Origin of the sequence: Acinetobacter sp. NIPH1876 (assembly GCF_022808535.1) — a bacterium.
Classification (GTDB): domain Bacteria; phylum Pseudomonadota; class Gammaproteobacteria; order Pseudomonadales; family Moraxellaceae; genus Acinetobacter; species Acinetobacter higginsii.
The window spans coordinates 1-115,343 of the sequence record NZ_JALGBR010000010.1 but is presented as its reverse complement, the minus strand read 5'-3'; the positions used below and the strand labels follow the sequence as shown (position 1 = coordinate 115,343).

Here is a 115,343-nt window from a genome sequence, read left to right as displayed (position 1 = left end):
ACGAGCAGCTTCTTTGTAGTAGTTACTAAATTGACGCTCTAACACACCGTACATACGACGTACTTTTTGTTTTTCACGTAATTGTAGTGAGTACTCTGATTGTTTGCTACCACGAGCTCCGCCATGTTGGCCAGGAGCTTTAGCATGTTTTTTAGTCTTAACGTCAAACGGTTTAACGCCAGATTTTAATTGCAGGTCTGTCCCTTCGCGGCGAGAGAGTTTGCATTTTGGACCAATATAACGAGCCATGAATGTTTCTCCTTACACGCGACGTTTTTTAGGTGGACGGCAACCGTTGTGCGGAATTGGAGTCACATCGGTAATGCTGTTAATTTTATAACCCACTGCACCTAATGCACGAACCGCAGATTCACGACCAGGACCAGGACCTTTTACAAGGACGTCCAAGTTTTTCAAACCGTAGTCTAAAGCAGCTTTACCAGCAACTTCAGCAGCTACCTGAGCAGCAAACGGTGTTGATTTACGTGATCCACGGAAGCCTTGTCCACCTGAGGTAGCCCAAGCCAATGCATTACCTTGACGATCGGTAATCGTAACAATGGTGTTATTAAAAGAAGCGTGAATGTGTGCGACACCTTCAGAGACGGTACGAGTGACCTTCTTGCGTGCGCGAGTATCTTTAGCCATCTTTTAGCTTCCAGAAATCTTATTTCTTAATCGGTTTGCGCGGACCTTTACGGGTACGTGCGTTAGTTTTGGTGCGTTGTCCACGGACAGGCAAGCTGCGACGATGACGAAGACCGCGGTAGCAGCCTAAATCCATTAAACGTTTAATGTTCATGGAAATTTCGCGACGTAAATCACCTTCGGTCGGAACCTTAGCAACTTCTGCACGAATCGCATCAAGCTGAGCATCATCTAATTCACGGATTTTTGTAGTTTCAGCAATACCAACAGCAGCTAAGATATTCTTAGACGTGTGGCGACCTACACCAAAAATATACGTGAGAGAGATAACAGCATGCTTGTTATCCGGAATGTTTACACCGGCAATACGAGCCATTCAATTTTCTCCAAAAAGGCAGTCAAGATAATCAACCGCCCCACAAAAATCTTGAGGGGCGGATAATAACCTAATTAGCCTACTGAAATCAACAGGTCTTAATTAAATTAACCTTGACGCTGCTTATGACGAGGTTCTGCGCTACAAATTACGCGAATAACCCCATTACGACGGATAACTTTACAGCTACCACAAATTTTCTTTACAGAAGCTTGTACTTTCATGATGAAACCTTCTAAGTGCGCTTATCCCTTAGGATGAGCAGTCGTTTTTCTCATTAACGTTTGATTATCATATTGATGCGAAGTAAGGTGCGCTTGGAGTTGTGCCATAAAGTCCATTACGACTACGACAACAATCAATAAAGATGTTCCACCCAAATGGAATGGAATACCAAACGAACTTTGCAGTACCATAGGCATTAAACACACTACAGTAATGTAAATTGCACCAATGAAGGTCAAACGGTTAAGAATATGATCTAAATAACGAGCCGTTTGCTCACCTGGGCGGATACCAGGCACATATGCCCCGCTACGCTTTAAATTCTCTGATACTTCTTTCGGGCTAAAAACTAGCGCAGTATAGAAATAACAGAAGAAGATAATTAACGCGCCAAAGAGCATTAAATACAACGGCTGTCCAGGCGATAACACCAATGCCAGATCTTGTAAGCTACGTTTCACAATCCCTGCATTTGGATCAGCACTTCCCAACCATTGTCCCAAGCTCGCTGGAAATAATAACAATGAGCTTGCAAAAATCGCTGGAATTACACCCGCCATGTTAATTTTTAACGGCAAATGTGTTTGCTGTGCAGTAAATACACGACGACCTTGCTGTTTTTGTGCATAGTTTACTGGGATCCGACGTTGTGCTTTTTCAATAAACACGATCGCAGCTAAAACGGCTAATGAGAGTAAACCGAATACAGCTAAACCTATTAAACTACCCTGACCATTTTGTACAGACGTAAACGACTGAATTACGAGATTTGGCAAACCTGCCACAATCCCCGCAAAAATGATCATCGAGATACCATTACCAACACCACGTTCGGTAATTTGCTCGCCCAACCACATCAAGAACATTGTTCCAGCAACTAACGAAGTTACTGCTGGAACGTAGAATGCCAAGCCTGACGTTAAGGTAATACCTTGACTAATCAGGCCAGCACACATCCCTACACCTTGCACGAGTGCAAGGAATAAGGTGCCGTAGCGTGTATATTGATTGATCTTACGTTTGCCTTGCTCGCCTTCTTTTTTCAAAGCTTCTAGCGAAGGAACTACCGTAGACATGAGCTGCACGATAATCGATGCAGAAATGTACGGCATAATCCCTAACGCCAGAATCGACATGCGTTCTAATGCACCACCAGAGAACATGTTAAATAAACCTAAGAAGGTACCTTCATTAGCTTTAAAAAACTGTGCTAGCGCTACATTATCAATCCCCGGCAACGGAATATGCGCTCCTAGTCGAAAGACCAATAACGCGCCAATCAAAAACATTAATCGACGAATAATTTCACGGTATTTCACATGAAATGGTTGGCCTTTCATCATGTTTACATGACCAGAAGAACTAGGAGTCATAGACACTCGAGATTACTCCTCGACTTTACCGCCAGCAGCTTCAACAGCAGCTTTAGCGCCTTTAGTCAACACAACACCTTTAACAGTGAATGCGCGAGTGATTTCACCAGAAAGAACGATGCGAGCACGAATTTGGTCACGACGAACAACATTCGCAGCTTTTAAAGTTTCAAGGCTAACAACATCACCTTCAACTTTATTCAACTCAGACAAACGTACTTCAGCAGTTTTCAAAGCGATTTGGCTAGTGAAACCGAATTTAGGCAAACGACGATATAACGCAGTTTGACCGCCTTCAAAGCCTGGACGAGTACCACCACTTTTACGTGAGTTTTGACCTTTGACACCACGGCCACCAGTCTTACCAACGCCAGAACCGATACCACGGCCTAAACGACGGTTATCACGCTTAGCACCTTCTGCAGGTGCAAGTTCATTTAAACGCAGAGTCATGGCTTATTCCTCTACACTAACCATATAGTAAACTTTGTTGACCATACCACGGTTAGAAGGCGTATCTTGCACTTCTACAGTATGACCAATACGACGCAGACCTAAACCTTTAAGGCAAAGTTTATGATTTTTTAAACGATGCGAAGAAGATTTAGTCTGGGTAACTTTAATCGTTTTCATGATTGATTACCCTTGAATTTGTTCTACTGAAAGACCACGTTTCGCAGCGACTTTCTCAGGAGAAGTCATATCACGCAAACCTTTGAAAGTTGCGTTTACTACGTTAGCAGCATTTGTAGAACCATAACATTTAGCAAGTACGTTATGTACACCTGCAGCTTCAAGAACAGCACGCATAGCGCCACCAGCAATTACGCCAGTACCTTCTGAAGCAGGTTGCATGTATACACGGCTTGCGCCATGACGAGCATTCACAGGGTGTTGTAAAGTAGTACCCGCAAGGTCTACAGTAATCATGTTACGACGAGCAGCTTCAAGTGCTTTAGAAATAGCAGCTGGAACTTCACGTGCTTTACCACGACCAAAACCTACGCGACCATTACCATCGCCCACAACAGTTAATGCTGTGAAAGAGAAGATACGACCACCTTTAACAACCTTGGCTACACGATCAACGGCAACCAGCTTTTCAACGAGACCTTCGTTTTGTTCAACTTTCGCCATGATTAGAACTCCAAGCCGCCTTCACGAGCAGCATCAGCCAAGGCTTTGATACGACCATGATATTTAAAACCAGAACGGTCAAATGCAACTTTGGTAACACCAGCTGCTTTAGCACGTTCTGCGATCAAAGCACCAACTTTCGTAGCTGCATCTACATTACCTGTAGTACCGCTACGTAAAGATGCATCTAAAGTTGAAGCTTGCGCTAAAACTTTTCCACCATCTGCTGAAATAACTTGCGCATAGATGTGACGCGGCGTGCGGTTTACACACAAACGAGTCGCACCCAATGCACGAATGTGCAAGCGTGTGCTTTTCGCACGACGCAAACGGGTTTGTTTCTTTTCGTTCATAAGAACCTCGCGCCTTATTTCTTCTTAGCTTCTTTACGAAGAATAACTTCATCCGAATAACGAACACCTTTACCTTTATATGGTTCAGGAGAACGGTATGCACGGATTTCCGCTGCCACTTGACCTAACAACTGCTTGTTTGCTGACTTCAAAATGATTTCAGTAGCAGTTGGAGTTTCCGCTGTTACACCTTCAGGTAAAGCGTAGTCAATCGGGTGTGAGTAACCAAGGTTAAGGTTTACAGAAGTACCCTTAACCGCAGCTTTATAACCAACACCAACAAGCTGTAACTTACGTTCGAAGCCTTCGCTAACACCTTTTACAAGGTTGTTCAATACAGCGCGAGCAGTACCAGCCTGCATCCAAGCGTCTTTCGACTCTTTAGCTGGAGCAAGTTGAAGTTTACCTTCTTCCTGTTTTAGCTCGACCAGCGCATGCAGGTTGAAAGACAATGTACCTTTGCTGCCTTTCACTTCGACCTGCCGGCCGTTCTGAGTAACTGTTACACCATTCGGTACAGTTACTGGGGCTTTAGCCACACGAGACATGAGGAATCACCTATTAAGAAACAAAAGCAATAACTTCACCACCAACGCCTGCAGCACGTGCAGCGCGATCAGTCATGATGCCTTTGCTTGTAGAAACAATTGCAATACCTAAACCTTGCTTAACGCTAGGAATTTTATCTTTACCGCGATATTGGCGTAGACCTGGACGGCTTACACGCTTAACGGTTTCGATAACAGGCTTGCCTTCGAAATATTTTAAAGTAATTGTCAAAGTAGCTTTTGCTTCTTCAGAAGCAACTTCTACATTTGAAATATAACCTTCTTGTTGAAGTACGTTTGCAATTGAAACTTTCAACTTAGAAGAAGGCATAGAAACAGTTTGTTTCTTCGCCATTTGTGCGTTACGAACACGTGTTAACATGTCGGCAACGGTATCTTGCATACTCATTTAGTCGCTCCTTACCAGCTTGCCTTAACAACGCCTGGTACATCACCCTGCATTACTGTGTCACGTAATTTGTTACGGCTTAAACCGAACTTACGGAAGTAACCATGAGGACGACCAGTTAAACCACAACGGTTACGAAGACGTACTGGAGATGCGTTACGCGGCAATGCCTGTAACTTTAATGTCGCTTCGAAACGTTCTTCGTCACTTGCATTTACATTTGCAATCGTTGCTTTTAATTCAGCACGTTTTGCAGCGTATTTAGCAACTGTCTTTTCGCGTTTCAATTCGCGATTAATCATACCTTTCTTAGCCATATCGACCTCTTATTTGAACGGGAAGCCGAATGCACGCATAAGCGCACGGCCTTCGTCATCGCTACGAGCAGTTGTCGTAATAGTGATGTCTAAACCACGGATACGATCAATCTTGTCAAAATCGATTTCAGGGAAAACGATTTGCTCTTTTAAACCCATAGAGTAGTTACCACGACCATCAAATGATTTCGAAGAGAAACCACGGAAGTCACGGATACGAGGGATTGCGATCGAGATCAAACGATCCAAGAATTCGTACATTTGGTCGCCGCGTAAAGTAACTTTACAACCGATCGGCCAACCATCACGGATTTTGAAACCAGCGATTGATTTACGAGCAAGTGTCACAACTGGTTTTTGACCAGCAATGAGTTGCATATCAGCAACAGCGCCATCTAATAATTTCTTATCAGTTGCAGCTGCGCCTACACCCATGTTTAGAGTGATTTTTGTGATGCGAGGAATATCCATCACATTCTTAACGCTAAGTTCTTCTTGTAACTTTGCTTTAAGTTCGTCGTTGTAACGTGCTTTAAGTCTGGCCATTGCCTTTTCAACCTATTACTTCGCTACCGCCACTGATTCACCATTTGATTTATAAACACGAGTTTTCGCGCCATCAATCACTTGGTAACCAATACGGTCAGCCTTTTGGGTTGTAGCATTAAAAATTGCCACGTTTGAAATATGAAGCGTAGCCTCTTGAGTAACGATGCCGCCTTCAGCGCCAGTTACACGGTTTGGCTTTTGATGCTTCTTCACTAAGTTAAGGCCTTCGACCTTAACTCGATCTTCAGAAACTGACAAAACGATACCTTGTTTGCCTTTTTCTTTACCTGCGATCACAATTACTTGATCGCCTTTTTTAATCTTAGCCATGATTGCCTCTTATAGAACTTCAGGAGCCAATGAAATGATTTTCATGAACTGTTCAGTACGAAGTTCACGAGTCACTGGTCCGAAGATACGAGTCGCAATCGGAGCTTTGTTGTTGTTCAAAATAACAGCTGCGTTATCGTCGAAACGAATAACTGAACCGTCTGGACGACGGATGCCGAACTTTGTACGAACAACTACAGCATTCATCACGTCACCTTTTTTAACACGTGCGCGTGGAATTGCTTCTTTTACAGTAACTTTAATAATATCGCCAACTGAAGCATAACGACGGTGTGAACCACCAAGTACTTTAATACATTGTACGCGGCGTGCACCACTATTGTCTGCTACGTCGAGCATACTTTCGGTTTGAATCATTGCCCTACTCCAAAACCGAGCATCACCGGTCACAATTTCGAAAGGCTCAAAGAGTACTCGAAATTGTCCGATGATGCAACAAGAACGTCTAATTACTCAGCAGCAGCTTCAACTACTTCCACTAAAGTCCAAGCTTTAGTTTTAGAAATTGGGCGGCTTTCTTTGATGGTTACCAAGTCGCCTAATTTAGCAACATTGTTCTCATCATGAGCGTGTAATTTAGTTGAACGGCGGATTGATTTGCCATACAACGGGTGTTGAACGCGGCGTTCAATAAGCACAACAATAGACTTGTCCATTTTGTCGCTTACGACTTTGCCGGTTAACGTGCGGACTGTTTTTTCACTCATTGTCCGTTCCCCTGTTTTTCGGTAAGGAGTGTCTTAATACGAGCAATTGTCTTACGAGCAATTTGCACTTCATGCGATTTGCCTAGTTGACCAGTTGCTTTCGCCATACGAAGACGGAATTGGTTAAGCTGTTGCTCATCAAGCAAAGCTTTCAACTCTTCTACCGACTTTTCACGTAGATCTTTAGTTTTCATTACATCACCGTCCGAGTCACGATAGTGGTTTTAAACGGGAGTTTAGCAGCAGCTAAAGCAAAAGCTTCACGCGCTAACTCATCGCTAACACCTTCAATTTCGTACAGGATCTTACCTGGCTGGATCTGACAAACCCAGTATTCCACGCTACCCTTACCTTTACCCATACGTACTTCTAATGGTTTTTCGGTAATTGGTTTGTCTGGGAATACGCGGATGAAGATTTTACCACCACGTTTGATACGACGGCTAATGGTACGACGTGCAGCTTCAATCTGACGCGCAGTCATACGACCACGTTCAGTTGCTTTAATTGCAATCGAACCAAATGATACTGTACTACCACGATGCGCTAGACCAGTGTTACGGCCTTTGTGCACTTTACGGAATTTGGTACGTTTAGGTTGCAACATGGATTATTCTCCCTTGTCAGCAGCACGGTCACCGCGACGTCCACGACGCTCTTGACCTTCACCACGACCACGACCACGTTTAGCTGGACGCTCTTCAGCAGGAGCAGGGTTCATGACTTGTTTCATGCCACCTAAGATCTCACCACGGAAAATCCAAACTTTAACACCGATCGTACCGTATGTTGTTTCTGCGCGCATAGTTGCATAGTCGATGTCAGCACGAAGCGTATGCAAAGGTACACGACCTTCACGATACCACTCAGTACGAGCAATCTCTGCACCACCTAAACGGCCAGAAACTTCAACTTTGATACCTTTAGCGCCAGCACGCATTGTGTTTTGAACCGCACGCTTCATAGCACGACGGAACATAACACGCTTTTCTAATTGAGAAGCAATCGCTTCAGCAACTAAACGTGCGTCCAAGTCAGGGCGATCAATTTCATTGATGCTAACTTGAGCTGGAACACCCATAATGTTGGTGAGTTCGCGCTGTAATTTCTCAATATCTTCGCCTTTTTTACCGATAACGATACCAGGACGAGCAGTGCTAATTGTTACTTTAGCAGCGCCTGTAGGACGTTCGATAAGAATATTGCTGATCATCGCGTTTTTAAGTTTTTTAGTTAAAAACTCACGAACTTGAAGATCTTTAAGCAAATATTCAGCGTATTGTTTCGGACTCGCATACCAGTTAGCGTTATGACGTTTCACAACACCTAGGCGGATACCGATTGGATGAACCTTCTGACCCATATCAAACCCCTACCTTAACGGTGATGTGACAAGTACGCTTAGTAATACGATCTGCACGGCCTTTAGCACGTGGCATGATACGTTTAAGGCTCATGCCTTCATCAACGTAAATCGTAGTTACTTTAAGGTCATCAACATCTAAGCTGTTGTTGTGTTCAGCATTCGCGATTGCAGATTCAAGTGCTTTTTTAACGAGCACAGCTGCTTTCTTGTTGCTGAAGTTCAAAATGTCTATCGCACGTGCAACCGACTTACCACGGATCAAATCAGCAACTAAACGTGCTTTTTGTGCCGAGATAGCGGCACCGCGTAATTTAGCAGTTACTTCCATCATAGCACCTATTAACGTTTAGACTTCTTATCAACACCGTGACCACGATAGGTACGAGTTGGCGCGAATTCACCCAATTTATGACCAACCATGTGTTCAGTAACAATTACTGGAACGTGGTTACGGCCATTGTGAACAGAAATTGTTAAACCAACAAAGTCTGGAAGGATCATTGAACGACGTGACCAAGTTTTGATCGGCTTACGGTTGTTAGCAGCAATCGCAGCTTCAACCTTAGCGAACAAATGCGCGTCGACGAATGGACCTTTTTTTAATGAACGAGGCATTATTCAGATTCCCTTACTTGACGCGACGGTCGCGAATAATCATCTTAGTCGTACGCTTATTGGTACGTGTCTTGTACCCTTTAGCTTTTTGACCCCATGGACTTACAGGTTGAATACCTTTACTACGTCCTTCACCACCACCGTGTGGATGGTCTACTGGGTTCATCGCCATACCACGAACGGTAGGACGAATACCACGCCAGCGCGCAGCACCAGCTTTACCCAATGAACGAAGGTTGCTTTCTTGGTTAGAAACTTCACCAATTACAGCACGACATTCAACATGGACTTTACGCATTTCACCAGAACGTAAACGAACGATAGCGTAAGAACCATCACGACCCAACAACTGAACTGAAGTACCAGCAGAACGTGCTAATTGAGCACCTTTACCGATTTTAAGTTCAAGGTTATGCAAGGTAGAACCGATTGGCATGTTACGAAGTGGTAAGCAGTTACCTGGACGAATTGGAGCATCGTTACCAGATTGAACTTTATCACCAGCACGTAGGCCTTTAGGCGCAATGATGTAACGACGTTCACCGTCAGCATATTTCAATAAAGCAATATGAGCTGTACGGTTAGGATCGTATTCAATACGCTCTACAGTCGCAGGAATACTGTCTTTGTTACGTTTAAAGTCAACAATACGGTAGTTTTGCTTATGACCACCACCCACGTGACGTGTAGTGATGTGACCATTGTTATTACGACCACCAGTACGTTTTTTAGCTTCTACCAACGGTGCATAAGGAGCGCCTTTGTGAAGATGGTCATGAACCACTTTCTCTACAAAGCGACGTCCTGGAGACGTTGGCTTACATTTTTGAATTGGCATAATTCTCGTCCTTATTCCGCTGCGTTTTCAGCGGTATCGCCCAAGTCAGCCATTTCTACATCTTGGCCAGCTTTCAGGGTGACGTATGCTTTTTTCACATCAGAACGACGTCCTAATGTTTTACCAAAGCGTTTTGTTTTACCTTTAGTGATCGTTGTATTGATTTTTACAACTTCAACACCAAAGAGCTGCTCAACTGCTTTCTTGATTTCAAGTTTGTTTGCATTTAATGCAACCTTGAACACTTGAACACCAGCAGTGTCACCTAAAACTTGTGCTTTTTCTGAGAATACTGGTCCTAATAGGACTTGATAGATACGTTCGTTGTTCATCCGAGTTCTACCTCAATTTTCTTAGCAGCAGCTACAGACATTACAACTTTATCAAATGCGATCAAGCTAACAGGATCAATAGCAGTAGCATCAACCACATCAACGTGTGGAAGGTTGCGAGCTGCGAGATACAAGTTCTCATCTACAGCATCTGTAATGATCAATGCGCGAGTTGCATTCAAGTCTGTAAGTTTTGCAAGCAAGTCTTTAGTTTTTGGAGCTGCAACAGCAAACTCTTCAACCAATACAAGACGATCTTGGCGAACAAGTTCAGCTAAGATACATTGCATTGCACCGCGATACATCTTACGGTTTACTTTTTGAGACCAATCTTGTGGGCGAGCAGCAAAAGTTTTACCACCACCAACCCAGATTGGGCTACGAATAGAACCCGCACGAGCGCGACCAGTACCTTTTTGACGGAATGGCTTTTTACCACCGCCAGAAACATCTGCACGTGATTTGTGAGCACGAGTACCTTGACGACCACCAGCTAAGTAAGCTGTAACAACTTGGTGTACAAGAGCTTCGTTAAATTCACGTCCGAAAGCAACTTCAGACAATTCAACAGCAGAGCCGGAAACAGTTTTTAAATTCACAGTATTTCCCCTCAGGCCTTGATGGTAGGACGTACAACAACGTCACCGCCAGTTGAACCAGGAATAGCACCCTTAACAACTAAAACAGAACGTTCAGCGTCAATAGATACAATTTCAAGACCTTGAACTGTTACGCGTTCGTCACCTAAGTGACCAGCCATTTTCTTGCCTTTGAACACGCGACCAGGTGTCTGGTTTTGACCTGTAGAACCTAATACACGGTGAGATACTGAGTTACCATGAGTAGCATCTTGCGTACGGAAATTCCAACGCTTAACACCACCTTGGAAACCTTTACCTTTTGACTGACCAGTTACGTCAACAATTTGACCAACTGTGAACAGATCAACACCGATAGAAGCACCCACTTCACGGCCTTCAAGCTCAGCTTCAGTAACACGGAACTCTTTAACTAAACGACCAGCAGCAACACCCGCTTTCGCGAAGTGACCTTTCTGAGCGTTAGTTACGCGCGATTCGCGACGTTCACCAGTAGTTACTTGAATTGCTTGATAACCATCAGTTTCAAGTGTTTTGATTTGCGTAATGCGGTTTGGATCGACTTCGATAACTGTAACAGGTACAGATACACCAGCATCTGTAAAGACGCGAGTCATACCACATTTGCGACCGACTAAACCAATAGCCATGTGCATAAACCTCTAAAAAAGCGGCCTAATTAACTTAAAAAGTTAATCAACCGAAAGCCTTAACCCAAAGCGATCTGAACATCAACACCAGCAGCAAGATCTAACTTCATCAATGCATCAACAGTTTTATCTGTTGGTTGAACGATGTCGATCAAACGCTTATAAGTGCGGATTTCGTACTGATCACGAGCGTCTTTGTTGACGTGTGGTGAAGTAAGAACGTTGAAGCGTTCGATGCGAGTAGGCATCGGAATTGGACCACACACTTGTGCGCCAGTACGCTTAGCGGTTTCTACGATCTCTTGAGCAGATTGATCAATCAGACGATGATCAAAAGACTTCAAACGGATACGAATTCTCTGGTTAGACATACCAGTAAACTCCAAGCCAAATATATAAAGAATCACCCATGACGCACCTCACCATTCTGGTAAGTGTCAAGGGCAGTGAAAATCACTAAGGTCATGATCGATGCCACGACTGTAATGCGTTAACTACTTTCTTCGTAGTAAACGCCCTCCATTTGAGGGTCGCTCATTATAACGATTGTTTAAGTCTTATGCAATTCTTCTTTTCATTTTTTAAGCAATCAATCCTGCTATGCACTCACGACATAATCAATTGCTTGATTCAGCAAACGATTGCCCTGTTCAAATTTACTTTTGATAGTTCTTTTTAATTCAGATATCGGTTGTACATATTCACCATTAAAAACCGCCATATCCTCTTCATTCTCAATCAACAGTGCCAAGGTCTGTGGTGTCATTTCTGGATGAAACTGAAACCCAAGAACATTACGTCCAATCTGATACATTTGATTTCGGCAGACTTTATTCTCGGCTAAGCGCACCCCGCCTTTTGGAATTTCAAAAGTTTCACTATGCCATTGTAATATATTCAATTGTTCTGGAATCTGAAAATAATCCTCAGGCACATGCGAGGCACGCCCCACATCCATCCAGCCGAGTTCTTGGTACGGATTACGGCTCACGGCTGCCCCAAGAGCATTGGCAATTAACTGCCCACCCAAGCACAAGCCAATGGCAGGTTTACCCGCAGCCAAATAGCGTCGCAACCACCTTTTTTCGAGTTTTAACCATGGATAATTTGCTTCATCATTCACACTCATGGTTCCCCCCATAATAATCAGGAGATCAACCTCATCTACTCGCGGTAAGGCCTCTAATTCCAAGGGTAAATCGACGGGTAATGCAAAAAACTCTGTTGCGGTAATTTTTGCTTTATGTGCTTTTAAAAAGTCATAGCAACTGCCAAAACCTTCGCCAGCAATGTGCTGAAAATAATGCACTCTTAAATGCGACTTCATGCGCTAAAACCTATTTATCGTTAGAATGATAATTAGTCTTAGCAAAAATAAAGCCAGTTTTGAGCAATCGTATTAATCCGTACCGATTCTGTACAAAAGCAGCGCAACACTAGCGGCTTAGTTGATTTTCTCTTAACCTAAGTCATTCTATTGATTTAGCCCACGCACCATGACAACACACAATAAAGCACAAACTAATCTGATTCATGCACCACGCCAAGCCCCTCAATACATTGAAACCGTTCAACCTCCCTTATTTCGTGCATCGACGATTATTTTTAAAAGCACGGCGCACCTTTTTGACCGCCATTGGACCGATGCTTATGATTATAGTTACGGCACACACGGCACTCCGACGACGTTTACTTTAGGGGACAATATTGCCCAAATTGAAGGCGGACGTTATTGCTTACTTGCACCAAGTGGTTTATCTGCGATTAATCTCGTGAATAGTACAGTTTTAGGATCAGGTGATGAGGTTTGGGTCGCCGATAATATTTATGGCCCTAATCTTGAGCATTTAAATAATCTGCGAGATCGTTATGGCATCACCGTTAAAATTTACAATCCAATTGATGCCAATAGCTTTCAACCGACTGAAAAAGCAAAATTGATTTGGCTCGAAGCAGCAGGATCAGTCACTTTAGAATTTCCCGATTTAAAGAACTTGGTTAAAAAAGCACAGCAGGCCAATGTACTCACCGCACTGGATAATACATGGGGCGCAGGACTGGCGTTTAATGCTTTTGATTTCTCAGATGAGCATCTCACTGTTGATATTACAGTTCATGCACTCACCAAATATCCAAGCGGTGGTGGCGATATCTTAATGGGTTCTGTAGTCACAAATGACCAAGCACTCCACCACAAACTCTATCGTATGCATGCCATCCAAGGCATTTCTATTTCGGGCGATGATGCTGCGCAAGTTCAACGCAGCTTGGCGCATATGTCTTTACGCTATGAACAGCAAGCACAAAGTGCACTCACCTTGTTGAATTGGCTAAAACAACAAGCACAGTTTAGCCAAGTCCTGCATCCAAGCGATCCTGATGCAGCAGGCCATCAATTCTGGGCAGAAATTTGCAGCACTGGTAAAAGTGCAGGCTTGGTCAGTGTTATTTTCAAACCAGAATATGATCTAGCCATGATCAGAAAGTTCTGCGACAGCTTAACACTATTTAAACTCGGATTTAGTTGGGGCGGTCCTATCAGTCTGGCAATGTTGTATGACTTAAAACAAATGCGCACTTTGGAAAATACACATTTACAACAAGGTTTATTGGTTCGCTTCTGTATTGGACTAGAACATCCAGAAGATTTAATTCAAGATATTCAAAACGCATTAAAACAGCTCGATTGAGATTAAAACAGGTGAAGAATGAGTACACCAATCGTTATTGCAAAAAAAACCACTGATACAACACAAGATATTGTTTTACATTCTAAATTTGCAAACCGACATGGTCTGATTGCAGGTGCGACAGGAACCGGTAAAACCGTTACACTCAAAGTGATGGCCGAAAGCTTTTCTCGTATTGGCGTACCTGTATTCCTTGCCGATGCCAAAGGTGATGTCTCCAGTCTGGCCAAAGCGGGCAGCAGCAATCCTAAATTTGATGAGCGTCTAAAAAGCCTGCAACTAGATGCGATTCCTTTTGCAGCATCACCCGTTATCTTTTGGGATTTATTCGGTCAGCAAGGCCATCCAATTCGTACCACTATTTCAGAGATTGGCCCCTTATTACTGGCACAAATGCTCAATCTGAATGACACCCAAGAAGGCGTGCTTTCAGCAGTGTTTCGTGTGGCCGATGATCAAGGTTTACTGCTGATCGACTTCAAAGACCTGAAAGCCATGCTGACCTATGTTAGTGAAAATGCTGCCAGCCTCAAAGCCGAATATGGCAACCTTTCCCCTGCCAGTCTGGGTGCAATTCAACGTAATCTACTCGCACTGGGTGACCAAGGTGGAGAGCAATTCTTTGGTGAGCCAAGCCTGAATATTCTTGATTTCATTCAAACTGACACCAATGGCCATGGCTATATCAACATCTTGGCTGCTGACAAGCTGATGAACACGCCAAAGCTTTATGCAACGTTCCTGCTCTGGATGATGTCGGAACTATTTGAACAGTTGCCTGAAATGGGTGATATGGATAAACCGAAGTTGGTGTTCTTCTTCGATGAAGCGCATTTACTGTTTGACAATGCCAGCCCTGCTTTACAGCAAAAGATTGAACAAGTCGTGCGTTTGATTCGATCTAAAGGTGTAGGTATTTATTTCATTACCCAAAATCCACTGGATTTGCCAGAAAGCGTATTAGGTCAACTCGGTAACCGTGTACAACATGCTTTACGCGCATTTACACCTAAAGATCAAAAGGCAGTTAAAACCGCAGCAGATACCTTCCGCGCCAATCCAGAGTTTAAAGTCGACCAAGCGATTACCGAACTTGCGGTCGGTGAAGCCTTGATCAGCTGTCTAGATGAACAAGGGACACCACAGATTGTGGAGCGCGGCTGGGTGATGCCTCCTTACTCCTCCTTTACCCCGATCACTCCCGAAGAACGCCAAGTGATTATTGGACAAAGCATTGTAGCGGGTGTCTACGACCAAGCCGTGGATCGTGACAGTGCCTATGAAATACTGCAAAAGAAAGTGCTACAACAATCCCAGCAAAAAGAGGCAGATGATCTCGCCAAACAGCAAAGCAAAGAGCAAGATGCTTTAGCCAAGCAACAAGCCAAAGACCAAGAACGTTTTGCTCGTGAGCAGCAAAAAGCAGCAGAAAAGTCACAGCGTGATCGCGAAAAACTCACTCAAGATATCGTCGGTACTTTTGCGAAAAGCGCAGCACGTAGTCTCGGCGGTAGTACAGGACAAAAGATTGTGCGTGGTTTACTCGGTTCACTGTTTGGTAAATAGAAACCCTATCTTTCTAAAAATTAAGGGATAGTAAACTATCCCTTAATTTTTTTATGGCTTTTGTTTAAATATGCATTGCAAATACACCTTATAAGATGTATTTTAAATACATCTTATAAATGATAGCCAAGAGAGATCAAGCATGACTCCACAGCAAATTGACCTAGTAAAAGCCACAGTTCCTGTCCTACGCGAAAATGGTGTTGCACTGACTGGATACTTTTATAACCGCATGTTAGGTAACCACCCCGAATTAAAAGAAACCTTTAATATGGGACACCAACGCAGTGGGGCTCAAGCACAGGCACTTGCGGGTGCAGTGTTGGCGTATGCTGAGAATATTGAAGATCCATCGGTACTTCTACCTGTCGTTGAAATGATTGCGCATAAGCATGTCAGTTTAAATATTCAATCGCCTGACTACGGCATCGTTGGTGAAAACCTTTTGCACTCGATTAGTGAGGTCTTAAATATTTCAATGGAAGACCCATTGATTGGTGCATGGGCTGCCGCTTATGGTCAATTAGCAGACCTATTTATCAGCACTGAAAAAGCCATTTATGATCAACACCAACAAACCCAAGGTAGTTGGTTAGGCTGGCGTAATTTTAAAATTGCCAAAAAGGTCGTGGAAAGCGATGAAATCACATCGTTCTATTTAGCACCTGTTGATGGCGGTGCATTGCCATACTATGAAGCAGGTCAATACATTTCAGTCCGTGTGTTTGTCCCTGAACTCAACTTAAGACAACCGCGTCAATACACGCTTTCGACTAGCCCACAGGCAGATTATTTACGTATCTCGGTCAAACGTGAAGATGAAAAAGGTGAACTTGCAGGTGGCTGGGTATCTAGTACCTTGCATGGTTTAGCTGAAGGTTCAGAAATTGAAGTATCGGCACCAACAGGTAATTTCTATCTGATTGATAGCAGCAAGCGTAATGTCTTTATCAGTGGTGGTGTAGGATTAACACCGATGATTGCAATGTTGAACCAATTGGTGACTTTAGATATGCCGCAACCGGTTAACTTCATTCATGCCTGCCGTAGCAGCCAAGTACATGCCATGAAGCAGCATATTCAAGAGCTTAAAACCAAGTATCCACGTTTAAATACATTTACGGCATATGAGTTTCCACACCAAAATGACAGCCTTGGTGAAGACTACGATGTCGCTGGACGTTTAGATTTAAGCAGCATTGATGCCGCATTATTACCGACCAATGCCGATTATTATTTATGTGGCCCAATGCCATTTATGGCAGCGCAACATCAGGCACTGGTCGCTCGTGGTATTCCTGCTGCCAACATTCACAGTGAAGCCTTTGGTACAGGTGGCGTCAAACTCAGCTAAGCCGCACTACATTTTGCATAGGGCTAGTCTATGTTAGACTAGCCCTTTCTATTTCTTGCACTAGATTGAGTGAAACCACATGCAACTCAATAAGTTTACTGATTATGCACTCAGAATTTTGATGTATGTCGCTCGTCCGAGTGATGTACCTTATACGATTGCAGATATCGCAGAAGACTTACATGTGTCGCAAAACCACTTGGTTAAAGTCGTGCACTTCATGGGTAAACAACATTGGATTGTCACCATTCGCGGTAAAGGTGGTGGCCTACGCCTTAATCCGGAAGCTAAGAATCTGAAATTAGGTGCGATTGTTCGAACCTTACAAGGGAATCATCAAATTGTTGAATGTAACACCCCTCCTTGTGTACTTAGAGCCAACTGCGGACTAAAAGGGATTCTAGATCAAGCCTTAGAATGCTTTTATCAAAGCCTTGATCAATATACGCTTGGCGAAGTCGTCCAACAGGGCATTATCCCCTCTTCCACACGCTCAAATATCGACTTTTTAGAGCTTATTCATAAAGCTTAAAATCACATACAGATGAAGGATTCGCACGAACGCTTCACATCCTTTATAATGGTCGTTGCTATTTCTATTCAAAAGTAAGCTTCTATGCGTCGCAGTGAAAAATCGAAAGACACCAAAGCCAGACTCGCACCTAAACAAAAAATCAGTTATGAAAAAAAGGCTGACCCTGCATTAACTGAATATGCAGTACAGTCTTTAACTTGGTTACGCCAAGCTGAATTTTTGATGAGTGCGCCGAAACTGGCTTTATGCGTAGAAGATACGGGTTATGAAATCGCATTTGCTGGCCGTTCCAATGCTGGTAAATCAAGTGCAATCAATGCATTAACCAATCAAAAACAACTGGCACGCGCTTCAAAAAGACCGGGCCGCACCCAAATGATTAACTTTTTCAGCTTGGGCAATCCAGATCAGCGCTTAGTCGACTTACCTGGTTATGGTTATGCTGCGGTTCCTGAAGCGATGAAAATCGTTTGGCAGAAAGAACTTGAAAATTATCTGATCCACCGCAAAAGCTTACAAGGCTTGGTGTTATTGATGGATATTCGCCATCCTTTACAACACTTTGACTTGATGATGCTGGAATGGGCGCATTCACGTCATTTATTTGTCCATATCCTGCTGACCAAGGCCGATAAGTTAAACCGCGGTCCTGCCAATGAAGTTTTATTTGATGTAAAACAGCAATTGAAGAAAATGAAACTCGATTTCTCCATTCAACTGTTTTCGTCACTCAATCGTATTGGCTTAGAAGAACTGTCAACTGTCATGGCAGGTCGTTTGAATTACACCCTTGATCAACCAACGGAATTTGACCTTAGCCAAATCCCTGAAGCCTCAGAAACCGACATCCAAGAATAAAAAGTGCATTTTATGCAACTTGATGCATAAAATAATTTTTAATTGTCCCGAATTGCTAAACACAAACACTAGGTAGTTTTCATATACTGCTTAGTGTTGGTTCATTGCACTATCGATTAGGACTAAACGATGAAATTACTATCATTTGTGAAGAACAAAGTTCTTGGTTCTTCGATTGACTATAAAATCCTCCCACGCAAAGTAAAGTTTGACTGGGAAAATACGCCAGTGGATTGGATTCCAAACCAGCCTTTTGCCAGCTATTTTATTAATGAAATTAACAACATTTTACCTGCTGGTGAGTTTTGGTTTTGCCGTTTATATAACAAAGTCCTTCCAGAAATTACCGATGAAAAATTAAAGCAAGACGTCCAAGCCTTTATCCGTCAGGAAGCAATGCATGCCGTTGCCCATACCTCAGCCAATAAAGAATATTTGACGCAACGCAATATTGATATTCAGCGCAACCTCGACATCATGGATTTCTTATTTACCAAGGTTTTGGCAGACAAGCCTTTCGATAAAGAAATTCCGAAAGCACTCGAGCATCAATGGGATTTATTCCGTCTAGGTGTGATTGCGACTGTTGAACACATGACCTGTGTACTAGGCAAATATGCACTGTATAACAAGCGCTGGGAGGAACTCGGTGCAGATCCAGAAATGATCGATCTGATTAAATGGCATGGCTCTGAAGAAATTGAACACCGTACCGTTGCATTTGATCTCTATCGTCATTTGGGCGGTGGTTATATCGCACGTTACTACATGAGTGTTGCTGTGATTATTGGTGTGCTTGGCCTTTGGGTCGATGGTGCAGCGCATATCATGAGCCAAGACCCTCGTTTTGCTGACAAGAAACCAAGCTTATTTAAGCCATGGATCTGGATCGAATGGTCGAAGATCGCGTTAAAAGACGCTAAAATCTTGCCAGGTCCTGCATGGTTGGTTGCACAACAAATTGATTACCTTATGCCGTGGTATGACCCAGTCAAAGAAGGCAATACGCAAGATGCTGTGAATTATTTAAATAATTCCCCTGCTGCAAAACGCGCCTTACAACCCGCAGCATAAACATTCTTTTATAGAATAAAAAAAGCAGGAGTCATCTCCTGCTTTTTTGCGTCCAATACGATCAACTTGATTCAGCTTCTGCCTGTTTTGCGTAGCGATCAACCACCACACTAATCATCATATCGCCTTGTACATTGACCACAGTACGCACCGTATCCAACACCCGGTCGATCGGCAGTAAAATTGCAATCGCCTCCGCAGGTAAACCGACTGACTGTAGCACCATAATCATGGTCACCATCCCCGCACTCGGAATTCCTGGCGCCCCCAAAGAAGCAATCATGGCGGTTAAACAGACAATAATCTGCTGCGTTAAACTCAAATCCAAGCCCATCAGATTTGCAATAAATAAGGCAGCCGCAGCTTCATACAAAGCAGTACCATCCATATTCAGTTGTGTGCCTAAAGGAATCACAAAACCTGCCGTTTGCGGCCGTACACCTAAGTTTTCCTGTGCACACTTCATACTCAGCGGCATGGTCGCTGAACTGGAACTGGTCGCAAAAGCTGTGACTAAAGCGGTTCTCGCCCCTCTAAAAAAGGTGATCGGATTCATCCGCCCAAAAATCCACAACAAAGCAGGTAACACCACCACGCCATGAAAAATAGTCGTCCCCGTCACTACTGCCGCAAATTCAACCAACCGACTCAGTACCGATAAATCTTCTGTCGCAATCAACTTTGCTAAAAGCGCAAAAATCCCGATCGGCGCAAGTTTCATCACCCAGCCCACTAACATCATCATCATGTCAAAGAATTGTTGGCTGATATTACGAACTAAGGCAAAACGCTCTCCACCCTTGACCAAAGCCACTCCAAGAAATAAGGCAAATACCACCACGGCGAGTACATTGCCCTCGCTGAATGCCTTAAATGGATTAATTAAAGTGTTTTGAATAAAGGTGGTGACAAAACTTGATGGGGTTAAGGTATCTGGGGTTTGGTGGTTGTCCATTGCAGCTTGAAACAGCTGGATATCCACCCCCTTGCCCACATCAAACAGATGCGCACAGCTAATCCCCAAAATAAGTGCCAAAGTGGTGGTGGTCAAACAGCTCAATGCAGTAATTTTCCAAACACGTCCAAACTGCCCGCCTGCCTGTAAGTTGGAAACACCGACCACAATCGAACTAAAAATTAATGGGATCAGTAACATTTTCAACAAACCAATGAAAACACTACTTAGGATGCCTAGCCCGTAAAGACTATATTCAACAAATGCAGTTTGCGGATAGGCAATCAATAGAAAACCAAAGGCCACACCGAGCACAGCTGCAATTAAAATTTGTGTATTTAAATTCATTGTTTAATGGGTAAACATTTAACTTAGCCGTACTATGGCATGCTCATGTTGAAGAATCGAGCAATTTTTTGTCACATCCTTATGATAAAAAAAGCCATCATAATGATGGCTTTAGTACTGCTTTATTGTTTACTGGGTTTCGATTTCTCTGAGCCGAATCAACCCTTCTTGGACGGTACTACAGACCAACTGACCATTTTGCCACATCCGGCCAAAATTTAAGCCGCGTGAACCGGCACTAATCGTTGCCTCCATGTCGTACAGCATCCATTCATCCGCACGTAATGGACGATGGAAATAAATGGTGTGATCGATACTGGCACATTGTAGATTCGGCGAAATCCATGACAAACCATGTGGACGTAAAGCCGTCGTCATCAAAGTAAAGTCTGAATAGAACGCCACAATCGCCTGATGTAATGAAATCTCATCAATATTTTGCGGGATTTGATCATGCGTACGAATGTAGTGCGCATAAAATGGAGCTTCAGGCTGGGGTTGAAACGGATTGATCAACTGTGTTGGTCTGATTTCCACATGACGTTCACGCATAAAACTGGCACGTACATTTTCAGGTACAAAATTAATCAGACTTTCTTTCAGCTCATTCTCAGACTTTAAGGTCTCTGGTTCAGGGTACTCAGGCTCTTTATGTTGATAATTTAAGCCTTCTTCTGGATTGGCAAAAGAGACCATTGCAGAGAAAATAGTACGGCCATGTTGAATCGCACGAACCTGTCGACTGGCAAAGCTTTTACCATCTCTGAGTGGATCAACTTCATAAATGATCGGTGCATTGACATCACCGCCATACAGGAAATAGGCATGTAAAGAGTGTGCTGGACGATCTGTGGTGTACGATGCCGCTCTCAAGGCTTGTCCAAGAACCTGCCCACCGAATACTCGCTTGCCTACCAAATTGCGGCTATTGCCCCGAAAAATATGCTCTTCAAGCTTTTCCAGAGTCAACAGTTCTACCAATTCTTGAGTTAACGCATTCATGTAATAGCCTTCCAACATCAATGAGGAGAGATCAACCAATCCTTTCAGGGTTGATAATTTTGATTGTGCCACAAATTCAAATGACAATGGTCAGGATAAAATGATTCATCCGTCACGATAATGATGTATTGATTATCTTAATATGTATTTATAGCGGCTAAAAATACGATTTTTAACGATAAAATCTACCAAATACGCTATATTTTGTCAGAAAATAACATACCGTTTCATGTAAGAATATCGCAGAATGTCGTGTTCAGCATGACTCGATGTCCGGATTATTATTTAGGAGTTTGTAATGTCCAAGACTGGATTTGGTCAAATGTATCGCCAACTTTCGAGTAAGTTACTTGACCTTGTGGTAACCCCACATGTTCTTGGTGAAGTTCCTACAGAATCCACCACTACAGAGCCAAACACAACCGATTCAAATAAGTTAGTTTGCTATGTTTTACAAAATTATTCGCGTAGTAATGCCTTGGTGGTTGATGGTGAAACCCGCCGTCTCAATTTAAAGCCCGCATTAGATCCCTTGAGTTTTGGGAGCTATCAAGAAAAAAATTCAGTCTTGTTTTTACATCATAACGAAAATAATTTTTTTAATACTCAAACATTCCCACCTCGCCTGTTACAACTGGTCGAAGCCTTAGAACAACAAACTGATATTGATATTCAGCTTGTGCCTGTGACGGTTCTTTGGGGACGTTCACCTGATAAAGAAGATTCTTGGTTTAAATTATTATTCTCAGATACTTGGGCAACCCCAGGGACAGTCAAACAACTGATGAATATTGGTTTGCATGGTCGCCAGTCTTATTTAGAGTTCCATGAACCACAATCTTTGCGTGAGTTGGTAGATTATGCCAAGACCAACCACCCAAATATTTCGCCAGCAACCTATATTGCCAGTTCATTAGATACCTATTTAGATCAGCAACGTGAAGTCGTGCTTGGTCCTGACTTATCAGACCGTCGCAATGTGATGCAATCGGTAGTGAAGTCCGCTGAGGTACAAGATGCCATTCGTCGTGAAAGCATTCAGCATAAAATCAGTATGCTCGAAGCTGAACGTCGTGCCATCGGCTATGTCAATGAAATCGTGTCTGACTATTCGGCATCTGCGGTACGCTTTGCAGATATGGCCTTAACCCGTTTATGGACACAGCTTTATGACGGCGTAGAAGTCCATAATTTCAGTACCGTACGTGAGCTGGCAAAAGACTACGAAATCGTTTACACCCCATGTCACCGTAGCCATATCGACTATTTACTATTGTCTTATGTGATTTATAAACGTGGCTTGATGATTCCATATATTGCCGCAGGTGATAACCTCAACCTACCATTTGTGGGTCAGTTATTACGTGGTGGCGGTGCCTTCTTTATTCGCCGTTCTTTCCGCGGAAATGCACTTTACACCTCTGTATTTAAAGAATATTTATACAGTATTTTATCGCGTAATACGCCAATCGAATACTTTATTGAAGGTGGTCGTTCACGTACCGGTCGCTTACTCCCGCCTAAAACGGGGATGCTAGCAATGACCATCCAAGGTCATTTACGTGGTCCTGCAAAACCAATTGTCTTTGTACCCACCTATATTGGTTATGAGCGCCTGATGGAAGGCTCAACCTATGTCGGTGAAATGCAAGGTCAACCGAAAGAAGCAGAATCCATTTTTGGTATCGTGAAAACCTTACGTAAAATTGAACGTATCTTCGGTAAAGTGCATGTTAACTTTGGTGAACCTGTATTCCTGAATGATATTCTGAAACAACAGGGTGCGGAGAATATTCAAGCGGATACTGCAAGCACCACAGAGATTTCCAATGTCGTTGCAAGCTCGGCCAATCTGATTTTAGAGAACATCAACCGCGCTGTGGTCATCAACCCTGTGTCATTACTGTCTTTAATTTTATTGGCAACACCAAAGCACACTTTAGATGAAGAAATCTGTGCGAAACAGCTCGATATCTACCGTGACTTGGCAACACAACGACCATATGATGAGCGCACACAAGTGACCTCATTATCAGGTAAAGAGATCATTGCTTATGGTCTCAAGCTCAAGTTAATCAAACGTGTACAACATGTATTAGGCGATATTATTGCGATTGAAGATAATCAAGCCGTATTGCTGACTTACTTCCGTAATAACATTTTACACGCCTTTGTTTTACCGTCATTGGTGGCTTCGCTGGTTGAGCACAATGGTAAAATTCACAAGAACGACTTAAGCAATGTGATCCGTACCTTGTATCCGTTCTTAAAAGCTGAATTATTTATGAAATGGGAAGCTGCTGATCTACAAAAGCAGATTGATAATTATATTGATGCCTTGGTTCAGATTGGTTTGATTTTCCAAGATCATGATGGCAATTTATTCAGCCCAACGCCAAATAGCGAAGAACATCAAAAGCTTGTCACTTTAGCTCTACCCGTCAAGCAAAGTTTAGAACGCTATTACATGACACTGGCACTGATTACTCAGCGCGGTTCAGGCAACATTTCAACCAAGCAAGTTGAAGAGCTGAGTCACCTCTTAGGTCAACGCTTATCTGTGCTGTATGAATTCAACTCACCAGAGTTCTTCGATAAAGCCTTATTCCAAAGTTTTATTAAAGTCCTGACGCAACAGAATTATATTCGTAACAATGAGCAAGGTTTCATTGAATATGATGATAATTTCAGTGAAATGGCCGCAGGTGCACAGCTGGTCTTAGATGAAACGACGCTACAAATGTTGCAGCACATCACCACCTTCAGCGATGAAGAGCTGGCTGAGGCATTAGAAGCCATGGCTTCACAACAAGCCAAACGTCGCTTAAAACGCAAAAAATCTTAAAATTAAAAAAGGCAACTTCGGTTGCCTTTTTTAATGCGCTAACGACACTCCAAATACTTCGGATCATCCAAACATCGCAGTCGTTTAATGAGCGATACAAAATACGCATCATAATAACCAGAGTCGACATAACGATTCCGAATTTTGACTACCATCGCGTCATAGCCCTGTTTCTCATAACCTGAGATATCCGCCCAGTAATAGGCTGGTAAATGGTTTTCCCATTGAATGGCTTGTGCAGCAAGCACATTGCTGTTGCGTACAAACCAAGATCGTATTTGATGACCGAAGCCCACTGGATAGACTTGTGGTCGAATCACGATATTCATCGCAAAATACGCCATAGGGAAGTTGACGACCTGCGTGTCAGCACCAAATTCCTTTTTCAAGTTATACGGTAATATTCCATAGGCTGGTGCAGCCAAAATATCAATTTTCTTCTGCTTGAAAGATTCCACCGCATTGGAAAAATCTACGTAGACTGGTTTAGCGCCCACACTTTGTACCAATGCCTGCTGTGGTGGATTATTCTCCAAAATACCAATGGTTTTATTTTTTAATTGAGACACCTTATTGATCTGTTGCGTATTCATGATCATATAAGCCGTGCCGATCGGAATCATACCCAGCATTTCATAATCTGCCCCGATCATACGCTTTTCCACATTGCTATTATTTAAAAGCTGTAAAAAGACTCTGGCAACACGATTATTGGGAATCAGACCAATTCCCCCTGTTGTCCCCATAAAACGATTATAGCGATAGGTATTAAAGTTGGATGCCACTAAGCCTGAACATTTACGCTGCTCAAAAGCTTGTATAGCCTCCTTTTCATTTTTAAAGGTTTGAAATTTTAATTGAACTTGATTCTGCAGCGCATACAAACGAATATCTTGTAGACGGCGACTGATATCACCCTTTGTACTTAAAGGATCAAATACGCACCAAGACTGCTCAACAGCCCAACTCGCGCTGGTCATCAATCCTATGAAGAGCATGCAAATTATTTTTCTCATGTATCACCTTATTATGCCTCGCCGCAAACCATGTGCTCAATTCAGGCGGTTCCTTTACGGAATCTATTGGTATTTATAATTCAAAATACATACCAACTCTTTAAACTTTCTTTACAGTCTAATCAATTTTTTTTTCATTACTATGTGCCAATAACGCCTCAGCATAGTCATTAAAGCAAATCAAATGGTCAAATTTAAAATCAATCTCAACCAATCGTGTGGCATAAATTCGCTTGCCAGTGTGTTGTTCTGATACTAGTTTTAGAGGTTTTACATGAAGTTGCTGTTGAAACCACCATAATATTTCATGCATAGGGAGCGGCACATTATTGCTCACAATATAACTACGCTCTACTTTAGATAAATTAAGTAATCCTGCTAAAAACTTGGCTAAATCATCAATATGAATGCGATTACTAAAATGGATTGCAGGATAAGTCAGACTCTGTTCTGCCATTTTTTTGAGTCGGGCAATTGAAGTTCCATAAATGCCAGTCGGGCGAACAATAACACTCTGCTGCGGATAATGCGCTTGCCAAAGTAACTCCATCTTCTGAAGGATCTGCCCTTGCTCATCAGCAGCTTGTATCAGCGATTCATCATCAATTCGCTCTCCTGCATTTTCACCATAAACACGGGTCGAAGACACCACGACAATACGTTGTACGGGATGTATTTTCAGTGCGTTGACAATGGGTAATACACTGTCGAGATAGGTGTGCTGATAGGCTGCTACACCACTCTGTGCAGGAGCCAATACCACATACACCATATCAACAGGCGGCAGTTTACTTAAATCCAGCTGATGAATGTCCTGAAGATAATGGGTCGCGTAACAATCTGTTTTTTCACTGCGACTAATTGTGCTAATGTGGTGACCTTGCTCAAATAAGTGTTTAGCGACACGCTGAGATGTTTTACCATAACCAATAAATAAAATATGCATACACACCTTTGAGCAGAGATGACATCAGTTCAGCAATTACAAGGCGTTGGTGCTGCCGCAGCGACCCTTTTAGAAAAGCTTCATATTTTTAGCACGGATGATTTGTTATTCCATCTTCCGCGTGACTATGAAGATCGTAGCACTATTATTCCAATGAATCAGCTGATCGTTGGACGAAGTTACTTGCTTGAAGGTGAAGTCCGTTCCGTTGATTTTCCACCTGGGAAAAAGAAATCGCTCGCAGCCCTGCTACAAGATGATTTTGGCAAGGTGACCTTACGCTTTTATCATATTTATAAAGGTCTGACTGATCGCATCCAAATGGGACAACGACTACGGATTTTTGGTGAAGTCCGTGTCGGTGCACGGGGTTTGGAGTTGTATCACCCTGAAATTCAAGTGATTCAGCAACATACTGCTTTACCGAAAACCCAACTGACTGCGATTTATCCAAGTACCGAAGGGCTAACCCAACCCAAGCTGCGTGAATATGTCCGCCAAGCCTTGCAGCATCATAGTGATGACTTACCTGAATTACTCCCCAGCAAATACAGCAATGGCTATGAGCTTAAACAAGCGCTCCATTACATCCATGAGCCACCGATTGATGCCAATATGCTGCAACTCAATCAAGGTTCGCATCCTGCACAACAACGCCTGATTTTTGAAGAACTGGTTGCCCACCAAATCAGTTTACTCACCCGACGTGCTTATATTCGCCAGATTGCCGCCCCACGTTTTAGCAGCAGCAAAGTGCTGGCAAAGAAACTCTTGGAAGGCTTGCCTTTCCAAATGACCAATGCACAAAAGCGGGTTTCCAAAGAAATTCTACAAGATCTTAAACAAGATCAACCGATGCTACGCTTGGTGCAGGGTGATGTCGGCGCAGGTAAAACCTTGGTGGCCGCAGTCGCGGCGTGCCATGCCTTAGAAGCGGATTGGCAAGTGGCCCTCATGGCACCAACTGAAATTTTAGCTGAACAGCATTATTTAAACTTTAAGCGCTGGTTCGAACCCTTGGGCATTCAGGTGGCATGGCTGTCAGGCAAACAAAAAGGCAAAGCCAGAACCCATGCGGAACAACAAATCAAAGAAGGTCATGCGCAACTGATCGTAGGCACGCATGCCTTATTTCAAGATACTGTTGGATTTTCCAAACTTGGCTTGGTGATTATTGACGAACAACATCGTTTCGGCGTTGACCAACGTCTTGCCTTAAGAAATAAAGGTGCTGATCAATTTACGCCACACCAATTGGTGATGACAGCCACACCAATTCCTCGTACTTTAGCCATGAGTGCATATGGGGATTTAGACACCTCGATTATTGACGAACTTCCGCCTGGACGCACCCCGATTCAAACCGTAACCATTCCATTAGAACGGCGTGAACAGGTATTGCAACGCATCGCAACCAATTGCCGTGAAGGTAAACAAGCTTATTGGGTCTGTACCTTGGTAGAACAATCTGAAACGCTGGATGCGCAAGCGGCAGAAGCCACTTATCAAGAAATTAAAGAGCGCTTTCCAGACATCAACATTGGTCTGGTACATGGCAAAATGAAGGCTGATGAAAAGCAAAGTGTTATGCAAGCCTTTAAAGATAATCAATCCCAACTGTTAATTGCCACCACAGTGATTGAAGTCGGGGTCGATGTACCGAATGCTTCGATTATGGTGATTGAAAATGCAGAACGTTTAGGCCTTTCCCAACTGCATCAACTTCGTGGTCGCGTGGGTCGTGGGGCAACCGCCAGTTTCTGTGCCCTACTGTATAAAACACCTTTATCACAAAATGGTCAGGAACGCCTTTCGATTCTCCGTGAAAGTAATGATGGTTTTATCATTGCAGAAAAAGATTTAGAAATACGTGGTCCCGGCGAGTTGCTAGGTACCAAGCAAACGGGGGATATGGGCTTCCGTGTCGCACGTTTAGAACGCGATGATCATTTACTGACACAAGCACATTACGTCGCTGAGCAAATCCTTAAAGACTATCCACAACATGCGGACGGACTATTAAAACGCTGGCTGCCTGAAGCACCAAGATATGCCTATGTTTAAGCGACTTGGCACATCAGCACAGCAGCTATTTGATTATTTTACACCTTGCAGTCTCTGCGACATCGGTATGAAACGCCAATTCGGTGTTTGTCAAAGTTGCTGGCAACAACTGCCTTGGTTAAAGCAAAGGATCGAGCGCAATCAGCAACAGATCTTGGTTGCTTGCCATTATCAATATCCAATTGATCGTTTGATTCAACAATTCAAATACGAGCAGAAACTGCATCATCAGAGAATATTAGATGGCCTGCTATTACAACTCAGACTTCCTAAAGTACATGCGATTGTACCGATGCCAATTTCGATTGATCGCCTAACAGAACGTGGTTTTAATCAAGCCCTGCTATTGGCCAAAACACTAAGCACTTATCTCAATGTTCCTGTATGGCAGCCCGTACAACGCTTGGCTCAACACTCACAAAAAGGCTTGTCGCGCTTAGAGCGTATGCAAGATATTGAACAACAATTTGTGGCAGCACCACCTAACTCAATTCGTTATCGCAAAGTCCTTATTATCGATGATGTACTGACCACAGGCAGTTCGATTGGTGCTTTATCTAAGGTACTTAGCCAACTCGGCTGCCAACACATCTATAGTGCCTGCATAGCAGCCGCACAAGTACAACAAACTAATTCACTTGATTTTGCTGACACCACGGAATCACAATTTCTTTCGTTAAGGGCGCAAGTAAAGTAAATTGATCATCTAAATCAATCCATTTCATTTCTGCGATTTCGGCTGCAATTTGCGGTGGCTGTTTCAATTCAACTGCATACACATAACTCACTAAAACATGATCAGGTTCATTGGCGGCAGCTGTTTCAAAACGACCAATGAATTGTTTCAGCTCACATTCACAACCAATTTCCTCCAAAATCTCACGTTGCATCGTGATTTCAGGCGCCTCATCCATTTCCAATTTTCCACCCACTTGCATAAATGCATGTGTGTTTTGCTTGCGTACTAATAACAATTGATTTTGTTCATTCAAAATCACAGCAGCCGCTACGGTGATAATTTTCACTCATTGATCCTCAAGCCTGAATTTCAGCAGTCGACATCCACTTCGGTGTCACAGATTGGTAAGCCGAAAATGCAGCCAGAATATCCTCAATTTGTTCCGCCACAATCAACTTATTGACAAAACGCTCCTGACTAAAACCACGCTCAACAGAACCTTGCAGCATTTTAAGCAGATCATCATAGAAGCCGTCAACATTTAAAAATGCGCATGGTTTCTGATGGATTCCTAACTGACTCCAGGTCCATTGCTCAAAAATTTCTTCCAGTGTTCCAGCACCGCCCGGTAAAGCCACAAAGGCATCGGATAGCTCAGCCATTTTGGTTTTACGCTCATGCATATTCTTAACGATATGCAATTCAGTTAAACCTGTATGTGCTAGTTCTCGATCGACCAAAGCATCAGGAATCACCCCGATAACTCGCCCACCCGCCTGTAATGCACTATTGGCGACCACCCCCATTAAACCTGAACGACCACCACCGTAAACCAAAGTTTGACCTTGTGCCGCAATTGCCTGACCGGTTGCCTGCGCCATTTGCTGATAAATTGGATCGTTACCGAGAGAAGAACCACAGAAAACACATATAGAATTCATACAATTAAAACCGTTTTATATAACTGTCATGCTGATAAAGTAGGCTATGTAACAAGATTTTTGAGAAAATAACGTTTAGGCAAGTGTTTTTCGTTTCATCCTTGTCTAAAATACACCCTGCTTTTCGGTAAACGACCGAAAACATTACACCGACTGCGCGAGGAAAAAAGACATGCTTGAAGCCTTTTATGCCACAGAGCGCGGTAGTCTAGAAGATGCAACCATCAACGGAGGTTTCGATCTCCACCCCGAACTGGTCTGGATTGATCTCATCGCCCCCTCCCAAGAAGAACAACAATGGGTTTTGGATGCGTATGACCGAAACTTACCGACCCTAAAGTCGCTTGAGGATATTTCCTCATCTGCACGATTTTACCGTGATGATGATGGAATTTTGCATATCAGCACCTATTTTTTAACAAAGAATAAAAACTTTCAAGTCGATGGTGATACTGACGACTCCTTACCCATGTTAGCAATGGTACAAACTGTTGCATTTATTTTGCATAAAGATCGCTTATTTACCATGCGTGGTGAAAAGTTGGTTGCATTCCGTGCCTTTCGTGCCCGCGCTCGTCGTAATGACTATGATATGGATTATAAAGATCCAACATGGATCTTGCTCGGCCTACTTGAAGCAAAACTAGATGAGCTTGCGGATATCTTAGAAGATATCCACAAGGACTTGGAACGATATTCCACAGAAGTCCTGAATAACCATCATCGCGAGAAAATACTCGACTTAGATGACATGATTACCCGCTTAGCTCAACAAGAAGATATGCTGGGAAAGGCACAGCTGTGTTTAATTGATTTACGTCGTGTCTTGACCTTTTTAGCGCGTCCACGTGCATTAGGCAGTCACATTTATGATGCCGACATTCGCGAGTTGAGTGAGGATGTTCGCTCACTAGTCGAACATGATGCATTCTTATTCCAAAAAGTACGATTCTTACTGGATACCACCTCTGGATTCATTAACACCGAACAGAATGACACGATTCGTCGATTCTCGATTTTACCCAGCATGCTTGCGCCCCCAATGCTGATCGCGAGTATTTATGGGATGAACACCGATGTGCTACCTTTTGCTCATGGCAGCCTCAGTTTTTGGATTGTGATTGGTATTCTGATGGCCTTCCTCGTCTTGCCAATGTTTTACTTCCGTTGGAAAAAATGGATCTAAACAGGAAAGGATTATTGCTATTTTTGAGTATAATCCTTTCAATCTCAACAGCTTTTGCATGTGCACCTCACTCCCCCAAAGATGTGTTTATCGCACGTGTTCAATCTATACAAAAGCAGTCTTCCGACTCCCAAAATCAATTTGAATTTCAGCATGTTCGCTTTGTATTTCAGCATTTTCTCACCAAGTTGTTTACGCCCAAACCTACCCGATGGCACAGTGATTTTCCAGCCAAAACGATAAAAACCAATGATTTAGTGATTGGTCTTGCCTACCCCGTAGATTCTGCTGCTCCCAATCATTATCGGATCAGCACTCTGGCATTATTAGGTTGTGAGAAAAATATCATATCGATCGAGCATCCAATTGCCCCCTTTACTGCATGGGATAGACAAGTTAAAAGCTGCAGTAAGGCTTCATCCAGCATCAAATTATTGGATGGTTTTTTAGAATATGATCAACGTTATTATTTAGCAAAGTTACATCAAAAATATCCAAGCTGTGAGGCGCTATTTTCTGCTTTTCCCAAAAGCTAGGCATAAAAAAGAGAGCTAAAAATAGCTCTCTTTTTCCACTTTGCCAGATCAATCAAATCAATTTCAAATCGTCTTGCAAATGGCAAGCTTGGATGATTTTCAACATCTTCTCAGACACATTTTTAAAGTGCAGGCCTTTATTTTCAGGTGTTTGACGCAACCATTGCACCAACACCGCCAAAGATAAAGTATTGCCGTGTTCAAGCTGAGCCAAATCAACAACCAAAGGAAAATTCTGATGTTGCTGAATATGCTTTAAACCAGCCTGATAGATCTGTTCTGCATTTTCAAAATTAATTGTCTTCGACACAATTAATTGCTGATCAATATATTGAATCACCCGTCACCTACTTATTTTTTGCTAACAGCAGCATCTGCATCTGGTTTAAAGGTCGCAATCGCTTTATTGATGTCACCACCATTACGTTGAACCGTTGCCGCAAACTGATTACGGAATTGCAAACCAAGGTCAATACCAGACACATTGATATTACGTACTTTCCACTGGTCACCTTTGTCTGTTAACTGGAACGACACAGGGATTTTCTCGCCATTATGCAAGAAGTCTAAAGTGACCACAGGGTTTTTGCTGTTGGTCGATTTAAACGGACGCATGGTGTAGCTTTCGTTGGTATATTTTGCGAAAGCACCACCATAGTTCTCAATAATGACCGCACGGAAGTTTTGTTCAAACTGAGCACGTTGTGCAGCATTGGTGTATTGGTTATTCGCATAGGTCCCTAACACAATACGGGTAAATGCTTGTGAGTCTACATACGGGTCAAGATTCTGACGAATAATCGTTCTGACCAGAGCTGGATTATTCTGTAATTTTGCATTATCTGCTTTTAAACGAGTAATCAAGCCATCAGCTACGCGCTTAACAAAATCAGGTGGGGTCTCAGTTGGTGCCGCAAATGCTGCACTTGCAAGCATTGTTGATAATACGCTTGCTGTTAGAGTTTGTTTCAATAATGTGTTCACTTCAATCTCCTAACCTGAATTACTCAACAAAAGAGGGTTCTGCTTCAGTCGCCGCTGGCTTTGAAGCTGGACTTTCTGTCGCTGTTGAGCTCGATGTGGCTTTACCAGCGCCACCAGTAATAAACTTACTGATTAAATCTTCTAAATCCATTGTACCTTGGGTATTTGAAACGACATCACCACGTTTTAAGTAGTTCACACCACCACCTGGGACAACTTTCAAATATTTCTCACCCAATAGACCATTGGTTGCAACCATAATATAAGCATCTTCATCAAGGCTGGTGATGGAGGTCATGTTAGCAATAAGTTGCTGTTCCATTTCTTTTTGTTTCGCAGCATCAGCTTGTTGATAATCAGCGCTATAGTGCAATTCTTCAAGTGCATTCTTTTGCACTTCTTTCAGTTGCTCTGGGCTAAAGCTGGTCAACTTACCATCTAGATCAAATTTTACAGTTGCCAAACGTGTCACTGGATCAAGTGTAATTGATTCAACACGGCCAATGGTTACACCACTCATGGTGACTTTCGCGCGTGCTTTTAAACCGTTTACGTTATCAAACTGCGCTGTCATGCTGTAGCTATCACGTAAATTAGTACCGACTAAACCACTGACTTTCATCGCAAGAAAAAATAGAGCGATACCGAAGATAATGACAAAAATACCTACGGCCAGCTCACTAGTACGTGATTTCATTAAATCCCTCCGAACATGACCGCAGTCAACACGAAATCAAAACCTAATACACAAAGTGAAGAATATACGACCGTTCTGGTCATTGCAGTCGCGATACCTTCTGGCGTCGGATCACAAGCATAACCTTGATATACCGCTACCCATGTACAAATTAAAGCAAATACAATGCTTTTGATGATGGTGCCGTTAAAAACGTCATGCCAGAATTGTACGCTGCTTTGCATACCGCCCCAGAATGAGCCTTCATCCGCACCCAAGAAATCAACACCAACCATTTTGCCGCCAATAATCCCAATGGTTGCAAAAATCACCGTGAGCATCGGCAAGCTGACAATCCCCGCCCATAAACGTGGTGAAACGATTTGTCTAAGTGGATCAACCCCGATCATTTCCATGCTGGCAAGTTGTTCACTTTGTTTCATGGAACCAATTTCAGCAGTTAATGCTGAACCAGCACGACCTGCGAACAACAATGCGGCAACCACAGAAGCCAATTCACGTAATAGTGTCAATGAAATCGCAGTACCTAGCATTGCCTCACTACCAAAGGTGACCAGAATGCTGTACATCTGCAAACCCAGAACAGCACCAATAAACAAGCCAGAAACAGCGATAATCAGCAGGGACATGACCCCGACACGATACATTTGGTAAATAAAGCGCTGAAACCCACCTTTCGATGGCATGGAAAATAAAACTTGCAGAAGCATCAGTGCCGCAGCACCAATCCCCTTTATCCGCTCAATAACGAGTCTACCTAACCAGGCAATTGCATTCATGGACGAACCTCGTTATCTAAATATGCTTGGTGAGTAAATTGATATTCGACAGGCCCTTCAATAGAACCCGTTAAAAACTGGCGTACAAATGGCGATGCATGATTTTTTAATTGTTCAGGTGAACCTTCACCCTGAATTTTGCCTTCAGCAACCACATAAATATAATCAGCAATCGATAAGGTCTCTGCAACATCATGCGAGACGATAATCGTGGTTAAATCTAAAGCATCACGCAAAGAACGGATTAAACGGGTTAAAACGCCCATCACGATCGGATCTTGGCCTGCAAATGGCTCATCGTACATAATCAATTCAGGGTCTAACGCAATCGCACGTGCCAAAGCAACACGACGGTTCATTCCGCCTGAAAGCTCTGATGGCATTAACTGCTCAGCTCCACGCAAGCCCACTGATTCAAGTTTTAACGCAACTAACTCTGCAATAATATGTTCAGGTAATTTGGTATGTGCGCGGATGGGAAAAGCGACATTTTCATAAGTCGACATATCGGTAAACAATGCACCACTCTGGAATAGCATTCCCATACGTGCACGCGCAGCGAATAATTCTTGACGCGACATTGTCGCAATATCTTTACCGTCGAGCAGCACTTCACCATGATCAGGAAGTAATTGGCCACCAATCAAACGTAATAAAGTGGTCTTACCCGTACCAGACGGTCCCATAATTGCAGTAATTTGACCACGTCGAATTTTAAGACTGATATCGTCATAAATGACGCGTTCTCCTCGATTAAAGCTCAAGTTTTTAACTTCAATTAAGGCTTCGGTATCGAGAGGAGATTTGTTATTCATAATGGCATTCATTCCTGCACTTTTTATGCACGCATACTATACACTGAAACATTAAACGCTTGTTTTTATTTTGATAACCGATGGTACGAAGATTATTTAATTTATGTAGTTATTCTTCGAATCAGTTTGGCTGGTGGTATGTTGAGAATTGACATTAAAAGAATCAGAGTGACTGGTATCAAAAAGTGCATAGGCAAAGAACAAGCCATTACAAAGCATCAGAATGACGAATAGACATGGCAGTCCTTCACTACACATGAAAGACCACATTTGACTCAAAAGACTTTTATTTTGCTTAACCCTATTCATTTCTTTTATAAAATTTGAATTAGTACACATTTTTAAGATTTTACATGACTAACACAAAATAAAAAAGCCAGTTTTTCAACTGGCTTCTTGTTTTCATCGGTTTTTAACGATTAAAAATCGTTTTTGCGACGACGGTCACCACTGAAAGTTTCTTCACGTGTACCGCGTGCTGGGCTATCTTCACCAAACTTACGTTTTGGACGATCTTCACCACCGAAGCTGCGCTTTGGACGATCTTCACCACCAAAACTACGCTTTGGACGGTCTTCACCACCGAAGCTACGCTTACGGTCACCAAAACCACCTTCACGTTGAGCAGGACGATCACCAAAATCACGTTTTGGACGGTCGCCGAAGCTACCTTCACGACGTGGTTTGTAATCTACACGGTTGCCACGGTTGTCATCATTCGAATCAAAACGCGGTTTATCATTGAAACCACCTTCACGACGTGGGCGATCAGAGTTGAACTCGCGACGTGGACGGTCTTCACCACCAAAACTACGCTTTGGACGGTCTTCAAAACCACCTTCACGACGTGGACGATCAGAGTTGAACTCGCGACGTGGACGGTCTTCGAAACCACCTTCACGGCGTGGACGATCAGAGTTGAACTCGCGACGTGGACGGTCTTCGAAACCACCTTCACGACGTGGGCGATCTGAATTGAATTCGCGACGTGGACGATCTTCACCACCAAATGATGGACGTTCGCCACGAGGCTTGTCATCGAAGCTACGACGTGGACGGTCATCACCACCTTCACGACGTTTGAAATTGCTTTCGCCCTCAAAACGACGACCACCGCCGAAACCGCCACGACCGCCATCACGGCCGCCACGACCACGACCACCGCCATCACGGCCACGACCACCACCATCACGACCTGAACGCGCAGGAGGTGGAGATGGCTCAAGACCTTCAATTTCAGATACATTTAAACGTGCATCTAAGTAATCTTCTAACGCACGGATTTTACCACGCTCGCGGTAAGTCGCTAAAGTAACGGCTTGACCTGTACGGCCTGCACGACCTGTACGACCGATACGGTGTACATAGTCTTCGTTTTTCATCGGTAAACCGAAGTTAATTACGTGTGAAATTGTTGGTACGTCTAAACCACGCGCTGCAACGTCAGTCGCAACTAAGATTTTTGCACGACCTTCACGAATGCTACGTAAACGACGGTTACGAACGGTTTGCGGCATTGCACCGTGCAACGCAACAACTGAGTGACCAGCTTCAGCTAATTCTTCAGCAAGCATATCTGTATCTTCTTGCGTGCTTGCGAATACAACAGCTTGATCTACTGATTCATCAGATAACCAATGCGTAAGTAATTTTTTCTTGTGTTCGAAACCATCAGTCCAATGCAATGTTTGCGTTACATCAGTATTGGTACTGTGACCCGTTTCAATTGCAATACGTTGTGGATCATTCATCATGCGTTCAGCAAGACGGATAATACGATCCGCAAATGTTGCAGAGAACATTAATGTTTGTTTACGGTTTGCAGCTAATTCACCAATTGCTTCTAGATCTTCAGAGAAACCTAGATCAAGCATACGGTCTGCTTCATCAACAATTAATGATTCAACTTTATCAAGTTTAATTTGACGACGGTTTACAAGATCAAGTAAACGACCTGGAGTCGCAACGACAACTTGTGCACCTTTAAGCTGTTGAATTTGCTTACCAAAAGGCATACCACCCATGATCGCAGCAATACGAACACCTTTCATGTGACGTACAAATGCAATTGCGTCTTGGCTAACTTGTTGAGCCAATTCACGCGTAGGAGAAATAACTAAAATTGTAGGCTGAGTGACTGCTTTCATACGGTCTTTAAAAGAAACAAATGCTTCTTCGCCCGCTAACGCATTTAACGTAGGTAATAAAAATGCGGCAGTTTTACCTGAACCAGTTTGGCTCGAAACTAATAAATCTTTCCCTTCTAATGCAGCGGGAATCGCTTGTTCTTGCACAGGAGTTGGCGTAGTAAAACCTAAACCTTCAAGCGCTTGTTGTAAGGTTTCGTGTAAAGAAAATTCGGCAAAAGTTTTGCTCATAGAGAGTTTCACCCTAATGGGTGCTCCATTTTAATAAATGCTAAAAAATAGACATCGGCAACAAGCGGCAAAGCGACTCAAGCTGAAAAATAGATGAAGTTCAGCGGCGATCCGAATAACGACGATGTGGACTTAACGCACGCTTGATTACTGCTTCAACCTGAAGAATCGCTAAGCGATTTGGGCGCAAGATGTGGTCCTCTCTACGGACAGCGTGCGCTAATAATGAATAGAACTGAATGTTCAGGTAATGAACTGGAATTTAAGTGCGTGGGCGGATTATAGCAGAATAATTTTAAAAGTCACCCTTTTTAATAGGTTTTTCTATTTCATCCCCTTTATTATTTGTATCCAGACGATAATGACGACCTCAAAACAACGCATTTAAAACAACTTTTACTTAAATATAAAGATAATTATCAGCGAGTTAAAACTTTATTATACCTCCCCTTTTTTTAATACTCTTATTGTATAGATAAACTGAGATTTAATAGATCATTGCTATACTTCATTAAGGGTATCCAGTATTTGTTTCACATTTGCAGTAACTTGATCAGGAATCTGATCCGTCAAGATCACTCGACACTTCAAACTCGAATAAAGTAGGAATCTCTGCCTAATCTTTAATTCTTCATTTGCTCGAACAGGATTCAAGTAAGCTCGATTGAGCTGCCTTGCTACGATTTCTTGAACACATGTTTCCAATACGAGTGAAGGCAGCATTAAAAAAGTAAAAACATGCTTCTCTACTTCATCTTTGATTTTTATATAGTCTTGGTGAGTATCATTGGGATAGGTCATAAATCCAGAGGAACATACAATGATCACTATTTTATTCAAATCGTATTTTATTTGAAGCTGCATAAAAAGCTGAATGTTACGGGCTGCATATTTTTTATAACCATGTCGAATAATGTACTGAGTAATATCTCCTTCACTCTGCATAAAATATTCATCTAAATCATAATAATCAAAACCAAACTGCGCCGAGAGCAACTTGGCTGCAGTCGTTTTACCAGCACCCCCTGGACCAATAAAATAGATAAGCAATTGATTTTACCTTATTTCGAATGACGCATAAAAAAGCCCTCAATATTTGAGGGCTTTTCAAAATCTACAAATTATTTTGCAGCATCGCCCCAAGCAGGAACAACTGTTTGCATCAATGGTTTTAACATTTTAAGTGAACAAGCAATAACTTGCCCATTATCCAATGAATCATTACCACCACGAGCATCAACAATAACACCGCCCGCTTCTTTCACAATCAACTCACCGGCAGCGATATCCCATGGTTTTAAACCAAGTTCAAAGAAACCATCAAAACGGCCTGCAGCAACATAAGCCAAATCAAGTGCAGCTGAACCACCACGACGGATTTGTGCGCCAGATTTAGTCACTGCCAATAATGAAGCAAAATGCTGTTCTGCATAAGAAACGATTTCACCATTACGTTTTGCACGGTATGGATGACCAACAGCAAGGAAAGTGTTTTCTAAGCTTTCTTTTACATTGACACGGATACGGCGCTGGTTCATCACTGCACCGCGACCGCGGCTTGCAGAGAATAATTCATCACGCACAGGATCATAGATCACACCGTGTTGAGTAACACCTTTATGTTGTACAGCAATAGAAATACAAAAATGTGGGAAACCATTAATAAAGTTTTGTGTGCCATCTAAAGGATCAATCACCCAGCACCAATCTGCATCGTGACCTTTACCTTCTTGCATACCAAACTCTTCGCCAAGGAAGCTGTGGTTTTTATAGCTTTTACGGAGGGTATCAATTGTAAGTTGTTCCAAGTAACGATCGACACGCGTTACTGGACCATCAATGCCTTTTTCTTCAACTTGCAAATCGAGTTTATGACGATTTTGATGTGCCTTTAAAAGCTCTTGACCAACTGTTTGAGCCGCACGCGCAGCCATAACCACCATAGGTTCCATTGAACACCCACTACAAATTTGAAGATTTTGACAAAGAATAATGCATAAAAGCGCGTATATTCTAGCAAATATAAGCGCTTTTAGGGGAAAAATGTTGCGAAAAATTATTTTCGCTTTTACATCAGCTTATAGATTAAAACCAAGCCTGCTCAATTGAAGTTAAAATTCCCTGACTGTCTAAACCACAATCCTGCAACATCTGCTGATGAGTTGCTTGATGTAAGAATGTGTCTGGTAAACCAATATTCAAAATCGGTTTAAGAATCTTCGCATGTGCTAAGAACTCATTCACAGCACTTCCTGCACCAGCCATCACGGCATGTTCTTCTACGGTTACAAAGAGTTGGGTCCGTGGAGCCAAATCACGAAGCATTTGCTCATCTAAAGGCTTCACAAAGCGCATATTCACCACACGCACACCCATCGAATGTTTGTCCACCAATTGCTGAGCGGCTTCTACAGATGCTGCAACACGACTACCAAAAGCAAGAATACTGATCTGTTGTTCAGCATCCTTATTAAATTCAGCAACAATTTCAGCTTTACCAATTTCCATCGCCGTCATCTGCTGTTGAATCTCAACACCTGTACCCACTCCACGTGGATAACGCACTGCTGTTGGCCCTTTGTAGAGATAAGCGGTATGTAGCATTTGACGACATTCGTTTTCGTCTTTCGGCGCCATGATCACCATGTTGGGTACGGTACGCATATAAGCATAATCATAAGCACCGGCATGGGTTGGGCCATCTTCACCCACCAAACCAGCTCGATCAATACCAAAGGTGACATCCAGATTTTGCAAGGCAACATCATGGATCAGCTGATCATAACCACGCTGCAAGAAAGTTGAATAAATCGCAACAACGGGTTTAAGACCTTCACATGCCATACCCGCAGCCAAAGTCACCGCATGCTGTTCTGCAATGGCAACATCAAAGAAACGCTCAGGATATTGCTGTGCGAATTGCACCATCCCAGAACCTTCACACATTGCTGGTGTAATTGCGAGTAAACGATCATCTTGAGCAGCTTCATCACATAACCATTGCCCAAATACATCTGAATATTTAGGTGGCGCTTTTACAGTCGATGTTTTTGCAGGTGCAGTTGCTGCTGGTGCAATCTTGGTAATCGCATGATAGGTAATCGGATCTGCTTCCGCTGGCGCAAATCCTTTACCTTTTTTCGTATAAATATGAACCAGACGCGGGCCTTTACGCTTTTTCAGCGCATGGAAAACTTGTGCAAGCTGTTCTACATCATGTCCGTCAAATGGACCAAAATAATCAAAACCAATCGCTTTAAATAAATTATCGGCTGCGTCGGTTGCCGATTGGTGTAAACGAGAGTTATAGGTCCACTTTGGATGTGGTTGAACATAGGCTTCGCCTTGTTCATTTACATTGACCAGTTGACCTGTTTCCCAGATTGCCGCCAAGTGTTTTGCAAAACCACCTGTACTGCAAGAGATCGACATATCATTGTCATTTAAGATCACGATCAAATCGGCATCATGCGCAACCGCATCATTCATTGCTTCAAAAGCCATGCCTGCAGTCATTGCACCATCGCCAACGATTGCAACTACATCGCACGGATCTTTCTGATAACGACGCGCCAAAGCCATGCCCAAACCAGCAGAAATTGCGGTAGATGAATGTCCAACCCCAAAGGTATCAAACTCAGATTCATCACGCGCTGGAAATGCAGCTAAACCATCTTTACTACGAATCGTGGTAATTCGATCACGACGACCAGTAAGTACTTTATGTGGATAAGCTTGATGGCCCACATCCCACACTAAACGGTCGTCTGGTGTATTAAAACAATAATGCAGCGCAACGGTCAGTTCGACTACACCTAAATTTGCGCCAAAGTGTCCACCACTTTGCCCTGCCGCATACAAAATATATTGACGCAACTCATCCGCCACTTGTGCGAGTTGGCTTTGCTCGAGCTGACGTAATTGTTGCGGATGATCAATATCATCTAACAATGGCGTAACAGGGCGCTGAGTTGGAATTTCGGTATACAACATAATGTGGCAAAGCCTTTTTAAGCCTGGCAAGTCCGAAGCTGGGTTTTAAATGGGGGCAATCATACAATTAAATATGATCTACCTTCAATCAGCCACACGTGCGAATGATGTAGTGCTGAACATTCTCATGCAAATTTTAAAGAATGACCCGTAGATTATCCTGAATTATGTCACTGTTTATCAACCATTATTGTGTGCTTTGTATGAAAAAGAAAAAGTTATGTGAAAAATCAGGAATTCCAGTTCACGCAATCTTCATACATTAGGCTATACTCGAACTGTTTTTATTATCATAGTGAGCTCTCTGTGCCGATTGAATTTATTGCAACATCAAAGCTACCCACCGCTTTTGGTGACTTCAATATTTCCGTGTTTCAAGACCCTGCGACAGGTGAAGAACATGTGGCGCTATCTAAAGGTTTAGAAACGGCTCCAGATCAGCCTGTACTTGTCCGCATCCACTCTGAATGCTTAACAGGCGATGCTTTCGCTTCACTCAAATGTGATTGTGGACCGCAGCTACAAGCCACACAAAGCTTGATCAATGAAGCTGGTCAAGGCGTGATTCTTTATCTTCGTCAAGAAGGCCGTGGTATCGGTTTAACCAATAAAATTCGTGCTTATGCCTTGCAAGATCAAGGCCATGATACGGTTGATGCGAATCTGTTATTAAACTTGCCTGCCGATGCACGTCGTTATGATATGTGTAGCATTATGTTGGATCACCTTCAGATTAAAGAGGTGAAACTACTGACCAATAACCCGCTTAAATTAAAAGCCTTGACTGATCTCGGCATCAATGTGGTTGAGCGTGTTCCATTAACGGTAGGTCGCAATCCTTTCAATGAACAATATTTAAAAACCAAACGTGAGCGTATGGATCATCTGTATAAAAAAGATGACTTCTAATTCATTTTTCAAAACGTTTAAAAATAAATCAGTTAAGGGATTTTTAGTGTAAAAAACAAAAATCCCTTACTTTTTTTATGGGTTTATGTTTTGATATAGCTATCCCTAGATCACTTTACGAGGATCATCATGCAGCACCCAACTTCAGCTGATATTCAACGTGTTCGTGAGTTTTTACTCGATCTACAGGCACGAATTTGTGCAGGACTAGAGCAACAGGAACGTGCAGGCGGTGGTACCGCTGAGTTTATCATTGATGATTGGCAACGTGCCGAAGGTGGCGGTGGTCGCTCTCGTGTTTTGCAAAATGGTGAAGTGATTGAAAAAGGTGGAGTCATGTTCTCCCACATCAATATTAGCAAACTTCCTGCCTCTGCAACGGAACGTCATCCTCAAATCGCTGGGGCGAAAGCACAAGCACTAGGTGTATCACTGGTGATTCACCCGAAAAACCCAAATATTCCAACCTCTCATGCCAATGTTCGCTTATTTGTCGCAGAGCCAGAAGGTCAAGATCCAGTGTGGTGGTTTGGGGGTGGCTTTGACTTAACCCCGTTTTATCCAGACGAGCAAGATGTTCTCAACTGGCATCAAACCGCATATGACTTATGTCAGCCCTTTGGTGACACGGTTTATGCCGAGCACAAACAATGGTGTGATGATTATTTCTACCTCAAGCATCGTGATGAGCAACGTGGTGTCGGTGGTTTGTTCTTTGATGATTTAAATCAATGGGATTTTGAAACCTGCTTTAAGTATATCCAAGCGGTGGGTAATGGCTATTTAGCAGCGATCTTACCGATTTTTGAAAAACATCGTGAGCAGCCATATACTGAAGCTCAGCGTGAGTTCCAACTGTATCGTCGTGGTCGTTATGTCGAATATAATTTGGTCTATGACCGTGGTACCTTGTTTGGCTTACAAACTGGTGGCCGTATTGAATCAATCTTGGTGAGTTTGCCGAATCTTGCAGGTTGGTCGTATCGCCCTGAGTGGGATGAGGACTCAGCAGAAAAACGTCTCACCGATTATTATTTAAAACCACGAGACTGGTTGGGTTTAAATCCTTAAAATATTAACAAGCCAAAGCAACAATTAGCTTTGGCTCTTTTCTTAGTTTAAAGGCATCCGATACTCAATGATCCCAGGCTTTTCTGCAATCCAGTCATAGAGTTTCTGTGCAGTATGATTCGTTTCCTGTGTATGCCAGTATAAGCGATCACACTGATGTTGCCTTGCTTGTTGCTGCACGTATTCGATTAATCGCTTTCCGATCTGCTGCCCTCTTTGCGCTGGTGAAACGAATAAATCTTCTAAATAACAATAGTTATTTTTCGCCCAAGTTGAACGGTGAATGACGTAATGTACAAAACCTAAAAGCTGATCTCCTTGTTTTGCAACCGCACAATAGACAGGCTCGGTTTGGTCAAGAAAACGTTGCCATGTGGTTTGTGTGATGGTGCTCGACAGTTCCACCTTATAAAAATTCTGATAGGCCAGCCAAAAGGGTATCCACTGTTGATAATCATCTTGTTGCACAGGAGTCACTTGGATGTCTTGATGCTGCATGAAATTTTCCTTAAATTTTATGGTCTTGCAAATGAGAGTTAACAGTGTAGTTTTGATTATGGATGGTTTATAAGATACAGTTTTGATTTATTTGACAGTACCAGTTACTCGAAATGAAAAATTCATCTGCTGCACATTTCCCCCATCTCGTCTTAGCGCAAGGCAATATTAAAGACGCCTTATACACGGCCTTACATACCGCTATTCTAGATGGCAGGCTCCATGCTGGAACAAAACTTCCATCAAGTCGCACATTAGCAGAAATGATGTCCATCTCTCGTAATTCTGTTTTAGCGGCATTAGAACGCTTATTAGATGAAGGTTATCTCATCACCAAACCGAGTTCTGGAACCTATGTCAGTGCAGTCATCCCTGACCAATTGATTCATGCACATACTCAAACGCCAATTGATCATCTGGCGCCTGCTGAGCATCTGGATGTTAATCCAAACCTAACGCAACATCTTAAAACTTGGCAATTACAGCAAACATCACCAGAAAAAAGAGTGTTTCATGTAGGTGTCGGATGTGTTGATCTTTTTCCACACTCACTTTGGGGAAAATTACTTGGTCGAGCATGGCGACAGTCATACCACCAACTGGGGCAAGCGTATGACCCTCGTGGTTATTTCCCGCTACGACAAGCAATTTGCGACTATGTCCGTTCAACACGTGGCTTGAATTGCACAACACAACAAATTTTGATTGTGAACGGAACCCAACAAGCCATCCATTTAACCGTTTTCGCCTTATTGCAGAAGCTGGATCAGGTCTGCATGGATGAACCAGGTTATGATGCAGCTTTAGCAGTTTTTCAGAGTTTTGGAGCAAAAATACAACCCATTTTAAGTGATGATGAAGGAATGAATATTCCAGACATCATTCAAAATCATGCACAAAGTAAATTGATCTATACAACACCCTCACACCATTTCCCTTTAGGCGGTACATTAAGTTTAAGGCGCCGCTTAATGCTGTTGGAGTGGGCTGCGCAACAGCAAAAATGGATTTTTGAAGATGACTATAATAGTGAGTTTCGTTACGGCTCTCGTGCTATTCAAGCCTTACAAGGATTAGATCATCAGCAACGTGTGATTTACTCAGGTACCTTTTCCAAAATGATGTTCCCCGAGTTTCGCTTAGGCTTTATGGTGATACCAGAGGCATTAATCGAACTATTTAGTCTTGCAAAGAAGCAAATTGACAGTCAATGTTCTTATTTAGAACAAGTTGCTTTAAGCCTCTTTATCCAAGAAGGCCACTACGCACGGCATGTCCGCAAAATTCGTAAAGCATGTTATGAGCGTCAACAGGTCTTGATTCGCGCGATCCAAACCTATCTCGCCGATATTTTAACAATTCAAGTGACAGACTCAGGAATACATTTACTCTGCTGGTTAAATCCAGATTGGACGGAACAAGCATTTATTGCTTACTGCTTAAAAGTTGATTTGGCGGTTCAACCCCTTTCTCGATATTGCCAAACTGACGATTCCCAAAGCGCAGTCTTATTTGGTTATGCGGCACATCAACCTGATGAAATTTGGCGCAATATCCAAAAGCTGGCTGAAGCCATCAAAGTATCGATGATCTGATTGCGATCAGATCAATAACTTTATACACTTCAGCTATTTTCTTCATTTGATCGTCGCACAATGACCAAACAATTTGCTGTAATTGGAAATCCGATTGAACAATCCCGCTCACCCGAGCTACATCACGCATTCGCAGCAAAAACTGGGGTCGATCTACACTATAAAAAAATCCTTGCGCCCTTAGATGGTTTTGAAAGTGTTGTCAAAGATTTCTTTGCACACAATGGCGTCGGTATGAATGTCACGGTACCGTTTAAAGAACAAGCCTTTGTTCTTTGCGACCAACTAACTGAACGCGCCAAGATCGCCAAAGCAGTGAATACATTATGGATGCAGGACGGCAAACTATATGGCGATAATACCGATGGTCAAGGCCTAGTTGCAGCAATTCAGGCATTGGGTTGGGAACTCAAAGCTAGTCGTATTTTAATTTTAGGGGCTGGCGGTGCAACCCGTGGTGTGATCTACCCTTTGGTACAGGCGGGCGCAAAACAAATTGTCATTGCCAACCGAACCCTCGCACGTGCTGAGCAATTGCTCGCAGATTTAAAAGATGCAGTCCCGCAAGCAGAGCTGAAAAGCATTGGTTTAGATCAATTGACAGGTGAATTTGATCTGGTGATTAATGCAACCTCTGCAAGTTTAACTGGGGATATGCTACTACTGCCTGAAAGCTTAGTGTTCCATCATGCTTATGAAATGGCTTATGGCAAACCATCCAGCTTTCTAGATCAGGCCAAGCAACGCCAAATCCCCTCTACTGATGGTTTCGGTATGTTAGTCGGTCAAGCGATTGAAGCATTTTCGATCTGGAACGGGGTAAAACCAGAACTCAAAGACTTTTTATAATCTTCAAAGCACAAAATAAAAAACCTGCACTTTGCAGGTTTTTTATTGGGGGATAAAGAAATTATTTAACGGTCAGCATCTTCTGATAAACCTCTTTGAAAATCTCATAATCAATAAATTCGTTATGCTCGATTTTTAAAGACTGAATCGACTTTTCAGATAATTTATTCTTACGGGCATCCACATACACTTGCCCTAAGATATTAGCAGTTTGTCCAAGTAAGACTTTTTCCTCACTTGAAGCACCATTCTCTTGTTCGAACTGGATTTGATATTGTTTGGCAAATAACTGCTGTGGCTGCTTATATTGCGCTTGTAGCTTTTTCCACGCTTGGCGATCTGTATCACCACGCATCGCATCCAATACAATACGATTCACTGCTTGCCCCAATTTGTCATCAAACTGATCTTCATTTTCAAGATGATGCTTCTTCTGTAAAGCTTCAATGCTTTGCAGCGCTTTCCCTTTAGGATTATAAACCTCTTCATTGGCATACCAGTATGCATATACAGTGGCAATTTCTTGCAGCTCTTGGCTTGAAGAACGCTGTACAATTTGTGGTGCGCTTTCGGTCAATTTCGCAATGAATACTGCTTTATAGGTTTGATCATAGGCATGCGTTGCATCATAGCGTTGTTCCGCAATTACTTTCAGTTGATCCTCCAAAGTCATGGTATATGGTTCTGCTGAACGTTCTTGAACCCCTGCTTGACCTAACTTCTCAGAGAAGCTATTCACTGCTTGTTCCAACATCGAGCCTTTACTTGCTTCTGACCAACTCTTCGCGCGTTTCAATTGTGCCTGATCAATTGGGGTGGCTTTGCCATAATTTGAAATCAACATATCGGCTTTGACACTAAAACGTGACTTCAATTCAGATAAACTATAGTTCAAATCATAGTCTAATTTAACCGCACGACCTTGGGCATCCAAGCCGACATCCATAACAAATGGATTTCGTTTTTCAACTGGTGGCAAAGCTTTTTCAATATCCGCTTGATGCTTGATCCAAAGTGCCTTAAATGCCTGATCATCAATAAATTGACTTTGATCATATGCCGCGAATTGTTTTTCGACCGCTTGTAATTTAGTGATATAACTCAAGAAACCAGATTCTGCTTTCTGCTCACCAAAGACATCAATGTCATACATACTTTGGCAATACTGTGCATCACCATATGTGTTTTTTGGCGTATTTTGCAGGGCTGTACATTGCTCCTCAGTTAAACCGGCCTGTTCATCTTCAGCGACAGTGGCATCGACCGTACTATCCGCAGCAGCCTCAGCATAGGCTCTCTGCGCTGCTTGTGTTGCATCTTCCGCTGCATCTGCGCTCTCATCAGCATAATCTTCTTCGGCATCTTCAACACCAAAATGCTGATTCACCAACCGATACAGTTCTTGGCTGACCACACTGGCATCATCAGCCGAATCTTTCTTATCCAACAATGAAGCGGTTTTTCCTGATTTACTTGCAGCATCAACTTCATTGGCAATCAGTTTCTCAAGATTCTCTTCTTTAATATTGAGAACGCTTTGCATGAAGTATTTTTCATTGACTTTGCTATACAAATTGGCTTGTAAAATCAGTTCTTCAATTGAGCTTTTTAACCGAATTTTCTCGACTACGCCTGCTGCTTGATCAGCCGAAGAGACGGATAAAGATTGGATATTTTTCTGATCTGCAAGACGATAATAAACTGCACCAGAAGCTTTCACATATTCAGCAAATTTCTTGTAATCCACTTGCTTGAACATATCCTGATATTTAGAAAAATCTAAATAGGCCAGATTGTTCTGACTGTCTTTATTGACCAAATACGGCATCAAAGCAAAATAGTTGATATAAAACTTATAATTATTCAGATCAACGACCATCGGTATTTTGGCTTGTACCAGCAAAGTTGGCTTTTCATAACGTGCCGTCAGGTTAAATGAACCCATTTTCTGACGATAATGCACCGAGCCATCATATTCAAACTGCATGTCATTTAAGACATTGGCCATGATTTGGGTAAACTTATCGACTTTGGTTTGTACTGAGCTTTTTTGCTCTTGTGCCAAGGCCACATACAACGCTTGTTTTTGTTTGGAGTTTAAATTGACCTTCTGATCACGTAAATATTGATCTACTTTTTGTTTCAATGCCGTATCTAGAACCGCATTTTCTGCTGTTGCATTGCTATGCTGTTGACTCGGCTCAACATGAATATTAAATTTTCCGCGGTAATCATAGCTCGGATATTCATACATCGCGTTGATACTATTGATGGCTTTCTGTTCCAGATTGGTCGAAGCCGTATTGGTTTTAATGACATGATGTGAACATGCAGAAAGACTCAGACCCATTAAGCATAAAGTTAAATATTTTAGACGCATAGCTTTACCAAACACCTTTATATCATTATATTTTCAATTCTAAAATTGAGTAATTTTCACATTTCACATCCGTTTTGACACCAACAGAAATGTGGTTTTTCTAAGAACTTATCTTCAAGGAAATTCGCTTTTCTGACATTCTTTTCCCTAGTGATTATCAATGTATTTTTATCACCATTGTGAATAATCAAAGTATCGAAACAGATAATCCAAAATGATTCAAATACAGGATTAAGATTATGCCAGCTTATAAAGCCCCGCTCCGTGATATTCGTTTCTTAATGAACGAAATGTTAGATTATCCAGCACATTACCAAACTTTGACAAGTGGTCAAAATGCGGATGCTGAAACAGTTGATATGATTCTTGAAGGTGCAGCAGATTATTGCGAAAACGTACTTTCTCCGCTCAATCAATCAGGTGATGAAGAAGGTTGTACATTTAACAACGGCGAAGTCACTACACCAAAAGGTTTTAAAGAAGCTTATGACCAATTCGTCATGGGTGGTTGGCAAGGTCTTTCTTATCCAGAAGAGTTTGGTGGTCAAGGCTTACCAATGTCTTTAAATCTGATCAAATCTGAAATGATGGGGACGGCTAACTGGTCATTCACCATGTATCCAGGTTTAAGTACTGGCTGTATGAACACGATCATGCAGTTTGGTACAGATGAGCAAAAAAATACCTATATGCCTAAACTGGTTGAAGGGACTTGGTCAGGCACGATGTGCTTAACTGAACCACAATGTGGTACAGACTTAGGTCAAGTTAAGACTAAAGCAGAACCTGCTGCTGATGGCACATACAAAATCTCTGGTACTAAAATCTTCATCTCTGCAGGTGAGCACGATTTAACAGATAACATTATTCACATCGTACTTGCGCGTCTTCCAGATGCACCAGCAGGTACACGTGGTATTTCGCTATTCATCGTACCTAAGTTCATCCCAACTGCGGATGGTGGTGTAGGTGAGCGTAATACTGTTTCTTGTGGTTCAATCGAACACAAGATGGGGATCAAAGCCTCTGCAACTGCAGTGCTTAACTTTGACAATGCCACTGGTTACCTCATCGGTGAAATCAACAAAGGTTTACACGCGATGTTTACCTTTATGAATACTGCCCGTATCGGTACAGCAGTTCAAGGTATTGCACATGCTGAACTTTCTTTCCAAGGTGCTTTACCTTATGCGAAAGACCGTATGTCAATGCGTGCGCTTTCTGGTAAAAAAGAACCTGAACGTGTAGGTGATGCGATTATTCACCACGCTGACGTTCGTCGCATGTTGTTAACGCAAAAAGCAATTGCTGAAGGCGGTCGTTCAATGATCTATCATGCTGCTAAACTTGCAGACAAAATGACAGATGCATTGGTCAATGGCGATCAAGCAGCGTATGAAGCTTATGATGACAAACTCGGTTTCTATACCCCAATTCTGAAAGGTTTCTTGACTGAACTTGGCTTAGAAGCTGCAAACCACGGTATGCAAGTATACGGCGGTCATGGCTATATTCGTGAATGGGGTATGGAACAAATCGCACGTGATGCGCGTATCTCAACCTTGTACGAAGGTACCACAGGTATTCAAGCACTTGACTTAATTGGCCGTAAAGTTTTATTAAGTTCAAAAGGTAAAGTGGTTCGTGACTATACTGCTGAAATCCTGAAGTTCTGTGCTGCACATGCACGTAACAAGTACCTTCGTCGTTTCGCTTGGGACTTAACTAAGCTTTGCGCACAATGGAATACCCTAACTGTCCGTATCATGCTTGCTGCACGCAAAGACCGTGACATCGTTTCTTCAGCTTCGGTTGATTTCTTGATGTTCTCTGGCTATGTGATGATGGCTTATTTCTGGGCGCAACAAGCCGTGGTTGCTTCTGAGAAATTAGAAGCGGGTGACGGAATCGAAACACCTGAATTCTATAAAGCAAAAATCAAAGTTGCAGATTTCTACTTCGACCGTCTATTGCCACGTGCACAAGGTCATGCAGAATCTATGGTATCAACCTCTCGCACTTTAACTTCACTTGCACCTGAACACTTCAGCTTCGATTACTAATCGGAACTGCAATAAAAAAGAGCGCTAAATGCGCTCTTTTTTATTTTGAATACGGATTATTTAATCAACTTTCTTAAATACATAGGCATGTTCTGGGAATGGATACTCTTTAAAGAACTTACGATTACGCCCATTATCTCCATTCCAAATCTTATTCAGATCCATCACCAAGTCTTGATTCGGACTCACTTGATAATACAAGTTAACATCCGCAGCATCACAGCGAATCATAATTTCATTCAGCTCTTTATGCACATGCCATTGGACTTGCTTACAGGTCTGCTCAATCTTGGCAATATTACGTGACGGATCTGAGCCAAGGCGGCTAAAACTGGTATTGGTCCAGAACACAGAGCCATCATCCATTAAATTCAGAATATATTCCGCTTCTTTCTCATTATTGACACAGCCCGCAAAAGCATCACTACAAGGGATACGTGCATGGTAACGCCCCGCATACACCAAATCGGCTTCTGAAGGTTTACTCAAATTATGTTTACGGTCCGCAGAATACGGCAATGTTGCTTGACCAGCCACTTGGGTCAGCGATACCCCTTGCGCGTCAGATGCAAGCTGTTCTTCTTGTTCATCTGCAAACACTTCGCTCGTTTCACCACTCGGTTGCGTCTGGGCTTGTTGCTTTACTGGTTCTGGATGATGGCTATCACAAGCACTCAAACCCAAAATCAATAGAAGTCCTACACTAACATGCTGTAAGAATAACCTGAACTGCATATCCTAAATCTCTAACATCAACATCGTTATCGCGTGCTTTTCATGAACGGGTCCTAAACTTCGGAAAATATAGGGATCATTTCAATGTTCGTCTATTCCCCAAAAGGGTAATAGCCAATGCGATAGGACTGAAATAGTAAATTGACAAAGCAGGATGCTTTAATTCGGTGCATTTTAGGCGATGCTGTCGGTTTTTCCATCAATGATTTACACAACTTAACTAATCTCCCATCTGTTTAAACTTTAAAAAGAGCAGTTCGCCCCTATTTCTTAATTAACAGCAGCTCAAACTGACACTATTTATTATTTTCACTGTTGTTTCATGAATTTAAGGAGACAAACTCGATGGCCAACTCTGGTTTATATCGCTCAAACCAACAAAGCATGATCGCTGGTGTAATGGGCGGTATTGCGGAACGATTTGGTTGGAACGCAAATTTATTACGTCTGATCTTTGTTGTGATCTCACTCATGAGTGCAGCCTTCCCAGGTATTTTGGTGTATCTGATTTTATGGCTGGTCATTCCGAAACAGCAGCAAGCGCGTGTTGATCACGTACAAAGTTATTCACAGCCTGTAAAAACAGTGTATGAAGACCAAGGCATAAAACGTTAATTTTCGGTTACCTTTTTGGTCGCTACGGTTGAAATTACCCCTAATCCAACCGTAGCTTTTTTTTATCTAAATTTAGACCTGTCGATTCAACTGTTGTTGCAAAGCTGCAATCATATCTGCACGGCTGATAATCCCAATCAAGCGCTGTTCTTCAACCACGGGGATATAGTTAAACGACTTTTCTACAAAGTAAGGTACCAAATCCTGAATAGGCTGTGTGGGACTCACCGTCACGACTTTATGACTCATGATTTGTCGCACATAGTGCTGCCACGAATTACGCGGATCTGCTGCACCCTTGAACCACTCTACCACTTCATATAAGGCCAAAGTCCCGACCAAATGCTCTTCCGCATTCACCACTGGCAAACTCATTAAATTCACAGCTTTAAACTTATCTAAGGCCTGATGAATATCATCATGCTCATGCAGTTTAATCACATCTCGGCTCATAATATCCTGACAAACGAATAAGTTAATCAAGCGCTCGTTGGCATGCGATTGTGCTTCTAAAATAATTTTTTCTAAATCGTACTGACTAATATCCAATAGCTCAGTGTGATGCTCTAAAGCATATTCAATATCTTTCGGTTGAATTGAGACTTTCTGAGTCGGTGTCGGGTCTTTAGAACGCTCATTTACATGTGCCGTAATCGGATAATGACGACCAATCAGACGATTAAAAAACACTGCAAACACAAGCAATAAAATCGAATTAAGCAGGACTGGATACAAGATGAAATGAAAACCTAAGCGGTGTACAGCTTCGCCTCCTAGAACTGCGGTAATCGCGACTGCTCCACTTGGTGGATGCAAGGAGTCTGTGGTCATCATCACAAAAATTGCCAATCCAACAGCAACACTAAAAGCACTGGTCAGATCAGGCAGATATTGTGTACAGGCGACGCCAATGAATCCTGCCAGCGTATTACCCACAATAACATTCCAAGGCTGCGCCAACGGACTGTTGGGTACTGCAAATAGCAGCACAGAAGATGCCCCCATCGGCGCGATATACCATGCATTCATGCCACCTAGGACATACCAGCTAATCAAGGAGGAAATCGCCAAACCACATAAAGCCCCGAGACCAGAGAGCATCCTCTCTTTTAAAGGCAGGACTTTATAATTCGGTTTTAGAAAATTTAGCCAGTCTGATTGGGTCAAGCTCACAATGCACCTTGGTGGATTCGCGTGGTTTTACTCGATGCAGCAGTATACGCCTACTCCGACTTAAGGTGTATTTAAATTACAGTTTTAAATCATAACGAAAGTAGCTCAACCTAAATCTCATTAATTTAAATATTCTTTTAGCTGTTCCAATCGCTCTGCATATTTTTGCATCGGACAAAATTCATACATCGGTGAACCGATATAAGCTCCTGCATTCCGGCATTCTTGATCCACAAAATTTTTCCAGAGTTGTTGCGATTTCATAATGTCGTTATATCGTTCTGGTTGCTTATATTCCTTGCTTTGAATTTTAATTTGATCCAGTAATTGTACAATTTGCTTGGTGTAGCGTGTTTTAGTTCTGGTACTACAGATTTCCACCACTGCATTATTGATATTACCCAATTTTAGCTCTTGAATGGTTTCGTCAACACATTGGCTATAAGGTTCTATGGTTTTATCCTGTGCTTTGGCAAAAGCATGAGTACTCAAACACGTCATTGCAAGCAATACAACTGTGAACCTTAATTTAGTCATTGATCTGCTCTTTTGTTGTCATTATCTTTTAAATCATCATCAAACATTGCTGCCCAGCTTTTTTGAGAAGCAGGAATCACGACTAAAATTTTTACATTCTCTTTTAGATAAAACAATACGAAAATCGATCAGAACATTGGATATATAAAAGAAGCAGCCAGCGCTTAGGCTGCTTCTTCGCACATAATGGGATTAAGATGTTTTTGCGACACCCAACCAAGTAAAGGCAGTGGGTACATCATTCAGCTGAATGGTTTGTTTGATTTTTAGATTGTTCAAATCCAGCTCTACAATCGTTTTTGCTTGTGTATCATTCATGAAAATCGTATCTGTCGCTGCATTGACTGCTAGACGGCTTTTTGCAAGTTCGGTTGCATTGACGTTCGCAATTGCTTTGATTTGCCCAAGACGTTTCCAGTTTTGACTATCAATCACATGTACAACACCCACACTATCCAGAATCGCCAAATGATGACCTGATGTATCGACCACCAATACACCATCTTCACAACCAAAAGCCACACAATGCACCGAAGGCAGAGGATCCCCTTTCTTTTAAAGGCAGAACTTTATAGTTGGGTTTTGGAAAATTTAGCCAGCCTGATTGGATCAAACCCACAATGCACCTTGCTGGAATCGCAAAGTTCTACTCGATGCAAAAGTATACGCCTAAGCGCCATTAAGGTGCATTTAAGTTATATTTTTAACCGTATGCAAATCGAACAACTGAGATAATTTATTTTTACTAATTCAGGTCATATTTAAATAAAAGATATGTCTTTATGTATCTATCATTTTGATTTTTTCAGGGTTATTGATACTTTCAACAACATGTGTGTAATTAACACTCAGTGTAAGCAAAATACCTCTAGCCACCGTCGAGCCAGTTGTTATTTTTATTTCCCATGATTTAGGAGCCCATATGATCTGACGGCGAGTTCACTAACTCTGTTTTAAGTTACTTCTATTTTGCAAATTTGCTTAGGCTTCTTTTAATTTTAATGCCTATTTTTTTATTCGCTATTTCATTTAGCACATCAAAGCGTTTTAAAACTGGTTGTATCTTCACGCTTTAATAAGGATATTGTATGAATGTACCTCACTTGGAAACCCCAACCAATGCAATGCCCAAAGGTCTATTAAAAGGCTGGATCATTATTAGCATTGCAACTTTGCTATCTTTGGGTCTCTATCAAGTTTTACCTTATGATGGACATGCCAATAAAGGTTTGAGTCTTTTATTGTTTATTGCCATTTTGTGGCTAACAGAAGCAATTCACATCACCATTACCGCCCTGCTGGTACCTGTTTTGGCTGTACTAATCGGAATGCCCTCAGACAGCAATGGTGAGCTGGTGCCTATTAGTACCAGTAAGGCATTAAGCACTTTTGCCGACCCGATTATCTTTCTATTTTTTGGTGGCTTTGCACTTGCAACAGCACTGCATATCCAAAAGCTTGATCGCAAAATTGCCATGTGGATTATCTCTATGTCCCGAGGGCATTTGGGTCTTTCCGTTCTGACCATTTTTATCGTTACTGCCATTTTATCCATGTGGATTTCTAATACTGCGACAGCAGCGATGATGCTTCCTTTGGCACTAGGGCTATTATCACATTTAGATATTGCCAAAGAACGTAAGACTTTTGTCTTTATTCTACTTGGAATTGCCTATTCTGCCAGTATCGGTGGTTTGGGAACACTGGTCGGCTCTCCGCCGAATGCCATTGCGGCCAAAGCACTGGGCTATGACTTTACAGACTGGATGAAAATCGGCCTGCCCATGATGCTAGTGATCTTACCTGCCATGTTAGTGAGCCTATATTTGGCATTACGTCCAAAACTCAATCATAAAGTTGAGTTTAAAACAGAAGATATTCCTTGGACCAAGATGCGTATTGCCACCATGCTGTTATTTATCGCTACAGCTATGGCTTGGATTTTCAGCAAGAGTATCAGTGAAATGTTTGGAATTAGTCAGCCTGATACTTGGGTAGCGCTAAGCGCAGCATGTTTGGTGGTCATTTTAGGAACTGCGACATGGAAAAACATTTCTGATAATACCGATTGGGGCGTCTTGATGCTATTCGGGGGAGGTTTAACCCTGAGTGCGGTACTTAAAGATTCAGGAACCTCTTTAGTACTGGGCCAGACTTTAGCCAATGCCTTTGGCGATACTTCACCTTTGCTGATCATTATTATTGTTACTGCCTTTATTATTTTCTTAACCGAATTTACCAGCAATACAGCTTCCGCAGCATTGTTGGTTCCCGTATTTGCAGCCATTGCAGATCAAATGGGCATGCCTAAAGAAATTCTCGTGATTGTCATCGGTATTGGCGCGTCATGTGCCTTTATGCTTCCCGTTGCAACACCCCCTAATGCCATTGTGTTTGGTACAGGCTTTGTACAACAAAGCGAGATGATGAAAGTCGGTATTATCCTCAATGTGCTATGTGTTGCACTTATTTCAAGTTTTGTTTATCTATTCTTTCTCTAATAAAAAGCGCTTCGGCGCTTTTTTATATTTTAAATAGATAAATCGTTACTCAAATCAATTTTTCATTCAAATAACGCCAATAGCGTTTCGGCAAATATTGCACATGTAATTTGATATTTTGACGTGCTTTAATATTGATACTATTAAAATAATCTTTCCAAAGCTGATCGTATAAAACTTCCTGCTCATCAAGCTGCAACTGGAAGCTTTGGCTGCCGCCATTTTGCAGATTGCGATCGATTTCATTTGCATCCATACCAATCTCATGGACATCATTTAAATCATAATAAAGTCCATATTTGCGCTGTTCATCATAAATCAGCCAACGTTGATCCTGATAACGGCGTCTAAAATGCGGTTGAATCAAAGGCAGTACATTAAAATCGGGTCGGACCAAACTTAAAAACAGTCCATCTGTGGTTTTCTTAAACCGTACAAAAGCCTCCATCCGATGCTTTTCACGCCCTACTTTTTTGGTCCATTGCGAAATGGCCAGCACACTCGGATGTAAATAATCTTTTTCTATAGAATGCTGCTGTTGAAACACATAAATACAGTAATCAAAAAGATGCTGATAGGCATCAAGTGACTCAGAGAGAGAAGCAAAATAAATCTGCTTTAATGCTGCTTTAGACAGTTTTTGTTGTAAAGCAGACCAAACCCGCTGTGCGTGCTGCTCATGACTCGGAACCTCAATAACCTCAGAAAACAAGCGATGTTGTGCTCCATCCAATAAACAAAGCTGAACCTGAAACTCTTTAAACTGAAAGGCACGAAATACGCAGCTCAACAAGCCTGCCATTGAACCATCAAAATAATAGCTCAGTTGCTCGTTTGACATCACTAAAAGCCTAAACTCAACTGAGGTGAAAGCGGCTTGATATATTTAGATGAGCCTTGGGTTAAAATCTGCTGACGGATAAAACTAGCAGAAAGTTCTTTCTGAAAGCGAAGACTGTCTTCACAACGAATAAAATATTGTGCACGTGAATAAGCCACACCCAACTGCTTTAATAGGTCGATGTGGATTTTGCCAAAACGACGCGCCTGTACAATTTTCTTGGCTGATTTCACCCCGATACCCGGCACGCGTAAAATCATAAGGTAATCAGCTCGATTTAAATCCACAGGAAACTGTTCAGGATGCCGCAATGCCCAACTGAGTTTTGGGTCAACGTCTAAATCCAGATGTGGGAATCGTTCATTCACGATTTCATTGACCTGAAAGCCATAAAAACGCATCAACCAATCGCTCTGATACAGTCGATTTTCGCGTAGCAAAGGCGGTGCAGAGCCAACCGCAGGTAGGTAATTATTCTCGGTATTAATCGGGATATAGCCTGAGAAATAGACTCGCTTTAATTTAAACTCTTTGTAATGCCGATCTGCCATAAACAGCACATCCTGATCGGTTTCCTGATGTGCACCCACCACCATCTGCGTAGTCTGCCCTGCGGGGACATATTTCGGCACATGCTTGATAATCTGACGTTCATCTTTAAGCTGAATCAAGCGATCACGAACCAGCCCCAAATCTTTTTGTACTTCTTGATGCGACTTTTCTGGGGCAAAGGCTTTTAAACCGACCTCGGTTGGCATTTCCAGATTAATACTCATTCGGTCGGCATACAGACCCGCTTCATGAATAAATTCAGGGGAAGCACCTGGAATGGTTTTAAGATGAATATAGCCATTAAAGTTTTCTTCTAGGCGTAGTTTCTTCACCACTTGCAGCATACGCTCCATGGTGTGATCGGCTGACTTGAAAATACCTGAGCTCAGAAATAGCCCTTCAATATAATTACGTCGATAGAAATTAATGGTCAGGTCAACCACTTCTTGTACCGTAAATGCAGCCCGTTTCACATCATTGGAACGGCGCGACACACAATAGGCACAATCAAAAATACAAACATTGCTGAACAGAATTTTCAACAAAGAAACACAGCGTCCATCTTCGGTATAGCTATGACAAATCCCTGCCCGACTCGCGTCACCTAAACCTTTGTCTTTATTTTTACGGTCACTACCGCTGGAAGAACAGGACACATCATATTTGGCAGCGTCCGCTAAAATTTGCAGCTTTTCACGAATGCGATCAGACATTTCAAACGACCTGAAGAAAACAGAGAATATCGTTTAAAAATTAACATTTCAAAGTTGTGAAATTAAGAGCATGTGAGATGCAATACGTCATGAGCTGACGTATAGTTGTGGGCCGAGGATTTGTTATGATCAAAAATTAAGATAATTCAATGCAATAGCTTGATTAACTCTACAGCTTAAATATAAGCAATTGAAATAAATAAAGATTAAAATACCATGAACACCATACTTCAAAAACTTGCGCAACCATTCACTCAAAAACTGATTGTCAGTAAAGTACAAATTTGGCGCTGTTTGATCCAAACCCCCTTCTATGCCTGCATTCCCATCTATCTTATATTGGTGGCTTTTTTTGCACCTGATCATTACTTTTCCATAGAAATATTCAAAGTATGCTATGAGATGTTCTTGCTTGTCCTGTACATTGCCTTGATCTATTTCATTCTGGTTTTTCTTCCAAGCTATTTTGTACAGCTGTTGCTACGAAAATACCAAGTGCTGTATTTCTTTTCGATTATAGCTTATGCCCTTTTATTTACTGTTATTGTCCCGAGCTTGATCATTATTTTAAATACCGCTCAAATCAATATTATCCCATTCAGATTCTTTGTTATTCTCTGTTTTTTCTCTCTTACATTTGCCCTGACCAATTGGATGCTATTACTCAGAGCAACAAATAAATCTAAAACCTGTTCAAAGCTGAAATTCCCCAACTAGCCTTTGCCACTCACCACCAAAATCCTTATACTTAAGCACAATTTTTGTTTGATTCCAGTGGATGCACCATGAGTCGTGCTATATCGCATATTGATACATTTCAGGGCTTAATTCTTGCCCTACAAAACTATTGGGCGGAGCAAGGCTGCGTCGTATTACAACCATATGATATGGAAATGGGCGCAGGTACTTTCCACACTGCAACCTTCTTACGTGCATTGGGGCCAGAAACCTGGAACGCGGCTTATGTTCAACCTTCACGTCGTCCGAAAGACGGTCGTTATGGGGAAAACCCGAACCGTTTACAACACTACTATCAGTTCCAAGTGGTACTTAAGCCAAACCCAGACAATATCCAGCAGCTTTATCTCGATTCATTAAAAGCAATCGGCATTGATACACTCACACACGACATCCGTTTCGTCGAAGACAACTGGGAATCTCCAACCCTTGGGGCTTGGGGCTTAGGTTGGGAAGTTTGGTTGAATGGTATGGAAGTGACTCAGTTCACTTACTTCCAGCAAGTTGGTGGTATTGAATGCTATCCAGTCACAGGTGAAATCACTTACGGCCTAGAACGTCTGGCGATGTACCTGCAAGGTGTAGACTCAGTTTACGATCTGGTTTGGACCAAAGGTCAATTCGGTACCGTCACCTATGGTGATGTATTCCATCAAAATGAAGTTGAGCAATCAACCTATAACTTCGAATACGCACCAGTCGACAAGATGTTTGAATTGTTTGACTTCTATGAAGCAGAAGCCTCTCGTTTAATCGAAGCTGAATTGCCACTTCCTGCTTATGAGCAAGTCATCAAAGCCTCTCATTGCTTTAACTTGTTGGATGCACGTGGTGCGATTTCGGTGACTGAACGTCAACGTTATATTTTACGTGTCCGTACTTTGGCTCGTTCAATTGCTCAAAGTTATGTGGCTGCCCGTGCCAAACTCGGCTTCCCAATGGCAGAACCACATTTGCGTGATGAAGTATTGGCTCAACTTAAAGCACAAGTTGAAGCAGAAGCAGCCCAAGCTGAAAAAGCGAAGGAGAATAAATAATGACTCAACATACAGTTTTATTCGAACTTGGCTGTGAAGAACTTCCACCCAAAAGCTTAAAAACTTTGCGTGACGCACTCAAAGCAGAAACTGAAAAAGGCTTAAAAGATGCAGGCTTAAACTTTGCCTCAATCGACGCTTATGCTGCACCACGTCGTTTAGCGTTGAAAATTGTTGATATCGATGCGGCTCAAGCGGACACACAAAAACGTTTTGATGGTCCTGCTGTACAAGCGGCTTATGATGCTGAAGGTAATGCAACCAAAGCACTTGAAGGCTTTATGCGCGGTCAAGGCATTACCGTTGACCAGCTTTCAACTTTCCAAGCTGGTAAAGTTGAAAAAGTATGCTTCTTGAAAGATGTCAAAGGTCAAAGTCTTGATGTTTTATTGCCACAAATTTTACAGACTGCATTGGATAACTTACCAATCGCAAAACGTATGCGTTCAGCGGCAAGCCGTACTGAATTCGTACGTCCAGTAAAATGGATGGTATTGCTGAAAGATGATCAAGTGGTTGAAGCAACCATTCAAGATCACAAAGCAGGTAATGTGACTTATGGTCATCGTTTCCATGCACCTGAAGCCGTGACTTTGGCACATGCAAATGACTACTTGGCAACGTTAGAACAAGCCTATGTGGTTGCGAACTTCGAAAAGCGTCAAGCGACGATTCAAGAGCAAGTGAAAAAGTTAGCTGATGAAGTCAATGCGACTGCGATTGTGCCAGCAGACTTGCTTGATGAAGTGACTAGCTTGGTTGAATGGCCAGTTGCTTTACGTGCGACCTTTGAAGAACGTTATTTGGCCGTTCCTCAAGAAGCATTGATTACCACTATGCAGGATAACCAAAAGTATTTCTGCTTAATCAATGCCGAAGGTAAATTACAGCCTTACTTCATTACCATTTCAAATATTGAGTCGAAAGATCCGATTCAAATTATTGAAGGGAATGAGAAAGTTGTACGTCCTCGTTTGTCTGATGCGGAATTCTTCTTCTTACAAGACCAAAAGCAACCGCTTGCATCTCGTAAAGAAAAATTAGCCAATATGGTGTTCCAAGCGCAATTGGGTACGCTGTGGGATAAATCAGAGCGTATTGCAAAATTAGCTATAGCATTGTCTCCAATTACGGGTGCCAATGTTACTGATGCTGAGAAAGCAGCATTACTTGCTAAATGTGACTTAACTTCTGAACTCGTGGGTGAATTCCCAGAACTTCAAGGGATTGCAGGTACTTACTATGCTCGCCTTGAAGGTGAGAATAATGAAGTTGCCGAAGCTTTAGGTGAGCAGTATTTACCGAAATTTGCTGGTGATGTATTACCGCAAACCAAGACAGGTACAACCATTGCCCTTGCGGATCGTTTAGATACATTGGTCGGTATCTTCGGTATTGGTCAAGCGCCAACAGGTTCAAAAGACCCATTTGCATTACGTCGTTCTGCAATCGGTATCTTACGTTTAATCATCGAAAATGAACTTGATGTGACCATCGAAGAATTGGTGAACTTTGCCTTGCAAGGTTATGGCGACATCATTAAAGATCATGATAAAACCCGTGCAGATGCAGTGGCTTTCCTTGAAGGTCGTTACCGTGCTAAGTATGAAGATCAAGGCGTTGCGGTTGATGTGATTCAAGCGGTACAAGCGCTTGCACCAAAATCTCCACTTGATTTTGACAAGCGTGTAACTGCAGTCAACCATTTCCGTACCTTACCAGAAGCGGCAGCATTGGCTGCAGCCAATAAACGTGTTGCCAATATTCTTGCTAAAGAAGCGACTCCTGAAGGTGCAGTGGTTGAAGCCAATCTGGTAGAAGCTGCTGAAAAAGCACTTTATGCAGAATTGTCTGCCCTCACGCCTGTGGTTCAGCCTTTGCTTGCTGCACGTAATTATACCGAAGCATTGTCTAAGCTTGCTGCGCTTCGTGCACCAATTGATGCCTTCTTTGAAGGTGTAATGGTGATGGCAGATGATGCTGAATTAAAAGCCAACCGTTTACGTTTACTCGCTCAATTACGTGATTTATTCACGGCAATTGCAGATGTAAGTGTATTGCAGGGTTAATTTACTTTTTATAAAAGCCCGCTTTTAGAAGCGGGTTTTTTTATACCTTATTCATATGAAATGAAATCAAGCTTACATGTATAAAATTTCATATTAGTAGCTGTATTCGAAAATAAAGCTTCTTTTAGAAAGTCTAAGGCTTCCTCTGGTGTCTTACCACTTCTTGTTAAGTTTTGAAATTGATTGCCCATTTCTTCTCTAATTTTTTCTCTTGCTTTCATTAAATATGTTGTTTCATTTAAATTAAGCTTTTCAATCGAATTTTGTGCCAACTCTTTAAAGTCGTCAGGACAATTCTCCAAAACTTTCATAAGTCCATTTTTTTCAAAGGTAAATATCTTAGCATCTTTTGGTATTTTTAAAGGATTCAAAATAATTTTTGTCCAGTTTTTTTCTTTTTTTATGGCATCACAATGTAAATCTGGAGAAGTATAACGATCATCATCAATATGATTTCTTGACCCACCATGACAACAACCAAATAAATTACTCCAAGTTAAATGTGCATTTTCGTTTGTCTCAGGAATAGGTGTCAGTGATTTAGGGTAAAAATGTTCTACCCGGAAATCCTTAATTGGACTTTGATCGGATATATCAAAATTTGTTTCGCAATAACAACATATGCCTAGCTGATCAAGCTTAATAGTTTCCTGTACGACTTTATATGCTTCTTGAGCTTCATTACTAAAATTTGTCCATGTTGCTTGTTCATTATTTCCCAAATAATTAGCTAATCCTTCTGGGCAAAATGATTTATCTATATATTTCATTTCTTTAAACGCTTCAATTTTTTTAACGAAATTTCAATATCAAGTTTATCCAACTCAATTTCCTTATTTTTCCCCCATACATCTAATTTATGCCGTAAACTTTCAGCTTCTTCAGAATCCCACTGATCCTCATTAACTAATTTAATATATCGTTCTAGCCACTGGACTTCGTCAACATCTTGAGGTCGAGAATCCACATAAAAAACATTTTCTAATACAACATTAGACTCTGCCCCTTTTGTGAAATTAGGAATACTGTATTTATTTCTATCCGAATCCATATAAATAGAACGAATGCATTCAGGCTCAACCGTCGTTATAACATGGGGACTATGAGTGGTAACGATAAACTGAATATTAGGGAAGGATTGTCTTAATATTAAAACAACCTTTTGTTGCCAACTCGGATGAAGATGAAGCTCAATTTCATCAATTAGAACAATACCCTGACCTAAAAAAGGATTATCTAAAGAATCATTTAATAAAATCAGCCTTCTAGCAATATCTCCAATTAACCCCAATAGTACTCTCTGCCCATCAGAAAATTGATGTAAATAGATAGACTGATCACCTAGATTTAAAACCACCTTATCTTTACCATCATCTTCATTAACAAGTTGTATGTGAGTTAAACTAGGATATATTTTTCTAAATAAATCCTCTAAAAGTTCAATTGTTTTTTTTGACTTATTTTTAGTAGCATTATTAGGATAAAGCTTAAGAATTGACATTAAATCTTCATACACTTCATACAAGGGGTTATCTTTAATATTAGCTCCTGCATTTACTAAAACCTCAATTTGAGATTCTATTTTTATTTTCTCGACAGTATTAAAATTTTTCTTAGAAATCTTTAATATTTGAATTAACCAATCAACAAATGTACTAAAAGTTGCTTTATCATTTAAAGATTGATCATAGGCATCAATCTTCCCAAACTCCATTTTTTTTGTTTTTCTTCCTGTTATTTGCAAACGATCTATTCCATAGTAAGAAAACAAAGGTAAATCAATATCTGCATAGTCATTCAATATACGAAAGTTACGACCTAACTCACGATACATTGTTAATTCACTTTTTAAATTACTAGGTATCCCATCCGGAGGACATGCTAACCGCCCTTTATAATTAGATATACTCCCTATCTTAAAGTCACAATCAATATATGCACCCTTTTCTTTGTTGTTATTGTTTATTTCATCTTTATCAACTGAACCACCATTCGTATTTTCTTTACGGGTAGTAGCTGCAATCCACATCAAATTTCTGCGTATGGCTTCTAATAAACTTGTTTTCCCAACCCCATTTTCACCAACAAATACTATTAAGTTTTGGTGAAACTTCATCTTAAAATCTAAAATTTTTTTAAAATTATAAATAGTAATTTCATTTAAATAAAAAGATGATTTAAGAGTTTTAACTACATGTTCAAAAGCTAATCTAGCTTCTTCATCATTTTTTTCAAAATCTTGTGCCCCATCTTTATAATTCAAGAATACTTGAACTGCTGCTTCAAAATTTCCACTCAGTGCATTACTGAGTAAATGACGTGCACTCATACCCCCCTCCCTGCGCGGATTTTATTAATTATTGATATTGTATATTTTCTCTCTAAAGAATATAAAAAATTAGGCTCTACATATTGTATAAAACCTAAATATCCTTTTAAATAGTTTAAGTCCTCCACGGATATATTCTCCTTTACAAACCTATGAACCAAATGCTTAATATAACGTTTTTTTGCTCGACCAATAGAAATAGAGCTATCATTCGTTATTGTTAACCCTGTTACATGTCTATTGTGCTTTTTAGAAGAAAAGACAGTCTTAAAATGATTAATCTGAATTTTTTGACCATAGAACTTTATTAAAAATTTTCGTACACATTCTGGAATATCAAAAAGAACTTTAGATTTCTTAGTTGAAAAAGTTAAATCATCCGCATAACGAGTATAAGTGATACCATTCTGCTTACAATAATTGTTTAACTCTTGATCGAATGAATACATCAAAAAATTAGAAATATACGGAGAGCTAGGTGCACCAATACTAAGTACAAGTTTTTTGGAGTATTTACTTGGTCTCCAAAACAGTACTTTTTCTAATAATTCCTTATCTAACCAATCAAAATTTAATTCTTGCCTTTCACATGCATGCCAAAATAATGTAGGTGTAATTGAAGTAAAAAAGTCTATAAAATCCATTTTTAAAAAAAAGGAATTTTTTGAATGCATTTGAGCATTCTGTTTTATATCTTTTCCTTGAATATAAGCCATACTACACTCATGAGTAGGCAAATGATCTTTTAGAATTGATATTATGAATCTTTGATAATCTTTTAATTCTGGAGTTGGTTGAGCTATTATTCTTGTACCTGAAGTTCTTTTTGGTATCTCATAAACTTTATATTTTCTTGGAGCATCAACAAAAAAAACGAACAACTCTTTAGGAGACTTAGAGTAATGTTTGGTCAATTGTTTAACGACATCAATATTGGACATAAATTAGCCTAGTTAAAAAAATTTGAGGGGAAATATTCCCCTCAAACTTGATACTCTTTACTATAGAGCAAAAGTTTCAATTGTTTGCGAATATGTGCGTGAGCAAACATATGAGCGAACAATTTAAACTTTTGTTCTTCAAATGCAGTCAATAAATTAGAGTCTGGCTAAACACCCGACTAGACTTGTTAAGTCCTAAAAGCTAAAGAGTAAAAATATAATAAATCAGTCTCATCAACCAAACAATCGAAAATTTTTAACTTTTGCATATGAATGTCGTAAAAAAGTATCAATTTCATATCATCCCCACTCTTTTCTTCGCTCCAACGATAAGATATAAAATCTCGATTGCGACGCTATCGCTGAAAGGACAGAAAAGATGATGAATAAAGTACAAATATTATGTGTTACGACTGCACTAGTGGCATCGTCTTCTCTATGGGCAGCAGAAACAGCCAATAACACGACAACCAATGCACCCAATGCTGTCCCTGAAAAAGCCATGCCCTATGGCGACAATCCAAGTCTAGGACGTGTCTTATTGTATAAAACAGGCAAAGGCATGCAGAATTTAGGCGATTCAATCCAAGGTGCATCTGATAACACCTCACAAAAGATCAGTGAAAGATGGCAAGACACCAAGAAATATACGGAAGAACAATCTGAAGTTGTTCAAGCGCAAACTGAAAAAGCCAAGCAATACACAGCCAAGAAATGGCAAGATACTAAAGATGCAGTGGTTGGCACCAATGAAGGCAATGTCCCAATCGAACGAGCTGAACTCAGCCAGCCATCAAAAAACTAAGTCCCAAAGCCTCTACAACCTAGAGGCTTTTTTTATAATGGGTAATTGAATGAAATAATGCCTTATTTGTATCTGATGCAAAACAATTTACTTATATTGCTTCTGTTATAGTGATTTGAAAAATAGGCTTTAAATTTACAGTGTACGCTCAAAACATTCATTGAACTTCACGGGTTTTGCCGACAGACTCAATCGTATAAATTCATCGGACTGGAATTTTGCACATGACGCAACGCACTTTCAAAATAACTCTTCTTTCCTGCATCAGTGCAATCGGCTTGACTGCTTGCTCAGCACTTTCTACACAGAACAATGGCACACAAACATTACAGCAAGTGAAAAATATTGGTGCCACACCATCCACTGAAGGTAATATGGCCAAACTAAGCAAACAAGACCAACACTGCAACATCGAATTTACGGGATATTTTGATGGTGGTCAGGCGGTTGAACATTGGCGCTTCGACCAAAATGGTTTAATTTCAGCAAGCTCGACCACTCAACACTATCAAGATAAAACGCTTGCTCAACCCGCAACCGCCTTTGATGTGCAAGATGCTACTGTTCAAGCCAATTTTCACAAACTACAAAGTAACTTTAGTACGGACAAGCTAGCACAGTGTCATTAAGTCGATAAAAAACGCGTTGCATCTATCTCTAGTTGCAACGCGTCATGGCTTTTTTAAACTATTTTTGGATCAATCTTTAAACTATAAAATAATCTTAATTCGAACTGAGTCCGCTGGTTGCAGACAGTAAATCAATACGTGGGAACACCAAACCAGTTCGCGTATCGGTAATTGGTTTACCTGTCACTCTTAAACGATTTACGGTTTGATCGATAGTCTCTGATGGGGTCACGCCATTGGCACGTAATAATGCAATTGCCCCAGCAACATGAGGCGCTGCCTGTGAGGTTCCGCCTTGAGTTTCACCACCCGCGGTAATCATTGCACCCGGTGCCAATAAAGTCACCAAAGAACCACCATTACTAAAGCATGTGATTTTATCGGCTGCTGTGGTTGGATCAGAGCATTTCAACGGATTACCCCAAGATACACCACCAATATTACTGTCGTACACCGCGCCTACTCGTACTGCACCTTTTACACAGGCTGGTGAAGAAATTCCATCTGCAAAGGCATCATTACCCGAAGCCACTACAGGTACAACACCTGCCGCACGTGCATTGGCAAAAGCCGTACTATAGCTACTATTGCTACATTCAGAGGTATATTTCACCCCAGGTACACCCAAGCTTAAATTAATCGCCTTAATGTTATAGGTTTGCGCATTATTTACGGCCCAGTTAATGCCTGCCAGAATGTCGCTGTCATAGGCGGTACTTGCCCATTGCCCTTGTGATCTGACTTTTCTAAACACATCTATCCCAATAATTTTGGTTTTAGATGCGACCTTGGCAACAATCCCAGACACATTACTGCCATGCCCATCATCATCCAGACTATTGTCATCTGGTGCACTATCAAAGGCATAGACCACACGACATGTTGAAGCTGGGGTATTGACTGCAGTACAACCAAAGTCAGCATGTTTATAATTCACCCCAGTATCAATCACCACCACACTCGAACCCTCCCCAGTAAAGCCATTTGTGACCGCTTGAGGCTGGTTAATTAACGGTAGACTTTCCATTGTGGTCGGAACATTTTTACGGTTTGGATAAACACCTTTGACATTTGGATCATTCAAGACCTGTGCCAGCGTCTCCCTATTCTGAATACGATATAAGCCTAAAGGTAAGCCATTAAACTCACGCAAGGTTTGAAAACCTGCTGCGTTGCTAAATTTATTTTTGAATTGACTTTTACCCTCCGCAATCAGGCTACGTTTTTCTCGCCCTAAAGTGGTGCTCGTTGCACTGCTATCGTATTCAATCAGTAGATCATTTGAATCATTGTCGACTAAGGCATCAATATTAATTTTGCCATTCGACACTTTATTTAATGCTGCGGTGCTGAGTCGTTGTTTGAGTTGGACAGCATCGAGTGCCGCAGCTGAGGTTGTGGTGGTATAAAAAGCACACAGGCTTAAAAGTAGTAAGGTTTTATTGTTCACTATTGATCTCCATCGTTCTTGGATAAAGAACGGTTCTTAATATCTGTTTTTCTTGGATAAAAGAAGCCCAGACGATTTAAAGTTTTTTAATTTCATTGGCTGGATCAGTGTCAGGATCAATCGGTTGTATCGAAGGATCGCTTTTGGTGTCATAAAATTGGGTATCTTTTTGAGTTGTCTCCAATTTTTTCAACATATTTGATGTGGTATGTTCGGTTGTGTTCACCTCCTGTTTAGTTAAAACGGTTGAAATATTTCCTGAATGATCAGGGTTGATCTGATAAATTGCGGTATCATCCGTTGAACTGGTTGGTTCGGCAGGTTCAAAGTAGAAAACCACCACACCCAGTGCAATCAATACAATTAAAAATGCTGCAATCTGTTTCATTCATATTCTCCAGCGCTTTATTTACTGGCCATTACTTGGTTTTCAATTCTTTTTCTATAAATAATGCGAATACAATTTAAGATTCACTTTATATTTCACATATATATTTAAATAAAATACGATCTGAATCGTGGGTTTATCAAAAAATATAGCGGCATCATGGTGTTTAATCTTGTGCTTCCTGGTGCATAATTTCTATGCGCAGCAAACACGATGAAAAAAATGAAATCACCCAAAAAAGTGCAATCACAATTTCACATAGTTATACCAAGCAATAAAAATGCCATTTTTTTGATCTTTTTTGAATCGGTTTAAAGCTATTTATTTATTCATAATTTTCATATTCATTTAGATAAAATATAACCAGAAGAGTAGCTATATTATTACCATTACTTTTATCAAAATTGATTTACTACAATAATTTATATTAATTAAAAAACTATACTTTTCACGTGCTTGCCAGCATAAATAATCTCCACAGTTTCTCTCCAGATTGTTTTTAAGCTGTAATCTGGTTGTAACGTTTTGATGAAATCCATAGATTTCTACTTTTTGCTGGCTATGATGCAATTGCGTTGATGAAGTACCTCAATACGGTACATCGCTTAAGGAAATCGCAATGAAAAAAATGATCAAAACAGCTATCGTGACAACCTCTATCCTTGCTTCTGCTTCAGTTTTTGCGCAGAACGTAGGCGCAAATGCCAGTGGCTCAGCTCAAGTCAATGTACAATCAGGTGGCCTACTTAAAGGTGTCACAGGTGCAGTGAAAGGCACAGCACAAGGCGTCGGTCAAGTGGCTCAAGGTGTTGGTCATACTGCGCATAATGTCGGCCATGCTGCAGTCAATACTGGCGTTGCAGCAACTCAAAAAACTGTAAGCACAGCAACACAGGTGGGTTCACAAGTCGCAAATAAAACCGGTGAAGCTGTAAAAACCACAACCAATTATGCCGTAGACAAAGCTGTTGATGGTAAGGAATTGGCTGCGGATACGACTGCAAATGTAAAACAACGTATCGCAGATAAACAAGCAACTTCTAAATCATTGAATTTGGAAGCACAAACCAATGCTCAGGCACAAGTGAATGGTAAAACAACTGGTGTAAATGCAAAAACCGGCTTGAATGCCGATAAAAAGAACCTGCAAACAGGTGCAAATGTTGGCGTTAAAGTGTTAGGCGTAAATGCCAACGTCAATACCAATGCAAAAATTGGTGCGAATTAACACGATGTAAGATATAAAAAAGCCCTTTGAATATTCAAAGGGCTTTTTTATTGAAATAAGGTTATTCAACATAATTGCAGTTTGGTCTGTTCATCTGCATTATTTTCGATGAAATGAGTCAAACCTTGTGCATCACAACATAGGCTCAGTTGTTTATAGCTCAGGCTATAAAAATCGGCATAGTGTTTAAACACCAACGGCGATTGATCCAGTGCAAAGGGTTCACCCTCTTTGACCAGTTTATGAATACCACGATCATTCATCGTGAGGAAATAGTATTCATCATTCAATCTTAACTTGACCAAGCTATTGGCCGTCAGGTTTAACGGCAATAGATAGGCGGAATTGGCCGCAATAATCTCGGCGCTATAGCACTCTAATTTCAAGCTTGCCAGATTAAAGACCAAAAACTGATTCTGTACATTCACCACATTGGCAGCTTGTGCCTCGGTATGTTGCACAAAATGCAAATGTACACCCAGCTTATGTAAATTCTGTTCAGTGCCTTGTTTTAGATTAAACAGCTGCTGTACCAGTTTTTGTTTAAGTACCGCATCAAAATAACGCTCATCTAAGGCAATGTCGTTCTGTTGCAGTATTTTTAATAAAGCCTGATGGTGGCGCGGTAACAAAGCATCCAACACATGTCGATAATAGAATTTGCTTTGCTTTTTAACCTCTCGAACCCGCTGATAGAAATAAGTGATTTCAAATGGTTTAACCACAAAATCATTCAGCAACTGGGAACTTGCCAACACCGAAAGTGCTTCATGGCCTGTAAATGGCAAATGAATCACATGCATTTTAGGCAATAAAGGTTGGATCTTTAAGAAATGCTCTTTATCTTCTGCATAGTACGGATCGTAGACAATGATGTACTCACGCGATGAATCGACTTCATCTGCCTGAATTTGCATGTCTTGATGGATAGACGCATCAAAAAACTCAGCATAACGACGATCTTGTACCACATCTGGATCAATCGAATACTGCGGTACAAATGCCACAATCTTTTGCATATTCAATAAATTTGAATACTTGATTGCTGCATAGCCGCCCATTGAGCCGCCATAGCCGACAATGCCTTTAAATTGTTGCAAAATTGGTTGAATCTGCTGCTGCATCTGCAACATGCTACTTTTCGGAAACCATGATTTTTGCTTCGGCATAATGCCGATCACATTATATTGATATTTTATTAAGGATTTTTCAGCATTAATAGACATGCCTTTAGCGCGACTAATCAAATCGCCAAACGAAATCACTAAAGTGTCACTTGAACCTTTTAAAAAAATAACGCGAATATGCTCATCTTCAAATATTATTTGCTTATCCATGCTCACACTGAAAAGTTGATCCTAGGTCTGTAGCAAAAAGTCACCAAATGATGGCTTTGCCAAACCATAATTGCGGAGTATCTTATTTTATAGAGATAAGACAGATTAAAAAGCGCAAAAAATGACACAATCCTTACATCCTGCTGCTCAAAAAGGCTTTAGTTTAGGGGCTGAACTGTACCAGCAAGTTCGCCCCAGTTACCCGCAAGAAATAGCGGTTTGGCTGCAAGATCGCCTCCAAATAGGTGAAAATTCCACTGTTGTTGACCTAGGTGCAGGGACTGGCAAATTCTTACCCTACCTGATTCAGACACAGGCAAAAGTGATTGCGGTCGAACCTGTCACGGAAATGTTACAGCAGCTTCAACAAGCCTATCCGACCGTCGATTGTCGGCAAGCATTCAGTAGCGAACTACCATTCGCCGATGCATCAATTGATGCCATTCTCTGTGCTCAGTCGTTTCATTGGTTTGCCAATATCGAAACCTTAACAGAAATGCATCGTGTGCTCAGCCCAGTAGGCCATCTAGGGCTGATCTGGAATCAGCGCGATACTGCTGTCGATTGGGTCAAAGCCTTGGCTGATGAAATTGCACCTTTAGAAGGTGATACTCCCCGTTATCATAGTGAATTATGGAAACAGGTCTTTGAAGGACAATCTTTATTTAAACTGGATGGATTAACAACATTTCAACAGGCGCATCAGGGCACTGTCGAACAGGTGGTGAGTAAACGCTTGCTGTCTACTAGTTTTATTGCCGCAATGCCCTCAATAGAGCAACAACAACTCAAAGCAAAGTTTGAACAAATTGTATTTGATTTTACAGGCTTAACTGCGCAAGATCAGATTAGTTTCCCCTATACGACTTTTGCCTACCATTTTCAGAAAATATCCAACTAATTCTTGAACGAGCTCTGCTATGCCTAATCTAAAAACCACATTTGCCCTTACTTGTGTACTGAGTTCAGCGCTGGTGCTCAGTGCGTGTAATAAGGACAAAGAGCCAGCTGCAAAGCAACAACAGCAAAGCAGCGCAAGTAATGACGCGATCGGTCAACTCAATCAAACACCGATCAAGCAATTCCCTGCCACAGCAGATGATGGACACGATATTGCCGTATTAGAAGACTATGATCATCGTTTTACCGACATGAGCGATAGTATGGAAATGGAATTGGCCAAGATGAAAGAAGCCAATAGCCTCACACCTGAATTCGAGCAGCAACGTCAAAAAGATAATGTGAACTCAGCGTTGAAGATGCTCAAAGAGTTAGAACTCAAAACTGAACAGGGCCGCTATATTCAAGGTTTGCTTTATGATTATTGGGAGCATCAAGCCCAAGTCTTGGAACAAGCCAATACCGCTCAAACGACAGATGCGAATCAGCAGGTCAATCAGCTGAATGAATATCTACACGCGCAAAGCCAGTTGCATCACTGGAGAAATGCGCAAACAGCTGAAAGCAAAATGCAAGCTGAGTAACTGAAATAAATAAAAAAGGGGCTGATGCCCCTTTTTTATTGCAAATTCATTGTTAGATATTCTGCTTCTCAATCCAGTGAATGGAACTCACACGAAATAACTCACATGCGCCATCACCTACTCCACCTGGGGTTAAAGAAGATTTCCACACCAAGTCCTTATCTCGAACTTCGACCAGCTCACCTTTGAGTTGAACCAAGTCACCGCGTTTCACTTGCTTGATTTGTTTGGCAATCTCTGGATTGGCAGGAATAATATGCATATTGGACACCAGTTTGATCGCTTGATCGGGTGGCACAGGCAGTGTATTCATTTTCCAATTCAAATAACGATCATATTGACGCACATCAATCGTTCGGGCGATTGCAGGATCAGTAAACGCACCCAAACTCACCGCATAGTCAATCGGAGAAAATTTGGCTTGCTCATCATCATGATAAACTTTTGAACCAAGAATACGGAAATTACCATCAAAAGGTTTTAATACCGAAATCGATTGATATTCCACAACTGGCGCTAAGCCATTGGCAATATTATATTCTGCCTGACCCGTTGATGCATGTGTTTGCCCAATTGCAGCCACCATGCATAAACTCATCCATAGACGTTTTTTCATGGCTCGATTATCCTCGAAAATATTAGAAAAGCCTTTCTCTTGATAGTATGCTGAGATAGTGAAAAAAAGTGCTTTTTTTGGTAACAATCAAACTCACTTTAGTCATATTTTTGTGCTGTTAGTGAAGTATCCTCTTTATTAAAACCAACGAATGGATCTCTATGATTTACCAATTTTACCAACGTCATATCTTTCCTCATTTGCTCAATCAGGTCATGCAAACCGCCAGCTTGATGGATCAACGGCGTGAATTACTGCTGCCGATTGAAGGTGAAGTGCTCGAAATTGGTTTTGGTACAGGGCTAAATATTCCGTTTTATGGCAATGTTGATTCAGTGTACGCCTTAGAGCCCAATCCTGATATTTATCAATTGGCCATTGAACGGGTACAACATGCACCGTTCTTTATTAAGCATGTACAATCCAGTGCAGAAAAACTCCCCTTTGCAGATGCCTCTTTAGATCATATTGTGTCAACGTGGACACTGTGTAGCATTGCTGATCTTGAACAGGCCTTAGCCGAAATACATCGGGTACTCAAACCAACCGGAACCTTTCATTTGGTTGAGCATGTCAAACATCCAAACTCGACAAAAATCCAATCTTTGCAAACGCTGCTGACGCCAATTCAAAAACGTATTGCCGATGGTTGTCATCTAAACCGAGACATTGAACGCCAGCTCTTGCACGCCAAATTTAAATTCATCGAAAAACAATATTTTGATGCAGAAGGTATTCCTGCTGTGGCACAAACAATGCTGTTGGCGCGTGTACAAAAATTAGAAATACCTCATTGACCTTCAAAATCGATTCGCAAGGTTTCAAAACGAATACGCCCTTCTGTGACCGCTTGAGCAATCGCCTGCTGCCCTTTGCTTAAGCGTGCGCCACCACTTTTAATATCCAGTAAAATCACTTCAATATCTTCGGCTGTGCCATCGCCATCTCGAAAGTCGGTATAACCATCAAAAATAACGTAGTCAACAGGATCACCTAAAAACTTGGCATCGCTGGGTAAATAACGAAATTCTGGTAGGATCGGTGCAAACTGCTCCGCCATTTTGCCTTTCAATACCGCACGGCTGGTATTCACACTACGCTTCTGCGCATCAAGCAAAGCCTGCTTATGTTCTAACTCTAGTTCAGCAATATATTTTTCATACTCAGCCTGAATCCGACCATTACGGGTGCTGGATAAAATAATCGTGGTGATCACGACACCAATACAACCACCAATCAGCATCGCCAACCAAACCGACATAGCAACTTTCCTTCTCTTGAATGCAGCTATTTAACTGCAACATTAAACTTTTGTCATGTGTAACACACTTGACCGAAAAAGATGCTAAGGTATAAACGAATACGAGAGCCTAGTTAATAAATCTAATTTCATGAAAACCATATTAATCGCAAATCAAAAAGGTGGCTGTGGCAAGACCATGACAGCTATTACATTGGCTGCAGCACTATCTCAAAAAGGATATAAGGTTGCGCTGGCTGACGCTGACAACCAAAAATCGTCTTTGCAATGGCTCAAGCAACGTCCTGAAAACGTCACAGGCATTCAGAGTCTGGATTGGCGACATGAAAAATCGATCGGTGAAGCACCCAAGAATTTAGATTATTTGATTATTGATGCGCCTGGTGCACTTTCAGGTGAGCATGCAGAGCAATTGGTCAGCGAAGCGCATGCGATTGTGACACCGTTGCAACCATCGTTCTTTGATATCGACAGTACCCGTCGCTTCTTAAAACATTTACAAGACATTAAACGTATTCGTAAAGGCAAGGTACAAATCCTGTTGATTGCCAATCGTGTCAAACCGAATAGTGCCAGTTCCAAAGATATTCAGGACTTCTTTAGCAAGATTGAACAAGATCCTGTGGCATGGATTTCAGAACGTAGTGCTTATGGCACATTGGCAATGCAAGGGCTGAGTGTGTTTGATAAAACCCAGAAAAACTTTGTCAGTATCCAAAGCCAATGGCAACCTGTTTTAAATCAATTGGTCGATGATCCAAGCGAGTGGTTCTAAGACTTTGCAAAGAAACGTAATCTTTTGATATCAAATCTTAAAATGGGGAAATGAAAATTTCCCTCGCCTACTTTTTCAGTTAAGATGGTTTTATTCAATTTCTAGCACTTGAGAAATACTATCGTGCAACAATACGCTCCCATATTACAACGCGTTTTGCTGTTTGGACTATTTTTTGTCCTGCTCTTTTTGGGATTCAGTATTCTCAAATACTTTATTGTCCCCGTCCTTTGGGCCGCAATTATTGCTTATATGACTTGGCCCTTATATCTATGGGTACAACGTCGTTTCTTTGGTGAAAACCGACCAACACTGAATGCCACCCTGATGATCAGCTTGGTCATTATCGTGATTGGTGTTCCGTTTATCTGTGCAATCTTTATGTTGCAACTTGAAGGTCGTAATTTATATTTTAATTTACAACGACAACTGTTTTCAGGTCATGTTCAAGTTCCTGAATTTATCAAAAACCTACCGATTATTGGCAAAGACATCAGTCGTACTGTTAATGAACTGAGTAATGACCCGAACAGTATCACCAAAAACATTGCCGAATGGATTCAGAGCCATCTCAGCTATGGCCGTTTTGTACTCAGTGAAATTAGCCGTAACTTGGTCAAACTCACATTTGCACTGATGACTTTGTTCTTCTTCTACCGTGATGGGCAAATGATTTTGGCACAAGTGAGTCGTGCCTTGGAAATGGTGATTGGCCCGCGTGTCCATCATTATTTGGATACCATCTCGGAAACGACTCGTGCTGTCGTATACGGCGTTGGTTTAACTGCAGTTGCACAAGCCCTATTAGCCGGCCTCAGCTATTTTGTTGCAGGCGTTCCAAATCCAATGCTGTTGACCATGGTCACCTTTATCTTGGCACTGATTCCTTTTGGAACACCTGTTTCATATCTTGGGGTAGGTCTGTGGTTATTTGCTCAAGGACAAACCATGGAAGCCATTGGTGTTGTGGTTTGGGGTGTGGTGATTGTGAGTAGCTCGGATAACGTCATTCGTCCACTAGTGATCTCAGGCGCGACCCAGATTCCATTTATCTTGATCATGTTTGGGGTATTAGGCGGTATTGCCAGCTTTGGTCTGGTCGGCCTATTCATTGGCCCAGTGATTTTAGCCATCCTGTTAGCGATTTGGCGTGAATGGCTGCATGAAAATGTCGATGAACCTGTTGCAGCTTTGGAAGCACCACCCGAAACTAAATAGGTTTATTTTGTTTAATTTTTTGTCATGAATTGATTAATGTGGCTTGCGAGATATCCCTGACTTTGTTTGAATCGTCAAATAAAGATAATTTATAAGGATATCTTCGCAATGACGTCAATGCTTCAAAAAATTTCTCTGCTCGGCTGTCTGAGTTTAAGTATCGCAGCCTGTTCTTCGGTTACTTTAGATAATAATGCAGCTAAGATTCAAACCAAAGCCAGTAAAAGCGATCAAAAGCAATTGATCCAAGTCTATCAAGTCGATGCCAATGGTGTTGGTGCTTCCATCGGAACGGTTGCTTTTCAACAAACACCGAAAGGTTTATTAATCACCCCTGCACTTTGGAAACTTTCTCCTGGCGAACATGGTTTCCACATCCATGAGAACCCATCCTGTGAAGCTGCATTAAAAGATGGGAAAATGGGCGCCGCCTTGGCAGCAGGCAGCCACTTAAACCCTGAAAAGGTTGCACATCATGGTACGCCAGAAACTGGACATTTGGGTGACCTTCCTGTGTTGGTTGTAAATGAAAAAGGTTTTGCAACCACACCTGTGATTGCACCACGTTTAAAACTGGCTGATATCCAGAACCGTGCCATTATGATTCATGTCGGTGGAGACAATTATTCGGATACACCAAAACCATTAGGTGGTGGTGGTGACCGTATTGCCTGTGGTGTGATTAAATAATCTAAACACTGTGGGTATCTATCAAGTTATCCACAGTTGCTTTGTTTTTAGTCATTTTTTATGTGTTCTTTAATCCCATCATAACAAAATACAATTGAGCATGAATTTTGCATCTTATCTCTTATTTGAAAAACCAAGTATTTGAAAGATCATGCAAATATTCATGCTAAAAAATAGTGCCGCTTGTTGGCTAACAATGCTTTCCTTTGGGACATTTATTTGTATGATGAAACCAGAACATATTCAAGAATAAGAATCGTGAAAAATTTATCTATCCTATTCAATCGCTTTCGCTCCAACTCGATTCTGCTTTATTGCCTACAAATCATGATTGTGCTTTGCGGTACAACACTCGGTTTACATTATTTCGGATTTGGACAGTTAATTGTGCCTGTGACCTTAGGGGCAATTGCGACCGCACTGACCGACTTTGATGATCGTCTCAGTATCCGTTTACGAAATCTGATCTATGTCTGCGTACTGTTCTTTACGGTCAGTACCATTTTAGAGTTTCTTGCCCCCTATAAATTTTGGTTCATTGTTTATCTCAGCCTCTCGAGTGCAGCGCTGGTCATGATGGGTGCACTTGGGCAACGTTATGCCACCATTTCCTTTGGCACAATTTTACTGTCGATCTACACCATGTTCGGTCTAGGTGAATATCCAGATTGGTATCAGCAACCGAGTTATTTTGTATTAGGTGCCTTATGGTATGGGCTAACTTCAATCTTATTTTTTGTGATTCGCCCAACCTTGCCTTTACAAGAAAAGATCTCAACTATTTTTCAGGAGCTTGCTGAATTACTTCAAGCCAAATCACGTTTATTCGACCCAGATAATATTGATAATGTCGAAACACTTCTATTCGAACTTTCTCAAAAAAATAGTCAAGTGGTCAGTCGTCTGAATCAAGCTAAAAACTCCTTACTAACGCGCTTAAAAGCGTCTCGGGTGAACAACACCAGTATTTATTGGCTGAACTTATATTATTTTGCCCAAGATATGCATGAACAAGTCACGTCCAGTTATCTGCATTATGAAAAAATTCATCAGAACTTTAGCCGCAGTGATTTAATTTTCCGTATTCAAAAAAATATGCAGCTACAAGCCTTGGCATGTCATGATTTAAGCCAAGCGATCTTGCAGCATCAGAGCTATCAACCGCGTGAATCTGCCCGTAAGGCATTGGACAATCTAGAATCATCGATGTGTGATTGGGTACAACAACATCCCCATAATCTTGAAGTTAAAAATCTAGAATTGATCTTCAATAATTTAAAAAGTGTGCATGAGCAGTTTGCTCAACTGCAACTCAATCAAAATATTGAACAGCTTTCACCGCAGCAACATCAGGATCATTTGAACTTACTCGATGATGATATTCAGGGTGTGCAGGATCTGCTTTTAAAAATCAAACAGCAACTCAGTCCACAATCGGCGCTGTTCCGTCATGCGGTGCGTTTGGCTGTGATCTTTGCAGTGGGTTATGCCATTTCCTTATTGCCTTTTGCCCAAAATGGCTACTGGATTTTACTTACCAGTTTATTCGTTTGCCAAATCACCTACTTTGCTACCAAAAGTCGTCTCAAACTCAGAACCATCGGTACTTTACTCGGGGTGTTGTTAGGTATCCCCATTCTTTATTTTGTCCCCAGTATTGAGGGGCAACTACTCCTCACTGTGATTTGTGGGGTGTTATTTTTCTATTTAAGACAAAAAAAATATGCACTCGCCACGGTGATGGCCACCTTAATGGTGTTATTGATTTTTAATTTAAAGGGGGCAGGTTTTAGTATTATCCTGCCACGCATGATTGATACTTTTATTGGCTGTGCCATTGCATGGCTCGCAGTCAATTTTATTTGGCCCGATTGGAATTTCCGCAATATCTCCAGCAATATTAAAAAAAATAATCAAACCACCTTCGATTATTTTCATGTGGTGGTACAGCAATATCATCAAGGGCGTGAACTCGATCTGGAATACCGAACCACTCGACGTGCCGCACATAATGCTCAGATTGAGCTGTCTAATATGATCTCAAGTCTGAGTACCGAACCTCAGCCCAACCAAGAACTCATTCAACATGCGTTTCGCTATTTGGTCTATAGCCATAGCCAACTCAGTTATGTCTCAGCCTTGGGACATCAACGGGAAAAAATCGAAGATCTGAAACTGCTCCAACTGCTGGATAAAATTGAAGAGCTACTCAAGCAAAGCTTGATCGAACAAGCACCCATTCCACAACATCAGGTGGAACACTTGCTTAAAGAAATTGAAACATTGAATCTGCAAGAGCAGATCTCTGAACAGCATCCCTTGTTGTTAAAACAAATGAGTCTGCTGCTAGAAACGTTGACTGAATTAGTATCGTTAAAAAATAAACTGCTCAGCTTAGAAATTAAGTGAGCAGTCAATGGAAGCCAAAATTAATTCAACCCGTCTTGCTGACGTGCCAGCATATGCTGTTTCAAAGCTTGGCGTGGAGAACTAAACCAGAATACGATCAAAACCAGACTGGCTAAAGCAAAGGCCCAGATATGGAAATGGGTATACAGTACCCGAACCAATTCAATCACGACAAAATAACTGACCATCATCAACATCGAGACTGCCGCTGCGACTGTTCCTTTGGACACTTCAGATGACATTAAGGCAAAGCGATACATCACCGAGAAGCTAATCCCCTCACCCAAGCTCACTAAAGTCATGCCAATCAAGAGACAAGGCACCAGATAAGTCTGCCAAATCACACCCAACACCAAGAAGGCCGTACCCAATAACATGATCGGCAAACCAAATAGAATGGTTTGACCGAGAGGGAAACGATCAATGATCTTGATCAGGATGATATTGCCGGCAATCAAGCCAAAGAACACAGGGAACTGTGCCAAGCCATATTGCACACTGCTCAATTTCAGCTCATCCACCAAAATAATCGGTGATAAGGCAATCCATAACATCAACGGCATCCCCACCATCGGTAAGGCAATGCTTAAGCCCAAGAAACGGCGGTTGCTCAATACTTTTTTAAAGTCATCAAAGATATAACTAAAAGGCTGCTTCAGTTGTTTACGACTTTCTTGGGGCGCTGGCATAAATTTCTTTAAACCAAACCAACTCAAGAAAGATACCGCAGCAATGGCGACAAAGCCCCAATGCCATGACACATAATCAATCAGAAATGCACCCAATACAGGGCCCAGTAAAGGTGCCAATAAGGAGATATTCGCCATCAGTGCCATGACTTTGATCGCGTCGCGCTCTTCAAAGGTTTCTTGAATCGCAGCATAACCCACCGCAGAAATGACGCTCAGCCCCATACCCTGCAAGAAACGCAGTGTCAGGAATTGTTCAATATTATGGGTCAGTAATATCAGCAAACAGCACAGCGTAAAAAATGCCACACCAGCCAAGAGCACTTTTTTACGCCCGAGACGGTCTGAAAGCGGCCCCAACAGCCAGGCAACACTGGCACCGCCCAATAAATAGAATGACATTGACGAGGGTGCCCACGTTGCACTGACCGCAAATTGTTCTGTAATCGACAACATCGCAGGTTGAATCAAGTCATTACCGATATAAACTGAAAATTCGAATAGCACTAAAGCTAAAGGAAACATGAGCGTTATACGGTTTAACGTCATGTTCTGATTATTCGTCATCATGTTTTATTCACAAAAATAACCAACTCGTGTGCGTCCCATTTTTCAAAACGAAAAAGGGATCATCACCACAAGATTTTATGGCTTAGATTTAAATTAAATTTTGATTCCATGCTGTGAACCAGCATGTGATAAATGTGAAAACACCGTATTCACTGGGTGTATATAAGAAAAACAATTTATTTACGTGAGATTGGTAAACGTTTTACCATTTGGCTAAATTGCCACGCGCAACTGTAGCACTTTTTCAAAATGACCGCAATTTAAACAATCCATCACAGCAATTCAGCAATGTGCATAACCGAAAAGTTATCCACAATTTTGCTGAACTTTTATCCACTGTTTAATAATGCACAAAATTATGGGCATAACTCAAATTGGAAAGTTTCGGTATTCTCTCCTCTAGCACATTGATAACTTTGCTTCTTATTGACGACTTTCCAAGTATTCTGGTCGCGTTTTAATTGATACTCAGTACGTACCGCAATCACAGAATCATCCAACTGTGCTTGCTCCACTGTCACTTGTGCATCGGTTGGGTTTTCCGCACGATTGAATTGCTGATCTATTTTTAAATTACTGTCTTCATGAAACAGATTGGGTTGATCCGATAAAATCACATGCATCACTGTACTCTTTTGCACTTCTGCTTGCTGTTGCGAGGGTGCAATCGGCTGATTACATGCAGTGAGGAATAAAGCAGAACCTAACATCAGTGCCATTTTATGCATTTTGTACCTATCCAATCCATTTAGCTCATTTATGCTACTATGCAAAACTGAATGGCCACGCAACAAAATGTATGTGGCGTGCATTAAATTTGTTGTCATCATTCAAGATGATGATCATAACAAATGATTAAAAAAACACAGTTTATAACATCAAAATCACCTTAGTTTGGACATGCCGATATGTCAGATTTAGCAAAGAAATTAACGATTATTTTAATCCTTGGGAGCACCGCCTTAGGTTGCTCGAAAAAACAGGAAGACCCTGCCAGTGAAGCTGCAATGGCAACTGAAACTGCCGCTGCAGACAGTCAAGCAGTGCAAGACAATGCCGTTCAAAATCCAGAGCAATTAGTCAGCAATCAACAAAGTGCTTTGGAACAGAATCGTCAATTGGTCAAAAGCGCACAATTGCAATTTGAAGTGAAGGATGTGCTAAAAACCACATCAGCACTAGAGCAGCAGTTATTGCAATACAATGGTTATATCGAAGAGAAGCAGATTAATTATCAAGTCAGTGACCGCTCTGAACGTGATCGAATTGATGGCAGTGTCGACATCTATGAAAAGATTACCCCCACAGTGCAACTCACGGTTCGTATTCCCAATGCACAAGTCACCAGCTTCTTAAATAATTTACTGCCACTCATGCTGAACTTTAATACCCAAAGCTATGAAGCCAAGCGTTATGAGTTAAAATTGCTCGAAGAAAAACTCAATACCGCCAATCAAAGTAACAGCGGATCCAATGCAGTGAACAATCAGCTACAGCAACTGACCAATTTAGAAGTCAAAGACCGTTTGGCTTATAGCACCATTCGACTGGAATTCTTCCAGCAATCACAAGTGCGTAAATCCCATGATCTGAATATCAATCGTATTGCCACCTTAGACAGTGATCCGCTATTCAGTCGAATTTGGGAAGCGATTAAAGTGGGCTTATATGGCTTTAGAGAAACCATCATTTGGCTTGTGATGCTGTGGCCGCTGTATTTGGCAATTGCCATTTTATGGGGAGCTCGCCGTTGGTACAAGGCTAAAAAATCTAAAATCGAATAGTTCAATTATTGACTTTTGATCAAGAGTATTTTGCTCATCAATAGATTTTTCTAATATAGCCTTATAACTCATTGAAGTCTGTCATATTATCTGTCGTGAGATTTTTTTTATGACACGATTCCAATGAGTTATCTATTATTGTTATGTGCAGAGGACTTTTAATATAAAAGTTGCACATTAATTGCATTGAGGCGATCTGTACTCATGTAGATTGCTAAATCACATTGGCCGATAGAGTTACCTCTTGATGCTCCCATTGAATGTATTCCAACTGCAACAGTACTTATAAACCATGGGCCTCCGCTATCCCCCCCAGCACAGGCTAATCCAGGGCTACTACTTGGCGGTACTAAGGCAATCCAAGTATTTGAACATTGTATATTATTATTAGGGCCACATAATGGGTCTCCATTACTTTGAACTGGTTTATAAGCAACTGATGTTACGTCACCACAACTGAAACCAGTCGTGATGCCATAATGGCAATAGTTCTGTCCTACAGCGGTACTTGCTTGTGATCTTCTGCCTGTTAATGTGCGAGGGGTTGTAGATGATTCAGCATAGAATTTAGCTTCATTAGTACCATTTGTCGTATACCACTTTACATCCGTAGTACTTGTTAAGGATGAAGACTGTGGCGTTAAAGTATGTGATGCTCCATCAACACCTGTATAAGATGCTGTTGTATTATTTTGGCCACAATGGCCAGCCGTTGCCACACCAGTAGTTGAACCTGATGTTTGTTTGACTACAAACCCAGTTGTACAGCCTTCTCCTGTAGTACTATTAATTATTGTACCGCTTCCTCGTACAGCTTCTCTTGACAAAGGGGCTCCAATATACATAAGCCGAATAGGTATATTTAATAGACTTTTTACTTGATTTAATTTTGTTAGATCATCGTTGCTTTTCAAAATTGTAAGAACAATTTCTCCTGTTTTCTCATCTACATAACTGCCTTGGAGATTTGGATAAATTTGCTTTATTTCATTTATATGATTATCTAATAAGTCATTGAGTTGTTGGTTTGTATATTGAGCGTTTTCTTCAAATTCAACTTTTAACTCAAGTGGAATATTTGACTGTTTTAGTTTAGAAAATTGTGGTTGAGGAATCGTAAGTGCTTTATTTCTCTCTTTAGAGTTGCCAACTAATTTTACCACTATTTTAGAGTATGGTTCGTGCTCGATATAAATTCCAGCCAACCTATCTTTATATTTTGCGCGCAACTCTTCTACTATTTTGGCTGAATAGTCTTCTGTTAAAAACCTTCTATAAGCTTTTTCTGGATCTATTTTAGTAAGCTGTGCATATTTAGCAGAATCTGATTTTAATGCATATTCAAACTCTGAAGTTTTAGTTTTATCAGCCGCTATAGTACTAACTGAAGTAAAGGCTGTTAAAATACTTAAAATATAATACAAACTTTTCATCAACTTAATTCCTGATATTTAGATTTTAATTTTTTAAACAATTAATTTTAAGAACCTCTCTGACATATTAAAGAATAGAAAAACGTAATCACCTCGAATCAGGGCTAAGATATTTATTTAAGACAATGAAATAATTGTAATTTTTATGACTATTTAAATCCAATTTTAGTTCTATCAGATCTAATCATAAATTTTTTCATAAACAAGATAGCGAATCGCTCACAAGTTGTGATGATCTTATCTCCTTAAGTAGGATTCAGGTTAATTAAGATCAATTTACTCTATGCCAAATTTTTAAATATTTAAATATTATTTTTCCTTTTTTATGGTAACTTTTTAATTTTTAAAAATTAATATTTTTGAATAATTAATTTATGGCCTAATATATCAATATAATTAGATATATTTGTTAATTATAATAATCTGAGCCTATCAAAGCTATTTTACAAGATTACTTCTTTGGAGCCACTTATGTGAATAAAATTTAAATTCAAACATAAGGTGCGACAGATTTAATGATTGCGATTTTATGGGGCATTCGTCGTTGGTATAAAGCTAAAAAATCTAAAATCGAATAGTTCAATTATTGACTTTTGATCAATAGTCTTTTGCTCATTTATGCATTTTTACTCATGAATAGATTTTCTAAAATGCGTTCCAGTTTTTAGAGATTTATTTTTGAGTAATCGCATGAGCAATATTTTAATTATTAATGGTGCCAAACAATTTGCACATTCGAATGGTGAGTTGAACGACACCCTGACCGAGTTTTCTCAAGCACATCTAAGCACCTTAGGTCATCAGGTACAAGTGACTCGTACCGACAGTGACTATGATATTCAAGCCGAAATTGCCAAATATCTATGGGCAGATGTGGTGATTTACCAAATGCCAGGTTGGTGGATGGGCGCACCATGGACCATGAAAAAATACATCGATGATATCTTTACCATCGGCCATGGTTCACTGTATGCCAGCGATGGCCGTAGCCGTTCAGATGCATCGAAAAAGTATGGTTCGGGTGGCCTAATCCAAGGTAAAAAATACATGTTGTCTTTGACATGGAACGCACCGATGGAAGCCTTTACCGATCCGGACCAGTTCTTCCACGGTGTTGGCGTGGATGGCGTTTATTTACCTTTCCATAAAGCTAATCAATTCTTGGGTATGGACTCACTGCCGACCTTTATTGTGAATGATGTCATTAAGGCGCCAAACGTACCAAGTTATATCGAAGCGTATAAAACCCATTTAGATCAGTTGTTTGCCACAAGCCATTAAGTGAGAAAATATCATGCTAACCATTATTGCTGAAATTTATACGCATGCAGGTGCGGAACATCGCCAAGCAGTTTTAGATGCTTTTCAAAAAATCATTCCAACGGTACTGGCAGAAGATGGTTGTCATGGCTATGAACCCTTGATTGATCATCTTCCTGCGATTGAGATGCAAGCAACTGATGAAAATATGATTGTCATGTTAGAGAAATGGCAAAGTACTGCTCATTTAGCAGCCCATATGCAAACTGCCCATATGCAGCAGCATTTTGAAGCTACTAAAGAGCATGTTGCGGATGTAAAAATCCGTATTCTAAACAGCAGCATCTAAACCCAAGACGATCAGTAAAGGAATGCTTACTGATCGTACTTTATTCATAATATCATTGGCATAGAGAAATCTCTTAAACAATAGTTCATAGTAGAATTTGCTCAAATGTCCAATATATTAAAAAGCTATCCTCCAGATGCAAGAGACAATTAGAAATAGAGTAACCCCAACCTAAACAAGATTGAGAAATGAGTTTTGGGATGTAGCCCCAAAGTTAAGAAAAATTGGGGGAAATAGAGAATTTACTTTAAAGTTGAGCAAGGAACATCAAATATTCTTTTATCTTGATGGGATAATAAACTTTCCCATTTTTGTTGTTTTTTACTAAGCCAACCATAGAATTCTGTATAAACATCCCCTTTTAAGTTCAATGCATCTTTATATTTATCTGAAAGTAAGAATTTTCCCATTACACATAGGGAGTTAATTTGAGTGATCTCCATATCTTTTTCGAAGTCATCATTTTTACCAGAATCACGTAAAAGCCTTTCAAAAAACATTGCTTTTGATATTGAGGAATCATAAATACTTTTTGTTAAGTCAGATGGTTGTTGTTGTAATGCTTTTGCATAAACAATACTATCAAAACCAATTAAAATAGGAGGTAATGGTATTTGCAATACAAGTTGTTCTTTTGGAGGTGTTTTATTACTACAACCACTAGAAAGTAATAAAAGACATATGAGTATAATTTTTTTAGCAGCTAACATATTACCAGTTCCTTGAACCTGTATTAGTATCTGGATATCGACGATCACTAGCTAATAGTTTTAATGCTTGAGGATCATAATCTTGATTAAAAATTTGCTTAAATAACTGTCTATTAATCACTGTTCCATTGTAATTATTTCGAGCTAATTCAGTTGCATTTTTTACAAGTTCGGTAGGATTGAGTGTATCTATAGTTCCTTTCAAAGATACCAGATCTAAGACTGAAAATGATGTTTTAAATCTGATGGAGAAATTTTTTGATTCAAATTCAGCCATAAGAACTGCAATTTCTTTTAATGCATGCTTTTTTAGATAATATTGAAATTCCACATATTTTACTGTGTGAAATGATGGTCTATGCAATAAAGCGTCATTTATTTGGTTTAAATCGAATTCCATACCATATCGAACAGCTAATAAAAACTCTAATTTATTTCTTTTTTCGACTAATTCCCATGCCCATTGAGGCATCATAAAGTTATAAGGTTGAACAATTTTTCGATTAAATTGAAAAGTACAGAAAGGTTGAGGGACATTACATTGTTCAACTTTTTGAGGCCAAGCTCCCATAGCTTCTGATGATGGATCTATTTGTTGAGCCATAATATTTACTCCCATTTATCCATTGGTTTAGAAAGGTCAAAAGTCTCAACTTTTACATCTGTAGCTGTGATTCCAGTGGTTGTAAGAGCTGTTTTCCCATCTTCGTCAGTGTGACCATCTATTTGTTCGCCGGTGGAGAGGGTGATAGTGTAAAAAAAATCAGCAATTGGCTCTTGGGTAACTTCATTCTTGAAATAAAAAGTGACGCTATTTTCTGTTTGTTCTGCCTTATTGGCGAAGCTATCAGTCATAACAGTTTTATTATTTATATTTGAACTTAAGCTACTTCCTTTACTATCCCCCACAACATGAGATTGTTTCGGCAAAATTTTAGCACCACAAGTAAGCTGATCACCGACATAAGCAACAGCTTTGCCATCAAGAATAATATGATCATGACTTTTTTTTGTTTTAGAACCATGTGTCGCAGCAAAGAACTTTTTATGCTTCTGTTTATTCAGAAACTCTTGTTCAGCAGCAATACGTTTGTGAATTTCCTCTACAGATAAATTGGACACTTCATCTTGGGATAAATTTTTTTAGGATTCACTTCTACACCCTCATTCTTATTTAATTGAATAGTTAATATCAAATACATTATTTTTATTTATTTAGCTAACAAAAACTTATATAGACCTTTAATTAGCATATAATATCAACAAATAGTGATAAATAAGTTTATATATTTATATTTCGTATTATAAAAATAAATTTTCATTATTAACTTTGATTTATGAACAATAAAAAAGCGCATCTTACGATACGCTTTTGACAGAACTTCTTTTATTTAATCAAGCATTAGAGATCAAATAATTTACCTGGGTTCATAATCCCATTCGGGTCAAACGCCAATTTCAATGCTTTCATATATTCAATTTCTTCAGGCGAACGCGAATATTCCAAATATGGCTTCTTAGTCATACCGACACCGTGCTCGGCAGAGATCGAACCATCATACTTTTTCACGGTCTCAAACACGTATTTATTCACCACCTGACACTTGGCAAAGAATTCATCTTTGGTCAGGTTTTCAGGTTTTAAAATATTGAGGTGCAAGTTACCGTCACCAATATGACCAAACCAGCAAATTTCAAAGTCTGGATAATTATCCGCAACAATCGCATCAATTTCTGCAATAAACGCAGGTACATGGGTAATTAATACAGAAATGTCATTTTTGTATGGAATAAACGGCGCAATCGACTCTGAAATATCTTCGCGTAAACGCCATAAGCTTTGCGCCTGTTCAAGGCTTTGGCTCATCACGCCATCAATCACCCAACCTTGTTCCATACAATGCTCAAAAATCTGCATTGCCTTGTCCATGATTGGTTCATACGGTGCTTCAAATTCCAATAACACATAGAACGGACATTGTGTTTCAAATGGACGTTGTACATGACCGCGATCCAACACTTTCTGCATTGCCAATTCGCCAAAGAATTCAAAAGCAGTCAGGTCGATTGCATTTTGGAAAGCATGTAATACAGGCATGACTGCTTCAAAATCAGGTGCACCCAATACCATCACTTGTAAGTTTTGTGGCTGACGCTCAAGCTTGATTTCAGCTTCTGTCACTAAACCTAACGTACCTTCACCACCGATAAATAAATGCTGTAACGAATAACCAGTCGCATTCTTAATCATGCCTTTGTTTAAACGCAGTACATCACCTTTACCTGTCACTACAGTTAAACCGAGTACCCAGTTACGGGTCATGCCGTATTTGATCACTTTAATGCCGCCGGCATTGGTACCGATGTTACCGCCAATCTGGCTTGAGCCTGCAGAAGCAAAATCGACTGGATAATACATACCCTGTTCTTCGGCATAATTCTGTAATTGCTCAGTCACCACGCCTGCTTGAACACGGACCATACGATCTGCGGGGAAGAATTCAAGAATCTGGTTCATCTTGTCAAAGCTAATTACGATCTCACCATTGGCAGCCACTGCACCCGCTGAAAGGCCAGTACGACCACCCGATGGGGTAATCGCCACATTAAACTGGTTGGCAAGTTTGACAATGGCCTGAACTTGTTCAGTGCTTGAAGGGAAAACGATGACTGATGGGTTCGGATCAAAATGTTTGGTATGATCTCGTCCCCAATTTTCCAAACTGTCGGCATCGGTTTTAATTCGGTTTTCACCCACAATTGCCGTTAATTGGGTCAATAACTCAGGTGTTAAAGCGACTGAAGCATTCATCGTTTACAGGCCTAGCAAGAAGTAAAGATAGAGCATTTGAATAACAACACAATATTTTTCAATATCTTAAAATGGTGTATTCAACATATAGAAACTCGGCAGAACAGCGCAAACCTGATGTTTTCAGATTTGACTATCAGATCTCTGCATTTTACATATAAGCAGGCACGGGATAAAGCTTAGGATAAAGATACTGTAATAACAAAATGTGTATAACCAATAAAATTCAGCTTCAACTGAAAAATTATCAATAATTCTGCTGTGCTAATTTTAAACCAAATATTTATATCTCAAAGCTCTATGCTATAGTACTGCAACTAAATTTTGGCCTTTGTAGCGGAGCCGTAATGAGCCAACATCTATCACTACCTAAAGACAAAATCCGTTTCCTTCTGTTAGAAGGTGTGCATCAAAATGCCATCGATACCTTAAATGCAGCGGGTTATACCAACATCGATTATCACAAAACTGCGCTTGAAGGCGATGCTTTAAAAGAAGCAGTTAAAGATGCTCACTTCATTGGTATTCGTTCCCGTACGCAATTAACTGAAGAAATCTTTGAAGCTGCGAACAAACTGATCGCAGTCGGTTGCTTCTGTATTGGTACCAACCAAGTCGATTTAAAAGCGGCGATGTCTCGTGGTATCCCTGTATTCAACGCACCGTATTCAAATACACGTTCGGTTGCAGAATTGGTTCTTGCTGAAACAATTCTGTTGCTTCGTCGTGTACCTGAAAAATCGAAAGATACACATGCGGGCGGTTGGAATAAAGCTGCGGTGGGTTCATTTGAAACTCGTGGTAAGACTCTAGGTATCGTCGGTTACGGCTCGATCGGTTCACAACTTTCTGTATTGGCAGAAAGCTTAGGTATGAAAGTCATCTATTTTGATGCTGTGACTAAATTACCATTGGGTAATGCACGTCAAGTTGGCTCTTTAGATGAACTTTTAGCAACTGCGGATGTGGTAACGCTACACGTTCCAGATGTTCCATCTACGCGTAATTTCTTCAAGAAAGAACAATTCGCGAAAATGAAAAAAGGCTCAATCTTCTTGAACGCAGCACGTGGTACCTGTGTGGTGATCGAAGATTTAGCAGATGCGATCAAATCAGGTCACATCGCGGGTGCAGCGGTTGACGTATTCCCGAAAGAACCAAAAGCCAATGGTGAAGAGTTCCTATCTCCACTTCGCGGTTTAGACAACGTGATCTTAACCCCTCACGTGGGTGGTTCGACCATGGAAGCGCAAGCAAACATTGGTTTAGAAGTGGCTGAAAAATTCGTTGCTTATTCAGACAAAGGGATGACCCTTTCTGCGGTGAACTTCCCAGAAATCGCATTACCACTTTCTGATGGTCAGCACCGTTTGCTTCACATCCACAAAAACGTGCCAGGTGTGTTATCGAAAATCAACACCTTGTTCGCTGAACAAGGCATCAACATCTCTGGTCAGTCTTTAATGACCAAAGGTGATATCGGTTACTTGGTAATGGATGTTGACGCATCTGCATCTCAAGAAGCGCTTGATACCTTGAACCATGTTGAAGGTACCATCCGCGTTCGCGTATTGTTCTAAGTAATATTTAGAATAATGTCGAAAAAGCCACAGTTGATGCTGTGGCTTTTTTATGGGCGTTTGACTTATTATGTGAATATTATACCAACTGTTAAATAATAAAATGTCTAGCCCTGTACTAAAAACACCACTCCATGCTTTATTGCTATTAATGATTGCCATGTTGTGTGTACAAGGCAGTGGTTCTTTGGCCAAAATTCTGTTTCAAAGCTTTCCCGTATTAACCGTTTCCGCTATGCGCCTATTTTTTGGTGCGATCATATTGGCGGTGATTTTTAAGATCTGGACCATCAACTTCAAAGTAGTGCGCTGGAAAGCGATTCTCACTTATGGGGTGGCACTTGCAGGGATGAATGCGCTGTTCTATTTATCACTAGAACGCTTACCGCTAGGCCTTGCCGTTGCCTTTGAATTTATTGGGCCTTTAAGCGTCGCGCTGTATCATGCTCGGCAGAAATATGACTTCATCTGGGTTGGCTGTGCCATTCTGGGCTTAATGTTGCTGTTTCCTTTGCAACAGGCACAACAAGGTCTCGACATGCTTGGCGTATTCTTTGCCATCAGTGCAGGTGCATGTTGGGCACTGTATATTATTGCAGGGCAAAAGCCTTCGGGCATCTCGGGCAACCATACGGTTTGCTTAGGCATGTCGATTGGTATGCTCTGTCTGCTGCCTTTCGCTCTCTTTTCAGGAGCAATCGATCGGGTGTTTGAACTGCCTAATTTATATTATTTTATCGGGCTAGCTATTTTAGCCAGTGCTCTACCATTTACCCTAGAAATGATTGCGCTACGCAGTTTAACCCCACTCAGTTTTGGTACCTTGATGAGCTTGGAACCTGCGGTGGCTGCCCTCTCAGGCTTTATCTTCCTCGGTGAAATGTTGCTTTGGAATCAATGGCTGGCACTGGGCACGATTATTATTGCCTCAATTGGCTGCACCTTTACCACGCAACAAGCGCGACAGCAAAAAGAGGCCAAATAAATGCTCTTGCCTCTGTATCAGAAAAACGCTCTCGCTTATTTTGGAGATCTTAGATGAAAAATCTCCAATTGGTTGCTGTGCTGTACATGGTGTTGTCCATGTTGTCCTATCAAATCAGCGCATCCTTTGCCAAGCAATTAATCGCCACGCTTGATCCACTCACCGTGACCATCTTAAGACTGTGTTTTGCGACCATTCTGGTGGCAATCATGTTCCGTTCATGGAAAATCATTTCCAAATTGAAGGAGCTAAAATGGCGAGATTTACTCTGTTATAGTGCAGCCTTAGGCTGTATGAATATTCTATTCTATACCTCTTTAGGCAAGTTACCTCAAGGCATTGCAGTCGGTTTAGAGTTTATTGGCCCATTGGGTTTGGCTCTACTCTCGATTAAACAGCGCAGTGATTATATTTGGGTGGCCTTTGCGATTTTAGGCATTGTCTTAATGGTGCCTTGGCACAGTGCCAATGCACAGCATTTTTCCTATATCGGTGCAGCCTGTGCGCTGGGTGCAGGATTCTTCTGGGCCTTATATATTTATTATGGGCATCGCGTGGTACAGCAAAATATTGGCATGCATGCGCTAACTATTGCCATTGGTCTATCCGCACTCACCATGCTACCTTTCGGTCTTTGGAGTAATGCACCCGCACTGATGGATACCCAGTATTGGGGCAAAGCACTGGTGATTGCCCTAATGGCAACTGCGATTCCTTATGCTCTGGACTTAATGGCACTCAAACGTCTGACTAAGCTCAGTTATGGGACACTTTCCAGCCTTGCGCCGGCATTAGCGGCATTAGCAGGTTTGGTGCTGCTACATGAGCGCATTAGCTTAATTCAATGGGTGGCTTTGGCTTGCATTATGGTGGCTTCGATTGGTGTTACCTTACGCAGTGGAAAAGCTTAGTTGGATCTAAGCCTCTATCCCGTAATAATTTGGTAGCCCAAACGACAGATCAAAATACTCACCAGTATCAGGAATAAAATACGGATAAAGCCACTGCCGTATTTTAGAGCCAAACGCACCCCCAATAATGAACCTGCAATATTGGCAACCGCCATCATCAACCCCAAGGCAAACAACACATGTCCGGTTGGGATGAAGAAACTCAGCGCTGCCAGATTGGTCATGAAATTGCCAATCTTTGACAATGCCGAAGCATGTAGAAAGTCGACTTGCAAGAAACGAATAAAAAAGAAAATAAAGAAACTGCCCGTCCCTGGACCAAAAATACCGTCATAGAAACCAATCGCCAAGCTACCAATCGCAGCCAGTAGCAATAACTTTGGCGTGATTTTTTGATCGACATGGACTTGCCCAAACTGCTTTTTAGCGAAGGTATAAATCGCAATCACAATCAGCATAATCAAGACAATCGGTCTTAAGATATGCGTCGGCACCAATGACACACAGGCCGCCCCAATAAAAGAGCTAATAAAGGCAAATAATGCAATCACACCGAGTAATGACCATTGCAATTTGACCCGACGCACAAATGAAAATGCAGCCGAACCTGTACCACAAATCGAGGCTAATTTATTGGTACCAAATAGGGTCGCAGGGGCTGTTTGTGGTAATGCCCCCATCAAGGCAGGAATCTGAATCAAACCGCCGCCACCGACAGCAGCATCAATGGTTCCTGCACAAAAAGCAAAGAACACCAGTGTCAGAATCAGTTCCCATTCCATTGACTATAATACCTTTATAAATTTAACAAGCGTTTCGGTACCAGACGTTTTTTATCGGTGATTTCAGCCAACCCTAGGCAACGTTCACCATCAAAAACCAGCACTTCAGCCGCAGCTTCATGCTCAATATTACTTTCCTGACCGTTACCAAAGTACTTTTCCCGTCCTTCTGGCAATTGCACACGAGGAAAATGCTCAACAGGTGCATAGACAGGAAGTAATAATGCATCACGTTGTTCTTGAGTCAGGCTTTCGAGATATTCAATGGTATAACTTGGATTAATCTCAAAATGTCCTGTTTGGGTACGATGCAATTTAGTTAAATGCCCACCACAGCCCAAAGCCTCGCCAATATCTTCACCTAATACACGGATATAAGTGCCTTTTGAACAGGTCACATCCAATGTCAGACTATCTTCAGTAAAGCCAAGCAAGCTTAAGTTATAAATGGTGACTGGACGTGCTTCACGCTCAATCTCAATGCCTTTACGTGCCAATTCATAGAGTGGACGACCATCACGTTTCAAAGCCGAATACATCGGTGGCACTTGCTGAATATCACCACGAAATTTTGCCAAAACCTGCTCAATATCTGCTTCTGTTAAAGCGGGTACTTCTCTCTGTTGGAGAATTTCACCTTCAACATCACCTGTCGCTGTGGTTTGTCCTAATTTGACCGTGGTTTGATAACGCTTGGTTGAATCCAGTAAGTAATGTGAAAACTTAGTTGCTTCACCTAAACAGATCGGCAATAAACCGGTCGCCAATGGATCGAGCGCACCTGTGTGGCCTGCTTTTTGTGCATTAAAAAGTCGACGCACTTTTTGCAGCGCAGAATTAGAACTTAAACCTAAAGGCTTATTTAATAGGAAAACACCGCTTAAATGGCGGTAAGAACTTTTTTTCATAAAAGAAAAGTCAAAGCATAAAGGCCTATTTTAGCAAAACTCGGCCTAGGATTTAAAAAAGGATTGGCTTTTAGCCGCAAACAGACATAAAAAAATGCGCCAAAGGCGCATTTTCTTGCTTTACAACAAAGTTAAAACTAACCTTGTTTACGAGCTGGTAACTTTTCACGAATACGTGCAGCTTTACCAGACAACTCGCGTAGGTAGTAAAGTTTAGCACGACGAACGTCACCACGACGTTTCACTTCGATTTTAGCAACGATTGGAGAGTGAGTTTGGAAAACACGCTCAACACCAACACCGCTAGAGATTTTACGAACTGTGAAAGCAGAGTTCAAACCACGATTTTTCTTCGCGATTACAACACCTTCAAATGCTTGAAGACGTTCACGTTCACCCTCTTTTACTTTAACTTGAACGATAACTGTATCGCCCGGTGCAAAAGCAGGGATGTCTGATTTTAACTGTGCATTTTCAACAGCTTGAACTAAAGGATGTTTACCACTCATGTGGAATCTCCAATATGTGCGGGAGAGAAGAGGTCTCTGACACCGCTGGGAATAGAGGCTAAAGCGCATATCTCCCGTTTAACTTTCCCTTTAGGGCAAAATTGCCTTAAAGAGCCTATTTTTAACTTAAACCAAGTTTAAGTAAAACTCGAAGCAACGCTTCTCGTTGGGTGCGAAGATAAACTGATACCAGTTTAACCTTTCGAATTTTTTAACCATTTAATTTGCTGTTTGCTCAACTCTACTTTTTCCACCAATTCTGGTCGACGCTCTAAAGTACGTTGATAACGCTGCAAAAAACGCCATTTCTCAATATTGGCATGATGTCCTGATTTAAGTACCTCAGGCACATCCAACCCTTCGAAACAGTCAGGCTTGGTATATTGTGGACAATCCAATAGACCATCCACAAAAGAATCTTGTATCGCAGATTGCTCGTCAGACATGACATTGGGCAATCGACGAATAATACTGTCGAGCAATACCATCGCAGGAAGTTCACCACCCGATAAGACATAATCCCCAATTGACCATTCTTGATCAACATAATGCTGGATTAAACGCTCATCGACCCCTTCATAACGACCACACAATACAATCAAACCATCATAGTCAACGAATTGCTGTACTGCCTGTTCATTTAAGGTTTTGCCTTGCGGTGACATATACACCACTGGCGCATGAACACAGCCCGCTTGCATTGCAAGTTGTTTAGCATGGGTAATTGCTTGTGCCAACGGCTCAGCCATCATCACCATACCCGGACCACCACCGAACGGACGTTCATCCACTCGTTTATAGTTGCCCTCAGCAAAATCTCGTGGGTTAATGCAAGTCACTTGCACGATGTCACGCTTTGCTGCACGCCCGCTAATCCCGTGCGCTGTAATCGCTTCAAACATTTCAGGAAACAATGTGATGACTGCAAAAAACACCGCAGACTCCTCTATTTTCCTGCTGCGCGACCGTCCCCGAAAGGACTAGTAGTCTACGCCCCAATTAACGTAAATACGACCAGCTTCAAGATCAACGCGTTGTACCACATCTTTATGCCAAGGAATCATTCGCTCTTCAGCGTCAATGCTATCAGGCGTCGCTTTGACAACCATGACATCATTGGCACCTGTTTCAAACAGTTCGTAGATTTGACCGAGATTGACTTCTTGTTCTTCATCATCAAGACCTAACACCGTTAGACCTTTCAGATCAGACCAGTAGTACTCGTCTACATCTGCTTTTGGAAGCTGAGATTTGGCAATCCAGATATTCGCGCCAACTAGGTTTTCTGCACCAGTACGATCATTCACGTCCTTTAATGCAACAACCAAGCCTTTGCCGTGTGGTTTCCAACGTTTTACATCAATAGTTTGCCAACCTGCCTTGGTTTCAATGTACCAAGGAAGGTAGTCAAACATATTGCTCATAGGTTCTGTATTAGAGTAAACCCAGAGCCACCCATTCAATCCATAAGCTGAACGTAACTGTCCAATCTGAATACGATCTTCTGGCACATTCTGTGTCGATGTCATGGGCTACCTACTACAATTATGCAGTAGTTGCAGCTTTTTTAGCTTGAGCAGCTAAAGAAGCAACGCGATCTGAAGGTTGAGCACCTTGTGCAACCCAGTGAGCAAAACGGTCAGCATCTAAACGAACTTTTTCAGCTTTACCTTGTGCAGTTGGGTTAAAGAAACCAATACGCTCGATGAAACGACCATCACGTGCATTGCGGCTATCAGTTACAATGATTTGATAGAATGGACGTTTTTTTGCACCACCGCGCGCTAAACGAATAACAACCATGAGAACAACCTTATAATTTTTACGGATTATCCCTGCGCCGACCATCGGCAACACTTCAAACCCCTTTCATAGAGGGCGATATTCTACGTTATATTTGCTTTGAAAGAAAGATTAAATTTGGGGTTATCCACAGCTCTGAATTTAATTTATAAAATCTACTGAGTTACCAGTCTTCTGTCTCATTACCACAGCTTGATGTCGTGATATTTGCAGCCGTTTTGGTTTTACATTTAAGGCCTGTACTTGTTAATAACAAGGAATAATTCCTCGGACTTTGACTCACGGCTTTTAATGACCACGTCTGAGTATTGACCGTTAATGTTAAGGTAAATTTTTGGTTACCACTCGTTGCTGTCAAAGGTAGAAGCAAGGTGGTGTTGCACTAGGTGCGGTGTAGTAAGCGCCTTGATTCGTCGCGGTTCCTTTCAGCACAAAACCATCATAACTAAAATTGCGTGACCGATGTTTTTCCAAAAGCTCAGCAACTTTAAGCATTTCTTGTTGTGCTGTAGATAAGTCTGCACGGCGAATATAAGTGTCATAACTTGGAATCGCGATCGCAGCAATAATTGCCACGATTGCAACCGTAATCATCAATTCAATTAGGGTAAAACCTATACAAGGTTTCCGCGTTGCACAAGAACGAGTACTCGATCGGAAGTCGTAAGAAACACTCGGTCTTACCACTTCCGAAGCGACACATCGACATAACTGCATTTTATTCATTACGTTCATACCAAGTGAGTGGCACCAATTGACGGCGCATTTGATTGACAGGCAAACCACTCAACGTATTGCTACTATTCCCCGAAATCAGTCCACGTGATTGCAAATTGTTTTTACTTGTCGAACCTGCCCCAACACTCAGTGCCACAATTCCATCGCCAGATTTACCCACCAATCCAACGCTTTCAGAAAGCTGCGCTTGTTCACATACCCCAAAAGGTAAACAATAACGGTACACCTCTGTTTTCCCACGCACCTGAACTGGACAGGTAGGCCTTACGCCGCGGTCATACACACTGGCATACAAATTCTTGTTCATTACAACCATTTCATCTGTAACTTTCTTCGCATTGGCAAAAGAAACGGCCCAGCCATTTGGCATCAATGCTTTTACTTCTGCAATATTCTTATCTTTAGCTTCGTCTTTACCTAATATGCCGCGTAGCGCTTTGTCTGTTGTTGTTAAATCAATATCTTTTGTTTCTAATTTATCTACTGCCAAAGAATATAAATTGGTTTTAATTACATCGCGATCAAACAGATTATAAATAGCCCCTGAGCTAGAATCACTGGCTGGTAAACTACGATTGCCTGAGGCAATGCTAATGACAGCTAATGGTTGTTCATAGCCATAGACAGTAAAGTTTGGTGCATCAAAGAATCGTGGGCTAAGACCACCTGTTGCATGTAAATTTAGGATACGTGTCGCGCGTTGTGCAAAATCACCTGTTGTTGTATTGGCATTGATATCCACTCGCCAAACCTGCCCCCCTAAATCACCAAAATACAAATGATCAACTAAGCCATTGCCGTCACGATCAGCGACACTAATACGACTAACAACGCTATAATCCATATTCGTTACCTTTAAGGCATTCTCTTTTGCAGTATCGTTTTTAGTTGTTGCACTCGCACTTGCCCACCACAATAAATCACCATTATCAGCATCAAACATATAAACCCCCGCACCTTTTTTATTGGTTTGGTTATATGTTGGGCACTCATACCCCTTGTTACTATAAGCAGATAAACTCACACCTGTTTCCAAATCAGCACAAGTAACTGCCCCTGATGCATCATAGCCACCTCCTACAAACATCACTTGTTTACGTTGCCCTTTCCAATTGACATAAGCAATTGTAGGTTTAGACCAGCTTTGCCCCATATTCTCGATTGCGGAGAATGCTTGCCCTGCCGGATTTGCTGCAGAATAAACTTTGCCTGTATTTGGATCGATATGGAATTTAATTTCTGGCTTGTCTAGATCTGCAAGGTTAAGTGCATAATAACTACGCCCTCCCATACGCAAACCACCATATAAAGTTTGTTTTCCTGTTGCGATGACAATATCTTTATTCTTTGCTTGCTGAACAGTTGCATAAACTTTGCCATCACTGCCCATACCATAGGCATATTCAGTATAAGCAGTCCACGCACCGTCTATACCATACGGCATATCAGGCCAGAAACCTTTACGGTCTTTTACAAACGCTTTTCTTTGCTCAGCATTTTCCAGCATTTCATTTGGCACAAAAGCAAATTTCTCTTTCCCATCATCGGCATCCACGACATGTAATAACCCTTGGGTTGAACCAAAAGCAATGTAATCATCCCGATCAATTTTGTTCGTATCAAACTTAGCATATTGAGTCAGTTTTAATGGCGTAGAATGCAGTGACATCCCCATCTGCCAAAGTGGTTCACTTTGAGTAAGGCTATTTCCTGTTGCACTTTCAGGATTATCTAACTGATAGCCCAAGAGACTCATTAAATATCCCCCATAGCTATCTTTGGCAGAAGCATTTATTGCACAGCGTGCCGCACTCGAATCAGCCAAATAATCAGTTGTTACTTTTTTCAAGCTTGAACTTTCAGCAAAGGAACCATCCGTTTGACAATTTCGGTTAATCCATAACTTACGTGCTGACGTATCCGTCTTTGTTGCACGCAAAGTATTCAGTTGACCTAATGCCCCACCAGTAAATAATTTAGTGTTTTTATCTTGATCTTCTAATTCATTACTATTCCATTGATCTTTCCAATCCACCATACGGATAACATTATTTCCACTGGTCATATCTGTAACGGAATATTTTTTAAGATTTCCAAACCAATTTTGTTGATCCGCAGGTGCAAACATACTGTTATAAACGTCATTGCTTAATTGATAGGGTGTTAATGGATCAGCAGGAATTGTTTGTAAGCCCATAAATGGCGCTGATTCCACATCAGCAATATGCTGATTAAAATTGACAATACTTTGTGCAATGCCTCCTGTACTTGCTTCTGTATACCAACCACCCTTGCCTTCTTTACCCCAATATGCAAGATTCCTCACATCTCCAAGTTCTGCATCGGTTGTAGGCTGAGTCGGCAAAATGATATCAACCACATTTAAAAGTGGTCTTAGATCAGCAATAATACTCAAGAGACTCAATGCAGCATTTAATAAACTTTTTACACTACTCAACAAGGTATTGACAATACTGCCACCTGTACCGACACCAATGACCGTGTCGCCACTGAGCCGTACATAATTAAACTCTTTACCTATCCCTGCTACACCTGTTTTGATCTCAACCTGTGTTCGATAAGCAGCATTGCTATCCAATAATGCTTTGGAATAATTCGCCAAGCATGCCCAGGTCGCTGTAGAGCTACCCAACTCCCAACCACTTGGCGGACTTGCCTTACAAAAATCATTAATATTGGTTGTTGCAGTTTTTCCAAGTGATTTTTGCATAATGCGCTGTACTCCCAACGCATCAGCTGGCACAAGTTTTGGTGCATTGCCTGTTAAAACAAAAATCCCTTGTGCTTGGCATTGTGAAGTTGTCACTCCACTTATTTTTTGTTTGATCGAAGTTGGATTATCATAATCACTACTATTTACCTTCATTGGAATAGTAGTAGCACGATAGTTATAGCCAGAATAACTCGCATCCGCAGCATAGTAATAACGAACCACGCTCTTATTGGTATTACCAGACAACCATTCAAGCAGTGCTCCCAGCAAATCACCTAGCAGCCCATTGCTTGGTGTTACTTGTTCAGTACGAATGTAACCCGTTGGAATGGGATATTCTATTAATATGTCATTTGGCCAACTAGTCTTTTTATCATATAAAGTACAATCATTATTTGTTTGTCGAGTTAAACATTTATATGCAACACTTGGCTTAGCAACGGGCACTTCAAACTCAGACAGAATCTCGCCTGTTGCTCTGGTATTATGTCCAAGTAAATAAGCCCCAGTTTCGGCATAGGCTGTGACCAACGGTGATTCTGGGTTATTTAATAAAGCAACAAGTGTTGCAGGAAGACTACCAATAAGCCCAAGTACATCTGTAACTAAACCAAGAATATTAAGCCCATCAAGTACATTTCCAAGAATGCCCACAACTTTATCCAACGTATTTCCCAATGGATCCGAACTTGGTGCCAAACCATCTATTGCAGCTTTAAGAGCTTTTCGCTGGTTACTATCATCGGCTACGACTGTACCACTTTCATCTTTATCTCCCTTTTTATAGCCTAGCTCTAGCGCAGGCACGACAATCATTCCTGCTTTTGGGTTTACCCCACTACTGTTTTTAGCAGGAGCAACCGTAAGTCCTATTGCTGTTTTAGGAGATAATGCCGTAACCCCATTCTTAGCATTACCATTTAAAACATCACGCACAGCCATTTTGATTCGGGATAAACGACTATAACAGCGATAACCTTCACCCAAATTAATATTCACGGAAAGGATTTTATTACTCCGAACAGGTTCACTTGCGTCAAGCTTAGAAAATGGCGTACAACTGGCACGCATATAATCTAATGAACTTTGCAAACCCAATAAGCTATTTTTTTGGGTTCCTGTGATGGTGTCGACCGTACCTAATAAGTCTAAAACTGCTTTTGGAAAAACCACATCACAATAGGCTTCTGTTCCAGCTGGTGGCGTCAACTTAACATCCACAACAGGCAATGCCCCAACAACTGCAAATACCTTACTGCTGATACATAATGGATAGTCTTTTAATAAGTCCAATGCAGGAGATCCCATACTTTGGGAGGTATCTACCATTAACATAATGGTGCTATTTCCCCCACTACTCCCTTGTCGGTAGATCTCAACATCACTTGCATGAACCGAGGGTGAAACAATAAAGAAACATGACAATGCAGAACCGATCAATACAATCCATTTCATGTTGTTATTACTTACATTGATTGGTTTTTGTTGTTTCATCTTATTATTTTTCATGATCATTTCTCCCTTATGAACCTGACGGCTCAAAGTCAGATAAGAAGCGATATTCTGCAACTTGTGTGCTATATAAAATATTTTTCTCTTGTAGGCACTGAACCAATCCTGTTTCTTTTTTTTCAATCGCTTCTGGCGTTAGCTCAATACTTTTATTCAAACACCCTGTTTTCGTATCAAATAAATCACTATTAGGGTTTGAAAGTAGCCCTTCCATTACTGAGGTCACCTGTACACGCAAACGAATACTATTCTCTGTTTTTGCACCAATGACATCTGTGCCACGCGCTAAATCCGAGAAAGGTTGAGCCGTAGAGGCTGCTTTTTTAATATGAACCTGTGTCACCACTTGTGAGCGTCCGCCAGAAAACTTGGTTACATCACGTTTATCTTCGCTACTAAGTGCCTGACATGCTCCACCACCTGTTGCCATCAACTGACTATGTTTCGTCGCACCATCCCAATACAACCAACTTGCATTTGACAAGTTAAAAGGTTGGGTTCCCTTAAAACAGAAAACCAGTTCTTTATTCCAGTTATCCTCATTCTTAAAGAAACCGACAATCCCATTCGTAGAGGCCATATTCTGCTGAATATCCGGATTTTGAAAATACATCAATGCTGCATCAGCATTTTGTCCTAATAACGTTTGTATTTGATTATTACTCACTAATTTTAATGAGCTCACACTTTGTCGAATAGCTAGAGTCCCTATGATCGTGATCATCAATACAATCATCAGTACAACAATCAGTGTCGAGCCACGATGAACATATCTCATGTTCCAGCCCCCCCATTTGTACAGGTTGTGGTTTTACTGCTATCGCAACCCTCTGAGACCCACCCCATCGCATTTCTTAAAGAAATTGTTTGATCCACAGCCTGGCGTAAATAATTATCCTGAGAAGCAGGCGTGAGACTAACTTTGGTACCAAGGACTTGAAATGGCTCTTTATTTCTTTGGTTAATCACAGCTTGATTGCCTGTTTTATTATCCGAACGAACCAAGACACCAATTTGAATGGCATGCACATGCGGACGAACAGTCAAGGTGACACCATCAATATTTTTTTTAGCTGGCGTCAATGCCATATAGTTCTTTACATCTGTATAAGCTAGGGTACTATTGGTGCTATTAAGGTCGCCATCCATATACCCCAAACGAATCTGGAAAAAATCCACATTAGGTAAAATGACCTGACTTGTACCCCAAGCCAGTTTTAAGCGGTCTGTTGTTGTTTTGGTGTCAAGCGTCGCTTGTGTATATTGTGCCGCTTGACACCGTAAAGATTGCCGCGGGTCCGTTGACGTTGAACCAACATAATAACGCTGTACCACGAAAGTCCCATTCGCAACATCCGCACCAGAACAATCAAGACCGCCTTGAGGTGCTTGATAACGAATCAGCAATTGATCATTGGTTAAACCCGTTACATTGGCATTCCCAAAACTAGTGACTTGGTTATTGGCAAAACAGTCTGCACAATTTAGATCAACTGCCCCGCCCACATTATTTGAAGTCAGTAAAATACCTGCATACGCAGTTTGGTCATTAATCGCTGGGACTGGGGAGCTTAAATTTGCTTTACGAATATCATCAACAATAAAGTTCAGCCCCAAACTAGCATTGTCTTGAATATGCGCCATTGCTTTTTGCAATTTATAACTGGTAATCCCTGTAATAAAAAGCTGAATAGCAGCTGCCACAATTAATAAACCCAAAGTGAGTGAGATCATTAATTCAATCAAAGTAAAGCCTGACTGGGCTTTAACATGTTTGGCGTAGAGAAGGCCTGTTTCCATTTTAATATGCCTCCAAGAACAAGCAGTGTGATCCAGAAACATAGACACCATCTTTAACACATACTGCAATGCCCTGATCACCTGCGAGATTGGTTTCATCCCAAGCCACATAGATACATTGTCGATTACTTCCTGTTGGACACTGATCGACAGCGAGGTTCATGCCATTATTTTTGGCATCAAGTGCCGCATTTTGTAAGTCTTGTAAAGCAATCTTTTCAGGTATATCCGCTACAATTGCAACCTCAGTTTTAGGGACTTCAACCGCTTTCACTTTATATTTCCCAGCACGGGCCGCTTGTGGATTCGCCCGCATACGTTCTGCAAGATCACGTGCAATCGTGAGTGCCAAGACCTGTTTATTCGCTTCAAAACTGGCATCAATTGCCCGCAACTGCAAAGCAGCAAAGCCCAATACACTGATTGCCAATAAAACCAGAGCAACTAATACTTCAACAAGCCCAACACCTTTCTGCTTTTGAATATTCATGTGCAAGCTCCTTCTTTAACTGTTGTATCTCCAATCACCCCGACCTGAATACAATAAGAAAGATTTTGTCGCTCTAAAATAAAATTCTTTTGTGCAGCAAGGCTGCCATTTCGTCTAAAGCTAAGATTGGTCGAGGAGCTATTGGCACTGGTCACACCATGATCTAAACGTGCAATAAAGATTCGTTGTGTTTCTGCTTTTGGAATGGCAATGGCTGTAGCACAATCGTCGTTGGATAAAGAGGCTAAACAGACTCCTGTACTCTGTCGTAACAAAACAGCTTGACTACGAGCTTCTGAAATTTTCATCACCAGTTCACGGGCAGAAGACTCTAACTTTTGGCGGCTATACATGGTTGCAAATGAAGGAGCTGCCATTAAAACAATGATGGCTAAAACAGCGATCGTGATAATCAACTCAACTAAGGTAAATCCTGAGCGAAAATGAACAAAGCTCTGCTTTGTCTGAACACAAGACGGAGAGCTACGCTCGAAGTTGCACGGAGGAAGTTGGACAACACTCAACCCTATCCCAAGACGAGAAGCTATGCTTCGAGTAGAAGGGTCGGTAAAGCTATGCTCTGTCTGAGCGCGAGACTGTAAGTCATCATGTGCTTGTTGCATACAGTCCTCCATATGCACAAATCTTTTTGTTTTAACGGACATTTTTATTAATTTTTTATTAAGCATTGATTTTAAAAATTATTTTTATAAAACCCTTATAGGTCTTTAATTTTAAATCAGTAAAATCAAATCGTTATATTAATAAGATGAACGTTATTTTCGTGATTGTTTTCATGTTTAATATTAATTTCCGTCTAAAATGCACCAAAATCCATCTTTAAGAGATAAAAGGTAGGTAAGGGCAGATAAATGATAAATGGGTCACATTCATTAATTATTGTTGTTAAAAATATTAAATAGTTTACAAAATCAACTGCTATAAAAAAAGCAAACACTGAGGTTTGCTTTTTTTAGTGAGTTAGCAGCTAGGGTGTTAACGGCCATCCCAATTTGTTGTTGCTGATGGGGTACATGCAGAACCACTATTCTTATCACTTCCTTTGTTCCAGCACCTATGTCCTTGATTATTCAGAACCACATGGCCATCTCCAGTTTGCCCATTTACAGGTGTCGCTGTAAGCGTCCAACTTCCAGCTGTAACATTCGACAATGCTAAATTGTATAAAGTTGATCCCGATTGTGGGCTTAAACCATTGTGGTGTATAGTATCAAGTGTGATTGCCTTGTTTTCTAGCGTTATAAAAGTAGAATTTATTGCTTTATATCGCTGTAAACTAGCAGCAATCTCTAACATTTCACTTTCTACTGCTACTCGTTTCGCCTTAGAAACATATTGATGGTATGATGGATAAACAATGGCAACCAAAATACCAATAACGGCAATCACAATCATAACTTCAACAAGTGTGAATCCTATTTCTTTACCATGTTTCACTATTTACTCCACACGGATTTGCTGACTTCAAGTTCGTACTGGTTAATACTTTAGATTCTAATAATTTGTCTTTCGTTCTACAACGAGTACCGCCGCTTATGAACAAATAACTATAATTTTGATCTTGTAAAGCATTACATGTCGCACAATCCGCCCCATAATTTACTGAAGAATTAGCTTCTGCTAATATCACCCACCCTTGTCCTAATGCACTTATATCATCTAATGCAACCGTAGGTACGGTAGCGTCTCTCACAAAAATTGTATATTTTTTTTGTGAACCCGTAGTATTAATAGGTACAGTTGTTGATGCCACAGCAAAACCCCTATAATTTAAATTCCGAGCTTTGTGTTGTTCTAACAAAGTTACTAAACGCTGTATCTCATGCTCTGCTTGAGATGCAGCTCCACGGCGTGCGAATTGCTGATAGCTAGGTATAACTAAGGCAGCAAATATAGCAATAATGACCAATACCACTAATAACTCAATCAAGGTAAAACCTTTATTCTTCATAAAAGCCTCCTTAATTAACGCTCATACCAACGCTGAGAAACGAATTTGGTCTTACCTGTATATTTTTTCAAATTCTCATTCGTTGGTAAGTTTAATACGATACCTCGATCCCGATTAATACCACCAAAACTAATACCGACATTTCCTTTCCCTAAAAAAATATCATTTGGGCGGTTATCAGATCCTGTTGAACCATCAGGATTTTTCTTTTTACATTCACCATACGGCAAACAAAACTGTGTGGCGTTACTCTCACCTCGTACCCCACCATAACAATCTACATTTGTAATATCTTTAGAAGAATCAAAAATGCTCACATATAGATCACTATCAATGGCAACAGATTCATTTAAAATACGCTTTTTAGTTCCAACAGGATAATACCAACCACCATTGCTTAATGCTGTTTCCGTATTACCATTGGTATTTTTTACCAAGTTTTTACCAGCCTCGCCACTTGGTTTAACATCTTGGGTATATAATTCTTTTGTAGCCAAAACAGGTAAGTTGCGACGGGTCACATCTTTATCATAGATTACATATACGGCATCATCAGCATTATTTCCCGCAGACATTGGATAACTAAGATTTCCTGAGCCAATAGTAACAGCTGCAAACAAACCATTCGTTGAGTTATGGATAGTAAACGTAGGTGCATTATAAAAACGAGGTACTTTTGTTGCTCCTGACATATCCAATATACGGACAGCTCGGGTTGCAAATTTTTCACCACTGTCATCAGTAGCCACACCAGCTTTCGCAGATGCATTTAAATCAATACGCCAAACTTGCCCACCTAAATCACCAAAATACAGATGATCGACAAGCCCATCACTATTACGATCAACTGTTTTAATGTTCCCCACTACACTACGCTTCATGTCAGCCGCATACGTTCTTTCAGTATCTGTATTTGTTGAACCGGCATTGGCACTTGCCCACCATAACAAACTACCATCATTCGCATCAAACATATAAACCCCAGCGCCTTGATCAATATAGCTTGATGAAGGTGTATAGTCAGCTGAGCTCTCATAAATTGAGTCATAACCACCACCAACAAACATCACTAATTTCCGCTTACCTTGCCAATTTACCCATGCAATACTTGGTTTAGACCAGCTTTGTCCCATACAACCTAGGCCATTGGTGGCACTACATATACCTGTAGGATTTATACGAAATTTAAGCTTAGGTGTTCCGCTCGTTGATGTAACATTTGAAAGGTCTAAAGAATAATAACTCTTACCTCCCATACGCAAACCACCATAAAGCCATTGTTTACCACCATTCGCACTGGCAACGCTGACAATGGGCTCATTAGTTTTTTCACCAGATTTTGTGGCATATTCTGTATAGGCGGTCCATTGCCCATCTATTCCATAACGTAGAGTTGCACTTGGGTCATCTTGTTGGCCAATAAAACTCTCTGCTTGTCTATCTATCATTTCACTTGGTACAAAGCTGAAAATTTCTTTACCAGCATCACTATCCGTTGCACTTTTACCAGCACGAACAACATGCAACACACCTTGAGTTGTACCAAAAGCAATTAAATCATCACGATTATCATAGCTAATCGTCTCTGTATCTTTATCGTATTTGGTTGTTCCTTTTTGTGTAATTAGGATCGGTTTAGAGTGCATCACAGCACCCATTTGACGAAGTGTCGCATTAGTATTATTTAGAAAATTGTTAAATGCCGTATTTGCTTCATCCGTAATCGATGCAGCAACATCGCTACTTACATCGTAACCAAATAACGCAGCAACATAACCACGCTTACTGTCCACATTAAAGTTATTATCGGGATTATTGATTTTTAAATCTGCAGTTTTGATCTGTATTAGATCACCATCCGTGATTGGTTGGGCGACATATGTTGTATTATCGACCGCCAAACTCAACTTCCGATCAGTAAAAATTTTTCTCTCAGTCGTTACCGGATCCGTACCTGTCGTTGTAGTTGAACCTAATAATAACCGGCTTAATGCTCCACCAACTCGAACACGTATCGTTTCTTCTTCATCTATTCCGTTGACTTGCTTAACTTTAGTAATCTCTCGCATGATGTTTTGATCTGCCCAATAATCATTTGGGTTATCCACGCTCTGGCCCTTTCCTGTACCAGAGGTGATCATAACATCTGCACCATCTTGATCTTTCAAGGTATTATTTAGAACTTGATATTTTTTTAAATTTCCAACCCAAGTGGTGACTTTTAAATCTGGACGTGGATCAAATTGTGGGAAATAGCCCCAAGGCTGAATATTTTGAGTATCCAAGTTATCCACTGGAATAGTCACCGAGCCAGTAGTGACTGGTGGGATATATTTTTGCAATTTTTTCAGAAATCTTTTTACACTTTCAACAACATCTGCTGAACTTTGTCCAGGATACCATCCTCCTTGCCCCACTTCCCCCCATTTTTTTGCATTCAAAATATCAGAATCTGTACTGGTATCATCGCCAAAATCTTTACCAAAACCCACAACTGCTGTTTTTATTAAAACTCCTGCTGGGTTTTTAGTTGTGTCTAATAAAGCTTTAGCATAATTTCCAATGCAATCCCAAGAATTAGTTTTATCATGTAAATAACTCGTGGAACAATTAAAGTCAGCTCCTTTTGTACCTAAAGTGCTTTTCATAAAAGTCGTATAATTACCAGAGTTATTCGAATAATTTGGTTCACCATCAGTTAAAAAGTAAATTCCTTGAGTATTACATTGTTTCGCACTCGTCACTCGACTTGGCGCCAAATATTTGTTTCCATCCTGAATTGCTGTTTTGCCAATTGAATCAGTAAAACCTGTACTTGTTAGATTTTTAGTTGTTGCCCCCATCATATAAGCAGCTGCTTCAGCATAAGCGAAAGCCGTAGGTGTATTATTATTCGCCTGTAGACTAATCACAGCATCAATCATTCTTTGTCGATGAGTACGATAAACGGTGCCGAGATATAGAGTTGTTCGGGTATAAGAAGCATCTCTTCGTTGTGCTGTTATACCTGTTTGCTTTACTGTTGCAGTGCGCTGAAGATTCCTAGTACAGTTTTGTGAATTAGTTGTACAACTTCCTGCGGATGGTGATTTGTCTAAATATGAAGTCTGATAATTATTTGTATTTTCAGCGTCCGTATTTACTGCCCCATATTGTATCGTTGTCTCGTTTGGTGGGCTAGCAGTTGCTCCCGTTGGAACTGTATTTGTAGTTCTTTCCCAAGTAGAACAGTTATTACTTGTATCCCATACTTTACATATTTCACGAACTGTTGTGATTGTTTGCTCACGGGAAATCCAACTACTATCCGTAGAACCCGACCACCCCGTATTTCCACTCGGGTTTACTGGGTCAGGTGTCCAATTTCCATTATCGATCCAATTTATTACAGTAGAAACATTACACCATTTTGACCCACCTGTCCTTGTGCCATCTGTAGTAGTACAATTTTGTGTTCTTGTTCCTTTTTGAGCTAAAGTCTGAGAAGTATCCTTTGTTCTTGTTCTTGTTCTTGTTCTATCGTCTATCCATTGGATAGTCTCTACGGTTCTATATAATTGTCCATTTCCAATATCAACATTGTCACTTAAAGGGCGTGCCTCTAGTTTAATTCGACCATTTATACCACCAAACTCAGATAATCCTACGGCCAAATTGTCAGGTAATCTTGTTGTATCAGTATCACCTTGTAATAGTTTTAACATTCCATCCTTTAAACGTGTAATACGATCAGGATATTTTATTGACCCACTATAATCACCCTTACACCACTGGCGGCGATAGGGGGTAACACCTGTTACAGCCGACTCTACAGCAAAATCTCGTCCAAAATCTGTAGCACCACTTGGTAAATCGCACCCATAACCCGATTGACTATTAAAATAACGACTCATACTCCCTGATACATCCAACATAAACATTAAGGTAGTTTCAGATGTCTGCGGTGCCTTATATAACTCTACATCACTGGCCTGAGTTGAAACGGCCACGCTGGTTACGATGGTCATTGCAGCTGCTTGACAAGCAACGACTAATTTTTTTAGTTTCATAATTTTCATTGCATTATCCCCAATTAACTGCTTTTGGTGGCATAGCTCACCACTGCATAATCCATCACTTGCTGACTATAAGGCACACCAATTTTTTCAAAACAGTCTGTGATTGTTTCTGTATCAGAATCTTCAGTCGCCTTTTCATTGGTGTAATCTTTAAAACATTTATTAATTTCAGTTGTATTCGAAGACCATGAATTGCCACCTGTTGCCATACCTGGAATAATTGTTGTCACTACAACTCTTACAGGTTGAATATTATCAAGTTGAACCGTTGTAGTATCGGTACCAAGTGGATAAAACTTGAATGGAACATCACTATTCATACTACTTTTCTTAATCGCAACCTGTGAAATCATAACATCACGTCCACTACTAAAATCATTAGTGGTGTACTGGCAAAAACCAGTTATACCTAATTCATCATTCTTAATTTGCGTAATTTTTTTGGTATTATCACTCGGATCAGTCACTTCTTCCCATGACACAATACTGGCATTTTTTAAATCAAAGACATTTTTTTGTGTTTTCGGGCGATAACAAAAAACTAATTCTTTGGTTAGGAAATTATCAGACTTGACCATCCCCAACATTCCCAAAGAGCTTAAGTTTTTTTGCAAAATACTATTATTTTTATTGTCTTGTTCTATCGCAAAAAATACCGCATCGGCTGTTTGCTGCATTAAATTCCGTGCTTGACTATTTGTCGCAATGTTCAAACCGACAATACTTTGTTTAACAGCAAACGTACCTATAATTGTCATCAGTAATAAGATGAAGAGTACCGTTATCAGCGTTGCGCCTCGTTGGTCAAAAATACGCATTACAGACTCTCCATTAACCCATAACCATTACGTAATGCTACCGTTTGAGTAATCACCTCTCGGATATACCTTTTTGCTTTAGCATCATCTTTTAATGTAACTTTTTGATCTAGAATTTGAAATTTATCAGGAATTTCCTGATTACTAGGCACCGTCTCTACTCCACGCATTAATATACCTAGTTGTACTGACATGATTCTTGGACGAGAAGTACCATCTTTCACCAAAGTATTACTATCTCCCATATAGTCTTTCACTGACATATATTTGAACGTATCTGTAGTATTATCTTTGACTCCCAATAAAATATGGAAATGATCCACTCGACGCATAATCACTTCACCATTACCTCCATAACGGCTTATAGCAGTTGGTAGATCAGCTGTTTCCAATAAAGTTTCATACTGACCAGCATCACAGACCAACGCTAAATCATCTCCATCTTTTCTTAAGAAATAGCGTTGGATAATAAAGATACCTTTTTCAATCTCTTCTTTAGAAACTTTCCGCCCCTCACAGTCCATTGAACCTGGCACAATGGCTTTATATTGAATAACCAACTGGTCACTTTTGTATTCTTGAATATTACTTGCACCAGACCAACTTGCTTGACCAACACCCTGAGTGAGTAACGCAATTTTTGTGGTATTTTCATCAGTTAGATGAAAAGGTAAATTTGCAGATTGTGTTTTCTGATCATCAGCAGATAATGATGTATAACTTTTTAAACTTGTCAGTACAATTCCACTATATAAGTTACGATCATTAAGAATGGCTAGATTCGCATCTAAATTTGCCATACGAATATCTTTAGTAATGTAATTCAATCCAAAATTGCCATTATCTTGGAGCTCAGATAGCGTTTTCTGTAAATTATAATTAATAGAACCCGAAACAAATAATTGAAATCCCGCTGCAACAATAATTAGCCCAAGAGCCAATGCGACGATCAGTTCGATCAAAGTCATACCTAGTTGTTTGTTCATTTTAGTACGCCTCCAATACGATGCATTTTGTATCCGAGCCATAATTGCCATTGTGAGTACAGTCATTACTATCTGTACCATCTTGTGGATTCGTCTCATCCCAAGCCACATAAATGCAGTAACGATTCCGCTGTATCTCCGTATCTGCTGCACATTGATTCACACCAATCTTCATCCCTTTTTGATAAGCGTTATAAAGAGCTTGTTTTGCATCTTCAGCTGCAAATTTTTCACTATCACAAGCGGTGGCATTTGAAAAACATGCTGAATAGCTATAAGAGCTCAAATTCTCTTTACCACTAAAAGCTCTCACATACGCCTTATAAACTTCTTTCTTACCTTGCTCGTCAGTACCTTCAATCTCTTTAGTCAAACCATCTTGATTCGCCCGAATACGCTCAGCAATATCTTTGGCCAAACTCATCGCCTGAATACGCTTAGATGCTTCGATTGAGGAATCCAATGCTTTGACTTGTAATAGGGCAAAACCCAAAATGCCAATAGCCAGCAATAAAAGTGCTACAAGCACCTCAACCAACCCCATTCCCTGTTGATGATGTTCTGCTTGCATTTATGAACACTCCTGTCCTTGCTTAGACCCACTTTTTGTAGTCACTTTCCCTAAAGGAGTTATTTCTACATAATTCGTTGTCACCCCATTGGAAACAATAACCTGAATAGCCGAGAGCGTTAAATCTTCTCGTTGATTATGACCATCATCATCCGTAAAATTGCGAGAAAGTTGGGCACTTCCATCTGTTAGAAATACCAGTCTATCAATACCTTCGATTTCTTCTCCATTCCATGCATTACTTTCACAGTTAAACTGTAAGTATGATATTTGCTGATCGCCTGGAACAGACCAGTACAAAATTTGTGGGGTTGGACTTCCAGCTTCACCAAGATTTACAGTTACCCTATACCGATGTAAAACAGCATCATAACGAGCTTGAATTAATGTTTTTTCAAGGTCTTTAGTTGAATGTTCAATTTTCTGCCTTGCTCTTGCTTTTTGAAAATTAGGCATTGCAATGGACGCAACAATTACCAGTACCACCATCGTCACCAGCAATTCAATTAAGGTGAACCCCCGAGTTTTCCCCATTTCCCCAGCACCTAATGCTTAAAATTCACTACTCTATATTAAATTTTATTTTTACAGAACCAATACAAAGCAGATAAGCACCAAAAAAAAACGGATGGAGTGCAATCCATCCGTTTCCAGTTCACATTTTTCTAATAAAATTAGGCTTGTATCACTTGGATACGCAACTCTTTTGGTAGACTAAAGGTAATGTTTTCCTCACGTCCTTGTAGTTCTTTTGGTGGCGTCGCACCCCAATCTTGTAAGCGCTGAATCACTTGTTTAATTAAAATTTCTGGGGCTGATGCACCTGCAGTGACACCAATTTTGCTCTCTGCTTTAAACCAATCTTTTTCAAGTTGATCCGCATTATCGACCAAATACGCCGACTTACCCATACGCTCAGCCAACTCACGTAAACGATTCGAGTTTGACGAGTTTGGTGAACCGACCACTAGAACCACATCACATTGTTCAGCTAGATCACGCACTGCATCCTGACGATTTTGGGTGGCATAGCAAATATCATCTTTACGCGGGCCTTGAATTTTTGGAAATTTACTTCGAAGCGCATCAATCACTTTACCTGTATCATCAATTGAGAGTGTAGTCTGAGTAACAAAAGCGACTTTTTCAGGATGTCTTACCATTAAAGCCTCAACATCCTGTTCATCTTCAACCAGATAAATCTCACCACCACGTGACTTATCGTATTGCCCCATGGTACCTTCAACTTCTGGGTGACCTTCATGTCCAATCAGGATGGCCTCAGTCCCTTCGCGTGCATATTTGGTCACTTCAATATGAACTTTAGTCACTAATGGGCAGGTCGCATCAAATACTTTTAGACCACGACGATCGGCTTCTTGCTGTACTGCTTTCGATACGCCATGTGCACTAAAAATCACAATTGAATCATCAGGAACCTGATCCAATTCATCGACGAATACAGCACCTCGCTGACGTAAATCATCGACCACAAATTTGTTGTGCACCACTTCATGGCGTACATAAATAGGTGGGTTAAAACATTCCAGTGCTCGATTGACGATTGCTATAGCACGGTCAACTCCAGCACAAAAGCCTCGTGGATTGGCCAACACGATTTCCATAACATCCTCTCTCATGATCTGAATTTTTACACCAAACTATTTCGTTTAATGACACGCTACACTACAATAGCCAAGATATTTTATCATATTCAGGAAAAATATCATGTCGGGTCTATTGTTTGTCGTTTCTGCAGCCTCAGGAACAGGCAAAACATCTTTGGTCAAAGCCCTACTCGATCGAGTCAGCAACTTACACGTTTCTGTCTCACATACTACACGCGGTCAACGCCCTGGTGAACTTGATGGTGTTCACTACCATTTTACCAATAAAGAAAGCTTTTTAGCACAAGTTAATGAAGGCGGTTTCATCGAATATGCAGAAGTATTCGGAAATTATTATGGTACCTCACAAGCCAAGGTCAAAGAACAACTGCTACAAGGTCATGATGTTTTACTCGAAATTGACTGGCAAGGTGCTGAACAGGTTCGTCGACTTTTTCCTGAATCGAAACAAATCTTTATTCTCCCTCCAACACAATATGATTTAAGGCAACGTCTTTCAAATCGTGGCACAGATTCTGTTGATGTCATTGAACATCGTTTAAGTTGTGCAGTTGAAGATATGCGTCATTTTGCCAGTTTTGACTATGTCATTATTAATGATGATTTCAATAAAGCAGTACATGATTTAGAAGCAATTATCGCTGCAAATCGTTTGGTTACTTTGCAACAAAGTGTGCGTCATCAACAATTAATCGAAAACTTACTTACCCTTGATCGTGAATAACTTGAGTCTGGGCTAAAAGCCTTTTATACTACTCAGTCTTTTCAAATGTAATGTTCAAACGAGACAACTTATGGGGTAATCCCCCCGAAAAATAAAAGGATGTAAAAGTAGAATTTTCTCTTAAGATAGAAGCAGGAGATTCTGCATGAAAACATCT

Annotated in this window: 119 protein-coding genes and 3 pseudogenes (1 of these 122 running past the window's edge); 37 read left to right on the top strand and 85 right to left on the bottom strand. The window is 41.0% G+C overall.

What is annotated here, in order from left to right; genetic code table 11:
• The 27 genes and pseudogenes from rpsD to MN869_RS12240 form a co-directional block, all read right to left on the bottom strand.
• Positions 1-249, bottom strand: the 5' portion of a protein-coding gene (rpsD, locus tag MN869_RS12370) for a 30S ribosomal protein S4 (protein ID WP_004657698.1). Its footprint begins 378 nt before the window's first position; the window shows 249 of its 627 coding nt (coding positions 1-249); its start codon is at positions 247-249; its stop codon lies off the left edge, out of view.
• Positions 250-261: 12 nt separating this feature from the next.
• Positions 262-648: a 30S ribosomal protein S11 gene (gene rpsK, locus MN869_RS12365; RefSeq protein ID WP_004281491.1), complete on the bottom strand. Its 387-nt coding sequence runs from the start codon at positions 646-648 to the stop codon at positions 262-264.
• 19 nt (positions 649-667) lie between these two features.
• Complete coding sequence (gene rpsM, locus MN869_RS12360; RefSeq protein ID WP_004804122.1) at positions 668-1,024, bottom strand: 30S ribosomal protein S13; 357 nt, start codon at positions 1,022-1,024, stop codon at positions 668-670.
• A 107-nt stretch (positions 1,025-1,131) separates the two neighbouring features.
• A complete protein-coding gene (rpmJ, locus tag MN869_RS12355; protein ID WP_000867907.1) occupies positions 1,132-1,248 on the bottom strand; it encodes a 50S ribosomal protein L36 in 117 nt (38 codons plus the stop codon).
• A gap of 21 nt (positions 1,249-1,269) precedes the next feature.
• Positions 1,270-2,589 carry a preprotein translocase subunit SecY gene (gene secY / locus MN869_RS12350; RefSeq protein ID WP_171061115.1) on the bottom strand — a complete coding sequence of 440 codons (1,320 nt, stop codon included), beginning with the start codon at positions 2,587-2,589 and terminating at the stop codon, positions 1,270-1,272.
• 45 nt (positions 2,590-2,634) lie between these two features.
• On the bottom strand, positions 2,635-3,075 hold the full coding sequence (gene rplO / locus MN869_RS12345) for a 50S ribosomal protein L15 (RefSeq protein WP_004804120.1): 441 nt from the start codon (positions 3,073-3,075) through the stop codon (positions 2,635-2,637).
• A gap of 3 nt (positions 3,076-3,078) precedes the next feature.
• Positions 3,079-3,255 (bottom strand): 50S ribosomal protein L30, encoded by a 177-nt coding sequence (gene rpmD / locus MN869_RS12340; protein WP_004804119.1) that lies wholly within the window; start codon positions 3,253-3,255, stop codon positions 3,079-3,081.
• Between the two features lie 6 nt (positions 3,256-3,261).
• The gene (gene rpsE, locus MN869_RS12335) at positions 3,262-3,759 is read right to left on the bottom strand and encodes a 30S ribosomal protein S5 (RefSeq protein WP_004657688.1); all 498 of its coding nucleotides are present in this window, start codon (positions 3,757-3,759) and stop codon (positions 3,262-3,264) included.
• 2 nt (positions 3,760-3,761) lie between these two features.
• Positions 3,762-4,112, bottom strand: coding sequence for a 50S ribosomal protein L18 (gene rplR, locus MN869_RS12330; RefSeq protein WP_004775881.1), 351 nt, complete (start codon positions 4,110-4,112; stop codon positions 3,762-3,764).
• A gap of 14 nt (positions 4,113-4,126) precedes the next feature.
• Positions 4,127-4,660, bottom strand: coding sequence for a 50S ribosomal protein L6 (gene rplF, locus MN869_RS12325; RefSeq protein ID WP_004804118.1), 534 nt, complete (start codon positions 4,658-4,660; stop codon positions 4,127-4,129).
• A gap of 13 nt (positions 4,661-4,673) precedes the next feature.
• Positions 4,674-5,069 (bottom strand): 30S ribosomal protein S8, encoded by a 396-nt coding sequence (rpsH, locus tag MN869_RS12320; RefSeq protein ID WP_016162200.1) that lies wholly within the window; start codon positions 5,067-5,069, stop codon positions 4,674-4,676.
• 11 nt (positions 5,070-5,080) lie between these two features.
• Positions 5,081-5,386: a 30S ribosomal protein S14 gene (gene rpsN, locus MN869_RS12315; RefSeq protein WP_004641050.1), complete on the bottom strand. Its 306-nt coding sequence runs from the start codon at positions 5,384-5,386 to the stop codon at positions 5,081-5,083.
• A 9-nt stretch (positions 5,387-5,395) separates the two neighbouring features.
• Positions 5,396-5,932, bottom strand: a complete 537-nt coding sequence (rplE, locus tag MN869_RS12310) for a 50S ribosomal protein L5 (RefSeq protein ID WP_004804116.1) — start codon at positions 5,930-5,932, stop codon at positions 5,396-5,398.
• A gap of 15 nt (positions 5,933-5,947) precedes the next feature.
• Positions 5,948-6,265, bottom strand: coding sequence for a 50S ribosomal protein L24 (gene rplX / locus MN869_RS12305; protein WP_004804115.1), 318 nt, complete (start codon positions 6,263-6,265; stop codon positions 5,948-5,950).
• A 9-nt stretch (positions 6,266-6,274) separates the two neighbouring features.
• A complete protein-coding gene (gene rplN, locus MN869_RS12300; protein WP_004657680.1) occupies positions 6,275-6,643 on the bottom strand; it encodes a 50S ribosomal protein L14 in 369 nt (122 codons plus the stop codon).
• A 92-nt stretch (positions 6,644-6,735) separates the two neighbouring features.
• Positions 6,736-6,993 (bottom strand): 30S ribosomal protein S17, encoded by a 258-nt coding sequence (rpsQ, locus tag MN869_RS12295; protein ID WP_004657679.1) that lies wholly within the window; start codon positions 6,991-6,993, stop codon positions 6,736-6,738.
• Complete coding sequence (gene rpmC, locus MN869_RS12290) at positions 6,990-7,187, bottom strand: 50S ribosomal protein L29 (protein WP_000849927.1); 198 nt, start codon at positions 7,185-7,187, stop codon at positions 6,990-6,992. Before rpmC ends, rpsQ begins: the two co-directional genes overlap by 4 nt.
• Positions 7,187-7,600 carry a 50S ribosomal protein L16 gene (gene rplP / locus MN869_RS12285; RefSeq protein WP_004657678.1) on the bottom strand — a complete coding sequence of 138 codons (414 nt, stop codon included), beginning with the start codon at positions 7,598-7,600 and terminating at the stop codon, positions 7,187-7,189. Before rplP ends, rpmC begins: the two co-directional genes overlap by 1 nt.
• Positions 7,540-8,356 (bottom strand): annotated as a pseudogene (rpsC, locus tag MN869_RS12280) (30S ribosomal protein S3). The gene rplP and the pseudogene rpsC overlap by 61 nt, the downstream one beginning before the upstream one ends.
• A gap of 1 nt (position 8,357) precedes the next feature.
• Positions 8,358-8,687, bottom strand: coding sequence for a 50S ribosomal protein L22 (gene rplV / locus MN869_RS12275; RefSeq protein ID WP_004657676.1), 330 nt, complete (start codon positions 8,685-8,687; stop codon positions 8,358-8,360).
• A gap of 11 nt (positions 8,688-8,698) precedes the next feature.
• Complete coding sequence (rpsS, locus tag MN869_RS12270; RefSeq protein ID WP_004641066.1) at positions 8,699-8,974, bottom strand: 30S ribosomal protein S19; 276 nt, start codon at positions 8,972-8,974, stop codon at positions 8,699-8,701.
• Positions 8,975-8,987: 13 nt separating this feature from the next.
• Complete coding sequence (gene rplB / locus MN869_RS12265; RefSeq protein ID WP_004804114.1) at positions 8,988-9,812, bottom strand: 50S ribosomal protein L2; 825 nt, start codon at positions 9,810-9,812, stop codon at positions 8,988-8,990.
• A gap of 11 nt (positions 9,813-9,823) precedes the next feature.
• The gene (gene rplW, locus MN869_RS12260; RefSeq protein WP_004641070.1) at positions 9,824-10,144 is read right to left on the bottom strand and encodes a 50S ribosomal protein L23; all 321 of its coding nucleotides are present in this window, start codon (positions 10,142-10,144) and stop codon (positions 9,824-9,826) included.
• Positions 10,141-10,743, bottom strand: a complete 603-nt coding sequence (rplD, locus tag MN869_RS12255; RefSeq protein WP_004804113.1) for a 50S ribosomal protein L4 — start codon at positions 10,741-10,743, stop codon at positions 10,141-10,143. The genes rplW and rplD overlap by 4 nt, the downstream gene beginning before the upstream one ends.
• An 11-nt stretch (positions 10,744-10,754) precedes the next feature.
• Positions 10,755-11,393 carry a 50S ribosomal protein L3 gene (gene rplC, locus MN869_RS12250; protein WP_004775888.1) on the bottom strand — a complete coding sequence of 213 codons (639 nt, stop codon included), beginning with the start codon at positions 11,391-11,393 and terminating at the stop codon, positions 10,755-10,757.
• A gap of 59 nt (positions 11,394-11,452) precedes the next feature.
• Positions 11,453-11,764, bottom strand: coding sequence for a 30S ribosomal protein S10 (gene rpsJ, locus MN869_RS12245; RefSeq protein WP_000070912.1), 312 nt, complete (start codon positions 11,762-11,764; stop codon positions 11,453-11,455).
• 227 nt (positions 11,765-11,991) lie between these two features.
• Entirely contained in the window at positions 11,992-12,720 is a 729-nt protein-coding gene (locus MN869_RS12240) for a type 1 glutamine amidotransferase (RefSeq protein ID WP_004804112.1), read from the bottom strand.
• Positions 12,721-12,889: 169 nt separating this feature from the next.
• Here MN869_RS12240 and MN869_RS12235 point away from each other — a divergent pair, with 169 nt between their 5' ends.
• The 6 genes from MN869_RS12235 to MN869_RS12210 all read left to right on the top strand — a co-directional run bounded on the left by MN869_RS12235 (position 12,890) and on the right by MN869_RS12210 (position 19,470).
• Complete coding sequence (locus tag MN869_RS12235; RefSeq protein WP_171550654.1) at positions 12,890-14,083, top strand: PLP-dependent transferase; 1,194 nt, start codon at positions 12,890-12,892, stop codon at positions 14,081-14,083.
• An 18-nt stretch (positions 14,084-14,101) separates the two neighbouring features.
• The gene (locus MN869_RS12230) at positions 14,102-15,649 is read left to right on the top strand and encodes a helicase HerA-like domain-containing protein (RefSeq protein ID WP_243307692.1); all 1,548 of its coding nucleotides are present in this window, start codon (positions 14,102-14,104) and stop codon (positions 15,647-15,649) included.
• Positions 15,650-15,791: 142 nt separating this feature from the next.
• Positions 15,792-17,003 carry an NO-inducible flavohemoprotein gene (gene hmpA / locus MN869_RS12225; RefSeq protein WP_243307689.1) on the top strand — a complete coding sequence of 404 codons (1,212 nt, stop codon included), beginning with the start codon at positions 15,792-15,794 and terminating at the stop codon, positions 17,001-17,003.
• A 79-nt stretch (positions 17,004-17,082) separates the two neighbouring features.
• A complete protein-coding gene (locus MN869_RS12220) occupies positions 17,083-17,535 on the top strand; it encodes an Rrf2 family transcriptional regulator (protein ID WP_243307687.1) in 453 nt (150 codons plus the stop codon).
• 84 nt (positions 17,536-17,619) lie between these two features.
• On the top strand, positions 17,620-18,396 hold the full coding sequence (gene yihA / locus MN869_RS12215; protein WP_171550657.1) for a ribosome biogenesis GTP-binding protein YihA/YsxC: 777 nt from the start codon (positions 17,620-17,622) through the stop codon (positions 18,394-18,396).
• Between the two features lie 129 nt (positions 18,397-18,525).
• A complete protein-coding gene (locus tag MN869_RS12210; protein WP_004804105.1) occupies positions 18,526-19,470 on the top strand; it encodes a metal-dependent hydrolase in 945 nt (314 codons plus the stop codon).
• Positions 19,471-19,531: 61 nt separating this feature from the next.
• On the opposite strand, the gene MN869_RS12205 is transcribed toward MN869_RS12210, so the two are convergent.
• Together MN869_RS12205 and MN869_RS12200 are read right to left on the bottom strand one after the other, a co-directional pair.
• Positions 19,532-20,773, bottom strand: coding sequence for a dicarboxylate/amino acid:cation symporter (locus MN869_RS12205; RefSeq protein WP_243307686.1), 1,242 nt, complete (start codon positions 20,771-20,773; stop codon positions 19,532-19,534).
• Between the two features lie 129 nt (positions 20,774-20,902).
• Positions 20,903-21,775 (bottom strand): acyl-CoA thioesterase II, encoded by an 873-nt coding sequence (locus MN869_RS12200; protein ID WP_243307684.1) that lies wholly within the window; start codon positions 21,773-21,775, stop codon positions 20,903-20,905.
• A gap of 298 nt (positions 21,776-22,073) precedes the next feature.
• Here MN869_RS12200 and plsB point away from each other — a divergent pair, with 298 nt between their 5' ends.
• Positions 22,074-24,620 (top strand): glycerol-3-phosphate 1-O-acyltransferase PlsB, encoded by a 2,547-nt coding sequence (plsB, locus tag MN869_RS12195; protein ID WP_171550661.1) that lies wholly within the window; start codon positions 22,074-22,076, stop codon positions 24,618-24,620.
• A 38-nt stretch (positions 24,621-24,658) separates the two neighbouring features.
• Here plsB and MN869_RS12190 read toward each other — a convergent pair whose 3' ends face one another.
• Both MN869_RS12190 and MN869_RS12185 read right to left on the bottom strand, forming a co-directional pair.
• The gene (locus MN869_RS12190) at positions 24,659-25,636 is read right to left on the bottom strand and encodes a putative solute-binding protein (RefSeq protein ID WP_243307681.1); all 978 of its coding nucleotides are present in this window, start codon (positions 25,634-25,636) and stop codon (positions 24,659-24,661) included.
• Positions 25,637-25,754: 118 nt separating this feature from the next.
• Positions 25,755-26,582 carry an NAD-dependent epimerase/dehydratase family protein gene (locus MN869_RS12185; RefSeq protein ID WP_243307671.1) on the bottom strand — a complete coding sequence of 276 codons (828 nt, stop codon included), beginning with the start codon at positions 26,580-26,582 and terminating at the stop codon, positions 25,755-25,757.
• Between the two features lie 18 nt (positions 26,583-26,600).
• Here MN869_RS12185 and recG point away from each other — a divergent pair, with 18 nt between their 5' ends.
• Together recG and MN869_RS12175 are read left to right on the top strand one after the other, a co-directional pair.
• Positions 26,601-28,646 carry an ATP-dependent DNA helicase RecG gene (recG, locus tag MN869_RS12180; protein ID WP_243307669.1) on the top strand — a complete coding sequence of 682 codons (2,046 nt, stop codon included), beginning with the start codon at positions 26,601-26,603 and terminating at the stop codon, positions 28,644-28,646.
• Positions 28,639-29,343, top strand: coding sequence for a phosphoribosyltransferase family protein (locus MN869_RS12175; protein WP_243307659.1), 705 nt, complete (start codon positions 28,639-28,641; stop codon positions 29,341-29,343). The genes recG and MN869_RS12175 overlap by 8 nt, the downstream gene beginning before the upstream one ends.
• On the opposite strand, the gene MN869_RS12170 is transcribed toward MN869_RS12175, so the two are convergent.
• Positions 29,276-29,671, bottom strand: coding sequence for an NUDIX domain-containing protein (locus tag MN869_RS12170; RefSeq protein WP_243307657.1), 396 nt, complete (start codon positions 29,669-29,671; stop codon positions 29,276-29,278). The genes MN869_RS12175 and MN869_RS12170 overlap by 68 nt on opposite strands.
• A gap of 10 nt (positions 29,672-29,681) precedes the next feature.
• Entirely contained in the window at positions 29,682-30,266 is a 585-nt protein-coding gene (locus MN869_RS12165) for a TIGR00730 family Rossman fold protein (RefSeq protein ID WP_243307655.1), read from the bottom strand.
• Between the two features lie 172 nt (positions 30,267-30,438).
• Here MN869_RS12165 and MN869_RS12160 point away from each other — a divergent pair, with 172 nt between their 5' ends.
• Both MN869_RS12160 and MN869_RS12155 read left to right on the top strand, forming a co-directional pair.
• Complete coding sequence (locus MN869_RS12160; RefSeq protein ID WP_004657647.1) at positions 30,439-31,452, top strand: magnesium and cobalt transport protein CorA; 1,014 nt, start codon at positions 30,439-30,441, stop codon at positions 31,450-31,452.
• Positions 31,443-31,988, top strand: a complete 546-nt coding sequence (locus MN869_RS12155; RefSeq protein WP_243307888.1) for a hypothetical protein — start codon at positions 31,443-31,445, stop codon at positions 31,986-31,988. Before MN869_RS12160 ends, MN869_RS12155 begins: the two co-directional genes overlap by 10 nt.
• A gap of 52 nt (positions 31,989-32,040) precedes the next feature.
• Here MN869_RS12155 and MN869_RS12150 read toward each other — a convergent pair whose 3' ends face one another.
• The 9 genes from MN869_RS12150 to dxs form a co-directional block, all read right to left on the bottom strand.
• The gene (locus MN869_RS12150) at positions 32,041-32,328 is read right to left on the bottom strand and encodes an STAS domain-containing protein (protein WP_243307652.1); all 288 of its coding nucleotides are present in this window, start codon (positions 32,326-32,328) and stop codon (positions 32,041-32,043) included.
• 11 nt (positions 32,329-32,339) lie between these two features.
• Complete coding sequence (locus tag MN869_RS12145; RefSeq protein ID WP_004804079.1) at positions 32,340-32,972, bottom strand: ABC transporter substrate-binding protein; 633 nt, start codon at positions 32,970-32,972, stop codon at positions 32,340-32,342.
• Between the two features lie 19 nt (positions 32,973-32,991).
• Positions 32,992-33,669 carry an outer membrane lipid asymmetry maintenance protein MlaD gene (locus MN869_RS12140; RefSeq protein WP_016162220.1) on the bottom strand — a complete coding sequence of 226 codons (678 nt, stop codon included), beginning with the start codon at positions 33,667-33,669 and terminating at the stop codon, positions 32,992-32,994.
• Entirely contained in the window at positions 33,669-34,448 is a 780-nt protein-coding gene (gene mlaE, locus MN869_RS12135; protein ID WP_005201238.1) for a lipid asymmetry maintenance ABC transporter permease subunit MlaE, read from the bottom strand. Before mlaE ends, MN869_RS12140 begins: the two co-directional genes overlap by 1 nt.
• A complete protein-coding gene (locus MN869_RS12130; protein ID WP_004804074.1) occupies positions 34,445-35,263 on the bottom strand; it encodes an ABC transporter ATP-binding protein in 819 nt (272 codons plus the stop codon). Before MN869_RS12130 ends, mlaE begins: the two co-directional genes overlap by 4 nt.
• Positions 35,264-35,682: 419 nt before the next feature.
• Entirely contained in the window at positions 35,683-37,641 is a 1,959-nt protein-coding gene (locus MN869_RS12125) for a DEAD/DEAH box helicase (RefSeq protein ID WP_243307650.1), read from the bottom strand.
• 501 nt (positions 37,642-38,142) lie between these two features.
• Positions 38,143-38,691 carry a shikimate kinase gene (locus MN869_RS12120; protein ID WP_243307648.1) on the bottom strand — a complete coding sequence of 183 codons (549 nt, stop codon included), beginning with the start codon at positions 38,689-38,691 and terminating at the stop codon, positions 38,143-38,145.
• Positions 38,692-38,762: 71 nt separating this feature from the next.
• Complete coding sequence (locus tag MN869_RS12115) at positions 38,763-39,593, bottom strand: inositol monophosphatase family protein (RefSeq protein WP_005201241.1); 831 nt, start codon at positions 39,591-39,593, stop codon at positions 38,763-38,765.
• Positions 39,594-39,726: 133 nt separating this feature from the next.
• Positions 39,727-41,634: a 1-deoxy-D-xylulose-5-phosphate synthase gene (dxs, locus tag MN869_RS12110; protein WP_243307646.1), complete on the bottom strand. Its 1,908-nt coding sequence runs from the start codon at positions 41,632-41,634 to the stop codon at positions 39,727-39,729.
• Between the two features lie 306 nt (positions 41,635-41,940).
• On the opposite strand from dxs, the gene ribA reads away from it, so the two are divergent.
• Entirely contained in the window at positions 41,941-42,543 is a 603-nt protein-coding gene (gene ribA / locus MN869_RS12105) for a GTP cyclohydrolase II (RefSeq protein ID WP_004804065.1), read from the top strand.
• A 129-nt stretch (positions 42,544-42,672) separates the two neighbouring features.
• The gene (gene hemF, locus MN869_RS12100; RefSeq protein WP_243307643.1) at positions 42,673-43,614 is read left to right on the top strand and encodes an oxygen-dependent coproporphyrinogen oxidase; all 942 of its coding nucleotides are present in this window, start codon (positions 42,673-42,675) and stop codon (positions 43,612-43,614) included.
• A 42-nt stretch (positions 43,615-43,656) separates the two neighbouring features.
• Here the strand turns inward: hemF and MN869_RS12095 are convergent, their stop codons facing one another.
• Complete coding sequence (locus MN869_RS12095; protein WP_243307641.1) at positions 43,657-44,112, bottom strand: GNAT family N-acetyltransferase; 456 nt, start codon at positions 44,110-44,112, stop codon at positions 43,657-43,659.
• 113 nt (positions 44,113-44,225) lie between these two features.
• Here MN869_RS12095 and MN869_RS12090 point away from each other — a divergent pair, with 113 nt between their 5' ends.
• Complete coding sequence (locus MN869_RS12090) at positions 44,226-45,707, top strand: PLP-dependent aminotransferase family protein (RefSeq protein WP_243307639.1); 1,482 nt, start codon at positions 44,226-44,228, stop codon at positions 45,705-45,707.
• 60 nt (positions 45,708-45,767) lie between these two features.
• A complete protein-coding gene (gene aroE, locus MN869_RS12085; RefSeq protein WP_243307637.1) occupies positions 45,768-46,556 on the top strand; it encodes a shikimate dehydrogenase in 789 nt (262 codons plus the stop codon).
• 61 nt (positions 46,557-46,617) lie between these two features.
• On the opposite strand, the gene MN869_RS12080 is transcribed toward aroE, so the two are convergent.
• The gene (locus MN869_RS12080) at positions 46,618-48,936 is read right to left on the bottom strand and encodes a hypothetical protein (RefSeq protein ID WP_243307635.1); all 2,319 of its coding nucleotides are present in this window, start codon (positions 48,934-48,936) and stop codon (positions 46,618-46,620) included.
• A 239-nt stretch (positions 48,937-49,175) separates the two neighbouring features.
• Here MN869_RS12080 and MN869_RS12075 point away from each other — a divergent pair, with 239 nt between their 5' ends.
• Complete coding sequence (locus MN869_RS12075; RefSeq protein ID WP_243307633.1) at positions 49,176-50,999, top strand: acyl-CoA dehydrogenase C-terminal domain-containing protein; 1,824 nt, start codon at positions 49,176-49,178, stop codon at positions 50,997-50,999.
• Between the two features lie 60 nt (positions 51,000-51,059).
• Here the strand turns inward: MN869_RS12075 and MN869_RS12070 are convergent, their stop codons facing one another.
• Positions 51,060-51,734 (bottom strand): hypothetical protein, encoded by a 675-nt coding sequence (locus MN869_RS12070; RefSeq protein WP_243307631.1) that lies wholly within the window; start codon positions 51,732-51,734, stop codon positions 51,060-51,062.
• A 345-nt stretch (positions 51,735-52,079) separates the two neighbouring features.
• On the opposite strand from MN869_RS12070, the gene MN869_RS12065 reads away from it, so the two are divergent.
• Positions 52,080-52,349, top strand: coding sequence for a PspC domain-containing protein (locus tag MN869_RS12065; RefSeq protein WP_171550679.1), 270 nt, complete (start codon positions 52,080-52,082; stop codon positions 52,347-52,349).
• A 72-nt stretch (positions 52,350-52,421) separates the two neighbouring features.
• Here MN869_RS12065 and MN869_RS12060 read toward each other — a convergent pair whose 3' ends face one another.
• The 3 genes and pseudogenes from MN869_RS12060 to MN869_RS12050 form a co-directional block, all read right to left on the bottom strand.
• Positions 52,422-53,522: an HPP family protein gene (locus MN869_RS12060; protein ID WP_243307629.1), complete on the bottom strand. Its 1,101-nt coding sequence runs from the start codon at positions 53,520-53,522 to the stop codon at positions 52,422-52,424.
• Positions 53,523-53,642: 120 nt separating this feature from the next.
• Positions 53,643-54,059: a lysozyme inhibitor LprI family protein gene (locus MN869_RS12055; protein ID WP_243307627.1), complete on the bottom strand. Its 417-nt coding sequence runs from the start codon at positions 54,057-54,059 to the stop codon at positions 53,643-53,645.
• A 192-nt stretch (positions 54,060-54,251) separates the two neighbouring features.
• Positions 54,252-54,545, bottom strand: a pseudogene (locus MN869_RS12050) (hypothetical protein); the annotation flags it as partial.
• Between the two features lie 602 nt (positions 54,546-55,147).
• Here MN869_RS12050 and MN869_RS12045 point away from each other — a divergent pair.
• Positions 55,148-56,560 carry a DASS family sodium-coupled anion symporter gene (locus MN869_RS12045; protein ID WP_243307623.1) on the top strand — a complete coding sequence of 471 codons (1,413 nt, stop codon included), beginning with the start codon at positions 55,148-55,150 and terminating at the stop codon, positions 56,558-56,560.
• Between the two features lie 49 nt (positions 56,561-56,609).
• Here MN869_RS12045 and MN869_RS12040 read toward each other — a convergent pair whose 3' ends face one another.
• Both MN869_RS12040 and MN869_RS12035 read right to left on the bottom strand, forming a co-directional pair.
• The gene (locus MN869_RS12040) at positions 56,610-57,401 is read right to left on the bottom strand and encodes a TIGR03915 family putative DNA repair protein (protein ID WP_243307620.1); all 792 of its coding nucleotides are present in this window, start codon (positions 57,399-57,401) and stop codon (positions 56,610-56,612) included.
• A gap of 2 nt (positions 57,402-57,403) precedes the next feature.
• Positions 57,404-58,666 carry a putative DNA modification/repair radical SAM protein gene (locus MN869_RS12035; protein ID WP_243307618.1) on the bottom strand — a complete coding sequence of 421 codons (1,263 nt, stop codon included), beginning with the start codon at positions 58,664-58,666 and terminating at the stop codon, positions 57,404-57,406.
• Positions 58,667-59,451: 785 nt separating this feature from the next.
• Between MN869_RS12035 and glyQ the strand changes: the two genes are divergently transcribed.
• Both glyQ and glyS read left to right on the top strand, forming a co-directional pair.
• Complete coding sequence (gene glyQ, locus MN869_RS12030; RefSeq protein ID WP_004775941.1) at positions 59,452-60,441, top strand: glycine--tRNA ligase subunit alpha; 990 nt, start codon at positions 59,452-59,454, stop codon at positions 60,439-60,441.
• Positions 60,441-62,510, top strand: a complete 2,070-nt coding sequence (glyS, locus tag MN869_RS12025) for a glycine--tRNA ligase subunit beta (protein ID WP_243307616.1) — start codon at positions 60,441-60,443, stop codon at positions 62,508-62,510. The genes glyQ and glyS overlap by 1 nt, the downstream gene beginning before the upstream one ends.
• Positions 62,511-62,557: 47 nt before the next feature.
• On the opposite strand, the gene MN869_RS12020 is transcribed toward glyS, so the two are convergent.
• From MN869_RS12020 to MN869_RS12010, 3 genes are read right to left on the bottom strand one after another with little or no spacing between them, the layout of a single operon-like run.
• Entirely contained in the window at positions 62,558-63,280 is a 723-nt protein-coding gene (locus tag MN869_RS12020; RefSeq protein WP_243307614.1) for a retron system putative HNH endonuclease, read from the bottom strand.
• Positions 63,277-64,839 (bottom strand): AAA family ATPase, encoded by a 1,563-nt coding sequence (locus MN869_RS12015; RefSeq protein WP_243307612.1) that lies wholly within the window; start codon positions 64,837-64,839, stop codon positions 63,277-63,279. Before MN869_RS12015 ends, MN869_RS12020 begins: the two co-directional genes overlap by 4 nt.
• Entirely contained in the window at positions 64,836-65,780 is a 945-nt protein-coding gene (locus MN869_RS12010; RefSeq protein WP_243307610.1) for a retron St85 family RNA-directed DNA polymerase, read from the bottom strand. The genes MN869_RS12015 and MN869_RS12010 overlap by 4 nt, the downstream gene beginning before the upstream one ends.
• Before the next feature lie 379 nt (positions 65,781-66,159).
• On the opposite strand from MN869_RS12010, the gene MN869_RS12005 reads away from it, so the two are divergent.
• Complete coding sequence (locus MN869_RS12005) at positions 66,160-66,585, top strand: hypothetical protein (RefSeq protein WP_243307599.1); 426 nt, start codon at positions 66,160-66,162, stop codon at positions 66,583-66,585.
• A 224-nt stretch (positions 66,586-66,809) separates the two neighbouring features.
• Complete coding sequence (locus MN869_RS12000; protein WP_243307597.1) at positions 66,810-67,214, top strand: hypothetical protein; 405 nt, start codon at positions 66,810-66,812, stop codon at positions 67,212-67,214.
• 94 nt (positions 67,215-67,308) lie between these two features.
• Here MN869_RS12000 and MN869_RS11995 read toward each other — a convergent pair whose 3' ends face one another.
• Together MN869_RS11995 and MN869_RS11990 are read right to left on the bottom strand one after the other, a co-directional pair.
• Complete coding sequence (locus tag MN869_RS11995) at positions 67,309-68,664, bottom strand: S8 family serine peptidase (protein WP_243307593.1); 1,356 nt, start codon at positions 68,662-68,664, stop codon at positions 67,309-67,311.
• Between the two features lie 76 nt (positions 68,665-68,740).
• On the bottom strand, positions 68,741-69,052 hold the full coding sequence (locus MN869_RS11990; RefSeq protein WP_243307591.1) for a hypothetical protein: 312 nt from the start codon (positions 69,050-69,052) through the stop codon (positions 68,741-68,743).
• A 619-nt stretch (positions 69,053-69,671) separates the two neighbouring features.
• Between MN869_RS11990 and MN869_RS11985 the strand changes: the two genes are divergently transcribed.
• Positions 69,672-70,280, top strand: a complete 609-nt coding sequence (locus tag MN869_RS11985; RefSeq protein ID WP_243307589.1) for a hypothetical protein — start codon at positions 69,672-69,674, stop codon at positions 70,278-70,280.
• Positions 70,281-70,345: 65 nt separating this feature from the next.
• Here MN869_RS11985 and MN869_RS11980 read toward each other — a convergent pair whose 3' ends face one another.
• Complete coding sequence (locus MN869_RS11980) at positions 70,346-71,617, bottom strand: hypothetical protein (RefSeq protein ID WP_243307587.1); 1,272 nt, start codon at positions 71,615-71,617, stop codon at positions 70,346-70,348.
• Between the two features lie 121 nt (positions 71,618-71,738).
• Between MN869_RS11980 and MN869_RS11975 the strand changes: the two genes are divergently transcribed.
• Both MN869_RS11975 and MN869_RS11970 read left to right on the top strand, forming a co-directional pair.
• Positions 71,739-72,518 (top strand): class I SAM-dependent methyltransferase, encoded by a 780-nt coding sequence (locus tag MN869_RS11975; protein ID WP_243307584.1) that lies wholly within the window; start codon positions 71,739-71,741, stop codon positions 72,516-72,518.
• A 19-nt stretch (positions 72,519-72,537) separates the two neighbouring features.
• Positions 72,538-73,101 (top strand): hypothetical protein, encoded by a 564-nt coding sequence (locus MN869_RS11970; RefSeq protein ID WP_243307582.1) that lies wholly within the window; start codon positions 72,538-72,540, stop codon positions 73,099-73,101.
• A 52-nt stretch (positions 73,102-73,153) separates the two neighbouring features.
• Here the strand turns inward: MN869_RS11970 and MN869_RS11965 are convergent, their stop codons facing one another.
• A complete protein-coding gene (locus MN869_RS11965; protein WP_023271237.1) occupies positions 73,154-73,717 on the bottom strand; it encodes a hypothetical protein in 564 nt (187 codons plus the stop codon).
• 161 nt (positions 73,718-73,878) lie between these two features.
• On the opposite strand from MN869_RS11965, the gene MN869_RS11960 reads away from it, so the two are divergent.
• The gene (locus tag MN869_RS11960; RefSeq protein WP_243307580.1) at positions 73,879-74,514 is read left to right on the top strand and encodes a class I SAM-dependent methyltransferase; all 636 of its coding nucleotides are present in this window, start codon (positions 73,879-73,881) and stop codon (positions 74,512-74,514) included.
• Here MN869_RS11960 and MN869_RS11955 read toward each other — a convergent pair.
• Positions 74,508-74,978 (bottom strand): Holliday junction resolvase-like protein, encoded by a 471-nt coding sequence (locus MN869_RS11955; RefSeq protein ID WP_005317883.1) that lies wholly within the window; start codon positions 74,976-74,978, stop codon positions 74,508-74,510. The genes MN869_RS11960 and MN869_RS11955 overlap by 7 nt on opposite strands.
• 130 nt (positions 74,979-75,108) lie before the next feature.
• Here MN869_RS11955 and MN869_RS11950 point away from each other — a divergent pair, with 130 nt between their 5' ends.
• The 4 genes from MN869_RS11950 (at position 75,109) to yccS (ending at position 80,070) form a co-directional block, all read left to right on the top strand.
• The gene (locus MN869_RS11950; RefSeq protein ID WP_243307578.1) at positions 75,109-75,753 is read left to right on the top strand and encodes a ParA family protein; all 645 of its coding nucleotides are present in this window, start codon (positions 75,109-75,111) and stop codon (positions 75,751-75,753) included.
• A 123-nt stretch (positions 75,754-75,876) separates the two neighbouring features.
• Positions 75,877-76,971 carry an AI-2E family transporter gene (locus MN869_RS11945; RefSeq protein WP_243307575.1) on the top strand — a complete coding sequence of 365 codons (1,095 nt, stop codon included), beginning with the start codon at positions 75,877-75,879 and terminating at the stop codon, positions 76,969-76,971.
• A gap of 108 nt (positions 76,972-77,079) precedes the next feature.
• A complete protein-coding gene (gene sodC, locus MN869_RS11940) occupies positions 77,080-77,661 on the top strand; it encodes a superoxide dismutase [Cu-Zn] SodC (protein ID WP_243307573.1) in 582 nt (193 codons plus the stop codon).
• A 258-nt stretch (positions 77,662-77,919) separates the two neighbouring features.
• Positions 77,920-80,070 (top strand): YccS family putative transporter, encoded by a 2,151-nt coding sequence (gene yccS, locus MN869_RS11935; protein ID WP_243307570.1) that lies wholly within the window; start codon positions 77,920-77,922, stop codon positions 80,068-80,070.
• 20 nt (positions 80,071-80,090) lie between these two features.
• Here yccS and MN869_RS11930 read toward each other — a convergent pair whose 3' ends face one another.
• The gene (locus MN869_RS11930) at positions 80,091-81,308 is read right to left on the bottom strand and encodes an MFS transporter (protein WP_243307886.1); all 1,218 of its coding nucleotides are present in this window, start codon (positions 81,306-81,308) and stop codon (positions 80,091-80,093) included.
• A 377-nt stretch (positions 81,309-81,685) separates the two neighbouring features.
• The gene (locus MN869_RS11925) at positions 81,686-82,057 is read right to left on the bottom strand and encodes a hypothetical protein (protein ID WP_171550698.1); all 372 of its coding nucleotides are present in this window, start codon (positions 82,055-82,057) and stop codon (positions 81,686-81,688) included.
• 180 nt (positions 82,058-82,237) lie between these two features.
• Between MN869_RS11925 and MN869_RS11920 the strand changes: the two genes are divergently transcribed.
• A complete protein-coding gene (locus tag MN869_RS11920; protein WP_016542774.1) occupies positions 82,238-83,113 on the top strand; it encodes a DUF4349 domain-containing protein in 876 nt (291 codons plus the stop codon).
• A gap of 158 nt (positions 83,114-83,271) precedes the next feature.
• On the opposite strand, the gene MN869_RS11915 is transcribed toward MN869_RS11920, so the two are convergent.
• On the bottom strand, positions 83,272-84,546 hold the full coding sequence (locus MN869_RS11915; RefSeq protein WP_243307567.1) for a S1 family peptidase: 1,275 nt from the start codon (positions 84,544-84,546) through the stop codon (positions 83,272-83,274).
• Positions 84,547-85,236: 690 nt separating this feature from the next.
• On the opposite strand from MN869_RS11915, the gene MN869_RS11910 reads away from it, so the two are divergent.
• Together MN869_RS11910 and MN869_RS11905 are read left to right on the top strand one after the other, a co-directional pair.
• Positions 85,237-85,827 carry an NAD(P)H-dependent oxidoreductase gene (locus MN869_RS11910; protein ID WP_171550700.1) on the top strand — a complete coding sequence of 197 codons (591 nt, stop codon included), beginning with the start codon at positions 85,237-85,239 and terminating at the stop codon, positions 85,825-85,827.
• 13 nt (positions 85,828-85,840) lie between these two features.
• Entirely contained in the window at positions 85,841-86,155 is a 315-nt protein-coding gene (locus MN869_RS11905; protein WP_243307564.1) for a putative quinol monooxygenase, read from the top strand.
• A gap of 242 nt (positions 86,156-86,397) precedes the next feature.
• On the opposite strand, the gene MN869_RS11900 is transcribed toward MN869_RS11905, so the two are convergent.
• The 4 genes from MN869_RS11900 to MN869_RS11885 form a co-directional block, all read right to left on the bottom strand.
• On the bottom strand, positions 86,398-86,865 hold the full coding sequence (locus tag MN869_RS11900; RefSeq protein ID WP_171550702.1) for a hypothetical protein: 468 nt from the start codon (positions 86,863-86,865) through the stop codon (positions 86,398-86,400).
• Between the two features lies 1 nt (position 86,866).
• Positions 86,867-87,469, bottom strand: a complete 603-nt coding sequence (locus MN869_RS11895; RefSeq protein ID WP_243307555.1) for a hypothetical protein — start codon at positions 87,467-87,469, stop codon at positions 86,867-86,869.
• 5 nt (positions 87,470-87,474) lie between these two features.
• Positions 87,475-87,987, bottom strand: a complete 513-nt coding sequence (locus MN869_RS11890; protein WP_243307554.1) for a PAAR domain-containing protein — start codon at positions 87,985-87,987, stop codon at positions 87,475-87,477.
• A gap of 280 nt (positions 87,988-88,267) precedes the next feature.
• Positions 88,268-89,677, bottom strand: a complete 1,410-nt coding sequence (locus MN869_RS11885) for an FAD-binding oxidoreductase (RefSeq protein WP_171550705.1) — start codon at positions 89,675-89,677, stop codon at positions 88,268-88,270.
• A 347-nt stretch (positions 89,678-90,024) separates the two neighbouring features.
• Here MN869_RS11885 and serA point away from each other — a divergent pair, with 347 nt between their 5' ends.
• From serA to MN869_RS11870, 3 genes are all read left to right on the top strand, one after another.
• A complete protein-coding gene (gene serA / locus MN869_RS11880) occupies positions 90,025-91,257 on the top strand; it encodes a phosphoglycerate dehydrogenase (protein ID WP_004803998.1) in 1,233 nt (410 codons plus the stop codon).
• A gap of 103 nt (positions 91,258-91,360) precedes the next feature.
• Positions 91,361-92,242, top strand: a complete 882-nt coding sequence (locus tag MN869_RS11875; RefSeq protein WP_016162262.1) for an EamA family transporter — start codon at positions 91,361-91,363, stop codon at positions 92,240-92,242.
• A 53-nt stretch (positions 92,243-92,295) separates the two neighbouring features.
• A complete protein-coding gene (locus tag MN869_RS11870; protein WP_243307552.1) occupies positions 92,296-93,153 on the top strand; it encodes an EamA family transporter in 858 nt (285 codons plus the stop codon).
• Between the two features lie 14 nt (positions 93,154-93,167).
• On the opposite strand, the gene MN869_RS11865 is transcribed toward MN869_RS11870, so the two are convergent.
• The 20 genes and pseudogenes from MN869_RS11865 to ispH all read right to left on the bottom strand — a co-directional run bounded on the left by MN869_RS11865 (position 93,168) and on the right by ispH (position 114,459).
• Complete coding sequence (locus MN869_RS11865) at positions 93,168-93,935, bottom strand: TSUP family transporter (RefSeq protein WP_243307550.1); 768 nt, start codon at positions 93,933-93,935, stop codon at positions 93,168-93,170.
• Between the two features lie 14 nt (positions 93,936-93,949).
• Positions 93,950-94,843, bottom strand: a complete 894-nt coding sequence (gene truB / locus MN869_RS11860; protein ID WP_243307546.1) for a tRNA pseudouridine(55) synthase TruB — start codon at positions 94,841-94,843, stop codon at positions 93,950-93,952.
• A 137-nt stretch (positions 94,844-94,980) separates the two neighbouring features.
• Positions 94,981-95,352 (bottom strand): 50S ribosomal protein L19, encoded by a 372-nt coding sequence (rplS, locus tag MN869_RS11855; protein WP_004803988.1) that lies wholly within the window; start codon positions 95,350-95,352, stop codon positions 94,981-94,983.
• 194 nt (positions 95,353-95,546) lie between these two features.
• Entirely contained in the window at positions 95,547-96,287 is a 741-nt protein-coding gene (gene trmD / locus MN869_RS11850; RefSeq protein WP_243307544.1) for a tRNA (guanosine(37)-N1)-methyltransferase TrmD, read from the bottom strand.
• Between the two features lie 45 nt (positions 96,288-96,332).
• Positions 96,333-96,881 (bottom strand): ribosome maturation factor RimM, encoded by a 549-nt coding sequence (gene rimM, locus MN869_RS11845; RefSeq protein WP_004803983.1) that lies wholly within the window; start codon positions 96,879-96,881, stop codon positions 96,333-96,335.
• A 16-nt stretch (positions 96,882-96,897) separates the two neighbouring features.
• On the bottom strand, positions 96,898-97,155 hold the full coding sequence (rpsP, locus tag MN869_RS11840; RefSeq protein ID WP_004660208.1) for a 30S ribosomal protein S16: 258 nt from the start codon (positions 97,153-97,155) through the stop codon (positions 96,898-96,900).
• Between the two features lie 163 nt (positions 97,156-97,318).
• A pseudogene (locus MN869_RS20420) lies at positions 97,319-97,890 on the bottom strand (type IV pilin protein).
• Positions 97,874-102,136 (bottom strand): hypothetical protein, encoded by a 4,263-nt coding sequence (locus tag MN869_RS11825; protein WP_243307538.1) that lies wholly within the window; start codon positions 102,134-102,136, stop codon positions 97,874-97,876. The pseudogene MN869_RS20420 and the gene MN869_RS11825 overlap by 17 nt, the downstream one beginning before the upstream one ends.
• Before the next feature lie 13 nt (positions 102,137-102,149).
• Positions 102,150-102,917: a pilus assembly PilX N-terminal domain-containing protein gene (locus tag MN869_RS11820; protein WP_243307536.1), complete on the bottom strand. Its 768-nt coding sequence runs from the start codon at positions 102,915-102,917 to the stop codon at positions 102,150-102,152.
• A complete protein-coding gene (locus MN869_RS11815) occupies positions 102,914-103,939 on the bottom strand; it encodes a PilW family protein (protein ID WP_171550712.1) in 1,026 nt (341 codons plus the stop codon). Before MN869_RS11815 ends, MN869_RS11820 begins: the two co-directional genes overlap by 4 nt.
• Before the next feature lies 1 nt (position 103,940).
• Positions 103,941-104,429: a type IV pilus modification protein PilV gene (gene pilV / locus MN869_RS11810; RefSeq protein WP_171550713.1), complete on the bottom strand. Its 489-nt coding sequence runs from the start codon at positions 104,427-104,429 to the stop codon at positions 103,941-103,943.
• The gene (locus MN869_RS11805; RefSeq protein ID WP_243307534.1) at positions 104,426-105,052 is read right to left on the bottom strand and encodes a GspH/FimT family pseudopilin; all 627 of its coding nucleotides are present in this window, start codon (positions 105,050-105,052) and stop codon (positions 104,426-104,428) included. Before MN869_RS11805 ends, pilV (MN869_RS11810) begins: the two co-directional genes overlap by 4 nt.
• A gap of 373 nt (positions 105,053-105,425) precedes the next feature.
• Entirely contained in the window at positions 105,426-105,887 is a 462-nt protein-coding gene (locus MN869_RS11800) for a type IV pilin protein (RefSeq protein WP_171550715.1), read from the bottom strand.
• Positions 105,874-106,401: a prepilin-type N-terminal cleavage/methylation domain-containing protein gene (locus tag MN869_RS11795; RefSeq protein ID WP_171550716.1), complete on the bottom strand. Its 528-nt coding sequence runs from the start codon at positions 106,399-106,401 to the stop codon at positions 105,874-105,876. The genes MN869_RS11800 and MN869_RS11795 overlap by 14 nt, the downstream gene beginning before the upstream one ends.
• A 14-nt stretch (positions 106,402-106,415) precedes the next feature.
• Positions 106,416-110,459 (bottom strand): PilC/PilY family type IV pilus protein, encoded by a 4,044-nt coding sequence (locus tag MN869_RS11790; protein WP_171550717.1) that lies wholly within the window; start codon positions 110,457-110,459, stop codon positions 106,416-106,418.
• A 14-nt stretch (positions 110,460-110,473) separates the two neighbouring features.
• Positions 110,474-111,277, bottom strand: a complete 804-nt coding sequence (locus MN869_RS11785; RefSeq protein ID WP_171550718.1) for a pilus assembly protein — start codon at positions 111,275-111,277, stop codon at positions 110,474-110,476.
• Complete coding sequence (locus MN869_RS11780; RefSeq protein WP_171550719.1) at positions 111,277-112,263, bottom strand: PilW family protein; 987 nt, start codon at positions 112,261-112,263, stop codon at positions 111,277-111,279. The genes MN869_RS11785 and MN869_RS11780 overlap by 1 nt, the downstream gene beginning before the upstream one ends.
• A 1-nt stretch (position 112,264) precedes the next feature.
• Positions 112,265-112,834, bottom strand: coding sequence for a type IV pilus modification protein PilV (gene pilV / locus MN869_RS11775; RefSeq protein WP_171550720.1), 570 nt, complete (start codon positions 112,832-112,834; stop codon positions 112,265-112,267).
• Positions 112,835-113,368 (bottom strand): prepilin-type N-terminal cleavage/methylation domain-containing protein, encoded by a 534-nt coding sequence (locus tag MN869_RS11770; RefSeq protein WP_171550721.1) that lies wholly within the window; start codon positions 113,366-113,368, stop codon positions 112,835-112,837.
• Between the two features lie 140 nt (positions 113,369-113,508).
• A complete protein-coding gene (ispH, locus tag MN869_RS11765; RefSeq protein WP_243307525.1) occupies positions 113,509-114,459 on the bottom strand; it encodes a 4-hydroxy-3-methylbut-2-enyl diphosphate reductase in 951 nt (316 codons plus the stop codon).
• Between the two features lie 103 nt (positions 114,460-114,562).
• Between ispH and gmk the strand changes: the two genes are divergently transcribed.
• Positions 114,563-115,186, top strand: a complete 624-nt coding sequence (gene gmk / locus MN869_RS11760; protein WP_004803956.1) for a guanylate kinase — start codon at positions 114,563-114,565, stop codon at positions 115,184-115,186.
• The last annotated feature ends 157 nt before the right edge of the window (positions 115,187-115,343 follow it).

Excerpts from the sequence above, each read along its gene's own strand:
- rpsK (WP_004281491.1), bottom strand. The coding sequence starts at position 648 with ATGGCTAAAGATACTCGCGCACGCAAGAAGGTCACTCGTACCGTCTCT.
- rpsM (WP_004804122.1), bottom strand. The coding sequence starts at position 1,024 with ATGGCTCGTATTGCCGGTGTAAACATTCCGGATAACAAGCATGCTGTT.
- rpmJ (WP_000867907.1), bottom strand. The coding sequence starts at position 1,248 with ATGAAAGTACAAGCTTCTGTAAAGAAAATTTGTGGTAGCTGTAAAGTT.
- secY (WP_171061115.1), bottom strand. The coding sequence starts at position 2,589 with ATGAAAGGCCAACCATTTCATGTGAAATACCGTGAAATTATTCGTCGA.
- rplO (WP_004804120.1), bottom strand. The coding sequence starts at position 3,075 with ATGACTCTGCGTTTAAATGAACTTGCACCTGCAGAAGGTGCTAAGCGT.
- rpmD (WP_004804119.1), bottom strand. The coding sequence starts at position 3,255 with ATGAAAACGATTAAAGTTACCCAGACTAAATCTTCTTCGCATCGTTTA.
- rpsE (WP_004657688.1), bottom strand. The coding sequence starts at position 3,759 with ATGGCGAAAGTTGAACAAAACGAAGGTCTCGTTGAAAAGCTGGTTGCC.
- rplR (WP_004775881.1), bottom strand. The coding sequence starts at position 4,112 with ATGAACGAAAAGAAACAAACCCGTTTGCGTCGTGCGAAAAGCACACGC.
- rplF (WP_004804118.1), bottom strand. The coding sequence starts at position 4,660 with ATGTCTCGTGTGGCTAAAGCCCCAGTAACTGTACCGAATGGTGTAACA.
- rpsH (WP_016162200.1), bottom strand. The coding sequence starts at position 5,069 with ATGAGTATGCAAGATACCGTTGCCGACATGTTAACACGTGTTCGTAAC.
- rpsN (WP_004641050.1), bottom strand. The coding sequence starts at position 5,386 with ATGGCTAAGAAAGGTATGATTAATCGCGAATTGAAACGCGAAAAGACA.
- rplE (WP_004804116.1), bottom strand. The coding sequence starts at position 5,932 with ATGGCCAGACTTAAAGCACGTTACAACGACGAACTTAAAGCAAAGTTA.
- rplX (WP_004804115.1), bottom strand. The coding sequence starts at position 6,265 with ATGGCTAAGATTAAAAAAGGCGATCAAGTAATTGTGATCGCAGGTAAA.
- rplN (WP_004657680.1), bottom strand. The coding sequence starts at position 6,643 with ATGATTCAAACCGAAAGTATGCTCGACGTAGCAGACAATAGTGGTGCA.
- rpsQ (WP_004657679.1), bottom strand. The coding sequence starts at position 6,993 with ATGAGTGAAAAAACAGTCCGCACGTTAACCGGCAAAGTCGTAAGCGAC.
- rpmC (WP_000849927.1), bottom strand. The coding sequence starts at position 7,187 with ATGAAAACTAAAGATCTACGTGAAAAGTCGGTAGAAGAGTTGAAAGCT.
- rplP (WP_004657678.1), bottom strand. The coding sequence starts at position 7,600 with ATGTTGCAACCTAAACGTACCAAATTCCGTAAAGTGCACAAAGGCCGT.
- rplV (WP_004657676.1), bottom strand. The coding sequence starts at position 8,687 with ATGGAAGTAACTGCTAAATTACGCGGTGCCGCTATCTCGGCACAAAAA.
- rpsS (WP_004641066.1), bottom strand. The coding sequence starts at position 8,974 with ATGCCTCGTTCATTAAAAAAAGGTCCATTCGTCGACGCGCATTTGTTC.
- rplB (WP_004804114.1), bottom strand. The coding sequence starts at position 9,812 with ATGCCAATTCAAAAATGTAAGCCAACGTCTCCAGGACGTCGCTTTGTA.
- rplW (WP_004641070.1), bottom strand. The coding sequence starts at position 10,144 with ATGAACAACGAACGTATCTATCAAGTCCTATTAGGACCAGTATTCTCA.
- rplC (WP_004775888.1), bottom strand. The coding sequence starts at position 11,393 with ATGGCTATTGGTTTAGTCGGTCGCAAATGTGGTATGACTCGCGTCTTT.
- rpsJ (WP_000070912.1), bottom strand. The coding sequence starts at position 11,764 with ATGTCTAACCAGAGAATTCGTATCCGTTTGAAGTCTTTTGATCATCGT.
- MN869_RS12240 (WP_004804112.1), bottom strand. The coding sequence starts at position 12,720 with ATGAAGTCGCATTTAAGAGTGCATTATTTTCAGCACATTGCTGGCGAA.
- MN869_RS12235 (WP_171550654.1), top strand. The coding sequence starts at position 12,890 with ATGACAACACACAATAAAGCACAAACTAATCTGATTCATGCACCACGC.
- MN869_RS12230 (WP_243307692.1), top strand. The coding sequence starts at position 14,102 with ATGAGTACACCAATCGTTATTGCAAAAAAAACCACTGATACAACACAA.
- hmpA (WP_243307689.1), top strand. The coding sequence starts at position 15,792 with ATGACTCCACAGCAAATTGACCTAGTAAAAGCCACAGTTCCTGTCCTA.
- MN869_RS12220 (WP_243307687.1), top strand. The coding sequence starts at position 17,083 with ATGCAACTCAATAAGTTTACTGATTATGCACTCAGAATTTTGATGTAT.
- yihA (WP_171550657.1), top strand. The coding sequence starts at position 17,620 with ATGCGTCGCAGTGAAAAATCGAAAGACACCAAAGCCAGACTCGCACCT.
- MN869_RS12210 (WP_004804105.1), top strand. The coding sequence starts at position 18,526 with ATGAAATTACTATCATTTGTGAAGAACAAAGTTCTTGGTTCTTCGATT.
- MN869_RS12205 (WP_243307686.1), bottom strand. The coding sequence starts at position 20,773 with ATGAATTTAAATACACAAATTTTAATTGCAGCTGTGCTCGGTGTGGCC.
- MN869_RS12200 (WP_243307684.1), bottom strand. The coding sequence starts at position 21,775 with ATGAATGCGTTAACTCAAGAATTGGTAGAACTGTTGACTCTGGAAAAG.
- plsB (WP_171550661.1), top strand. The coding sequence starts at position 22,074 with ATGTCCAAGACTGGATTTGGTCAAATGTATCGCCAACTTTCGAGTAAG.
- MN869_RS12190 (WP_243307681.1), bottom strand. The coding sequence starts at position 25,636 with ATGAGAAAAATAATTTGCATGCTCTTCATAGGATTGATGACCAGCGCG.
- MN869_RS12185 (WP_243307671.1), bottom strand. The coding sequence starts at position 26,582 with ATGCATATTTTATTTATTGGTTATGGTAAAACATCTCAGCGTGTCGCT.
- recG (WP_243307669.1), top strand. The coding sequence starts at position 26,601 with ATGACATCAGTTCAGCAATTACAAGGCGTTGGTGCTGCCGCAGCGACC.
- MN869_RS12175 (WP_243307659.1), top strand. The coding sequence starts at position 28,639 with ATGTTTAAGCGACTTGGCACATCAGCACAGCAGCTATTTGATTATTTT.
- MN869_RS12165 (WP_243307655.1), bottom strand. The coding sequence starts at position 30,266 with ATGAATTCTATATGTGTTTTCTGTGGTTCTTCTCTCGGTAACGATCCA.
- MN869_RS12160 (WP_004657647.1), top strand. The coding sequence starts at position 30,439 with ATGCTTGAAGCCTTTTATGCCACAGAGCGCGGTAGTCTAGAAGATGCA.
- MN869_RS12155 (WP_243307888.1), top strand. The coding sequence starts at position 31,443 with ATGGATCTAAACAGGAAAGGATTATTGCTATTTTTGAGTATAATCCTT.
- MN869_RS12140 (WP_016162220.1), bottom strand. The coding sequence starts at position 33,669 with ATGAAATCACGTACTAGTGAGCTGGCCGTAGGTATTTTTGTCATTATC.
- mlaE (WP_005201238.1), bottom strand. The coding sequence starts at position 34,448 with ATGAATGCAATTGCCTGGTTAGGTAGACTCGTTATTGAGCGGATAAAG.
- MN869_RS12130 (WP_004804074.1), bottom strand. The coding sequence starts at position 35,263 with ATGAATAACAAATCTCCTCTCGATACCGAAGCCTTAATTGAAGTTAAA.
- MN869_RS12125 (WP_243307650.1), bottom strand. The coding sequence starts at position 37,641 with ATGAGCAAAACTTTTGCCGAATTTTCTTTACACGAAACCTTACAACAA.
- MN869_RS12115 (WP_005201241.1), bottom strand. The coding sequence starts at position 39,593 with ATGGAACCTATGGTGGTTATGGCTGCGCGTGCGGCTCAAACAGTTGGT.
- dxs (WP_243307646.1), bottom strand. The coding sequence starts at position 41,634 with ATGTTGTATACCGAAATTCCAACTCAGCGCCCTGTTACGCCATTGTTA.
- hemF (WP_243307643.1), top strand. The coding sequence starts at position 42,673 with ATGCAGCACCCAACTTCAGCTGATATTCAACGTGTTCGTGAGTTTTTA.
- MN869_RS12095 (WP_243307641.1), bottom strand. The coding sequence starts at position 44,112 with ATGCAGCATCAAGACATCCAAGTGACTCCTGTGCAACAAGATGATTAT.
- MN869_RS12090 (WP_243307639.1), top strand. The coding sequence starts at position 44,226 with ATGAAAAATTCATCTGCTGCACATTTCCCCCATCTCGTCTTAGCGCAA.
- aroE (WP_243307637.1), top strand. The coding sequence starts at position 45,768 with ATGACCAAACAATTTGCTGTAATTGGAAATCCGATTGAACAATCCCGC.
- MN869_RS12080 (WP_243307635.1), bottom strand. The coding sequence starts at position 48,936 with ATGCGTCTAAAATATTTAACTTTATGCTTAATGGGTCTGAGTCTTTCT.
- MN869_RS12075 (WP_243307633.1), top strand. The coding sequence starts at position 49,176 with ATGCCAGCTTATAAAGCCCCGCTCCGTGATATTCGTTTCTTAATGAAC.
- MN869_RS12070 (WP_243307631.1), bottom strand. The coding sequence starts at position 51,734 with ATGCAGTTCAGGTTATTCTTACAGCATGTTAGTGTAGGACTTCTATTG.
- MN869_RS12065 (WP_171550679.1), top strand. The coding sequence starts at position 52,080 with ATGGCCAACTCTGGTTTATATCGCTCAAACCAACAAAGCATGATCGCT.
- MN869_RS12055 (WP_243307627.1), bottom strand. The coding sequence starts at position 54,059 with ATGACTAAATTAAGGTTCACAGTTGTATTGCTTGCAATGACGTGTTTG.
- MN869_RS12045 (WP_243307623.1), top strand. The coding sequence starts at position 55,148 with ATGAATGTACCTCACTTGGAAACCCCAACCAATGCAATGCCCAAAGGT.
- MN869_RS12040 (WP_243307620.1), bottom strand. The coding sequence starts at position 57,401 with ATGTCAAACGAGCAACTGAGCTATTATTTTGATGGTTCAATGGCAGGC.
- MN869_RS12035 (WP_243307618.1), bottom strand. The coding sequence starts at position 58,666 with ATGTCTGATCGCATTCGTGAAAAGCTGCAAATTTTAGCGGACGCTGCC.
- glyQ (WP_004775941.1), top strand. The coding sequence starts at position 59,452 with ATGAGTCGTGCTATATCGCATATTGATACATTTCAGGGCTTAATTCTT.
- glyS (WP_243307616.1), top strand. The coding sequence starts at position 60,441 with ATGACTCAACATACAGTTTTATTCGAACTTGGCTGTGAAGAACTTCCA.
- MN869_RS12020 (WP_243307614.1), bottom strand. The coding sequence starts at position 63,280 with ATGAAATATATAGATAAATCATTTTGCCCAGAAGGATTAGCTAATTAT.
- MN869_RS12015 (WP_243307612.1), bottom strand. The coding sequence starts at position 64,839 with ATGAGTGCACGTCATTTACTCAGTAATGCACTGAGTGGAAATTTTGAA.
- MN869_RS12010 (WP_243307610.1), bottom strand. The coding sequence starts at position 65,780 with ATGTCCAATATTGATGTCGTTAAACAATTGACCAAACATTACTCTAAG.
- MN869_RS12005 (WP_243307599.1), top strand. The coding sequence starts at position 66,160 with ATGATGAATAAAGTACAAATATTATGTGTTACGACTGCACTAGTGGCA.
- MN869_RS12000 (WP_243307597.1), top strand. The coding sequence starts at position 66,810 with ATGACGCAACGCACTTTCAAAATAACTCTTCTTTCCTGCATCAGTGCA.
- MN869_RS11990 (WP_243307591.1), bottom strand. The coding sequence starts at position 69,052 with ATGAAACAGATTGCAGCATTTTTAATTGTATTGATTGCACTGGGTGTG.
- MN869_RS11985 (WP_243307589.1), top strand. The coding sequence starts at position 69,672 with ATGAAAAAAATGATCAAAACAGCTATCGTGACAACCTCTATCCTTGCT.
- MN869_RS11980 (WP_243307587.1), bottom strand. The coding sequence starts at position 71,617 with ATGGATAAGCAAATAATATTTGAAGATGAGCATATTCGCGTTATTTTT.
- MN869_RS11975 (WP_243307584.1), top strand. The coding sequence starts at position 71,739 with ATGACACAATCCTTACATCCTGCTGCTCAAAAAGGCTTTAGTTTAGGG.
- MN869_RS11970 (WP_243307582.1), top strand. The coding sequence starts at position 72,538 with ATGCCTAATCTAAAAACCACATTTGCCCTTACTTGTGTACTGAGTTCA.
- MN869_RS11965 (WP_023271237.1), bottom strand. The coding sequence starts at position 73,717 with ATGAAAAAACGTCTATGGATGAGTTTATGCATGGTGGCTGCAATTGGG.
- MN869_RS11960 (WP_243307580.1), top strand. The coding sequence starts at position 73,879 with ATGATTTACCAATTTTACCAACGTCATATCTTTCCTCATTTGCTCAAT.
- MN869_RS11955 (WP_005317883.1), bottom strand. The coding sequence starts at position 74,978 with ATGTCGGTTTGGTTGGCGATGCTGATTGGTGGTTGTATTGGTGTCGTG.
- MN869_RS11950 (WP_243307578.1), top strand. The coding sequence starts at position 75,109 with ATGAAAACCATATTAATCGCAAATCAAAAAGGTGGCTGTGGCAAGACC.
- sodC (WP_243307573.1), top strand. The coding sequence starts at position 77,080 with ATGACGTCAATGCTTCAAAAAATTTCTCTGCTCGGCTGTCTGAGTTTA.
- MN869_RS11930 (WP_243307886.1), bottom strand. The coding sequence starts at position 81,308 with ATGACGTTAAACCGTATAACGCTCATGTTTCCTTTAGCTTTAGTGCTA.
- MN869_RS11925 (WP_171550698.1), bottom strand. The coding sequence starts at position 82,057 with ATGCATAAAATGGCACTGATGTTAGGTTCTGCTTTATTCCTCACTGCA.
- MN869_RS11920 (WP_016542774.1), top strand. The coding sequence starts at position 82,238 with ATGTCAGATTTAGCAAAGAAATTAACGATTATTTTAATCCTTGGGAGC.
- MN869_RS11915 (WP_243307567.1), bottom strand. The coding sequence starts at position 84,546 with ATGAAAAGTTTGTATTATATTTTAAGTATTTTAACAGCCTTTACTTCA.
- MN869_RS11910 (WP_171550700.1), top strand. The coding sequence starts at position 85,237 with ATGAGCAATATTTTAATTATTAATGGTGCCAAACAATTTGCACATTCG.
- MN869_RS11905 (WP_243307564.1), top strand. The coding sequence starts at position 85,841 with ATGCTAACCATTATTGCTGAAATTTATACGCATGCAGGTGCGGAACAT.
- MN869_RS11900 (WP_171550702.1), bottom strand. The coding sequence starts at position 86,865 with ATGTTAGCTGCTAAAAAAATTATACTCATATGTCTTTTATTACTTTCT.
- MN869_RS11895 (WP_243307555.1), bottom strand. The coding sequence starts at position 87,469 with ATGGCTCAACAAATAGATCCATCATCAGAAGCTATGGGAGCTTGGCCT.
- MN869_RS11885 (WP_171550705.1), bottom strand. The coding sequence starts at position 89,677 with ATGAATGCTTCAGTCGCTTTAACACCTGAGTTATTGACCCAATTAACG.
- serA (WP_004803998.1), top strand. The coding sequence starts at position 90,025 with ATGAGCCAACATCTATCACTACCTAAAGACAAAATCCGTTTCCTTCTG.
- MN869_RS11875 (WP_016162262.1), top strand. The coding sequence starts at position 91,361 with ATGTCTAGCCCTGTACTAAAAACACCACTCCATGCTTTATTGCTATTA.
- MN869_RS11870 (WP_243307552.1), top strand. The coding sequence starts at position 92,296 with ATGAAAAATCTCCAATTGGTTGCTGTGCTGTACATGGTGTTGTCCATG.
- MN869_RS11865 (WP_243307550.1), bottom strand. The coding sequence starts at position 93,935 with ATGGAATGGGAACTGATTCTGACACTGGTGTTCTTTGCTTTTTGTGCA.
- truB (WP_243307546.1), bottom strand. The coding sequence starts at position 94,843 with ATGAAAAAAAGTTCTTACCGCCATTTAAGCGGTGTTTTCCTATTAAAT.
- rplS (WP_004803988.1), bottom strand. The coding sequence starts at position 95,352 with ATGAGTGGTAAACATCCTTTAGTTCAAGCTGTTGAAAATGCACAGTTA.
- rimM (WP_004803983.1), bottom strand. The coding sequence starts at position 96,881 with ATGACATCGACACAGAATGTGCCAGAAGATCGTATTCAGATTGGACAG.
- rpsP (WP_004660208.1), bottom strand. The coding sequence starts at position 97,155 with ATGGTTGTTATTCGTTTAGCGCGCGGTGGTGCAAAAAAACGTCCATTC.
- MN869_RS11825 (WP_243307538.1), bottom strand. The coding sequence starts at position 102,136 with ATGAAAAATAATAAGATGAAACAACAAAAACCAATCAATGTAAGTAAT.
- MN869_RS11820 (WP_243307536.1), bottom strand. The coding sequence starts at position 102,917 with ATGAGATATGTTCATCGTGGCTCGACACTGATTGTTGTACTGATGATT.
- MN869_RS11815 (WP_171550712.1), bottom strand. The coding sequence starts at position 103,939 with ATGGAAACAGGCCTTCTCTACGCCAAACATGTTAAAGCCCAGTCAGGC.
- pilV (WP_171550713.1), bottom strand. The coding sequence starts at position 104,429 with ATGAATATTCAAAAGCAGAAAGGTGTTGGGCTTGTTGAAGTATTAGTT.
- MN869_RS11805 (WP_243307534.1), bottom strand. The coding sequence starts at position 105,052 with ATGCAACAAGCACATGATGACTTACAGTCTCGCGCTCAGACAGAGCAT.
- MN869_RS11795 (WP_171550716.1), bottom strand. The coding sequence starts at position 106,401 with ATGAAGAATAAAGGTTTTACCTTGATTGAGTTATTAGTGGTATTGGTC.
- MN869_RS11790 (WP_171550717.1), bottom strand. The coding sequence starts at position 110,459 with ATGAAAATTATGAAACTAAAAAAATTAGTCGTTGCTTGTCAAGCAGCT.
- MN869_RS11785 (WP_171550718.1), bottom strand. The coding sequence starts at position 111,277 with ATGCGTATTTTTGACCAACGAGGCGCAACGCTGATAACGGTACTCTTC.
- MN869_RS11780 (WP_171550719.1), bottom strand. The coding sequence starts at position 112,263 with ATGAACAAACAACTAGGTATGACTTTGATCGAACTGATCGTCGCATTG.
- pilV (WP_171550720.1), bottom strand. The coding sequence starts at position 112,834 with ATGCAAGCAGAACATCATCAACAGGGAATGGGGTTGGTTGAGGTGCTT.
- MN869_RS11770 (WP_171550721.1), bottom strand. The coding sequence starts at position 113,368 with ATGGGGAAAACTCGGGGGTTCACCTTAATTGAATTGCTGGTGACGATG.
- ispH (WP_243307525.1), bottom strand. The coding sequence starts at position 114,459 with ATGGAAATCGTGTTGGCCAATCCACGAGGCTTTTGTGCTGGAGTTGAC.
- gmk (WP_004803956.1), top strand. The coding sequence starts at position 114,563 with ATGTCGGGTCTATTGTTTGTCGTTTCTGCAGCCTCAGGAACAGGCAAA.